This is a genomic window from Bauldia litoralis (genome assembly GCF_900104485.1).
Classification (GTDB): Bacteria; Pseudomonadota; Alphaproteobacteria; order Rhizobiales; family Kaistiaceae; genus Bauldia; species Bauldia litoralis.
Genome location: NZ_FMXQ01000004.1, coordinates 56502 through 168134, shown reverse-complemented (window position 1 = coordinate 168134; position 111633 = coordinate 56502). Strand labels below are relative to the sequence as shown.

General features: G+C 67.1%; 114 protein-coding genes, 2 tRNA genes, 1 pseudogene and 1 riboswitch (1 of these 118 cut by a window edge). Of the genes and pseudogenes, 60 read left to right on the top strand and 57 right to left on the bottom strand.

Features of this window, described 5'->3' with window-relative positions:
- The 6 genes in view from BLT60_RS11045 to BLT60_RS11020 are tightly spaced (at most 12 nt apart) and all read left to right on the top strand, a layout consistent with a single transcriptional unit that may run on beyond the window.
- Positions 1-2538 carry the 3' portion of a nitrate reductase subunit alpha gene (locus BLT60_RS11045; RefSeq protein WP_090876505.1) on the top strand. The gene continues 1200 nt to the left of window position 1, outside the view, so only the last 2538 of its 3738 coding nucleotides appear in the window; the start codon falls outside the window, past its left edge; the stop codon is at positions 2536-2538.
- A gap of 3 nt (positions 2539-2541) precedes the next feature.
- On the top strand, positions 2542-4062 hold the full coding sequence (gene narH / locus BLT60_RS11040) for a nitrate reductase subunit beta (RefSeq protein ID WP_090876504.1): 1521 nt from the start codon (positions 2542-2544) through the stop codon (positions 4060-4062).
- Positions 4062-4754: a nitrate reductase molybdenum cofactor assembly chaperone gene (gene narJ, locus BLT60_RS11035; protein ID WP_342028584.1), complete on the top strand. Its 693-nt coding sequence runs from the start codon at positions 4062-4064 to the stop codon at positions 4752-4754. Before narH ends, narJ begins: the two co-directional genes overlap by 1 nt.
- Before the next feature lie 10 nt (positions 4755-4764).
- Positions 4765-5544 (top strand): respiratory nitrate reductase subunit gamma, encoded by a 780-nt coding sequence (gene narI / locus BLT60_RS11030; RefSeq protein ID WP_090876503.1) that lies wholly within the window; start codon positions 4765-4767, stop codon positions 5542-5544.
- Entirely contained in the window at positions 5541-6374 is an 834-nt protein-coding gene (locus tag BLT60_RS11025; RefSeq protein WP_090876502.1) for a peptidylprolyl isomerase, read from the top strand. The genes narI and BLT60_RS11025 overlap by 4 nt, the downstream gene beginning before the upstream one ends.
- A gap of 12 nt (positions 6375-6386) precedes the next feature.
- Positions 6387-6689 (top strand): hypothetical protein, encoded by a 303-nt coding sequence (locus tag BLT60_RS11020; protein ID WP_090876501.1) that lies wholly within the window; start codon positions 6387-6389, stop codon positions 6687-6689.
- A 38-nt stretch (positions 6690-6727) separates the two neighbouring features.
- On the opposite strand, the gene BLT60_RS11015 is transcribed toward BLT60_RS11020, so the two are convergent.
- Positions 6728-6802 (bottom strand) — tRNA-Gln (locus tag BLT60_RS11015).
- A gap of 149 nt (positions 6803-6951) precedes the next feature.
- On the opposite strand from BLT60_RS11015, the gene BLT60_RS11010 reads away from it, so the two are divergent.
- Positions 6952-7028, top strand: a tRNA-Pro gene (locus BLT60_RS11010).
- A gap of 81 nt (positions 7029-7109) precedes the next feature.
- On the opposite strand, the gene cnbZ is transcribed toward BLT60_RS11010, so the two are convergent.
- The 3 genes from cnbZ to BLT60_RS10995 all read right to left on the bottom strand — a co-directional run bounded on the left by cnbZ (position 7110) and on the right by BLT60_RS10995 (position 10123).
- Positions 7110-7853, bottom strand: coding sequence for a 2-amino-5-chloromuconate deaminase CnbZ (cnbZ, locus tag BLT60_RS11005; protein WP_090876500.1), 744 nt, complete (start codon positions 7851-7853; stop codon positions 7110-7112).
- Between the two features lie 34 nt (positions 7854-7887).
- Positions 7888-9084 carry a mandelate racemase/muconate lactonizing enzyme family protein gene (locus BLT60_RS11000; RefSeq protein ID WP_090876499.1) on the bottom strand — a complete coding sequence of 399 codons (1197 nt, stop codon included), beginning with the start codon at positions 9082-9084 and terminating at the stop codon, positions 7888-7890.
- A 259-nt stretch (positions 9085-9343) separates the two neighbouring features.
- Positions 9344-10123 (bottom strand): DUF1499 domain-containing protein, encoded by a 780-nt coding sequence (locus tag BLT60_RS10995; RefSeq protein WP_090876498.1) that lies wholly within the window; start codon positions 10121-10123, stop codon positions 9344-9346.
- 222 nt (positions 10124-10345) lie between these two features.
- Here BLT60_RS10995 and BLT60_RS24345 point away from each other — a divergent pair, with 222 nt between their 5' ends.
- The gene (locus tag BLT60_RS24345; protein ID WP_175478386.1) at positions 10346-10510 is read left to right on the top strand and encodes a hypothetical protein; all 165 of its coding nucleotides are present in this window, start codon (positions 10346-10348) and stop codon (positions 10508-10510) included.
- 30 nt (positions 10511-10540) lie between these two features.
- On the opposite strand, the gene BLT60_RS10990 is transcribed toward BLT60_RS24345, so the two are convergent.
- The gene (locus BLT60_RS10990) at positions 10541-11221 is read right to left on the bottom strand and encodes an SOS response-associated peptidase (RefSeq protein ID WP_090876497.1); all 681 of its coding nucleotides are present in this window, start codon (positions 11219-11221) and stop codon (positions 10541-10543) included.
- Between the two features lie 97 nt (positions 11222-11318).
- On the opposite strand from BLT60_RS10990, the gene BLT60_RS10985 reads away from it, so the two are divergent.
- From BLT60_RS10985 to BLT60_RS10970, 4 genes are all read left to right on the top strand, one after another.
- Positions 11319-11738 (top strand): NUDIX hydrolase, encoded by a 420-nt coding sequence (locus tag BLT60_RS10985; protein ID WP_175478385.1) that lies wholly within the window; start codon positions 11319-11321, stop codon positions 11736-11738.
- Between the two features lie 42 nt (positions 11739-11780).
- Positions 11781-12209: a TIGR02301 family protein gene (locus tag BLT60_RS10980; RefSeq protein ID WP_244521221.1), complete on the top strand. Its 429-nt coding sequence runs from the start codon at positions 11781-11783 to the stop codon at positions 12207-12209.
- A gap of 137 nt (positions 12210-12346) precedes the next feature.
- A complete protein-coding gene (locus tag BLT60_RS10975; RefSeq protein WP_090876495.1) occupies positions 12347-12619 on the top strand; it encodes a hypothetical protein in 273 nt (90 codons plus the stop codon).
- Positions 12620-12713: 94 nt separating this feature from the next.
- A complete protein-coding gene (locus BLT60_RS10970; protein ID WP_090876494.1) occupies positions 12714-13397 on the top strand; it encodes a hypothetical protein in 684 nt (227 codons plus the stop codon).
- 16 nt (positions 13398-13413) lie between these two features.
- Here BLT60_RS10970 and BLT60_RS10965 read toward each other — a convergent pair whose 3' ends face one another.
- From BLT60_RS10965 to BLT60_RS10955, 3 genes are all read right to left on the bottom strand, one after another.
- Entirely contained in the window at positions 13414-13761 is a 348-nt protein-coding gene (locus BLT60_RS10965) for a DUF1428 domain-containing protein (protein ID WP_090876493.1), read from the bottom strand.
- A gap of 122 nt (positions 13762-13883) precedes the next feature.
- Entirely contained in the window at positions 13884-14822 is a 939-nt protein-coding gene (locus BLT60_RS10960; protein WP_244521220.1) for a DMT family transporter, read from the bottom strand.
- A 157-nt stretch (positions 14823-14979) separates the two neighbouring features.
- Positions 14980-16320, bottom strand: coding sequence for a dihydroorotase (locus BLT60_RS10955; protein WP_090876492.1), 1341 nt, complete (start codon positions 16318-16320; stop codon positions 14980-14982).
- 72 nt (positions 16321-16392) lie between these two features.
- On the opposite strand from BLT60_RS10955, the gene ygfZ reads away from it, so the two are divergent.
- The 7 genes from ygfZ (at position 16393) to BLT60_RS10920 (ending at position 23822) form a co-directional block, all read left to right on the top strand.
- Entirely contained in the window at positions 16393-17265 is an 873-nt protein-coding gene (gene ygfZ / locus BLT60_RS10950) for a CAF17-like 4Fe-4S cluster assembly/insertion protein YgfZ (RefSeq protein WP_090876491.1), read from the top strand.
- Between the two features lie 60 nt (positions 17266-17325).
- Positions 17326-17955 carry an HD domain-containing protein gene (locus BLT60_RS10945; RefSeq protein ID WP_090876490.1) on the top strand — a complete coding sequence of 210 codons (630 nt, stop codon included), beginning with the start codon at positions 17326-17328 and terminating at the stop codon, positions 17953-17955.
- Positions 17956-17989: 34 nt separating this feature from the next.
- Positions 17990-18505 (top strand): tyrosine phosphatase family protein, encoded by a 516-nt coding sequence (locus BLT60_RS10940; RefSeq protein WP_090876489.1) that lies wholly within the window; start codon positions 17990-17992, stop codon positions 18503-18505.
- Positions 18506-18522: 17 nt separating this feature from the next.
- Positions 18523-19518, top strand: coding sequence for an NUDIX hydrolase (locus BLT60_RS10935; RefSeq protein WP_090876488.1), 996 nt, complete (start codon positions 18523-18525; stop codon positions 19516-19518).
- A gap of 107 nt (positions 19519-19625) precedes the next feature.
- A complete protein-coding gene (gene ppdK / locus BLT60_RS10930) occupies positions 19626-22313 on the top strand; it encodes a pyruvate, phosphate dikinase (protein WP_090876487.1) in 2688 nt (895 codons plus the stop codon).
- Between the two features lie 294 nt (positions 22314-22607).
- On the top strand, positions 22608-23540 hold the full coding sequence (locus BLT60_RS10925; protein ID WP_244521219.1) for a cell wall hydrolase: 933 nt from the start codon (positions 22608-22610) through the stop codon (positions 23538-23540).
- A gap of 84 nt (positions 23541-23624) precedes the next feature.
- Complete coding sequence (locus tag BLT60_RS10920) at positions 23625-23822, top strand: hypothetical protein (protein ID WP_090876485.1); 198 nt, start codon at positions 23625-23627, stop codon at positions 23820-23822.
- Between the two features lie 18 nt (positions 23823-23840).
- Here the strand turns inward: BLT60_RS10920 and nadC are convergent, their stop codons facing one another.
- The 4 genes from nadC to nadA all read right to left on the bottom strand — a co-directional run bounded on the left by nadC (position 23841) and on the right by nadA (position 27935).
- Entirely contained in the window at positions 23841-24698 is an 858-nt protein-coding gene (gene nadC, locus BLT60_RS10915; RefSeq protein WP_090876484.1) for a carboxylating nicotinate-nucleotide diphosphorylase, read from the bottom strand.
- Positions 24695-25150 (bottom strand): VOC family protein, encoded by a 456-nt coding sequence (locus tag BLT60_RS10910; RefSeq protein ID WP_090876483.1) that lies wholly within the window; start codon positions 25148-25150, stop codon positions 24695-24697. The genes nadC and BLT60_RS10910 overlap by 4 nt, the downstream gene beginning before the upstream one ends.
- Complete coding sequence (locus BLT60_RS10905; RefSeq protein ID WP_090876482.1) at positions 25143-26738, bottom strand: L-aspartate oxidase; 1596 nt, start codon at positions 26736-26738, stop codon at positions 25143-25145. The genes BLT60_RS10910 and BLT60_RS10905 overlap by 8 nt, the downstream gene beginning before the upstream one ends.
- Before the next feature lie 120 nt (positions 26739-26858).
- Positions 26859-27935 (bottom strand): quinolinate synthase NadA, encoded by a 1077-nt coding sequence (gene nadA / locus BLT60_RS10900; protein WP_090876481.1) that lies wholly within the window; start codon positions 27933-27935, stop codon positions 26859-26861.
- A 272-nt stretch (positions 27936-28207) separates the two neighbouring features.
- Here nadA and BLT60_RS10895 point away from each other — a divergent pair, with 272 nt between their 5' ends.
- From BLT60_RS10895 to acuI, 3 genes are all read left to right on the top strand, one after another.
- A complete protein-coding gene (locus BLT60_RS10895) occupies positions 28208-29443 on the top strand; it encodes an MFS transporter (RefSeq protein WP_090876480.1) in 1236 nt (411 codons plus the stop codon).
- A gap of 80 nt (positions 29444-29523) precedes the next feature.
- A complete protein-coding gene (locus BLT60_RS10890; RefSeq protein ID WP_090876479.1) occupies positions 29524-29991 on the top strand; it encodes a YtoQ family protein in 468 nt (155 codons plus the stop codon).
- Positions 29992-30030: 39 nt separating this feature from the next.
- Entirely contained in the window at positions 30031-31023 is a 993-nt protein-coding gene (gene acuI, locus BLT60_RS10885) for an acrylyl-CoA reductase (NADPH) (RefSeq protein ID WP_090876478.1), read from the top strand.
- A 79-nt stretch (positions 31024-31102) separates the two neighbouring features.
- On the opposite strand, the gene BLT60_RS10880 is transcribed toward acuI, so the two are convergent.
- The gene (locus BLT60_RS10880; RefSeq protein ID WP_090876477.1) at positions 31103-31258 is read right to left on the bottom strand and encodes a DUF3096 domain-containing protein; all 156 of its coding nucleotides are present in this window, start codon (positions 31256-31258) and stop codon (positions 31103-31105) included.
- Positions 31259-31418: 160 nt separating this feature from the next.
- Between BLT60_RS10880 and BLT60_RS10875 the strand changes: the two genes are divergently transcribed.
- Complete coding sequence (locus BLT60_RS10875) at positions 31419-31820, top strand: PRC-barrel domain-containing protein (RefSeq protein ID WP_090876476.1); 402 nt, start codon at positions 31419-31421, stop codon at positions 31818-31820.
- Between the two features lie 192 nt (positions 31821-32012).
- On the opposite strand, the gene BLT60_RS10870 is transcribed toward BLT60_RS10875, so the two are convergent.
- From BLT60_RS10870 to BLT60_RS10830, 9 genes are all read right to left on the bottom strand, one after another.
- On the bottom strand, positions 32013-32402 hold the full coding sequence (locus tag BLT60_RS10870) for a DUF8058 family membrane protein (RefSeq protein ID WP_090876475.1): 390 nt from the start codon (positions 32400-32402) through the stop codon (positions 32013-32015).
- 4 nt (positions 32403-32406) lie between these two features.
- Positions 32407-34782 (bottom strand): glycine--tRNA ligase subunit beta, encoded by a 2376-nt coding sequence (glyS, locus tag BLT60_RS10865; RefSeq protein ID WP_090876474.1) that lies wholly within the window; start codon positions 34780-34782, stop codon positions 32407-32409.
- An 11-nt stretch (positions 34783-34793) separates the two neighbouring features.
- A complete protein-coding gene (locus tag BLT60_RS10860) occupies positions 34794-35186 on the bottom strand; it encodes a VOC family protein (RefSeq protein ID WP_090876473.1) in 393 nt (130 codons plus the stop codon).
- Complete coding sequence (locus tag BLT60_RS10855; RefSeq protein ID WP_090876472.1) at positions 35183-35548, bottom strand: VOC family protein; 366 nt, start codon at positions 35546-35548, stop codon at positions 35183-35185. Before BLT60_RS10855 ends, BLT60_RS10860 begins: the two co-directional genes overlap by 4 nt.
- A complete protein-coding gene (locus BLT60_RS10850) occupies positions 35538-36458 on the bottom strand; it encodes a glycine--tRNA ligase subunit alpha (protein ID WP_090876767.1) in 921 nt (306 codons plus the stop codon). Before BLT60_RS10850 ends, BLT60_RS10855 begins: the two co-directional genes overlap by 11 nt.
- Positions 36459-36552: 94 nt before the next feature.
- Complete coding sequence (locus tag BLT60_RS10845) at positions 36553-37149, bottom strand: DUF6969 family protein (RefSeq protein WP_090876471.1); 597 nt, start codon at positions 37147-37149, stop codon at positions 36553-36555.
- On the bottom strand, positions 37146-37523 hold the full coding sequence (locus BLT60_RS10840) for a hypothetical protein (RefSeq protein ID WP_090876470.1): 378 nt from the start codon (positions 37521-37523) through the stop codon (positions 37146-37148). The genes BLT60_RS10845 and BLT60_RS10840 overlap by 4 nt, the downstream gene beginning before the upstream one ends.
- Positions 37520-38749, bottom strand: coding sequence for a YeeE/YedE family protein (locus tag BLT60_RS10835; RefSeq protein WP_090876469.1), 1230 nt, complete (start codon positions 38747-38749; stop codon positions 37520-37522). The genes BLT60_RS10840 and BLT60_RS10835 overlap by 4 nt, the downstream gene beginning before the upstream one ends.
- 90 nt (positions 38750-38839) lie before the next feature.
- The gene (locus BLT60_RS10830; protein WP_244521218.1) at positions 38840-39754 is read right to left on the bottom strand and encodes a sulfurtransferase; all 915 of its coding nucleotides are present in this window, start codon (positions 39752-39754) and stop codon (positions 38840-38842) included.
- 420 nt (positions 39755-40174) lie between these two features.
- Between BLT60_RS10830 and BLT60_RS10825 the strand changes: the two genes are divergently transcribed.
- Both BLT60_RS10825 and BLT60_RS10820 read left to right on the top strand, forming a co-directional pair.
- A complete protein-coding gene (locus BLT60_RS10825) occupies positions 40175-40972 on the top strand; it encodes a DUF2092 domain-containing protein (RefSeq protein ID WP_090876766.1) in 798 nt (265 codons plus the stop codon).
- Positions 40972-41184, top strand: a complete 213-nt coding sequence (locus BLT60_RS10820; protein WP_090876467.1) for a hypothetical protein — start codon at positions 40972-40974, stop codon at positions 41182-41184. Before BLT60_RS10825 ends, BLT60_RS10820 begins: the two co-directional genes overlap by 1 nt.
- Before the next feature lie 105 nt (positions 41185-41289).
- On the opposite strand, the gene BLT60_RS10815 is transcribed toward BLT60_RS10820, so the two are convergent.
- The gene (locus BLT60_RS10815) at positions 41290-42462 is read right to left on the bottom strand and encodes a serine hydrolase domain-containing protein (protein WP_244521217.1); all 1173 of its coding nucleotides are present in this window, start codon (positions 42460-42462) and stop codon (positions 41290-41292) included.
- Between the two features lie 195 nt (positions 42463-42657).
- Here BLT60_RS10815 and BLT60_RS10810 point away from each other — a divergent pair.
- Both BLT60_RS10810 and BLT60_RS10805 read left to right on the top strand, forming a co-directional pair.
- Positions 42658-43467: pseudogene (locus BLT60_RS10810) on the top strand (D-alanyl-D-alanine carboxypeptidase family protein); the annotation flags it as partial.
- A 294-nt stretch (positions 43468-43761) separates the two neighbouring features.
- Positions 43762-44748 carry a TRAP transporter substrate-binding protein gene (locus BLT60_RS10805; RefSeq protein WP_210185594.1) on the top strand — a complete coding sequence of 329 codons (987 nt, stop codon included), beginning with the start codon at positions 43762-43764 and terminating at the stop codon, positions 44746-44748.
- Here BLT60_RS10805 and BLT60_RS10800 read toward each other — a convergent pair.
- A complete protein-coding gene (locus BLT60_RS10800) occupies positions 44707-45984 on the bottom strand; it encodes a winged helix-turn-helix domain-containing protein (RefSeq protein ID WP_210185593.1) in 1278 nt (425 codons plus the stop codon). The two genes, BLT60_RS10805 and BLT60_RS10800, sit on opposite strands and share 42 nt — an antisense overlap.
- Positions 45985-46038: 54 nt before the next feature.
- On the opposite strand from BLT60_RS10800, the gene BLT60_RS10795 reads away from it, so the two are divergent.
- Positions 46039-46569, top strand: a complete 531-nt coding sequence (locus tag BLT60_RS10795) for a DUF6647 family protein (RefSeq protein ID WP_244521216.1) — start codon at positions 46039-46041, stop codon at positions 46567-46569.
- Positions 46570-46648: 79 nt separating this feature from the next.
- Here the strand turns inward: BLT60_RS10795 and BLT60_RS10790 are convergent, their stop codons facing one another.
- Complete coding sequence (locus BLT60_RS10790) at positions 46649-47674, bottom strand: AraC family transcriptional regulator (protein ID WP_090876462.1); 1026 nt, start codon at positions 47672-47674, stop codon at positions 46649-46651.
- Positions 47675-47829: 155 nt separating this feature from the next.
- Between BLT60_RS10790 and BLT60_RS10785 the strand changes: the two genes are divergently transcribed.
- Positions 47830-50328 carry an arylsulfatase gene (locus tag BLT60_RS10785; protein ID WP_425284990.1) on the top strand — a complete coding sequence of 833 codons (2499 nt, stop codon included), beginning with the start codon at positions 47830-47832 and terminating at the stop codon, positions 50326-50328.
- Between the two features lie 114 nt (positions 50329-50442).
- On the opposite strand, the gene BLT60_RS10780 is transcribed toward BLT60_RS10785, so the two are convergent.
- The 4 genes from BLT60_RS10780 to BLT60_RS10765 are packed head-to-tail and all read right to left on the bottom strand — an operon-like array spanning position 50443 to position 52621.
- Positions 50443-50634 (bottom strand): hypothetical protein, encoded by a 192-nt coding sequence (locus BLT60_RS10780; RefSeq protein ID WP_090876460.1) that lies wholly within the window; start codon positions 50632-50634, stop codon positions 50443-50445.
- Positions 50635-50688: 54 nt separating this feature from the next.
- Entirely contained in the window at positions 50689-51522 is an 834-nt protein-coding gene (locus BLT60_RS10775) for a S49 family peptidase (RefSeq protein WP_090876459.1), read from the bottom strand.
- Between the two features lie 8 nt (positions 51523-51530).
- Positions 51531-52388, bottom strand: coding sequence for a tRNA1(Val) (adenine(37)-N6)-methyltransferase (locus tag BLT60_RS10770; RefSeq protein WP_090876458.1), 858 nt, complete (start codon positions 52386-52388; stop codon positions 51531-51533).
- The gene (locus BLT60_RS10765; protein WP_090876457.1) at positions 52385-52621 is read right to left on the bottom strand and encodes a putative signal transducing protein; all 237 of its coding nucleotides are present in this window, start codon (positions 52619-52621) and stop codon (positions 52385-52387) included. The genes BLT60_RS10770 and BLT60_RS10765 overlap by 4 nt, the downstream gene beginning before the upstream one ends.
- 164 nt (positions 52622-52785) lie before the next feature.
- Here BLT60_RS10765 and BLT60_RS10760 point away from each other — a divergent pair, with 164 nt between their 5' ends.
- The 4 genes from BLT60_RS10760 (at position 52786) to moaB (ending at position 57117) form a co-directional block, all read left to right on the top strand.
- Positions 52786-53805 (top strand): polyprenyl synthetase family protein, encoded by a 1020-nt coding sequence (locus BLT60_RS10760; protein ID WP_090876456.1) that lies wholly within the window; start codon positions 52786-52788, stop codon positions 53803-53805.
- Between the two features lie 94 nt (positions 53806-53899).
- Positions 53900-55609, top strand: a complete 1710-nt coding sequence (locus BLT60_RS10755) for a tetratricopeptide repeat protein (RefSeq protein WP_090876455.1) — start codon at positions 53900-53902, stop codon at positions 55607-55609.
- The gene (locus tag BLT60_RS10750; RefSeq protein ID WP_090876454.1) at positions 55590-56522 is read left to right on the top strand and encodes a 4-(cytidine 5'-diphospho)-2-C-methyl-D-erythritol kinase; all 933 of its coding nucleotides are present in this window, start codon (positions 55590-55592) and stop codon (positions 56520-56522) included. The genes BLT60_RS10755 and BLT60_RS10750 overlap by 20 nt, the downstream gene beginning before the upstream one ends.
- Positions 56523-56556: 34 nt before the next feature.
- Positions 56557-57117, top strand: coding sequence for a molybdenum cofactor biosynthesis protein B (gene moaB / locus BLT60_RS10745; protein WP_090876453.1), 561 nt, complete (start codon positions 56557-56559; stop codon positions 57115-57117).
- Between the two features lie 9 nt (positions 57118-57126).
- Here moaB and BLT60_RS10740 read toward each other — a convergent pair whose 3' ends face one another.
- A complete protein-coding gene (locus tag BLT60_RS10740) occupies positions 57127-57804 on the bottom strand; it encodes a glycosyltransferase (RefSeq protein ID WP_090876452.1) in 678 nt (225 codons plus the stop codon).
- Positions 57805-57912: 108 nt separating this feature from the next.
- Here BLT60_RS10740 and BLT60_RS10735 point away from each other — a divergent pair, with 108 nt between their 5' ends.
- Both BLT60_RS10735 and BLT60_RS10730 read left to right on the top strand, forming a co-directional pair.
- On the top strand, positions 57913-59052 hold the full coding sequence (locus tag BLT60_RS10735; RefSeq protein ID WP_090876451.1) for a PA0069 family radical SAM protein: 1140 nt from the start codon (positions 57913-57915) through the stop codon (positions 59050-59052).
- A 91-nt stretch (positions 59053-59143) separates the two neighbouring features.
- Positions 59144-59845 carry a ribonuclease HII gene (locus BLT60_RS10730; RefSeq protein WP_090876764.1) on the top strand — a complete coding sequence of 234 codons (702 nt, stop codon included), beginning with the start codon at positions 59144-59146 and terminating at the stop codon, positions 59843-59845.
- 71 nt (positions 59846-59916) lie between these two features.
- Here BLT60_RS10730 and BLT60_RS10725 read toward each other — a convergent pair whose 3' ends face one another.
- From BLT60_RS10725 to BLT60_RS10705, 5 genes are read right to left on the bottom strand one after another with little or no spacing between them, the layout of a single operon-like run.
- Entirely contained in the window at positions 59917-60402 is a 486-nt protein-coding gene (locus BLT60_RS10725) for a F0F1 ATP synthase subunit B (protein WP_090876450.1), read from the bottom strand.
- Positions 60395-60979, bottom strand: coding sequence for a F0F1 ATP synthase subunit B (locus BLT60_RS10720; protein WP_090876449.1), 585 nt, complete (start codon positions 60977-60979; stop codon positions 60395-60397). Before BLT60_RS10720 ends, BLT60_RS10725 begins: the two co-directional genes overlap by 8 nt.
- A 38-nt stretch (positions 60980-61017) precedes the next feature.
- Positions 61018-61242, bottom strand: coding sequence for a F0F1 ATP synthase subunit C (locus BLT60_RS10715; RefSeq protein WP_090876448.1), 225 nt, complete (start codon positions 61240-61242; stop codon positions 61018-61020).
- Between the two features lie 58 nt (positions 61243-61300).
- The gene (locus tag BLT60_RS10710; protein ID WP_090876447.1) at positions 61301-62050 is read right to left on the bottom strand and encodes a F0F1 ATP synthase subunit A; all 750 of its coding nucleotides are present in this window, start codon (positions 62048-62050) and stop codon (positions 61301-61303) included.
- An 18-nt stretch (positions 62051-62068) separates the two neighbouring features.
- Positions 62069-62449, bottom strand: a complete 381-nt coding sequence (locus BLT60_RS10705) for an AtpZ/AtpI family protein (protein WP_090876446.1) — start codon at positions 62447-62449, stop codon at positions 62069-62071.
- A gap of 253 nt (positions 62450-62702) precedes the next feature.
- Here BLT60_RS10705 and BLT60_RS10700 point away from each other — a divergent pair, with 253 nt between their 5' ends.
- The 3 genes from BLT60_RS10700 to smc all read left to right on the top strand — a co-directional run bounded on the left by BLT60_RS10700 (position 62703) and on the right by smc (position 67517).
- The gene (locus tag BLT60_RS10700) at positions 62703-63215 is read left to right on the top strand and encodes a DUF721 domain-containing protein (protein WP_090876445.1); all 513 of its coding nucleotides are present in this window, start codon (positions 62703-62705) and stop codon (positions 63213-63215) included.
- A 120-nt stretch (positions 63216-63335) separates the two neighbouring features.
- Positions 63336-63986: a DsbA family protein gene (locus BLT60_RS10695; RefSeq protein WP_090876444.1), complete on the top strand. Its 651-nt coding sequence runs from the start codon at positions 63336-63338 to the stop codon at positions 63984-63986.
- Positions 63987-64058: 72 nt separating this feature from the next.
- Entirely contained in the window at positions 64059-67517 is a 3459-nt protein-coding gene (gene smc, locus BLT60_RS10690; protein WP_090876443.1) for a chromosome segregation protein SMC, read from the top strand.
- 38 nt (positions 67518-67555) lie between these two features.
- Here the strand turns inward: smc and BLT60_RS10685 are convergent, their stop codons facing one another.
- Positions 67556-67834, bottom strand: coding sequence for a hypothetical protein (locus tag BLT60_RS10685; RefSeq protein WP_139167802.1), 279 nt, complete (start codon positions 67832-67834; stop codon positions 67556-67558).
- 279 nt (positions 67835-68113) lie between these two features.
- On the opposite strand from BLT60_RS10685, the gene BLT60_RS10680 reads away from it, so the two are divergent.
- From BLT60_RS10680 to BLT60_RS10665, 4 genes are read left to right on the top strand one after another with little or no spacing between them, the layout of a single operon-like run.
- Positions 68114-69769 carry an ATP-binding cassette domain-containing protein gene (locus tag BLT60_RS10680; RefSeq protein WP_090876441.1) on the top strand — a complete coding sequence of 552 codons (1656 nt, stop codon included), beginning with the start codon at positions 68114-68116 and terminating at the stop codon, positions 69767-69769.
- A gap of 9 nt (positions 69770-69778) precedes the next feature.
- Entirely contained in the window at positions 69779-70885 is a 1107-nt protein-coding gene (mutY, locus tag BLT60_RS10675) for an A/G-specific adenine glycosylase (RefSeq protein WP_090876440.1), read from the top strand.
- A complete protein-coding gene (locus BLT60_RS10670) occupies positions 70882-71496 on the top strand; it encodes an HAD family hydrolase (RefSeq protein ID WP_090876439.1) in 615 nt (204 codons plus the stop codon). The genes mutY and BLT60_RS10670 overlap by 4 nt, the downstream gene beginning before the upstream one ends.
- Before the next feature lie 32 nt (positions 71497-71528).
- The gene (locus BLT60_RS10665) at positions 71529-72002 is read left to right on the top strand and encodes an AraC family transcriptional regulator (RefSeq protein WP_090876438.1); all 474 of its coding nucleotides are present in this window, start codon (positions 71529-71531) and stop codon (positions 72000-72002) included.
- A 93-nt stretch (positions 72003-72095) separates the two neighbouring features.
- On the opposite strand, the gene BLT60_RS10660 is transcribed toward BLT60_RS10665, so the two are convergent.
- Positions 72096-73211: a site-specific DNA-methyltransferase gene (locus BLT60_RS10660; RefSeq protein WP_090876437.1), complete on the bottom strand. Its 1116-nt coding sequence runs from the start codon at positions 73209-73211 to the stop codon at positions 72096-72098.
- 266 nt (positions 73212-73477) lie between these two features.
- Between BLT60_RS10660 and BLT60_RS10655 the strand changes: the two genes are divergently transcribed.
- The gene (locus BLT60_RS10655) at positions 73478-74158 is read left to right on the top strand and encodes an HAD family hydrolase (RefSeq protein WP_090876436.1); all 681 of its coding nucleotides are present in this window, start codon (positions 73478-73480) and stop codon (positions 74156-74158) included.
- Positions 74137-75162 carry a M23 family metallopeptidase gene (locus tag BLT60_RS10650; protein WP_090876435.1) on the top strand — a complete coding sequence of 342 codons (1026 nt, stop codon included), beginning with the start codon at positions 74137-74139 and terminating at the stop codon, positions 75160-75162. The genes BLT60_RS10655 and BLT60_RS10650 overlap by 22 nt, the downstream gene beginning before the upstream one ends.
- A 27-nt stretch (positions 75163-75189) precedes the next feature.
- Here the strand turns inward: BLT60_RS10650 and BLT60_RS10645 are convergent, their stop codons facing one another.
- From BLT60_RS10645 to BLT60_RS10610, 8 genes are all read right to left on the bottom strand, one after another.
- Positions 75190-77742, bottom strand: a complete 2553-nt coding sequence (locus BLT60_RS10645) for a calcium-binding protein (protein ID WP_090876434.1) — start codon at positions 77740-77742, stop codon at positions 75190-75192.
- 165 nt (positions 77743-77907) lie between these two features.
- Positions 77908-78321: a DUF3830 family protein gene (locus BLT60_RS10640; RefSeq protein ID WP_090876433.1), complete on the bottom strand. Its 414-nt coding sequence runs from the start codon at positions 78319-78321 to the stop codon at positions 77908-77910.
- Positions 78322-78381: 60 nt separating this feature from the next.
- A complete protein-coding gene (gcvPB, locus tag BLT60_RS10635; protein WP_244521215.1) occupies positions 78382-80010 on the bottom strand; it encodes an aminomethyl-transferring glycine dehydrogenase subunit GcvPB in 1629 nt (542 codons plus the stop codon).
- Positions 80007-81353: an aminomethyl-transferring glycine dehydrogenase subunit GcvPA gene (gene gcvPA, locus BLT60_RS10630; protein ID WP_090876432.1), complete on the bottom strand. Its 1347-nt coding sequence runs from the start codon at positions 81351-81353 to the stop codon at positions 80007-80009. The genes gcvPB and gcvPA overlap by 4 nt, the downstream gene beginning before the upstream one ends.
- A 19-nt stretch (positions 81354-81372) precedes the next feature.
- Positions 81373-81852, bottom strand: coding sequence for an OsmC family protein (locus tag BLT60_RS10625; protein WP_090876431.1), 480 nt, complete (start codon positions 81850-81852; stop codon positions 81373-81375).
- A 10-nt stretch (positions 81853-81862) separates the two neighbouring features.
- The gene (gcvH, locus tag BLT60_RS10620; RefSeq protein ID WP_090876430.1) at positions 81863-82234 is read right to left on the bottom strand and encodes a glycine cleavage system protein GcvH; all 372 of its coding nucleotides are present in this window, start codon (positions 82232-82234) and stop codon (positions 81863-81865) included.
- Between the two features lie 14 nt (positions 82235-82248).
- Positions 82249-83397 carry a glycine cleavage system aminomethyltransferase GcvT gene (gene gcvT, locus BLT60_RS10615; RefSeq protein ID WP_090876429.1) on the bottom strand — a complete coding sequence of 383 codons (1149 nt, stop codon included), beginning with the start codon at positions 83395-83397 and terminating at the stop codon, positions 82249-82251.
- Positions 83398-83693: 296 nt separating this feature from the next.
- A riboswitch (glycine riboswitch) is annotated at positions 83694-83789 on the bottom strand.
- 105 nt (positions 83790-83894) lie between these two features.
- Positions 83895-84479, bottom strand: coding sequence for a hypothetical protein (locus BLT60_RS10610; RefSeq protein ID WP_090876428.1), 585 nt, complete (start codon positions 84477-84479; stop codon positions 83895-83897).
- Between the two features lie 178 nt (positions 84480-84657).
- Here BLT60_RS10610 and thrC point away from each other — a divergent pair, with 178 nt between their 5' ends.
- From thrC to rnhA, 7 genes are all read left to right on the top strand, one after another.
- Positions 84658-86064, top strand: coding sequence for a threonine synthase (gene thrC, locus BLT60_RS10605; protein WP_090876427.1), 1407 nt, complete (start codon positions 84658-84660; stop codon positions 86062-86064).
- A gap of 4 nt (positions 86065-86068) precedes the next feature.
- Positions 86069-87343 carry a M16 family metallopeptidase gene (locus BLT60_RS10600; protein WP_090876426.1) on the top strand — a complete coding sequence of 425 codons (1275 nt, stop codon included), beginning with the start codon at positions 86069-86071 and terminating at the stop codon, positions 87341-87343.
- Positions 87344-87354: 11 nt separating this feature from the next.
- On the top strand, positions 87355-87942 hold the full coding sequence (locus tag BLT60_RS10595) for a GNAT family N-acetyltransferase (protein ID WP_090876425.1): 588 nt from the start codon (positions 87355-87357) through the stop codon (positions 87940-87942).
- A gap of 76 nt (positions 87943-88018) precedes the next feature.
- The gene (locus BLT60_RS10590; protein ID WP_090876424.1) at positions 88019-90910 is read left to right on the top strand and encodes an EAL domain-containing protein; all 2892 of its coding nucleotides are present in this window, start codon (positions 88019-88021) and stop codon (positions 90908-90910) included.
- 111 nt (positions 90911-91021) lie between these two features.
- Complete coding sequence (ispH, locus tag BLT60_RS10585; RefSeq protein WP_090876423.1) at positions 91022-92008, top strand: 4-hydroxy-3-methylbut-2-enyl diphosphate reductase; 987 nt, start codon at positions 91022-91024, stop codon at positions 92006-92008.
- A gap of 7 nt (positions 92009-92015) precedes the next feature.
- Positions 92016-92981: a homoserine kinase gene (thrB, locus tag BLT60_RS10580; protein ID WP_090876422.1), complete on the top strand. Its 966-nt coding sequence runs from the start codon at positions 92016-92018 to the stop codon at positions 92979-92981.
- On the top strand, positions 92978-93433 hold the full coding sequence (rnhA, locus tag BLT60_RS10575; RefSeq protein WP_090876421.1) for a ribonuclease HI: 456 nt from the start codon (positions 92978-92980) through the stop codon (positions 93431-93433). The genes thrB and rnhA overlap by 4 nt, the downstream gene beginning before the upstream one ends.
- 8 nt (positions 93434-93441) lie before the next feature.
- Here rnhA and BLT60_RS10570 read toward each other — a convergent pair whose 3' ends face one another.
- From BLT60_RS10570 to BLT60_RS10560, 3 genes are all read right to left on the bottom strand, one after another.
- Positions 93442-93840, bottom strand: a complete 399-nt coding sequence (locus BLT60_RS10570; RefSeq protein WP_090876420.1) for a GNAT family N-acetyltransferase — start codon at positions 93838-93840, stop codon at positions 93442-93444.
- A 2-nt stretch (positions 93841-93842) separates the two neighbouring features.
- Positions 93843-94334 carry a peroxiredoxin gene (locus BLT60_RS10565; protein WP_090876419.1) on the bottom strand — a complete coding sequence of 164 codons (492 nt, stop codon included), beginning with the start codon at positions 94332-94334 and terminating at the stop codon, positions 93843-93845.
- Positions 94335-94412: 78 nt separating this feature from the next.
- Entirely contained in the window at positions 94413-95237 is an 825-nt protein-coding gene (locus tag BLT60_RS10560; RefSeq protein WP_090876418.1) for a protein-disulfide reductase DsbD domain-containing protein, read from the bottom strand.
- A 142-nt stretch (positions 95238-95379) separates the two neighbouring features.
- Between BLT60_RS10560 and BLT60_RS10555 the strand changes: the two genes are divergently transcribed.
- A complete protein-coding gene (locus BLT60_RS10555) occupies positions 95380-95994 on the top strand; it encodes a YqgE/AlgH family protein (RefSeq protein WP_090876762.1) in 615 nt (204 codons plus the stop codon).
- Between the two features lie 21 nt (positions 95995-96015).
- Here BLT60_RS10555 and BLT60_RS10550 read toward each other — a convergent pair whose 3' ends face one another.
- The 5 genes from BLT60_RS10550 to BLT60_RS24340 are packed head-to-tail and all read right to left on the bottom strand — an operon-like array spanning position 96016 to position 98782.
- Positions 96016-96762: an SURF1 family protein gene (locus BLT60_RS10550; RefSeq protein WP_244521214.1), complete on the bottom strand. Its 747-nt coding sequence runs from the start codon at positions 96760-96762 to the stop codon at positions 96016-96018.
- Positions 96759-97148 carry a DUF983 domain-containing protein gene (locus tag BLT60_RS10545; RefSeq protein ID WP_090876417.1) on the bottom strand — a complete coding sequence of 130 codons (390 nt, stop codon included), beginning with the start codon at positions 97146-97148 and terminating at the stop codon, positions 96759-96761. Before BLT60_RS10545 ends, BLT60_RS10550 begins: the two co-directional genes overlap by 4 nt.
- A 4-nt stretch (positions 97149-97152) precedes the next feature.
- Positions 97153-97995 (bottom strand): cytochrome c oxidase subunit 3, encoded by an 843-nt coding sequence (locus BLT60_RS10540; protein ID WP_090876416.1) that lies wholly within the window; start codon positions 97993-97995, stop codon positions 97153-97155.
- 17 nt (positions 97996-98012) lie between these two features.
- Entirely contained in the window at positions 98013-98621 is a 609-nt protein-coding gene (locus tag BLT60_RS10535) for a cytochrome c oxidase assembly protein (RefSeq protein ID WP_090876415.1), read from the bottom strand.
- Positions 98618-98782, bottom strand: a complete 165-nt coding sequence (locus BLT60_RS24340) for a hypothetical protein (protein ID WP_175478384.1) — start codon at positions 98780-98782, stop codon at positions 98618-98620. The genes BLT60_RS10535 and BLT60_RS24340 overlap by 4 nt, the downstream gene beginning before the upstream one ends.
- A gap of 63 nt (positions 98783-98845) precedes the next feature.
- Between BLT60_RS24340 and BLT60_RS10530 the strand changes: the two genes are divergently transcribed.
- Entirely contained in the window at positions 98846-99862 is a 1017-nt protein-coding gene (locus BLT60_RS10530) for a CapA family protein (protein WP_090876414.1), read from the top strand.
- A gap of 14 nt (positions 99863-99876) precedes the next feature.
- On the opposite strand, the gene BLT60_RS10525 is transcribed toward BLT60_RS10530, so the two are convergent.
- From BLT60_RS10525 to coxB, 3 genes are all read right to left on the bottom strand, one after another.
- On the bottom strand, positions 99877-100815 hold the full coding sequence (locus BLT60_RS10525) for a heme o synthase (protein WP_090876413.1): 939 nt from the start codon (positions 100813-100815) through the stop codon (positions 99877-99879).
- Positions 100816-100869: 54 nt separating this feature from the next.
- Positions 100870-102471: a cytochrome c oxidase subunit I gene (ctaD, locus tag BLT60_RS10520; RefSeq protein ID WP_090876412.1), complete on the bottom strand. Its 1602-nt coding sequence runs from the start codon at positions 102469-102471 to the stop codon at positions 100870-100872.
- Positions 102472-102542: 71 nt separating this feature from the next.
- Positions 102543-103310 carry a cytochrome c oxidase subunit II gene (gene coxB, locus BLT60_RS10515; protein ID WP_244521213.1) on the bottom strand — a complete coding sequence of 256 codons (768 nt, stop codon included), beginning with the start codon at positions 103308-103310 and terminating at the stop codon, positions 102543-102545.
- On the opposite strand from coxB, the gene BLT60_RS24335 reads away from it, so the two are divergent.
- The 5 genes from BLT60_RS24335 (at position 103309) to BLT60_RS10495 (ending at position 109564) form a co-directional block, all read left to right on the top strand.
- Positions 103309-103722, top strand: a complete 414-nt coding sequence (locus BLT60_RS24335) for a hypothetical protein (protein ID WP_175478376.1) — start codon at positions 103309-103311, stop codon at positions 103720-103722. The genes coxB and BLT60_RS24335 overlap by 2 nt on opposite strands.
- A gap of 450 nt (positions 103723-104172) precedes the next feature.
- On the top strand, positions 104173-104667 hold the full coding sequence (locus BLT60_RS10510; protein ID WP_244521238.1) for an invasion associated locus B family protein: 495 nt from the start codon (positions 104173-104175) through the stop codon (positions 104665-104667).
- Between the two features lie 150 nt (positions 104668-104817).
- Entirely contained in the window at positions 104818-106239 is a 1422-nt protein-coding gene (gene tldD, locus BLT60_RS10505) for a metalloprotease TldD (protein ID WP_090876411.1), read from the top strand.
- A 321-nt stretch (positions 106240-106560) separates the two neighbouring features.
- On the top strand, positions 106561-107661 hold the full coding sequence (locus BLT60_RS10500) for a DUF3179 domain-containing protein (protein ID WP_090876410.1): 1101 nt from the start codon (positions 106561-106563) through the stop codon (positions 107659-107661).
- Between the two features lie 73 nt (positions 107662-107734).
- Positions 107735-109564, top strand: a complete 1830-nt coding sequence (locus BLT60_RS10495; protein ID WP_090876409.1) for a monovalent cation:proton antiporter-2 (CPA2) family protein — start codon at positions 107735-107737, stop codon at positions 109562-109564.
- A 14-nt stretch (positions 109565-109578) separates the two neighbouring features.
- Here BLT60_RS10495 and pdxH read toward each other — a convergent pair whose 3' ends face one another.
- On the bottom strand, positions 109579-110175 hold the full coding sequence (gene pdxH / locus BLT60_RS10490) for a pyridoxamine 5'-phosphate oxidase (protein WP_090876408.1): 597 nt from the start codon (positions 110173-110175) through the stop codon (positions 109579-109581).
- Between the two features lie 51 nt (positions 110176-110226).
- On the opposite strand from pdxH, the gene BLT60_RS10485 reads away from it, so the two are divergent.
- Both BLT60_RS10485 and BLT60_RS10480 read left to right on the top strand, forming a co-directional pair.
- Positions 110227-110715, top strand: coding sequence for an RT0821/Lpp0805 family surface protein (locus BLT60_RS10485; protein WP_090876407.1), 489 nt, complete (start codon positions 110227-110229; stop codon positions 110713-110715).
- A 75-nt stretch (positions 110716-110790) separates the two neighbouring features.
- Entirely contained in the window at positions 110791-111588 is a 798-nt protein-coding gene (locus BLT60_RS10480) for a calcium-binding protein (protein ID WP_090876406.1), read from the top strand.
- The last annotated feature ends 45 nt before the right edge of the window (positions 111589-111633 follow it).

Here is a 111633-nt window from a genome sequence, read left to right as displayed (position 1 = left end):
AACCTCGAGGAGAAGGCCGGCGACGGCAGCGACACGAAATTGCGACTGTCGCTGGCGGATGTGCAGGACGATGCCCTGCCGGCCGGCTTCCCCTATTTCGGCAATCGCGAACACGACCACTTCCTCGGCACCGACCATCCCGACGTGCTGCTCCGCAATGTCCCGGTGAAGCGACTGCAGCTTGCCGAGGGCGAAGCCGTCGTGGCGTCGGTGTTCGATCTCTTTCTCGCCAATTACGGCGTCGACCGCAGCCTTGGCGGCGAGCACCTGGCGGCGGATTACGACGAGGTCGCGCCCTATACGCCGGCCTGGGCGGAGACGATCAGCGGCGTGCCCCGCGACCAGATCATCACCACGGCGCGGGAATTCGCGCGCAACGCCGAGAAGACCAACGGGCGCTCGATGGTGATCCTCGGGGCCGGCCTGAACCACTGGTACCACATGGACATGAACTACCGCGGCATCATCAACATGCTGGTGATGTGCGGCTGCGTCGGCCAGTCCGGGGGTGGCTGGTCACATTACGTTGGGCAGGAGAAATTGCGGCCGCAGACCGGCTGGCTGCCGCTCGCCTTCGGTCTCGACTGGGGCCGCCCGCCACGCCAGATGAACTCGACCTCCGCCTTCTACGCGCACAGCGACCAGTGGCGCTACGAGACGCTCGACGTGTCTGAGATTCTCTCCCCGACGGCACCGTCCGGCCCGTGGGAAGGCGCGCTGATCGACTACAATGTGCGGGCCGAGCGCATGGGCTGGCTGCCGTCGGCGCCACAGCTCGAGACCAACCCGCTGGAGGTCTCCAAACAAGCCGCAGCGGCGGGCATGGAGGCGAAGGATTTCGTCGCCAAGGGCCTGAAATCCGGCGACCTCAAGCTCTCTTGCGACGATCCGGACAATCCGAAGAACTGGCCGCGCAACATGTTCATCTGGCGCTCCAACCTGCTCGGCGCCTCCGGTAAGGGCCACGAGTATTTCCTCAAGCACCTGCTCGGCACCAGTCACGGTGTCATGGGCAAGAACCTCGGCGAGGACGGCAAGACCAAGCCGTCCGAGGTCGTCTGGCACGAGGAAGCGCCCGAGGGAAAACTCGACCTGCTGGTGACGCTCGATTTCCGCATGTCGACGACCTGCATGTATTCCGACATCGTCCTGCCGACGGCGACCTGGTACGAGAAGAACGACCTCAACACCTCCGACATGCACCCCTTCATCCATCCGCTGACCAGCGCGGTGGAGCCGGCATGGGGGTCGCGCAGCGACTGGGATATCTACAAGGGCATCGCCGAGGCTTTCTCGCGCGTCTCGGCGGAGGTTCTCGGCGTCGAAAAGGACGTCGTCCTCACGCCGATCATGCACGACACCGCCGGCGAGATCGCCCAGCCCTTCGACGTCAAGGACTGGAAGACCGGTGAGATCGACCCGATCCCCGGCAAGACGATGCCGGCCGTCACCGTGGTCGAGCGCGACTATCCCAACCTCTACAAGCGCTTCACCTCGCTCGGGCCCCTGATGCAGAAGCTCGGCAACGGCGGCAAGGGGATGAGCTGGAACACCGAGCATGAGGTCGATTTCCTCAAGTCGCTCAACGGCGAGGTGCTCGACGAAGGCGTCAGCAAGGGCCTGGCCCGGATCGAGACCGACATCGATGCCTGCGAGGTCATCCTCTCGCTGGCGCCGGAAACCAATGGCGAGGTCGCGGTCAAGGCCTGGGCGTCGCTCGGCGGCTTCACCGGCCGCGAACACACCCATCTGGCGATCCACAAGGAGGACGAGAAGATCCGCTTCCGCGATATCGTCGCGCAGCCGCGCAAGATCATCTCCTCGCCGATCTGGTCCGGTCTGGAGTCGGAGAAGGTCTGCTACAACGCCGGCTACACCAATGTCCACGAACTGATCCCGTGGCGGACGCTCACCGGCCGCCAGCAGCTCTACCAGGATCACCTGTGGATGCGGGCCTTCGGCGAAGGCTTCTGCGTCTATCGCCCGCCGATCGATACCAAGAGCGTCAACCCGGTCATCGACCGCAAGCCGAACGGCAACGCGCCGATCGTCCTCAACTTCATCACGCCCCATCAGAAATGGGGCATCCACTCGACCTATACCGACAACCTGCTGATGCTGACCCTGTCGCGCGGCGGTCCGTGCGTCTGGATCAACGAGACGGACGCCAAGTCGGTCGGGATCGTCGACAACGACTGGATCGAGGCGTTCAACTCGAACGGAGCGCTGGTCGCCCGCGCCGTGGTCTCGCAGCGCGTCAAGGCGGGCATGTGCATGATGTATCACGCCCAGGAAAAGATCGTGAACGTGCCGGGCTCCGAGCAGACCGGCATGCGCGGCGGCATCCATAACTCGGTGACGCGCACGGTCCTCAAGCCGACCCACATGATCGGCGGCTACGCCCAGCAATCCTGGGGCTTCAACTACTACGGCACCGTCGGTTCGAACCGCGACGAGTTCGTCATCGTCCGCAAGATGGCGAAGGTCGACTGGCTCGACAAACCGTCCGCCGATCAACCCGCGCCCGTGGAGGCCTGAGACATGAAGATCCGTGCGCAGATCGCGATGGTGCTGAACCTAGACAAATGCATCGGCTGTCACACCTGTTCGGTCACCTGCAAGAACGTGTGGACCAGCCGCGAGGGCATGGAATACGCGTGGTTCAACAACGTCGAGACCAAGCCGGGCATCGGCTACCCGAAGGACTGGGAAAACCAGAAGCGCTGGAAAGGCGGCTGGCGGCGCAAGCGCAACGGCAAGATCGAGCCGCGCATCGGGTCGAAGTGGCGGGTGCTCGCCAACATCTTCGCCAATCCCGACCTGCCGGAGATCGACGACTACTACGAGCCCTTCACCTTCGATTACGGGCATCTGCAGAAGGCGCCGGAGATGAACACCGTGCCGACGGCACGGCCACGCTCACTGGTCAGCGGCGAGCGGATGGAGAAGGTCGAATGGGGCCCGAACTGGGAGGAAATCCTTGGCGGCGAATTCGCCAAGCGTTCGGCCGATGTCAACTTCGAGGGCGTCCAGAAGGAGATCTACGGCCAGTTCGAAAACACCTTCATGATGTACCTGCCGCGGCTTTGCGAGCATTGCCTCAACCCGGCCTGCGTCGCCGCCTGCCCCTCCGGCGCGATCTACAAGCGCGAGGAGGACGGCATCGTCCTGATCGATCAGGACAAGTGCCGTGGCTGGCGGATGTGCGTCTCCGGCTGTCCCTACAAGAAGATCTATTACAACTGGTCGAGCGGCAAATCCGAGAAGTGCATCTTCTGCTTCCCGCGCATCGAGGCCGGCCAGCCGACGGTCTGTTCGGAGACCTGTGTCGGGCGCATCCGCTATCTCGGCGTGATCCTCTATGACGCGGATCGCATCGAGGCGGCGGCGAGCGTTGCCGACGAACAGGACCTCTACCAGGCGCAGCTCGACGTCTTCCTCGATCCGAACGATCCCGAGGTGATCGCCGAAGCCCGCGCCCAGGGAATTCCGGGGAACTGGATCGAGGGCGCCATCCGCTCGCCGATCTGGAAGATGGCGATGGAGTGGAAGGTCGCCTTCCCGCTCCACCCCGAATACCGCACCCTGCCCATGGTCTGGTACGTGCCGCCGCTCTCGCCGATCCAGTCGGCGGCCGCCGCCGGCAGCATCGGCGTCGACGGCGAGATGCCGGACGTGCGCTCGCTGCGCATCCCGCTGAAATACCTCGCCAACCTCCTGACCGCCGGCAAGGAAGAACCGGTGGCGCTCGCCCTTGAACGCATGCTCGCGATGCGCGGCTACATGCGCGCCAGGACGGTCGACGGGGTCATCGACGAGGGCATCGCCCGTCGTGTCGGCCTGCGGCCGGACCAGATCGACGAGATGTACCAGATCATGGCGATCGCCAATTACGAGGATCGCTTCGTCATCCCGACGGCGCATCGCGAACTCGGCGAGGACGCCTTCGACCTGCGCGGCTCCTGCGGCTTCTCCTTCGGCAACGGCTGCTCCGGCGGCGAGACCGAGCCCAACCTGTTCGGATCGCCGAAGGCTGCGAAGAACCCGATGGAGGTCATGTGATGGTGCGGACGTTCAAGGTGCTGTCGGCGCTGCTCTCCTATCCGACCAGCGATCTCCAGAAGGCGGCCGGCGAGATGCGAAGCGCGCTTCGCGGCGAAGCGATTGTCTCCCCCGCCGTGCTGGCCGACCTCGAGCGTTTGATCGGCGAGATCGGCGAGGGCGACCTGTTCGATCTCGAGGAGCGCTACGTCGTCCTGTTCGACCGGACGCGGTCGCTCTCGCTTCACCTGTTCGAGCATGTTCATGGCGAGAGCCGCGACCGGGGTCAGGCGATGATCGACCTGAAGGACCTCTACGAACGGAACGGCCTGGCGATCGATGCGACGGAGTTGCCCGACTTCCTGCCGTTGTTCCTCGAATTCCTCTCGACTCGGCCGATCGCCGAAGCCCGCGACCTGCTCGACCAGACGGCCCACATCGCCATCGCGCTGCACGCGCGACTGGTGAAGCGCGAGTCGTCCTACGCCGCGATCTTCGCTGCCCTGACCGACCTCGCGGTCGCCGATCCGGCAAGGACGACGATTGACGATTTCCCTGACGAACCGGAATTCGATCCGGACGATCTCGCCGCGCTCGACGCCGCCTGGGAGGACACGCCCGTCACCTTCGGCCCGGAAGCGGCAAGCAACTGCAAGGACGATCTGGTCGCGCGGATCCGGGCGGCGAAGCGTCCCGCGGCACGGCCGGCATAAGGAGCGAGCCATGGTCGACTACCTGAACCACGCAGTCTTCGGCTGGTATCCCTATCTCTGCCTGACGGTGTTCCTCGTCGGCAGCCTCATCCGCTTCGACCGGGAGCAATACACCTGGCGCAGCGGCTCGAGCCAGTTGCTGCGCCGCCGCCAGTTGATGTGGGGCTCGAACCTCTTCCATGTCGGCATCCTGATCATCTTTGCCGGCCATCTGGTCGGCCTGCTGACGCCGATCTGGATCTTCGACATGCTGGGCATTTCGCATGGCTTCAAGCAGATGCTGGCGATCGTCGTCGGCGGTGTTGCCGGGCTGATCTGCCTGGTCGGTATCGCCCTCCTGACTCACCGCCGGCTGCTCGACCCGCGCATCCGCCGCAACTCGTCCTTCGGTGACAACGCGGTCCTGCTCATTCTCTTCGCTCAGCTGCTGCTCGGGCTTGCGACCATTCCCGTATCCCTCAATCATCTCGACGGCCACGAGATGGTGAAGTTCATGACCTGGGCGCAAGGGATCCTGACGCTACAGCCCGGCGTCTCTGCCGCGATCGCCGATGTCAGCCCGATCTTCAAGCTCCACATCTTCCTCGGCATGACGATCTTCCTCATCTTTCCCTTCACCCGCCTGGTTCACATCTGGAGCGCGCCGATCTGGTATCTCGGTCGCCGCGGTTATCAGATCGTGCGCAGCGCGCGCCCGGCTGAGGATTCGTCGCTGTCGCGGTCGTCTCTGCCCGGCGGCACCGCCCGGGTGGACGCCAAGGCCGTCTGGCCAAAGGAGCGACGGACATGACGCAGGTCATCGGCACGAGGCCAGCCGCAGCACCGCCCCCGCTTATCGCGGTGAACGGAACCATCATCCCCCGCGCCGCAATCACCGGCGAGATCCAGCACCATCCCGCGCCGTCACCTTCGGCTTCATGGCAGAAGGCCGCCGAAGCACTGGTCCTGCGCGAACTGCTGCTGCAGGAGGCCGGCCGGCTGGCGATCGTCGCCACGCCGCAGGTCGACGACAAGGAACGACGCGAGACCGACGACGAAGCCCGCATTCGCGCCCTGATCGAGCAAGAGGTGAAGGTCCCGGAGCCCAACGACACCGAACTTCGCCGCTACTACGACGCCAATCGCGCCAGGTTCCAGCCCTCCGAGATACTCGAGGCGCGGCACATTCTCGTCGCCGCGAGGGCAAGCGACGCCGACGCGTTTGCGGCGGCCCGCGAGAAGGCAGTGTCGCTCGCCGCCGAACTTGCCGCCAACCCGGACGCGTTCGACGACCTGGCACGTGCCCACTCGGATTGCGGGTCGTCCGGCGAAGGCGGCCGCCTCGGGCAGTTGACACCTGAAGAGACGACGCCGGAATTTGCCGCCGCCGTCGCTGATCTGGCCGAAGGCGAGACGACCGCCGCGCCGGTCGAGACACGATACGGTCTTCACATCATCCGGCTAGATCGAAGGATCGCCGGCGACGCGCTGCCGTTCGAGACCGTTGCGGCGCGGATCGGCGAATACCTGCGCGAGCGGACCCGGCGGACCGCGACGGCCCAGTATCTCGCCCGGCTCGTCTCGCGCGCCGAGATCACCGGCATCGAGATCGCCGGCGCCGAAGCGCATCGGGTCAACTGAGAGGATCGAGCCTTGCTGCTTGGCGATATCATTGCGCGTCTGACCGACGAGACCACCGCAACCCAGACGATTGTCGACCTCGGCGACCTCGGGCTTCTCGCCGACATGCGAAAACAGGCCGAAGATAACGGCGTGTCGCTCGGCGCCTATGCCGCCTGGACCGTTCGCACCTATGCCGACAACGCATCGTCGGATGAGTGGACGAACCTGATGGGCGCGCTCAACCGGTCCGACGACCCCGGCGCCACCTGCCTCCAGCGTGCCTTCGGCTATGTCCTGACCGGAATCGCGGAGTCCGCGGCAGTGGCTGACTGAAGGTCCGCCGCGCTGGGGCAGATTTCTGGCCGATTGACTGGCTGGGGCGGCAGGATTCGAACCTGCGAATGACGGGATCAAAACCCGTTGCCTTACCACTTGGCGACGCCCCACCGGAGCACCGGGATTCCAGCGCGCTGCGGCCCGCGCCCGTATATAGGCTTGCGCCGCCCTCCGCAACGGATACGCCCCTCTTCACGGCGTCGATAAAGCGCCCTTGTTTGCGTCCGGATGCGAGGCTATAAAGCGCCTCGCCAGCGGCCGGAGTGTAGCGCAGCCTGGTAGCGCACCTCGTTCGGGACGAGGGGGTCGCAAGTTCGAATCTTGCCACTCCGACCAATTTCCTGGCGCCGCGGTCCTCCCGAGACCGCCTTTCGATCAGTCCATGTTACGTCTTCAGTCGCCCGAAACCCGGCCGATTTACGCCATCTGCTCGACTGCCACGCCGCGGCAGTCCATCTCGAATTCGATGTCGACCACGGGCGGCCGGGCAAAGTGCCAGGTCATTCCACCATCGGCCACGCCACGGCCGACCATGTCGGCGACGACCGGATGGAAGTCGTGGACGGTGTAAACCTGGGCTGCGGTGGTATCGGACCAGCCGAATCCCAGCGCCGCCAGCCGCGCCTCCATGGCAGCGAGGACGAACTCTGCCTTCTCGCGAATCGCCCCCGCGCCGATGTCGCCGAGGCGCACGATGTGGTCGCGGTAGTTGGCTTGCCCCTCAACCGTTTCGCCGCTGCCGGCAATGATGAAGCTCGGCGCCGCCGCCTTTGCCGGGCGTGTGTAGCAAAAGGCGTGGAAGCCGGGCTCGGCCGGGGCGCCGATCTCCGGGCAGACGTTGCTGCGCGCCACGGGATTCCAGCCATCGTGAAGGATGCCCCAGCGGTCGAGCGTCTCGGTGTATCGCTGGTTGAAGGTGCGAAAGCCCTCTTCGCTGAATGGCTCCGGCGAGCGCAATTCGCAGGCGCAGAAAGCGGTCAGCGGACGCCCGGCGTCGCCGAGCCACGTTTCGACCCGACGAAAGCCCTCGGCCAGCGGAACCGGTCGGCGAAACCGGACGCGGACGATCTCGTGACCGTCGAGGGCCGCGACCCCTGCCGAATATTGCGAAACGCCCTCGATGAAGCGGTAGTTGCCTGGAGCGAAAGTCCTGATGTCCACGTTTCTTCCTTCGTTGATCGGCGACGAGCGGCGACTATTGCAGCCGCGATACCTGTCGGGCGACGGTGAACTTGCTGTCGAGATCGGGAGCGAGCTCCAGCCCAAGCCCGGGTCCGGGCGGTGCGGTGATATAGCCGTCCCGGACCTCCGGCAACGCGGTGACGAGGTCCTGGTACCAGGTCCGGTAATAGGCGCGGACACTCTCCTGGATCAGCCCGTTGGGCGCGTTGAGCGACAGGTGGGTCGAGGCGGTCAGCACCACCGGCCCGGTGCAGTCATGCGGCGCGATGCTGAGGTGCCAGGCTTCGACCATCGCGGCGATCTTGCGGGCTTCCGACAGACCGCCGCACCATGACAGGTCGAGCATGATGACGCCTGCGGCGTCGGTCTCCAGCAGGTCGCGGAAGGCCCAGCGGGTGCCGATCGTCTCCGAGGCGCAGATCGGCGCCGGCGACACCGCCGCGTAGCGCTTGAGGCTGGCGAGGCTGTCCATCTTGATCGGGTCCTCGTGCCAGAAGGTGTTGTAGGGCTCCAGCGCCTTGGCGATGGTCATCGCAGGGACGAGCTGCCACATCGAGTGGAACTCGACCATGATGTCCATCTTGTCGCCGACCGCCTTGCGGATCTTCTCGAAGGGTTCGAGCGCCGCCTTGAGGTCCTCGTTCGAGATGTATTGCCCGTCGGTCTTCTGCGCCGCCGGGTCGAAGGGCCAGATCTTCATCGCCGTGATGCCCTCGGACAGAAGGTCCTCGGCCAGTTCGCCGGCGCGGGTCATGAAGCCGTTGAGGTCGTCGTAGCGCTCGGTCTCGGCCATCCCCCAGTTGCCGGGGTTCACGCCCTTGGCGGTCCGCATGTAATTCGGACCGCCACAGGTGTTGTAGGTGCGGACCCGCTCACGCGACGGGCCGCCGAGGAGTTGCGTGATCGACTGGCCGGTGACCTTGCCGAAGATGTCCCAGAGCGCGATGTCGAGGGCGGAGTTGCCGCGCACCTCGGCGCCCGAGGAGCGAAAGCCGAGATAACCGTTGAGGTCTTTCGCGATCCGGTCGATGGCCAGCGGATCGCGGCCGAGCAGTTTTGGCGCGATGACCTCATGGACATAGGCTTCGACGGTCTTCGGCATCAGGTAGGTCTCGCCGAGGCCGATGATCCCCTCGTCGGTCTCGACCTGCAGCCAGAGCAGGTTCTCCAGTTCCTCAGCCCGTATCGTCTCCAGGCCCACGATCTTCATGTCGTTCCCCCCAACGTCTTCTTGAGGCCGTCGCTGCCGGCCCGGTCGCCGCATCTTCGTTCATCGCTGCGGTTTGCTCCAGCGTGATCCTTGTCGGTCGGCGAGGCCACCTGCGATCTGTCGCACCACCGATTTATTGTGATCGTTTTTCATCCGCGGCCCGACGAACTCGCCAAGGCGTTTTCAGCGCCGTGGCAGCCATGTCACCGGGCGTGTCACGGTCGCGGCTGAAGGAGCCTTTGCCTCGGCTCCCGCGTCCCTATTCCTCGCTGATCCCCTGCAGCGAGGCGTCGAGGTCGCGGAAGAAGGCGCGGATACGCTCGGCGTTGGCGCCGAGGTCATGGGCGCCGTTGCGGGCGGCGGAGCGCACGTCGACAAGCGCCCCCTCGCCGTCCGGCAGGATGCGGATCGCCACGTCCTGCCGGAAGCCGAAGACCGGCGTCGCCGCCACCGCCTCGATCCACCCCGCCTCCGCCGTTTCGGTCGGCGGCCGGGCGCCGAGGAGCCGCCAGCCCCGGCGATCGACAATCACCTTGGCGTCCTCGAAGACCCGCGCCGTGCCGACGGGATAGTGCCGCGGCACGATGTCGGGATAGGCCTCGCGCTGGACATCGGCGTCGTCCTCGCTCGGATCGGTCACCGGCCGGGCATCGGCCGGGCGGTCGGCGGCGGCAAGCAGGAAGGCCGGCGGGTCCTCGAGGTCGGTCGAGATGTCGATGAGCTGCGGATAGGACATCAGATGCCACGCACCGGCCAGCGGCAGGACCAGCACCGCAAGCCCGACCAGCAGCCCGGCGATGGCGGATCCGAGGCCCTTGCGGCCGTCACGCCAGATCCCTTCCAGCGCCCCGAGGGCCGCCAGCACCGCGAGCCCGGCCAGCCCGAAGCCGAGTGCCATGGAGGCATAGGCCTGGGTCGCGCTCATCAATCCGCTGCGGTGGCCGATCGCGACGATCACCAGGATCGGGATCGAGACGAGCGCCAGCCGTGAACTCCAGGTCGCCAGCGAAGAGCGGCGCTCACGCAGTCGGGATGACATTCGCGGCTCGAATCCCAGAGGAAGACAACGAATGTCAGCTACCGGCTTGGTGCGAGCGGCGCAAGCACAGGGTCATTTTTGGCACACTCGACCGCGCTTTCCCTTTTCCACGGACCCGAGACGCTTCATTGACCATGTCTTCACGATTCCGCCTCAAACTGGATTGATGAGGCTGGAGCTGCGGCGAAGCCTTCGCCGCCCAGACCAGACAAGAGTAGACCCGTGATTGCATCGAAGAGTCAGATCGACCGCCGACCGTTCCGGTCCCAGGCCGATCGCAAGAGCGAAGAAGCGCTCGAAAGCCAGTATCGCAGCGTTGCCATTCCCGAAGTGGTCGCCGCGCTCAGCCAGGCCCGCCGGGAATCGGCGGTGGCCAAGCCGGCCTGACGACGGACCCGACGGTCCTGCCGGCGCCGCTCAGAGCAGCGTCTGTTCGAGCGGCTCCAGCAGGCCCGGATCGTCGTTTTCGGCCTTGTTGACGCGCGTACTGACCGGGATGGCCTCCAGCAGGTCGTCCGCGGCCGGCCGTAACAGCGGCTCCACCGCGCCCGGCGGATTGTCGCGCGCGTCGAGCCAGGCGGCGTAGTCCTGCGGATCGAGAATCACCGGCATCCGGTCATGGATCGGCGCCAGCAGCCGGTTGGCGTCGGTGGTGATGATGCAGGCGCTGTCGATTTCGCTGCCATCCTTCCCCATCCAGCTTTCCCAGAGCCCGGCAAAGGCGAACGGCGCATGGTCCGGCCGGCGAATGAGATAGGGCTGCTTGGCGCTGCCGGCCGCCCGTCGCCATTCGTAGAAGCCCGATGCCGGGATCAGGCAGCGGCGATACTTGTAGGCGGACTTGAAGGACGGCTTGGTCGCGACGCCCTCGGCCCGGGCGTTGATCAGCAGCGAGAATTTGCGGGGATCCTCGACCCAGCCCGGCACCAGCCCCCAGCGAACCAGCGCGAAGCGCCGTGCGCCCTCGACCTGGCGGACGATGGCGATCGGCTGGGTCGGCGCGATGTTGTGGCGCGGCGGAAACCACTCGCCGTCGATATAGCCAAACAGCGCCGCAAGCTCCTCGGGCGTGGCTGTCAGGATATAGCGTCCGCACATGGTCTCCGGCTCCCTTCATCCGCCGCAATCGATTCGCCGCCACCCGCGGCGCGTCGGGGCTTTGCGGCGGTCCGGCGCGGAGGATAGCATCGCCGCCATGTCATCGCCCTCCCCCCGTCCACGCCTCGGCGTCAGCGTCGTTATCCGCCGGGACGAAATGGTCCTGCTCGTCCAGCGGGGCAAACCGCCTTATCTCGGACTATGGGCCTTTCCGGGCGGCGGCGTCGAATATGGCGAGGCCCTTGCCGTGGCGGCGGCGCGGGAAGTCCGCGAGGAAACCGGCCTGACGGTGGATATCGGCGCCGTCATCGACCACGCTGAAATCCTCCCCGGCCACGAATCGGCCGGTGTTGGCGGCCACTATGTCCTGGTCGTCTTCGCGGCACGGCCGACCGGCGGAGACCTCGCCGCCGGCGACGATGCGGCCGACGCCCGGTGGTTCTCCGCCGCCGATCTGCGATCGCTGGAGATGACACGGGACACGAACCGCATCCTCGCCGACCTCGGGATGCGGTAGACCATTCGCCGAGCGGGGCAGGACACAGCGGGACGCCTGACAGTGACAGTGAAGAATCGCACGAGAAAATCAGCCCTCGGACTGGTGGCGCTGGTCGCCGTCGGACTTGCCGGGTCGGCGCTTGCCCAGGAAGAAGAAGAGCCGGCGGCGCCGGAGCCGATCGTCACGCCTTACGACGAGAGCCTGCTTCGACTCTCGGAAATCCTCGGCGCCATTCACTACATGCGCCAGCTTTGCGGCGGCGACGAAGGCGGCCTGTGGCGCGACCAGATGCAGGCGCTGATCGATGCGGATCAGGCAGATCCCGCCCGCCGCCTGCGCTTCGTCGATCGCTTCAACCGCGGGTATGACGGCTTCAAGGCCGTTTACCGCACCTGTACCCCGGCGGCGACCGCGGCGATTGATCGGTATATGGACGAAGGGGCCCGCCTTGCCCGCGATGTGGTCGCCCGCTACGGTCGGCAAGAGTAAACAGACCGTTAACGGAACCCTTCGGAATCCTTAAGGTCGCGTTAACCCTTTCTTCATGATGCGGCTGATGCAGACAATTTGACGTGTTAGCTTTCACGCTCGTTAACTTTGCCTCTGACGGGGAACGGGTGGATTAGATGGCGACGACGACTGCGCAGGCCCCTGCATCGAATCCGGAAGACAATGGAATCGCTGAGAAAAAGCGGCTCGCACTGACGTACCTGTCGGAAGCCTGGGAAGAGGCTGCCTCGGCCGGGGTTGATTCGGAAATCCTTGCCCATGTCGCTATGTTCCGGGCCTTCTCGAACCTGATCGAGACCTATGGCGAGGAAGCCGTCGCCGGCCTCGTCCACACGTTGCCGGAGCGCATACGGGCGTTCGAATTCTCGCCACACCGGATCGTGCAGTAGCCGTCGAAGTCGCGTTGCGACGCTGGGCCGTTCGGCTAAAGTGACGGCACGAAAGCCACCGGTTGCATAAGCGGCGCCGGCGGGAGGGGCGGCCATGCTCGGAACATTGATCCGCTTCCTGATTGCCTGCGGGGCGATCGTGAGCGTGCTTGGTTTCGCCGCCGCGGCGCCCGGCAGCGGCCCGGACACGGTCGAGGCCGATGACGCGGCGGGCGAAGCCGGCGAGCGCGTGATGCCGGGCATTCCCGCCGATGGCCCCTTGTTCCCGGGAAACACCGAAACGAGGCGACCCTTCTCCGTCCCCGCCGTCGCGCCCACCGTCGTTTACGATCCCGCCTCCCTGCCGACGCCGGTCCGGCGGCTGCGGGAACAGATTCTCGAGGCGGCGGCCAGCGGCGATATCGAGCGGATACGGCCGATCATCGAGGCAAACGGCGAACCGCCGGCCTTCAGCTACAACGACATCGGCGACGATCCGATCGAATACCTGCGGTCGCTGTCGACCGATCCGGAAGGGCGCGAGATCCTCGCCGTCCTCAGCGAGATGCTCGAGACCGGCTACGTCCATTACGGCGAGGGCACGCCCGACGAGATGTATGTCTGGCCGTATTTCGCCCACTACCCTGTCGAGTTGCTTACCGGCCCGCAGATCGTCGAACTGCTGAAGATCGTCTATCCCGGCGACTACGAGGACATGAAGACCTTCGGCACCTACCTCTCCTACCGCGTCGGCCTGGCGCCGGACGGAACCTGGCGCTACTTCCTCGTCGGGGAGTGAGGCCGGTCGGGGCCGGTCATTCGTCGACCACCAGCTCGAATCCGCCCCAGAACATGCGCTTGCCGTCGAACGGCATCTCCATTTTCCCCATGTCGGGATTGTCCATCATCGCCTTGTTGGCCGCATCCCGCGTCGCCTTGTCGGGATAGACGACCCAGCTGAAGATCGGCGTCTCGTCATCCTTGGCCTGGGTCGCCTTGTAGAAATCGGTCACGGCGCCCTTGGGCACGTCGTCGCCCCAGCACTCGACCAGGCGCGTCGCGCCGAGCTTCTTGAACTGGACGGCCGCTTCCCTGGCAAGCTTGACGTATTGGTCCTTGTTCGCGGTCGGTACGGCGGCAATGTAGCCTTCAATATACGGCATGGCGGTTCTCCTCACGGTTCACATGACCCGGCGGCGGACCTCAAGTGTCGGCCGGCATCGATACGACGGTCGGCACATCGGCGAATCGACACTGGCGCGGAGGAATCGTCTTCCGGTCGGCGCTACCGCGCCGCGCCGTCGCCGCCCCGGGGCCGCGCCACCCAGATGCCGAAGATGATGACCAGCCCGCCGACCGCCTGGAGCGGCGACACCGGCTCGTCGAGCAGCAGCCAGGCGAAGCCGGCTGCGGCGATCGCCTCGATGAACAGCACCAGCGACGAGAAGGCGGCGGACAGGCGCCCGAGCGCCACCGACAGCAGCCCCTGCCCGCCGGCATGGCTGACGATGGCCAGCACCAGCAGGACGCCCCAGCCATAGGCCGAGCCCGGTAGCGGGCTCCCCTCGACGGCAATGGCGACGACGAACAGGATCACCGTGGTGATCAGGGTGAGTTCGAAGGTGACCCGCGCCGCACCGCTCTTTTCCCGGGCCGCGCCGACGCTGAGGAAATAGAGGCCGAAGAACACCCCGGTAATGACCCCGAAGGCGTCGCCGAGGAGGAGCGCTGGATCGATCGACAGGCTGCGCTCGACCAGCGCCGTGCCGCCGAGCAGGCAGATCGCCAGTCCCGCCAGCACTGCCGGTCGCGGCCGACGCTTGAGGATCAGCCAGCCGAAGACCACCACCCAGACCGGCGCCATGGTGGCGAAAAAGGTGGCGTTGGCGACGGTCGTCTTGACGATGGCGAGGTGCCAGAAGAGCAGGTCGCCGGCAAACGCCAGGCCGGCCAGCACCGTCGCCAGCGGAAAGCGCGCCACGCGGACCTTGCCCGCGCCACCCTCCTCGTTCCGCATCCACAGCCACAGGATCGGCAAAGCCAGACAGACCCGCCAGAAGGCGCTGGAAAACGGCCCGACATCGGCGAAGCGGACGAGGATCGGCGAGATGCTCATCGCCAGCGCCGCCCCCAGCATGGCAACGAAACCGAGCAACAGCCCGGAATTTCCCGACGCCGCGTCCCCGGTGCCCTGCTCGGCAACCACGGCGACCGCATCGGCCACGGGCTCGCCGGTCGCGTCGCTTTGATACGCGGGTCCGTCAGGTGGGGTGAAAGGCTGAGGCGGCATGGCGACCGTTTATCCGCGTGGCGTCGGGCGTCGGTACATCATCCACAGACGCGGAGCCAGCCTCGCGGTTTTACCGACCGCTTGCCAGCGGCTATGGGGTCGGCGCCAGCGTCTCGACGAAGCGCACCGCCTGACCCGTCGACGGCGTGACGAGGTCGCCGTCCCACATGACGCGGCGGCCGCGCACCACGGTGCCAGCCGGCCAGCCGGTCACCGTCTTGCCGGCATAGGGCGTCCAGCCGCTCTTCGAGGCGCTCCAGGCGTCGGTGATGGTCTCGCGGCGCTTGAGGTCGACGATGGTCAGGTCGGCGTCGTAACCAAGCGCGATCCGCCCTTTTCGGGCGATGCCGAAGATCCGCGCCGGACCGGCCGAGGAGAGGTCGACGAAGCGGGCCAGCGACAGGCGGCCGGCGGCGACATGGTCGAGCATCACCGGCACCAGCGTCTGGACGCCCGGCATGCCCGAGGGCGACGCCGGATAGGGCTTGGCCTTCTCTTCGAGCGTATGGGGTGCATGGTCCGACCCCAGCACGTCGGCGATGCCCTGCCGCAGGCCCCACCAGATGCGCTCCTGATGCCGCAGCCCGCGGATCGGCGGATTCATCTGCAGGCGCGTCCCGAGGTCGCCATAGTGCTCGGCATGGAAGGTCAGGTGCTGCGGTGTCACCTCGACGGTGATGTTGTCCTTGTAGGGGCCGATGAAGTCCATTTCCTCGGCGGTCGAGACGTGGAGCAGGTGGACCCGCGCCCCGGTCTCGCGGGCGATCCGCACCAGCCGCTCGGTGGCGCGCAGCGCCGCGGTCTCGTCGCGCCACACCGGATGGGACGCCGGATCGTTGTCGGCCCGGTGGCCGCTGCGGTCGATCAGCCGCGGCTCGTCCTCGGCATGGATCGACACCCGCCGCCGGGTCCGGCCGAGGATTTCGGCGAGTCCCTTGTCGTCGGCAACCAGCAGGTCGCCGGTCGAGGATCCCATGAAGATCTTGATTCCGGCAGCGCCCGGAAGTCTTTCCAGTTCCTGGATATTCTCGATGTTGCCATGGGTGCCGCCGACGAAGAAGGCGAAGTCGCAATGCATCCGGTCGGTGCCGCGACGCACCTTGTCGGCCAGTGAATCGGCGGTGGTCGTCAGCGGGTTGGTGTTGGGCATCTCGAAGACAGCCGTGACACCGCCCATCACGGCGGCCAGCGAACCCGACTGGAGGTCTTCCTTGTGCTCGGCCCCGGGCTCGCGGAAATGCACCTGGGTGTCGATGACGCCGGGCAGGATGTGGAGCCCGGCGCAGTCGATGGTCTCACCGGCAGACGCCCCGTCGATCTCGCCGACGGCGGCGATCAGGCCGTCCCGGATACCGATGTCGCGGATGCCGGCGCCGTCCTGGTTGACCACGGTGGCGCCCGCATAGATGACGTCGAAGGTTTCTGCGCTCATGTCGATCCTTGTCCCGGAGCCCTCCTCCGCTTACGTAACCCACCGATCTCTTGCAAGGGCGGGAACAGCGCGATGACCAACGGCCGGATTGCCGAACTGCCGCGACGGGGCGTCGTCGCCGTGTCGGGCGAGGACGCCCACGCCTTCCTCGACAACCTGATGACGTCCAATGTCGGGGAGGCCGGCGCCGGCCGGGCGGTATTCGCCGGCCTGCTGTCGCCGCAGGGCAAGCTGCTGTTCGACTTCATCGCCTTCCACGACGGCGAGCGCTATCTGCTCGACATGGCGCGGAGCGAGATCCCGGCCTTCCTCAAGCGGCTCGGCCTGTTCCGGCTGCGCTCGAAGGTCGACTTCGCCGACCTGTCGGAGGAGCGGATCGTCGCCGCCGCATGGGGTGGCGCCAGCGCCCCCCTGCTCGATGGCGTCGTCGCCCCCGATCCGCGCCTTGTGGCGCTCGGCTATCGCGGCATCGTCCCGCCCGGCGCCGACATGGCGGCCGATTTCACCGAATCGACCGAAGCCGCCTATGACGCCCATCGCATCGGGCTCGGCGTCCCCGAGGGCGGTATCGACTTCGCCTTCGGCGATGCCTTCCCCCATGACGCGGACATGGACCAGCTTGCCGGTGTCGACTTCGCCAAGGGCTGCTTCGTCGGCCAGGAGGTCGTCTCCCGCATGAAGCATCGCGGCACGGCGCGCCGTCGCGTCGTCATCGGCCGGGGCGGCGACCTGCCGCCGCCCGGCACGCCGGTCACCGCCGGCGGCAAGCCGATCGGCGCGCTCGGCTCGTCGGCGGAGGGCACCGGCCTTGCCCTGGTCCGCCTCGACCGCGCCAGGGCGGCGATGGATGCCGGCGAGGCGATTCTTGCCGGCGAGGCCCCCCTCGCCCTGGCCATCCCGGACTGGGCCACCTTCGACTGGCCGGCGACCGACGATCCGGAATAGCCGAAGCGCCTGCGAATCGGCGACACTGGCCGCCAGCCGACCAACCGCGACCCGTCCCCGATGCCCGATCATCCCAAAGCCCCACCCCGCGCCTGGCAGCGGATGCTGTCAGGGCGTCGGCTCGACCTGATCGATCCCTCGCCCCTCGATATCGAGATTTCCGACATCGCCCACGGCCTGGCGCGAGTGGCGCGCTGGAACGGCCAGACCGTCGGCGCCAACGCCTTTTCGGTCGCCCAGCACACCCTGCTCGTCGACGACATCCTTCGCCTCACGACGCCCGACCTCACGGCCGATGGCCATATGGCGGTGATGCTGCACGACGCGCCGGAATACGTCATCGGCGACATGATCTCGCCGTTCAAGGTCCTGCTTGGCAACGAATACCACGAGATCGAGGCTCGCCTGCTGGCGGCAATCCATCGCCGTTTCGGGGTCCGCTACCCGGTCACGGCCAGGCTCAAGGCCCGGATCAAGGCAGGCGACCGCGCCGCCGCCTATTACGAAGCGACGACGCTGGCCGGCTTCGGCGAGACAGAGGCGGCAAAGTTCTTCGGCCAGCCGCGCGATGTCGACCCGACCGGGCTCGACCTGACGCCGTGGCCGGCGGCGATCGCTGAAAAACGCTTCCTCAAGCGCTTCGCCGGCCTGGAGGCAGAAGCAGGTGACCGGCCGGCCGGATCGCACTAAGATGCCGGTTAAGAAACCGATAACAGGAATTTCAATGCCTCAGGTTCACGTGTGTCCCCTCTCCCAGGTGCCGGCGACTGTCGCCGCGTCCGGGGCCAGCCATCTCGTCAGCGTCATCAACGACGACACCCCGGTTGTCCGTCCGTCGACCATTGCCCGCGAGAACCACCTTTTCATCGGCATCAACGACATCATCGAAGACACGGACGGACTGATAACGCCGGGCGAGGACCACGTTCGTGAACTGATCGAATTCGTCCGGCGCTGGGATGGCGAGCGGCCGATGGTCGTCCATTGCTATGCCGGGATCAGCCGGTCGACGGCGGCGGCCTTCGTCGCGCTGTGCACGGCGCGGCCGGAGCGGGACGAGCGCGAACTGGCGCAGCGGCTTCGCGAAGCGTCGCCCTGGGCTTACCCGAACCCGCTGATCGTCGCCCATGGCGATGAACTCCTGGGGCGAAACGGGCGGATGATCGAGGCGGTCAACGCCATCGGCCGCGGCGAACTCGCCTTCGAGAATTCGCCCTTCGCCGTACCGCTTCAGGACTAGCGGCCGGGTAGCGGTCCATGGCGCGCGCCGCGAGACCGCCCCTCGAAATCGGCCTCAACGCGGCGATCGTTGCCGTCGAGGACCAGCAGCCCCTCATCCTCGTGGTTTCGCCACCGAACGGCCCCGGCGAGGCGGATGGCCTGCCCTTCGGGCCGTTCGATCCGATCGCCCACCGCACCCTCGAAATGGGCCTGAGGGCGTGGGTCGAGGAACAGACGGCGCTGCGTCTCGGCTATGTCGAGCAGCTCTACACCTTCGGCGATCGCGGCCGTCACGCCCATCCCGGCGATCGCGGCCCGCACCTGGTCTCGGTCGGCTATCTGGCGCTGACCGGCCCCGACGCCGCCCACTCCGAAGCGTTGGCGCTGACCGGCGCGCGATGGGATCGGTGGTACGGCTTCTTTCCCTGGGAAGACTGGCGCGAGGGTCGGCCGGCGATCCTCGACGAGGCGTTGCTGCCCGCCCTGCGGCGTTGGGAGCGCGCACCGGCCGGCGACGACCCGGCCCGTCGCGGCCTCAGCCGGCGGAGCCGCATCGGCCTCGCCTTCGGCGCCGGCGGCGAGCGCTGGGACGAGGAGCGGGTGCTCGATCGCTATGAGCTGTTCTACGAGGCCGGGCTCGTTCCCGAGGCGATCCGCGACGGCCGCGTACCGCTCGACGATACCCCCTTGCCGACGGCGATTACCGGAACGCCGATGCGGTTCGACCATCGCCGGGTGCTCGCCACCGCGATTTCGCGCCTCAGGGCGAAGCTCAAGTACCGGCCGGTGATCTTCGAACTGATGCCGCCGGACTTCACGCTGACCGATCTTCAACTTGCGGTCGAGGCGATCTCCGGCCGCCGCCTCCACAAGCAGAACTTCCGTCGCTTGGTCGAGGCCGCGACCCTTGTCGAGCCGACCGGCGAATCGACCCGCCCGAAGCGCGGCCGCCCCGCCGCTCTCTTCCGCTTCCGCCGCGAAGTCGTGCAGGAACGCCCGGCTCCCGGCCTGCGCGTCGGCTCGCGTTCCTGATGATGGACAACCGCCCCGACGCCGGCTCCCGCTGCGGCAAGCAACCCCATTGCACTGCCTCCCTCGCACCGCTAGGCAGGGCCATCGCGCAGGCGCTGGAGTGACCGATGACAAAGTGGGTTTACAGTTTCGGCGACGGCGGCGCCGAGGGCAGCGCGGAGATGCGCGAGCTCCTCGGTGGCAAGGGCGCGAACCTCGCCGAAATGGCCAGCCTCGGCCTGCCGGTGCCACCCGGTTTCACCCTGACCACCGAAGTCTGCACCCACTTCTACGGCAACGACCGCAGCTATCCCGATGACCTCGTCGGTCAGGTCAACGAGGCGCTGGCCGCGACCGAGGAAAAGACGGGCCGCACTTTCGGCGACGAGAAGATGCCGCTCCTGGTGTCGGTGCGCTCCGGCGCCCGCGCCTCGATGCCGGGCATGATGGACACCGTCCTCAACCTCGGTCTCAACGACCGCACCGTCGAGGCGCTCGCCGCCTCCGCCGACAAGCGCTTCGCCTACGATTCCTACCGCCGCTTCATCCAGATGTATTCCGACGTCGTGCTCGGCATCGACGTCCATAACTTCGAGGAGCGGATCGAGGACTTCAAGGACGAGCGCGGCTACACGCTCGACACCGAACTGACCGGCGACGACTGGGCGGAACTCGTCCATGACTACAAGGTCATCGTCGAACGCGACCACGGCGCGCCTTTCCCGCAGGATCCGCACGACCAGCTCTGGGGTGCGATCGGCGCCGTGTTCGAATCCTGGATGACGCCGCGGGCGATCACCTATCGCCGCCTGCACGCCATCCCCGAGGACTGGGGCACCGGCGTCACCGTTCAGGCCATGGTCTTCGGCAACATGGGCGATACCTCGGCCACCGGCGTCGCCTTCACCCGCAATCCCTCGACCGGCGAGAAGGAACTCTATGGCGAGTATCTGATCAACGCCCAGGGCGAGGACGTCGTCGCCGGTATCCGCACGCCGCGCGACCTCACCGAGGCGGCGCGCATCGCCTCCGGCTCCGACCAGCCGTCGCTGGAATCGGCGATGCCCGATGCTTTCTGGGGCTTCCGCTCGATCTGCGACACCCTCGAGCGTCACTATCGCGACATGCAGGATGTCGAGTTCACCGTCGAGCGCGGCAAGCTGTGGATCCTGCAGACCCGTTCCGGCAAGCGAACCGGGCGGGCGGCGCTCAAGATCGCGGTCGAACTTGCCGAGGAGAGCATGATCACCGCCGACGAGGCGGTGCTGATGGTCGATCCGATGTCGCTCGACCAGCTTCTCCACCCGACCATCGATCCCGAGGCCAAGCGCGACCTCGTCGCCACCGGCCTGCCGGCCTCGCCCGGCGCGGCGTCCGGCGAGATCGTCTTCTCGTCGGAAGACGCCGAGACCGCCAGCAACCAGGGCAAGAAGGTGATCCTCGTCCGGGTCGAGACCAGCCCGGAGGATATCCATGGCATGAACGCCGCCCAGGCCATCCTGACGACGCGCGGCGGCATGACCAGCCACGCGGCCGTCGTCGCCCGCGGCATGGGCAAGCCCTGCGTCTCCGGCGCTGGCGGCGTCCGCGTCGACTACCAGAACCAGACCCTGACGGCGAGCGACCGCGTCCTCAAGAAGGGCGACGTCATCACCGTCGACGGCGGCACCGGGCAGATCCTTGCCGGCTCGATCGCCATGCGCCAGCCGGAGATGTCCGGCGATTTCGGCAAGCTGATGGAATGGGCCGACCAGGCGCGGCGCATGCGGGTGCGCGCCAATGCCGAGACGTCGATCGATGCGGAAACCGCCCGCTCCTTCGGCGCCGAGGGCATCGGCCTCTGCCGCACAGAGCACATGTTCTTCCAGGAGGACCGCATCGTCGCGGTGCGCGAGATGATCCTCGCCGGCGACGAGGCCGGGCGGCGCGCGGCGCTGGCCAAGCTGCTGCCGATGCAGCGCGCCGATTTCGTCGGCCTGTTCGAGATCATGAAGGGGCTGCCGGTGACCATCCGGCTGCTCGACCCGCCGCTGCACGAATTCCTGCCGCATACCGACGAGGAACTCGCCGAGGTCGCCAAGGCGATGGAGGTCGAGCCGGAGAAGCTTCGCGAGCGCGCTCTTGCCCTGCACGAGTTCAACCCGATGCTCGGCCATCGTGGCTGCCGCCTCGCCATCTCCTATCCGGAGATCGCCGAGACCCAGGCGCGGGCGATCTTCGAGGCCGCCGCCGATGTCGAGGCGGCCTCCGGCGAAACGGTGGAGCCCGAGATCATGGTGCCGCTGGTGGCGATGGCGACCGAACTGGTCCGGGTCCGCGAGATGATCGAGCGGGCAGCCGACGCCGTCGCCGAGGAGCGCGGCAAGCGTCCGGTCTACACGGTCGGCACGATGATCGAGCTGCCGCGCGCAGCCCTCCAGGCCGATGCCATCGCCCATGCGGCGGAGTTCTTCTCCTTCGGCACCAACGACCTGACCCAGACCACCTTCGGCCTGTCGCGCGACGACACCTCGACGCTGCTCGGCACCTACACCACCACCGGCATCCTGCCGAACGACCCGTTCGTCACGCTCGACCGTGACGGCGTCGGCGAGTTGATCCAGATCGCCGCCGACCGCGGCCGCGAGACCCGCCCCGCCATCAAGCTCGGCATCTGCGGTGAGCATGGCGGCGACCCGGCGACGATCGCCTTCTGCGAGGAGGTCGGTCTCGACTATGTCTCGTGCTCGCCCTTCCGGGTCCCCATCGCCCGCCTCGCCGCCGCCCAGGCCGCGCTTCGCGAGGGCGCCCGAAGCGACGACGCGGCGAACGCATAGTATTCGCTGCGTGTCGCCCCGCCATTACCCGACGTATCAGGTTGCAATTGAATCAAATCATCCGCGTTAACCGCTCTTCAAGGTTAACCCCTCATAACTATCGCCGTGTTGGGGTGCGTCGTCGTGTTGGCCAGCGGGTCATCGCAGTAACGCGGCGCCGGTAGCGTGGGTGGAGTAGTTGCGGCAATGGTGCAATCGATGAGGCGGCCGAGACCGTCAAAGCCGACGATGACGATCCGGTGCTGCATTGCCGGTCTGGCATTGGCCTTCTCGACAACCGATGTCGCGAACCTCATGCCTGCCAACAATGCCGACGGATTCCTTTCCGCCTCCATGGTCGATCCGATGCGAACCGGCGCGATCCGCACCGCCGCATCGGTCCACGCCATCGACCGTCGCGGCAAGGGCAACCTTCGAATCCTGCGGCCGGAAGACATCAGCGCCGGCTACCTGAAGTCCGTCGATATCTTCGCGCCGATCGAGGCCGAGCCGAACCTGCCGCGCGTCGCCTTCGTCCGGCTCGACACGCCGGCGGTTGGCGCGGTCGCCGTCGCCTCCGCCGCCCCGGTCGATGCCTCCGGCATCGTGCCGAAAACGCGGCCGCCAGGCCACGAGACCGGGCCGGTCGGCAAGGTCGGCGACAAGACCAATGGCGGCGTCATCGTCGCCTATGCCGCTGCTTCCGAGCCGATCACCAAGGCGCCCTTCGACGCGGTCATCGCCACCGGTTCGCTCAACCAGAGCATCATGATCCCGAACGCGCCGGCGACCCATGCCTGGGTCAACAAGCCGCTGCCGGCCAGCGCCGACTCGGCCAGCGAGCTCAAGTGCCTGGCCACCGCCATCTATTTCGAGGCGCGCGGCGAGCCGGAAGACGGCCAGATCGCCGTCGCCCAGGTGGTGCTCAACCGCCTCAAGAACCCGACCTACCCGAATACGATCTGCGGCGTGGTCTTCCAGAACCAGACCAAGCGCAATCGCTGCCAGTTCTCCTTCGCCTGCGACGGCCGCCCGGAGCGGATCACCGACATGGGGTCTTGGAAGACGGCGCAGGAACTGGCGAAGCGGACCGTCGAACAGCAGGCCGACACCTTCCTCGAGGACGTCGGCTCTGCCACGCACTATCATGCGACCTATGTCCGCCCGCGCTGGGCCCGCCGCATGACACAGACCGACAAGATCGGCCGTCACATCTTCTACAACACCCGCTACGGCGGCTGGAGCTGACCGCCCTGCCCCTTGAGGGCGCAGGGAACCAATTCGACGCGGGGGTCGTTGCGATAGGGAACCAGACTGAACTGGAGACCTTTCGTGACGACAGACAACCCCGCCAGAGCCGCCAGAGCCCCGGAATACGAGCCCGTCGAGCACCACGGTAAGGAAGTCGACGAGCCGACCACCAATGCCCGTCAGGGCGTCGACCAGCAGAACGTCCGTTACGTCCTGTGGATCAGCACCGGCGCCGTCGTGGTGCTCTTCGGAATTCTCTACCTAATCTTTTTCGCCTGATCGGCGCCGTCGGCGGCGTCAGCCGACGACGATGTCGAGCCCGAGATCGAGCGACGGCGCGGAGTGGGTGATCCACCCCGACGAGATTCGGTCGACCCCCGCTTCGGCAATCGCGGCAACGGTCGCCGCAGTCACATTTCCCGACGCTTCCGCCACCGCCCGGCCTGCGATGATCCCGACCGCCTCGCGAAGCTGGTCCGGCGTCATGTTGTCGAGCAGCACGGCGTCCGGCCGCGCGTCCATCGCCTCACGCAACTGGTCGAGCGTGTCGACCTCGATCTCGATCCTGACCAAATGTCCGGCAAAGGACCGTGCCGCCTCGATCGCCGCCACCACGCCACCGGCAACGGCGATGTGGTTGTCCTTGATCAGGATCGCGTCGTCGAGGCCGAAGCGATGGTTGGCGCCGCCCCCACACCGCACCGCGTATTTCTCGAAGGCGCGCAACCCCGGCAGGGTCTTGCGCGTGTCGCAGATCCGCGCCTTCGTATGCGCCACCTTGTCGACCATCTCGCGGGTCGCTGTCGCGACGCCTGACAGGTGGCAGAGGAAGTTCAGCGCCACGCGCTCGCCGGCAAGAATCGACCGCGCCGGTCCCTCGATCTCCGCCACGATATCGCCCCGCTCCAGCTTGTCGCCATCCCGTCGCGACGCGGCGAAGCGCACAGAAGGATCGATCTCCCGAAAGGCCGCTTCGGCCAACGCCAGCCCGGCCAGCACGCCGGGCTTGCGGGTCGCGATCACCGCCCGGGCGGGCATATCCGCCGGTATCGTCGCATCCGACGTCATGTCCCCGGCCCGCCCGAGGTCCTCCTTCAGCGCGGCCTGGACCGCGTCGGCGACGAGAAGGCGGGGCAATTCTGGCAGGTTACTCATGGCGTCTCTCCGGCCGTTAACGGGCGTTCGCCGATCACCTCGGCGACCATGACCAGATACCCGTCCGGGTCCTGGACGAACAGTTCACGCTGGCCCCCCTCGCGATCGCCCCACCGCCGCCAGACCTCGCGCAATGCGCCATGCAGCGGCCAGCCGGCCCCGGCCAGCGCCGCTTCGGTCGCCGCGACATCCCCGACATAGACCTGGAACATCGCACCGCGTCCAAATGGTGGCTCCATCGCCCCGGTCTCGAAGCTGCCGTCGCGCTCGAAGAGCATGATCTGCGCCCCTTCGGAGCGTTCGAGATAGACAAAGCCGTCGCGCCAATAGGCAACGCGAAAGCCAAGCAGGTCACGCCAGAAGCCGAGGCTCGCCTTGAGATCGCTGACCAGCAGTTCCGGCTTGAGCGGCGCCCAGCCGGTTCGCGGCGGCGCGCCGCCCGCCTCAGCCAAAGACGCTTTCCACCGTCGGCGACAGCGCCTCGGCGGCGATCGCGTCGGCCTCCTCCAGCGTGATGAAGGTGCGGCGATGCCAGATCTCGGCGCTGCCGGGGAAGTCACTGCGCTCGTGTCCGCCACGGCTTTCGGTGCGGGCGAGCGCCGCGGCCGTGATCAGCCGCGCGGTGGTCAGCATGTTGCGGAACCGCGTCGACAGGCAATCGCGTTCGAGTTCGGCGATGATCTCCAGCGCGCGGATCAGCCCGGCGCGGTCGCGGACCACGCCGACGTCGCGGGTCATCGTCTCCCGCAGGCGCGTCACCGCCGCCGGATCGGGCTCGCCGCCGGCCGCCGCCTCGCCGGTCGGGACCGGCTGCATGACCGCGCCGTCGGGGATGTGTTCCTTGATGTCGTCGGCAGCCCGGGCCGAAAACACCACCGCCTCGAGCAACGAGTTGGAGGCGAGACGATTGGCGCCATGGGCGCCGGTCGAGGTGGTCTCGCCACAGGCCCAGAGGCCGTCGAGCGTCGAGCGCCCGGAGGCGTCGGTCAGCACGCCGCCCATGTGGAAGTGCTCGGCCGGCGCGATCGGGATCGGCTCGGTGACCGGATCGATCCCGGCGTCGCGGCAATATTGATAGACGGTCGGGAATTTCTCCGGAAATTCCGCGCCGATCGCCTCCCTGCAGTCGAGAAAGGCGCCGCGCCCGGCGGCCAGTTCGTTGTGGATGGCGCGGGCGACGATATCGCGGGGCGCCAGTTCGGCCAGCGGATCGATCGCCAGCATGAAGCGCTCGCCGGCCGCGTTGATCAGCGTCGCGCCCTCGCCGCGCAGCGCCTCGGTGGCCAGCGGCGCCGGGTCGCGGCCGACGGCGATCGCCGTCGGGTGGAACTGGACGAATTCGGGATCGGCGATCACCGCCCCGACGCGCGCCGCGATGCCGACTCCGGCGCCTTCCGATTCCGGCGGGTTGGTGGTCACGGCATAGAGGTGGCCGATGCCGCCAGTGGCCAGAACGATGGCGCGGGCCGGGAAGAGCACCGGCGCGCCGCCGCCGCGCGGTCGCGCGACGATGCCGGTGGCGTGGCCGTCCTCGGCGGTGATGCTCTCGCCGACATAGCCCTCGATCAGCCGGATCGACGGCGTTTCGTGAACGGCCGCGACCAGCGCAGCCATGATCGCGGCGCCGGCCATGTCGCCCTTGACGTGGACGACCCGGCGTTCGCTGTGGGCGGCCTCGCGGGACATCACCAACTCACCGGCGAGGTCGCGATCGAAGGGCACGCCATATTCGAGCAGGTCGTGGATACGATCGGCCGCGTCGGCGACCATCAGCCGGGCAATCTTCTCGTCGACCGTGCCGGCGCCGGCGGCGAGCGTGTCGGCAAGGTGGCTCTCGATCGAGTCGCCCGGCGAGATGGCGGCGGCAATGCCGCCCTGCGCCCAGGCCGAGGACGCCCCCTGGCCGATCGGCGCGGCAGCGAGAATCGTGACCGGGCGCGGCGCCAGCCGCAGGGCACAGAACAGGCCGGCCAGTCCGCCGCCGACGATGATGACGTCGTCGTTGATCTGCGCAGCATCGTCGCGGGACTGGAAGTTCATGATCGCCCTCCCCGGGCCTCAGGCCAGTTCGTTCTTGTATCGCGGCAGGGTTCGACCGGGCCTGCGAGGCCCGGTCGCCATTGACGTCCCCCGAACTGGCCGCGGGGCCGGCGAAGAGCGTCAGCTCTTCAGGTTGACCATCCGCTCGACCGCCTGGCGCGCGCGATCGGCGACCAGCGGATCGACCGTCACCTCGTCCTTCAGCTCGACCAGGCTTTCGAGGATCTTCGGCAGCGTGATCCGCTTCATGTGCGGGCAGAGGTTGCAGGGGCGGATGAACTCGACGCCCGGCAGGTCGGCGGCGATGTTGGAGGCCATCGAGCATTCGGTGACGAGCAGCGCCTTGCGCGGCTTGTTCTCCCGCACATAGCCGATCATGCCGGAGGTCGAGCCGGTGAAGTCGGCGACCTTGATCACCTCGGGCGGACATTCCGGATGGGCGATGATCTCGAGGCCGGGATTGGCTTCCCGATAGGCCAGGAGTTCCTCGGCGGTGAACCGCTCATGGACCTCGCAATGGCCCTTCCAGGCGAGGATCTTCACATCGGTCTTGGTCTGCACATACTTGGCCAGGTACTCGTCCGGGATGCACAGCACCGTATCCTTGCCGAAGCTCTCGACCACCTCGACGGCGTTCGACGACGTGCAGCAGATGTCGCTCTCCGCCTTCACGTCGGCCGAGGTGTTGACATAGGTGACGATCGGTACGCCGGGATAGCGCTCGCGCAGGAGTCGCACATCGGCGCCGGTGATCGAGGCGGCGAGCGAGCAGCCGGCCCGCATGTCGGGGATCAGCACCAGCTTGTCCGGATTGAGCAGCTTCGAGGTCTCGGCCATGAAGTGGACGCCGCACTGGACGATGATGTCGGCATCCGCCTTCACCGCTTCCTGGGCAAGCTGCAGCGAGTCGCCGACGATATCGGCGACGCAATGGAAGATCTCCGGCGTCTGGTAGTTGTGGGCCAGGATCACCGCGTTGCGCTGCTTCTTGAGGTCGTTGATCGCCTTCACATAGGGCGCCATCACCGGCCACTCGATCGCCGGGATCACGTCCTTGACCTTCTCGTAGAGGTGGGCGGTCTCGGCTGCGACTTCGTCGGTATATTCGAGCGAGGGCATGGGGACCGGCGCGAACTTGTCCGCAAGCCGAACGGCGTCGCGCCGCTCCTTGCTGCTGGTGGACTGAACCTGGGTCATCGCCGTTCTCCCTTCCGCTATTATATACTCATATTGAGCATAAATAGGGCCTTAAATTACCGGCCGAAGCCGGTCAAAGTCACTGTCACGAAAGCGATATAAGCACGATCCGAGCAAAAGTCCAATCGGAAGTTGCCGCCACTCATGCCGATTCCGCATGGCTCGCATCATGAACTTTGATGAACGGGGTGTCCGACATCAGGTAATGTGATCCCGAGAAGCGCCGCAGGCGCTGGCATTGGCCAGGCCGCGCATGAGCCCGGAAAGTCGCTATGAGCAACCCGTCTGTGCCCAGCCCATCGCACTCCGTCGCCCGCGCCATCCCGGTGATCCTCGTCGCCGGCTGCATCATCGCCGCGATCAATTTCGGCCCGCGCGCGACGATGGGCTTCTTCCTGACGCCGATGACAACCGAATACGGCTGGAGCCGCGAGGCCTTCGCGCTGGCCATCGCCATCCAGAACCTCGTCTGGGGCATCGGCCAGCCCTTCGTCGGCATGCTGGCCGATCGCTTTGGCACCGCGCGGGTGCTCTCCATCGGCGCGCTGTTCTATGCCCTCGGCCTCGCCCTGATGTCGCAGACCAGCGACGCGGGGACACTGCAATTGACCGCCGGCGTCCTGATCGGCCTCGGCATCGCCGGCTCGGCCTTCCTGCTGGTCCTGGCCGCCTTCGCCCGGCTGCTGCCCGAGCACCTGAGATCCATCGGCTACGGCTTCGGCACGGCGGCCGGCTCGGTCGGCCAGTTCGTCTTCGCCCCGCTCGGCCAGGGCTTCATCCAGGCCTATGGCTGGCAGACCGCCCTCCTCATCATGGCCGCGATCGTCCTGGCGATCCCGGTCCTGTCCTTCTTCATCCGGGGAAAGCCGGCGGCCGTGCCGGCGCGGATCGGCGAAAAGGACCAGTCGATCCCGGAAGCGCTGCGCGAGGCCTTCCGGCATCCCTCCTATCGCCTCCTCGTCACCGGCTTCTTCGTCTGCGGCTTCCAGATCGCCTTCATTACCGTCCACCTGCCGCCCTACCTCTCGGACATCGGCATTCCGGCGCTCTATGGCGGCTATGCCATCGCCCTGATCGGCTTCTTCAACATCATGGGATCGATCAGTTCCGGCGTGCTGACCGGGCGCATGCGCAAGCGGATCCTGCTCGCGGGCATCTACCTCGCCCGCTCGGTCGTCATCGTCGTCTTCCTGCTGGTGCCGCCGAGCATTCCCTCGGTGCTGATCTTCTCGGCGGCGATGGGCTTCCTGTGGCTGTCGACCGTGCCGCCGACCCAGCAGCTCGTCGTCGTGATGTTCGGCACCCGCTACGTCGCGACGCTGTTCGGCTTCGTCTTCTTCTCGCACCAGGTCGGGTCGTTCTTCGGCGTCTGGCTCGGAGGCGTCCTCTACGACGCGACCGGCAGCTACGACATCGTCTGGTGGCTCTCCGCCGGGCTTGGGGTGCTTGCCGCGCTGGTCCACCTGCCGATCGTCGAGCGCCACGTCGAACGGCCGCTCCCGGCCTGAGTCCCCGCCGGCGGTTGGCCCGTCCCTCCCGGCCATGCTAGGCGGTGGGCCTGAACACCCATCCTGAAGGAGCCCGACCCGTGACCTGGAGCGTCTACCTTTCCGGCGAGATCCATACCGACTGGCGCGAGACGATCGCCGCCGGGGCCAGGGCCGCCGACCTCGACGTGCGCTTCAGCGCGCCGGTCACCGACCACGCCGCCTCCGACGATTGCGGCGTCGCCATCCTCGGCGCCGAAGGGGACAAGTTCTGGCACGACGCCAAAGGCGCCCGGCTCAACGCCATCCGCACCCGCACGCTGATCGAGGAGGCCGATATCGTCGTCGTCCGCTTCGGCGACAAGTACAAGCAGTGGAACGCCGCCTTCGACGCCGGTTACGCCGCGGCCCTCGGTAAGGCGATCGTCGTCCTCCACCAGCCCGAACACCAGCACGCGCTGAAGGAAGTCGACGCCGCGGCCCTTGCCGTCGCCGAGACGCCGGACCAGGTCGTCGCCATCCTGCTCTACGTCATCGACGGCAAGCTCGCCGGCTACAAGGACACGTAGGCCGGTTCGGCTCGCCCGCAGTCACAAAGGACCCTTCGCATGGACAGCTTCAAGGCCCTGGTCGTCAGCCGCGACGAAGAGACCAAGGAACAGTCGGTCGCCGAGACGACCCTGACGCCCGCCGACCTGATGGAGGGCGATGTCGACATTCGCGTCGACTATTCGACCGTCAACTACAAGGACGGCCTCGCCATCACCGGCAAGCTGCCGGTGGTCCGCCGCTTCCCGATGATCCCGGGGATCGATTTCGCCGGCACCGTCGAGGCCTCGACCCATGCCGACTTCAAGGCCGGCGACAAGGTGGTGCTGAACGGCTGGGGCGTCGGCGAAACCCACCTTGGCGCCTATAGCCAGATGGCGCGGGTCAGCGGCGACTGGCTGATCCCGCTCCCCGACGGCTTCACCGGCGCGGAGGCCATGGCGATCGGCACCGCCGGCTATACCGCGATGCTCGCCGTCATGGCGCTGGAGCGCCAGGGCGTCGCCGCCGGCTCCGGTCCCATCGTGGTGACGGGCGCCGCCGGTGGCGTCGGCTCGGTCGCCGTGTCGCTGCTGTCGCGCCTTGGCCATGAGGTGATCGCCGTCACCGGCCGCGAGCATGAGCACGATTACCTGCGCGGTCTCGGGGCAAGCGACATTCTCGACCGCGCCGAACTCTCCGCGCCGCCGAAACTGCTCGGCAAGGAGCGCTGGGCCGGCGCCATCGATGCGGTTGGCGGCAACACGCTGGCCAACGTACTGGCGATGACCCGGCGCGGCGGCGCAGTCGCCGCCTGCGGCAATGCCGGCGGCATGGACCTGCCGACGTCCGTCGCGCCCTTCATCCTGCGCGGCGTGTCGCTGATCGGCATCGATTCCGTCTACCAGCCGAAGCCGCGCCGCATCGAGGCGTGGTCGCGGCTGGCGCGCGATCTCGACCGCGACAAGCTCGCGGCGATCACCACCACCCTGCCCTTCAGCGGGTTGGTCAACGCCGCCCATGACATCCTGGCCGGCAAGGTGCGCGGCCGGCTGGTCGTCGAGATCGACTGACGGCCGGCACGCCTGACGCCCGCGCGACGGCCCGCCGCCCCGCGAAGGGCGGCCGGCCCGTGGCGCTGGCGCGCCTGCCTCAGCCGCCGTTCAGGACGTTCGGCCAGAGGCCGATGACGCCGATGAAGATCAGGTAGAGCGCCACGACGAAGTTCAGGATCCGCGGCATTACCAGGATCAGGATGCCGGCGATCAGCGCCACGATCGGCTGGATCGTCACGAAGTTGAGTTCCATGATGTTGGCTCCTCGGTTCGATCCGCCCCCCGGCGAATCACGGCCGCGAGTCTGCCGCAACCGGCGTCAAAAAGCGCTGCCGACGAACGCCGTCGCCGGAACCAAGTCTCCCGCTCGCCCGTTCTCTCAACGACGGGAAACAACGCAGGAGACCAGAGCCATGAACACTCACGAGACCCCACGCGCCGCCAACGAATCCGGCGACATCCCGGCCCGCGACCTGATCGCCAGCGACAAGGTCGAAGGCACCGACGTCTACCGTTCGAGCGGCGACAAGATCGGCCATATCGAGCGCGTCATGCTCGACAAGCAATCCGGCAAGGCCGCCTATGCGGTGATGAATTTCGGCGGCTTCCTCGGCATCGGCGAGGACTCCTATCCGTTGCCGTGGTCGGTGCTGACCTACAACACCGAACTCGGCGGCTACGAGGTCAATGTCAGCGACGAACAACTCGCCGGCGCCCCCAAATACAGCCGCGAAGACGACTGGTGGAGCGACCGCGACCCCAACCGCGACCCGCTGATCTACTCCTACTGGGGCGTCCCGCCCTACTGGATCTGATCTCGGTCTTGTAGGGACGCGCCCCCTCCACCATGCTGACGCATGGTCCCCCTCCCCCGCCTTGCGGGGGAGGACTTGCCCTGTCGCTTCCGTTCGGAATTCAGGCCCGACATCGCCCCCGCGCTCCTCCCCGGTCCACGGGGGAGGGGGACCACCCGCAGGGTGGTGGAGGGGGCGCCCTGTGAGCCGAGTCTACTCCTCCGCGCGGAGCGCGAAGAAGACGCTGAGGACGGCGAGGATGCAGAAGGCGACGACCATCGGGAAGTCGCCGTGGCTGCCGTACCAGGCGACCGCGTGGATGACGACCAGGAGCAGCATGCCGGTCGCCACCAGGTAGAGCTTTCGCGCCCAGGCCGTCGCCGCCAGCATGCCGTAGCCGGCGACGATGAGGATCGCCGCCGTGGTGATTTCGCCGGCGATGTGGAACCACATGGCGACCGGCCGGGTGTAAAGGTCCGGCACGTCGTCGGTGACCAGCAGCCACGCCCACCACAGGACGATGATGAAGCCGACGATCATCGCGAAGCGGCCGGCGCCGCGGGCATAGGGTCCGACGGCCGAGGCCGGTTGGGTGGTCGACATGGGGCTAGCCTTCGATCCTGGAGAAGTCCGCCACGGCGCGCGTCGCCTCGCGGATCAGGTTGAGGAGACGGAGCCGGTTGGCCCGGATTTCTGGGTCGTCGTCATTGACGCGCACCGCCTCGAAAAACGCATCGACCGGCGCGCGCAGCCGCGCCAGCGCCCGCATCGCGTCGTCGAAATCCTCGACCGCGACGGCGGCCTCGACTTCGCCGGTCGCCGCGCCGATCGCCTCGTAGAGCGCCTTTTCCTCCGGCGCGACCAGCCGACCGGCATCGACGGCACCGTCGAAGGATTCGCCGGCTTTCTTTTCCTCCTCGCGGAGAATGTTGGCAGCCCGCTTGGTCCCGGCCAGCAGGTTTTTTCCGTCCTCGGTCTCGAGAAAACGCCCGAGCGCCTCGACGCGGCGGACGATGAGGAGGAGGTCGTCCTGCCCCTCGAGCGCGATCACCGCATCGACAAGATCGTGCCGCGCGCCCTGCTCGCGAAGCTGGACCTTGAGGCGATCGGCAAAGAAGGCGAGGAGATCAGGCGTCAAGATCTCGCGGCGTGCCGCTGTCGTTATGCCAGTGTTCCTCGCCGCGTGGGCACGCCAGGCGAAACCGATTATTTCTTCAAGGTGAAGCCGAGCCTCGTTCGAAAGGATCACACGGAGAGCCCCAAGAGCCGCCCTCCGCAGCGCATACGGATCCTTTGAGCCCGTCGGCTTCTCTTCTTCGAACCAGAAGCCGACCAGCATGTCGAGTTTCTCGGCCAGCGCCACGGCAATCGCCACCGGGTCGGTCGGCACGCTGTCGGACGGGCCCACCGGCTTGTAGTGATCCTCGATCGCCGCCGCGACCGACGGGTCCTCGCCCTGCGCCGCGGCGTAGTAGCGGCCCATCAGCCCCTGCAGTTCCGGAAACTCGCCGACCATCTCCGAGACAAGATCGGCCTTGGCGAGATTGGCCGCCCGCTCCGCCTTGCCGGCATCGGCGCCGACCAGCGGCGCGATCTCGCGGGCCAGCCGCGCGATGCGTTCGACCCGTTCGCCTTGCGTCCCCAGCTTCTCGTGGAAGACGATGTTCTGCGCTCTGAGCTTGGCCAGCCGCTGGTCGAGCGGCTTGTCGCTCGATTCGCGATAGCCGGCCAGCGGCGCGAGGTCGGTCCGCCAGAAATGCCGCGCGTCGGCGAGGCGCGCCCGGATGACCCGCTCGTTGCCGGCGACGATCGCCTTGCCGCCATCCGGCGCCTCGATGTTGGCAACCAGGACGAAGCGGTTGGCGAGGCGCGCCTGTGCGTCCTTCGAGGCTCGCTCCGCTCGCACCTCAGGATGGCGAAGCGGGGCGCCCTGCTCCTCTGCCGCTGCCGGCGCCTCAGGATGGCCAGGCGATTTGCCTGCCACATCCGCACCCTCAACACTTCCTCTCCCCTCGCCATCCTGAGGTGCTCCGCGCAGCGGAGCCTCGAAGGACGCGGCACCGGAAGGATTTTCTTTCCCTGTCGCGCGTTCCGCGCTCCCCGCCTCTTGGAGCACAAAGCACTTCTGGTTGGCGCGGATGGTGGCGCGGATGACCTCCGGCGGGATCTCCAGGAAGTCCGCGTCGAAGGAGCCGACCAGCACCACCGGCCATTCGACCAGCCCGGCGACTTCTTCCAGCAGCCCCTCGTCCTCGACAAGTTCGAGGCCGAGCGCCAGCGCCCGGTCGCGGGCATCGGCGAGGATCATCTCCTTCCGCCGGTCGGCGTCGAGCACCACCCTGGCCTTTTCCAGCTTCGGCCCGTAGTCGTCGAAGCGCTTCACCCGGATCGCGTCCGGCGCCATGAAGCGGTGGCCGTGGGTCGTGTCGCCGGAGACGATGCCGTCGATCTCGAAGGGCACCACCTCGGTGTCCTCGGTCTCCGGCCCGAAGACGCAAAGCACCGAATGCAGCGGCCGCACCCAGGTCAGGCTGCCCGGCCTGGCCGAGGCCGCGCCCCAGCGCATCGCCTTCGGCCACGGGAAGCCGCGCACCACGGCCGGCACGATCTCGGCGATCACCTCTTCCGCCGTCCGCCCGGCCTTCTCGATGACGGCGACATAGACGTCGCCCTTCTTGGTCTCCTGGATCGTCGCCTGCTCGATCGACGACAACCCGGCGCCGCGCAGGAACCCCTCGATCGCCTTGTCGGGCGCGCCGACGCGCGGCCCTTTTCGCTCCTCGCGGGTGTCCGGCGAGCGCGCCGGCAGCCCGTGGACGGTCAGCGCCAGCCGGCGCGGCGTGGCGAAAGCCCGGGCGCCCTCATAGACCAGCCCCGCCTCGACCAGCGCGTCGGTGACCAGCTTGCGCAGGTCGTCCGCCGCCTTGCGCTGCATGCGAGCGGGAATCTCTTCCGAAAACAGTTCGAACAAAAGATCAGGCATGGTCGGTTATTCTACTTTCCCAGGTCCTGGCCGAAGGCGATGTCCTGGTCGTCGAGGTCCTGGATGCCGAATTCGAGCACGCCGTACGGCTTCTCACCGAGTTCGTAATCGATGGTCGCGCCGCGGCTCTTCATCTCGTCATACATGGCGCGCGCATCGTCGACCCAGAAATAGGCGTTCCACATCTGGTCGCGCATCCGCCAGTGGGGAACGATGGTGTCCTCGGCGCGGACCTGGCTCAGCATCAGGTGGGCGCTGTCGCGCTTGAGGATGGCGAAGTCCGGCGGCTCGCCCCACATGCCGCCGACCGTGAAGCCGACCTTGTCGACCCAGTAGGCGACGCTCGCCGGGACGTTCCGCACCATCAGGATCGGCGCATGGGCGATGATCTTGGCCTGGCTCATGGCTTCACCCCGTCCGGGCATTGCAGTTCGAGCTTCACGCCCTCCGGCCCGATGACGAAGATCTGGCGAAGCGGCCGGTCCGGCACCTGCGTGGCGCGATAGGCGATGCCGGCCGCGTCGAGCTCGGCCCGCTTGGCGTCGAAGTCGAACGGCCCGAAGGCGAGGTGGTCGATCCAGCCGGCCTCCTTCGGGTCGCGGTCGGTGCCCTGCATGTGGACGATCGCGGTGTCGCCGAGATAGAGCCAGTAGCCGGGGAAGTCGAAGGGCGGCCGCTCGCCGACCCTCAGCCCCAGCACCGTCACCAGGAAGTCGCGCATCGCCTCCTGGTCGTTGGCGCGGATATTGACGTGGTCAAGCCGCATCGGACAGCCCTCCCCCCTCGGTCGCCAGCCACGCCGCGCCACAGGCCTTGGCCAGTTCGCGCACCCGCAGGATATAGCTCTGCCGCTCGGTCACCGCGATGACGCCGCGCGCATCGAGCAGGTTGAAGGCATGGCTCGCCTTGATGCACTGGTCATAGGCCGGCAGCGCCAGTTGATGCGCCGCGCCGGCCTCGCCGGGTGCCCCGGCATCGAGCAGCGCCCGGCACTCGCGCTCGGCATCCTCGAAATGGCGCTTCAGCATCTCGGTGTCGGCATGCTCGAAATTGTGCCGCGAGTATTCCCGCTCGGCCTGGAGGAAGACGTCGCCATAGGTCACCTTGTCGGCGCCCTCGCGGCCGTTGAAGTTGAGGTCGTAGACGTTGTCGACGCCCTGCACATACATCGCCAGCCGCTCCAGCCCGTAGGTCAGCTCGCCGGCCACCGGCTCGCAGGCGAAGCCCGCGACCTGCTGGAAATAGGTGAATTGCGACACCTCCATGCCGTCGCACCAGCATTCCCAGCCCAGCCCCCAGGCACCCAGCGTCGGGCTCTCCCAGTCGTCCTCGACGAAGCGCACGTCGTGGAGCCCCATGTCGAGGCCGATCGCGCCGAGCGACTTGAGGTAGAGGTCCTGGAGGTCCGGCGGCGACGGCTTGATGATCACCTGGAACTGGTAATAGTGCTGCAGCCGGTTGGGGTTGTCACCATAGCGCCCGTCGGTCGGTCGCCGCGACGGCTGCACATAGGCCGCCTTCCACGGCCGCGGTCCCAGCGCCCGCAAGGTGGTCGCCGGGTGAAAGGTCCCCGCCCCCATCTCGGAATCGTAGGGCTGGAGGACGGCGCAGCCATAGTCCGCCCAGTAGCGCTGCAGCGCGAGGATCAGCCCCTGAAACGAGCGGTCCGGGCGCATATGGGTCGGCAAGGCGTCGGTCATGGGTCGGATGGGTCCCGCGAAGATCGGCCGGCAAACGGCGCGGGAAGCTATAAAGGTGCAGGCCTAGGGGTCAAGCCGGGTCAGGGCCGTCGAGCCGGTGCTCGGCCGTCACCTCCAGTGCATGGCTGTCGCGCGCCGCGCCACCGTCTTGCGGCCGATGGCCGGCAATCGCGGTGTCGCGGGCGCGGATCAGGGCGGCAATCTCCGGCTCATGGGCGGTCAGCACGGCGGTCAGCCAGCGGTTCACCAGGTAATTCGGCTGCGGCATGTGAACGTCGAAGCGCGGCAGCAGCGCGATCGTCGCTTCCGCCTCCAGCCAGTCGTCGCCGACCACCCACTGGTTGACGGTGAACAGCCGCAGCAGGCGGCCGTGGGCGTCGACGCCAACGGCGCACAGGTGATGGATCGGCCCGTCCTTGCCCTCCGGCCGGATGAAGCAGTGAAAATGGCCGTGCTCGGCCGCCCCCGGCGACGGATCGTGGCAGTGGTAGAACCACTGCGCGCCGCTTTGCGGATCGAAGACCTCGCCGACCGGATAGGCGGTCCAGGTGTCGGGCTGCTCGACCCCGCGCAGCGTTTCGGTCAGCACCGTCGCGCCGCCCTTGGCCAGCACCTGCGCGCAGAAGGCGATCTCCTGGCGGGCAGTCGTGCGGGCCGCGTCGCTCACGGGTCGCGGTCCGGCACCAGATCGGGCGCTTCGGATGCGCCCTCCGGCAGCCTGGCCGGCGGCGGCGGCGGCGCGGCGCGGGGGGCTTCGGCCGTCGGCTTCGGCGCGGGGGGCGGCGGTGGCGGCAGCTTGCCCTCCTTTGCCTGCGGCATCGGCGCGGGCGGCGGCGGGGCCGCCTTGAGCGGCGCCCCGGCGGCGCAGGGCGATTGCACCGGCGTCCCGGCCGAACAGGGCGAGGCACCGCGCGCCACCGGCGCGGAGGACGCGGCCGGCGCCGGCTCGGGCACGCCCCAGGCGACGTGATCGTAGGTCACCGCAGCCGTCGTCAGGGCAAGGGCGGCGGCGAACAGCGCGGTGTTGCGACCCTCGCTCATGCCTGCCTCCGCTTGAAGCCATCCAGCCCGAACAGCGGCCGCGCGGCAACGCCGACCAGCGACCCGACAAAGGCCGATGCGAACCACAACCAGCCATGCAGGCTGCCGGAGGCAATACCGGAGAAAAGCGCACCGATGTTGCAGCCGAAGCTGAGCCGGGCGCCATAGCCCATCAGCAGGCCGCCCGCCGCCGCCGCGACCAGCGACGCCAGCGGCAGCGCCGCCTTCGGCGCGAACTTGCCGGCGAGCGAGGCTGCCAGCGCCGCACCGAGGATGAGCCCGAAATCCATCACCGACACCGTGTCGGCAAGCACCGAATTCGACAGGGCCTCGGCCTGGGCCGGCCAGGTCCAGAATGTCCAGGTTTCGACCGGTACGCCAACCGCCGCGGCGATCTTGGCGCCCCACAGGCCGAATCCATAGGTGATCGACCAGGGGTGACCGGCGACCAGCAGCGTCGCGATGTTGAGGAGCGCCAGCGCCAGCCCTGCCCCGACCAGCGGCCACGGGCCGACCAGCAGCCAGCGCCATCCCGGCCGGCGCGGCGCGGGTTCGCTCTCGAGGCCGCCATGGGGGCGCTTTTCGATGACGGCGGTGATCAGCGCGACCGCCGCCAGCCCGGCCACCGTCACGGCGATGGCGAGCGGCAGGCCGAGCTCCGTGCCGAGCCCGATCGGCGGCAGCGACGGCTGTTCGAGCCACCACGGCAGATGCGCCGTGCCGATCACCGCGCCGACGATGAAGAAGGCCAGCGTCACCAGCATGCGGGTCGAGCCGCCGCCGACGGTGAACAGCGTGCCGGAGCCGCAACCGCCGCCGAGTTGCATGCCGAGACCGAAGATCGCCGCGCCGACCAGCACCGAGACACCGACCGGCGCGATGGCGCCGACCAGCGGCTGGCTGCCGAGGCTGCCGGCGGCGATCAGCGGCATCATGGCGATCGCCGCGACGCCGACCATCAGCATCTGGGCGCGCATCCCGCGCCCGCGCCGTTCCACCACCATGCGCCGCCACGCCCCGGTGAAGCCGAAGGAGCCGTGATAGAGCGCGACGCCAAACCCGCCGCCGATCAGCAGCAGGGTCGCCTGGCGGAGATCGACCAGCCACCAGATCGCGGCGAATCCGGCGAGCAGGAAGGCGGCCGCCACCGTCGCCGGGCTGCGGTCGACGGCAAGCTCGGGCAGGAAACCGCCTGAAGCGGTCGGGGCCGAAGCGGAAAGGCTCATGGTCGGGGCAATCCGGTCTGGAACGACGATTGACGGCAGCGGGCGGCGCGCGACGTCGGCCACGCGCCGCCCGGTTGCCAGGGGGCCCTGCTACTGGCGGGCGGGATCCATCGGACGGGACGGATCCTGCGTCCATTCGGCCATCGAGCCATCATACATGGCGGTCTTGTCGTTGCCGAGCACCTCGCTCAGGCCGAACCACGCCACCGAGGCCCAGTGGCCGGTGTTGCAGAAGGTGATGTTGGCGTCGTCCGCGCCAACGCCGACGGCGCTCGCCAGGGCCGCCACCGTCTCCGGCTGGGCGAACTGGGCGTATTCGCCGCTGTAGAGCTCCGAATGCGGCAGGTTGACCGAACCGGGGATGGTGCCGGCGACGGCGACGACCGGGCTCTTGGATTCGCCACGGAACTGCTCGACCGGGCGGCCGTCGACCAGCGGCGTCTTGTTCTCCAGCGCCGCCAGCACGTCCTCGGTCGTGGCGAGCAGCGTGTCGTTGATCGTCACCTCGAAGGACGATGTCTCCGGCGTCACCGGCTCGGCGACGCGCTCGCCGCCGATGGCGTCATACTGGCGCCAGCCGCCGTCGAGGATCGAAACCGCGTCATGGCCGAGATAGCGGAACGTCCAGTAGATGCGGGTCGCCGAACCAAACTCGGTGGAATCGGTGCCCCAGGGCACGATCACCACGTGGTCGTCATTGTCGATGCCGAGGCTCTCGATCAGGCCGGTGATGTCGGCGACCGGCGGGATCTTGCCCGGCACGCCGTCGATCTCCGTCCGCCAGCCGGCGGTGCCGTAGGGGGCCGACACGGCATGGGCGATGTACGGCTTGTCGCCGAGATCGGTGTTCTCGACATCGCCGCGGACGTCGACGATGACGACATTCTCCTGGCCGGCATGCTCGACAACCCAGGCGGCGTCGACAAGCGGGCCGGCGCCGTCGAGCGCCAGGGCGGGGGAAGCGAACGCGGCAAGCGCCGCGATGGCGATGGGGAGACGGGTCACGGGTGCGGTCCTTTTCATGGTTGCCAGGCGATGACGCTGGATGCGTATCGTCAGGGCATGCGGAAAACTGGACTCATAGCTAGGTAACCCGCCCCCCGACGACGAGGAAACGGCCACTCCGGCAACCGGACAAACGGAAAATAGTTTTGCGCCCCCGCGCCGTCCGGCAGCATGGCGCGCGCAATTCACGGGCGCCGCCGCCAGGACCGCTGCCCTTCCCGGTCGGCACGACCAGGCGAACCGTCTTCTTAACGATGATCGCATTTGCTACAATCCGCCTGTCCCGCACGCGCCGATTGTTAAGGACCTTGGTCCAGAATCCGAGCCGCAGAATACCTGCCTCGACAGGCCTGCCGTCGCGGGCCATCAGGCGAAGCGTCGAAACGTCATAACCGCCCCCAGGGAAGGAAAGTCATGCCCATGAGATACGGTCGCAGCCTGAAGACTTCTGTCGCCTTGCCGTCGATGACAGCGCTTGCCGTCGTCGCCGGGCTCTTCGCCACGACGGCCTCGGCCGACGAACAGGATGCCCGCCGCATCTTTCAGGAAATGTCGGATTACATGGCGGCGCAGACCGCCTTCTCCTTCACCTATGACGCGACGCTCGACCTCGTCACCCCCGAGGAGCAGACCCTGACGCTGGCCAGTTCCGGCACCGTCTCGGTCGCCCGGCCCGACAAGATGGCGGCGACCCGCACCGGCGGCTTCGCCGATGTCGAGATGGTCTTCGACGGCAAGACGATGACCTTCGTCGCCAAGTCGGCCAACGCCTATGGCGAGATCGACGTCCCCGGCGACATCGACAACCTGATCGACACCCTGCGCGACACGTACAAGCGCCCTCTGCCCGCAGCGGACCTGCTGATGGCCGATGTCAACGCCCAGCTCATGCCGCTGGTCACCGACGTCAAGGACCTCGGCAGCGGCGTCGTCGGCGGCATCGAATGCAACCACTTCGCCTTCCGCACCGATGACGTCGACTGGCAGATCTGGATCGCCGTCGGCGACGCTCCCCACCCCTGCCGCTATACCATCAGCAGCAAGACGGTCGGCGGCTCGCCGCAATACACGATGGTGGTCAGCGACTGGAAGGCCGGCGCCGACGCCGTCGGCAGCGACTTCACCGCCGTCATCCCGGACGGCGCGACCAAGGTCGACGCCAACGCCATCGCCGACAAGCTGCCCGACAACTTCACCCTGACCGGAGACGCAAAATAATGAACCTGACCAAACGCATCGCCGTCGGCCTCTTCGCCGTCGCCGTCGCCATCACCGGCCTTGAACTCGGCCAGGGCCTGTCCGTCCCCGGCGTCCACGGCGTCGTCAACGAGGCCAGCGCCCGGGTCGGCCGCCCGCTGACCCCGGTCAGCGTCGCCGGCGTCGGCCGCCGCACCGTCCGCCGCTGCGCCGCGGGCGTCTACTACTGCTGACCGGCAGAAAAGAGCCAATGCGCTCCTCCCCCGTTCGCGGGGGAGGAGGACCGTCGCCCAGACGATGATGAGGGGCGCCCGGATGCCGCCCCGGCTTCGCTGCCCTTACTTGTAGCGCTGGTAGAGTTCGCCCATCGCCTTGCCGGCGCCGAGGTCGGAGTCGCGGCCACCGACATTGGTCACCACCACGATCGCCAGGTCGCGGTCCTGGTCGATGAGGATCTTCGCCAGGTTGAAGTTGTTGGAGCCGTTGTGGGTGAGGAGTTCTTCCTCCGCCCAGTCGAACTTCTCGATGCTCCAGCCGTAGGCGTAGCCGCCCTGCTTCGGAGTCCCCGGCGGCGGATTCGGCCGCTCCGGCGTGCGGAGCTTTTCGGCATGGATATGCGCCAGCGTCGGCGGCTGGACCAGCTGCGGTCCGCGCATCCCCTTGCCGGCATTCCAGGCGGCCCAGTGGGCAAAGTCGAGGATCGACATGTGGTTCGTCCCGACCGGCGCAAGGAGCGGCGGCACGTCCGCCCATGAGCCCCACAGGCGCGGTTCGATCGTGCCGTCTTCAAGCTTCAGGTGCCCGACCGCCGCATCGATCAGCCCCGTCGTCGCCGTCGGGCCGAGGCCGGCGCTTTTCAGTCCGAGCGGATTGTAGATCCGTCCGCGGATCAGCGCTTCCCACGGCTGCCCGGTCACCGCCTCGATCATCGCGCCGGCGGTCATGTAGCCGAAATTGGCATACTGGAAAGCCGACCCTTCTGGCACAACCGGCGCATTGTGCTTCCACGCGTCGAGCGCCATCAGGCGGAGCGCCGTCGGGCTGTTGTCGAAGGCGTTGGCATTGAAATAGATGTCGATCATCTCTTCCGTATCGGTCGGGATGCCGCTGCTATGGGACAGGAGCTGGTCGAGGGTCACCGCGGCAAGGCCGGGATTCATCCCGGGCACCGCGTCGCCAAGCACTTCGCCGATGGTCGAATCCCAGCGCAGGTCACCGCTCTCGACCAGCATTCCGGCGATCGTCGCGGTCATCGCCTTGCCGTCGGAGCCGATGTGGATGCGGTCGTCGATGGTCACCGCAACGCCGCTGCCCAGCGCCCGTTCGCCGACCGCGCCGGCGGCGACGATCTCGCCGTCCTTGGCGACCGCGGCGAACAGCGCTGGAAGCGCAAACTCCTGCTGGATCGGCTCGAGCATGTCGCCGAGATCGGCCATGCCCTCCTCGGCAATCGCGCCTGACGACAGCCCGGCCACCACCACGCCAACACATCCCATTCTGACAGCGCGCATCGTCATCTCCCCCGATCCTTGTCGGCCTGCGATCTCTCCCGCCCAGCAATAGGCCGGGTCCGCGTCACGGGCCACCGCAAATGTCAGGCGGTCCCTAACACTTCCTGACCGCCGCCTGGCCCGCGGGCATCCCGATCAAATTCGCGTCCCCCCAGCGGTGGTCGGGCGACGGTCGCCTGTGTTATCTGACCAGTCATGTTTCGAGGGCTGAGACATCGGGGACGGACGCTGGCGATTGTCGCGCTGGCGCTGGGGCTGGCGGGTCAGGCCGGCAGCGCGGCCGTCGCCGCGCCGAAGGCGGCGATCGTCGTCGATGCCGAAACTGGCAAGATCCTCTATTCGGACCAGGCGGATGCCAGCCGTCATCCGGCGTCGCTGACCAAGATGATGACGCTCTACATGCTGTTCACATCGATCAACAGCGGCCGGATGAGTTCCAGGACCCAGATCGCCATGTCGCCGCATTGCGCCGCGCAGCCGCCGACCAAGCTCGGCCTCAAGCCCGGCCAGACGATCCGGGCGCGCGACGCCATCCTCGCCCTCGTCACCAAGTCGGCCAACGACGTCGCTTGCGCCGTCGGCGAGCATATCAGCGGCACCGAAAGCGCCTTCGCCCAGGCGATGACCGCGAAGGCGCGACAGCTCGGCATGACCCGCACCGTCTTCCGCAACGCCTCCGGCCTGCCCGATCCCGCCCAGGTGACGACGGCGCGCGACATGGCCATCCTCGGCAAGGCCCTGCAGGACGATTTCCCGCGCAGCTTCAAATATTTCGACACCAAGTCCTTCCGCTATGACGGCAAGACCTACACCAACCACAACAAACTCCTCGGCCGGGTCGATGGCGTCGACGGCATCAAGACCGGCTACACCCGGGCCTCGGGCTTCAACCTGGTCTGCTCGGCCAACCGCGGCGGCCGCGAACTCATCGCCGTCGTCCTCGGCGGCAACACCGGCCGCGCCCGCGACCAGCGCATGACCGAACTCCTCGAGGAATACCTTCCGCCTGAACGCAAACGCTGGCGGCTGTTTCGACGCAGGTAGAAACCCTTCGGAAAATCGGCACGCACAGTCGTGCCATGTGCCGCGGCTTTCGCGTGCCTTGCATCTCCGATACGGTTCGCAAGCCGCTGACCAGCACGCAGGTCGAAACAGGGGCCTTTCGACTCACGGTCCGGGGATCTTGAGATGACGTCGATCAGGGTTTTCCGAATCCCGTTTGTTCTTGTCGGGCTTGCATTCGCAGTCTCGCTCGCAGCGAAGCCGGCCGTCAGTCAGGAGGACGCGCTCCACTGGCGCATGAACAGCCTCCTATATCCAAAACTGTTTGGCGAAGCCGGAGAACGTTTCGCCGAGACCGTGCGACGCCTGTCGGATGGCCGCTTCGTCATTGAGGTTCATGACCGGCTCGTGCTCGATCAGGAGACATTCGGTGCGCTCGAGTCCGGCCTGATCGACGCCGTTTGGGGATCGGCGGGCCACCACCACCGCGAGGATCCGGCGCTGACGATCTTCAGCGGCTTCCCCTTCGGTCCCGATCCGGCCGTCTTCACGGCCTGGATGCAGTCCGGCGGTGGCCGCGAGGCGCTGCAGGCGATCTATGCCCGCCACGGCATGAAGAGCCTCTACTGCGGCATCCTGCCGTCGGAGGGCGGCGGCTGGTTCCTGGAGCCCATCGATGGCATCGAGGACCTGGACGGCCTGGCGATGCGCAGTTTCGGCTATGGCGCAAGGGTGCTGCAAAGGCTCGGCGTCATCGCTTATGAGCTGCCCGGCCAGGAAATCCGACCGGCGTTGGAGACCGGGCTGATCGAGGCGGCGGAATTTTCCTTGCCGTCGATCGATGCCGAACTCGGAATCGCCGAGATCGCCGGGCACCTCTACTTCCCCGGCTGGCAGCAGCCCGTCACCTCGCTCGAGATCCTGATGCCCGAGCAGCGCTGGGCGGCGCTTTCAGACCACAACAAGGCGATACTCGAGGCGGCCTGCGGCGACACGCTTTCCTGGACCGCTTCCGAGGCGGTCGCACGCCAGGTCGAGGCTCTCGACCGGTTTCGCACGATGGGCGTCGAATTCCACCGCTGGCCCGACGAGGTGCTCCTGGCGTTGCGCAAGGCGTGGGACGAGGTGATCGCTGAGGACGTTGCCAACGACCCGGTCCTTGCGAAAGCCTGGGACGACTATCTCCGCTTCGCGGACGACTTTGCAGACTGGCAATCGCGGACCGACGTCGAATGGGCCGGCTCAACCCGGCAAGCCGGCGAGTCTCAGCCCATCGAGGAATAAGGCGCGGCCGGCCTCGTCGGCAAAGCCATCGAAGGACTGGGCCACGGCGGCGACGCTGTGCTCGGGTCGCTGTTTCCGGGCGGCCCTTATCACCAGTTCCGCCTCGTCGATCCGGCCGGCATGGGCAAGGCTCGCGGCGAAGAGCCATCCCGGCCACCATCGCGCATTGGCGAAGGTCCCGGCGCCGTAGAGCGGGCCGAATCTCTCCGCTGCGCGGGCCGACTCACCGGCGAGCAGATAGCTGAGGCCGGCAACCTGGCGATGCCAGTCCGGCGGACTCGGATTCTTGAGCAAGGCTTGCTCGATCACGCCGACGGCGTCCGTCGGGTGGCCCGTCAGAGCCAGCGCCTGTGCCAGCACGGCAAGATTGTCGGCATCGTCGGGCGCGATGGCAACCGCGGCACGCGCGCTTGCCAGCGCATCGACCGGTGAGCGCAGTTCCTGGAAAGGAGCAAGCAGCCGCATCTCCGCAAGCAGCCGATGAGAACGATCGCTTCCACCGCTTGCCACGGAGCGCTCGACCAGTTCGAGCGCCCTTTGCATTTCGCGTCTGCCGCCGCCCCAGGCCAGGTGCTGCACTTCGAGCCAGTAGGTCAGCCCCAGGCCGGCCAACGCTCCGGGATTGTCGGGATCTTCAGAGACGACTTGCTCAAGCAGCCGCCGCGCCTGCTCATTGTTCTCGCGGCGTCGCCAGTCGCGACCCTCCAACAGTGCCTCCGCCTGCCGGACGGCCGTGACCGCGGCGCCAGGCGCTTCGTCGGGCGCCGGGTGCGGCGTTCCCCACCAGACAACGGGTGCGACCAGCAACAGGCCTGCGACCAGACCGGCGGCCAGACCGAGACCGGATTTTGACACCGGCCGTGCATCGGAAGCGGTTTCCGACTCCGCCGCCAGCATGTAGCCGCGTCGCGGCATCGTGCGCAGCAATTTGGCCGCCTGCGGCCCGAGGGCACGCCGGATATCGCTGACGCAATGGGCGAGAGAATCGTCGGAGACGATGACGTCCGGCCAGACCTCAAGGATCAGGTCATCCTTGCTGACCAGTGTGCCGCGCCGCTCGCACAGGACCTCGAGCAGGCGATACGACTTCGGCCTGAGCGGCCGCTCGGCGCCCGTCGCATCCTCCAGGTAGCCGCCCGCGCGGTTCAGCACGAAATCGCCGAGGCGGATGGTCCGCAAATCCTGCATGCCGGGCACCGAAACGATGTTCCAGCGAGAATTGTAGCAAAATTTCAAGGCGCTTTCAGGGTTCTTTCAATACTTCACGCGCCGCACGGCCCAGCCTCGTCGATGATCAACCATACGGGGATCGCCGCCGTGCTCATGTCTTCAGCCCGATCGATTATCGTCGCATTGTGCATTGCCGCTGCAACGCCGGCCGCCGCCGTGGAGGGTCAGGACTCACCCTCCGTGATCGGCGCCATCGAGCTCTGGCTCGTGGCGAATTTTGACCTGGAGCCGGCGGCGCGGTCACCCGATCTTGCGAAGGTCGCGCCCGCGAGGCTGGTCGAGATCCGCTACGGGCCGGCAAGCTCCGTTTCACCCGGTGCCGTGATGGGAGCCTACGACAAGGCCAGCCACACCATCTATCTCAGCGAAACCTGGAACGGCCGCACGCCCGAGCAGCTCTCCGTCCTGGTGCACGAGATGGTCCATCACCTCCAGGCGTCGAACGAAACGCGCTTTGCATGTCCGGCAGAGCGCGAGCGTCTCGCCTATCGTGCGCAAGACGAATGGCTCCGCCTCTTCGGCCTGGACCTGGAAGCCGCTTTCGGAATCAACGCCGCAACCGTGCTCGTCGCGACCGTCTGCACGCACTGACCCGGACCGTCTTCGCATCCCCCGGCGACTGGCACGATCGGGTCAGTCGCGATCGCGGCGCTTGACAGATCAGCGCGTCCTACTCCCGTCCCGTCAATGACGCTGGAACGGCTTTCTTGTCTCGCCACGCTGCCGGCGTCTCTCCCGTCCAGCGTCGAAAGGCGCGAATGAACGCGCTTGGATGCGCGAAGTCGAGCGTGAGGGTAAGGTCGCCAATGGAAAGCCCGCTCATCGAAAGAAGGTCGCGCGCGATGGCGAGGCGGACCGCATCACGGACCTCCTCGAAGGACGTGCCCTCCCTCGCAAGCGCGCGGCGGAGAGAACGCGGCCCGACGCCGAGACGCAGGGCGACGTCGGGCATGCCCGAGCAACCTTCGAGGAGCAGCGCACGGAGCGCGCGGCGGGTCCGGTGAGTCCATTTTGCCGCGAGGAGTTCCGGCTGCGACAGCAGCTCCTCCAGCGCCCTGTCGTGCATTTGACGATCAGCAGTTGCCAGCGGGAACGCCATGTCCATCGAAGAGAGGAAGAAACCGGTTTCCGCCTCGCCAAACCGAACCACCGCCCCCAGACCGGACCACCGTGCAGGATTGCGCGGCGCAGGTCTCATGGAGAGGAACTCGCGGGGGCGCACGGCCCCCCTCGTGAGTTCGGCTATGATCCTGTTGAGAATGGCCAGGACGATGTCCTGGGTGACGGCGGAGACGGCTAGGCGGGGGTCGTGGACCCCGTAGCCGAAGAAGACGTCCTCGCCCTGCCTGCGAAGGTAAGTGGTTGCGGCCGACGTATTCCGTCCCTGCATCGAAGACAGGTCCAGGAGCGCTTCGCCAAGGGTTGGCGAGGCACGAACCACCCGGGACAGCGGTCCTAGAACGGCGGTCGTGTGCCTTGCACCGAGCAGGAGTCCCAGATCCTCGCGACCGGTCCGCAGGACTGCGTTGTCGAGGATCGCCAGAATGGTGCTCAAGTCGAAAAATTGATCGGGAGTCAGATCCTCGGGAGCCAGTCCGGTTCCCGTAAGGACGTCCTCTACCGGGACCCCCAGTTCCGCCAGAAGGCCAGGGAGCGGCACGAGCGGGTCAGAGCGTTGCTTGGCCGTCGTAGACATCGGTCTGGTCTGTCCTCAAAAGGCAATCTGGATCCCAGGCAACGTGATACGATCATGGCGCGTGGCGCAAGGCCGCGGATCGGGATCAGACCTGCCAAACGCAGGTTGCATTGCCCGTCTAGCGGTGCTCTGGAGCCCGACGAATGGAGGAAGCCGTGCGGAAAAAACTCATCGCTGCATTCCTGGCCACGGTGGCCGGTACCATCTGGCTTGTCGGCCCGGCCCTGGCGCAAGGCGGCGTCGGATCGCCGAGCGGCACGATGGTGCTCGACGGAAACCAGCTCCCCCCCGCTCCGCTGCCGTTCGGCGGCAAGATCGAGGAGGACGCGCTTCAATCGACGCCCTGGTGGTCGCCGCGCGTGGTACCACCGGCCGAGGCTCCGAACGTCCTCCTCATCATCACCGACGACGCCGGCTTCGCGGTGCCAAGCACCTTCGGCGGCGTCATCCCCACGGACACGATGGACAAGCTCGCGGCGGAGGGGTTGAGCTACACAAGCATCCATTCGACGTCGCTTTGTTCGCCGACGCGCGCCGCGCTGATCACCGGGCGCAATCACCATTCCGCCGGCTTCGGTGTGATCTCCGAGCAGTCGACCGGGTATCCCGGCTACAACAGCATCATCGCGCCCGACAAGGCCACCGTCGGACGCATCCTGCTCGACAATGGCTACAACACGTCATGGTTCGGGAAGGACCATAATACGCCGGCCTTCGAGGCCGCGCAGTCCGGCCCCTTCGATCAGTGGCCGACGGGCATGGGCTTCCAGTACTTCTATGGCTTCGTCGGCGGCGACGCCAACCAGTGGCAGCCGAACCTCTTCCGCAACACGACGCAGATCTATCCCTTCGACGGCAAGGAAGGCGAATGGAACCTCGTGACCGCGATGGCGGACGATGCGATCGGCTGGATCACCGACATGCACCAGATCGACCCGTCGAAGCCTTTCTTCGTGAAATACGCGCCGGGCGCAACGCACGCCCCGCATCACCCGACAAAGGAATGGGTCGAGAAGATCGAGGCGATGCACCTCTTCGACGATGGCTATGAGGCGCTGCGCCAGACCATCTTCGAGAACCAGAAGAAGATGGGCCTCGTGCCGCAGGACGCGACGCTCGCGGCCTGGCCTTCGGAACACATCAAGCCGTGGGATCAACTGACCGATGTGGAGAAGAAGCTCTTCATCCGGCAGGTCGAGGTCTTCGCCGCATATGCCGCCTATTCCGACCATGAGATCGGCCGTGTGATCCAGGCCGTCGAGGACATCGGCGAGCGCGACAATACGCTGATCATCTACATCAACGGCGACAACGGGACGAGCGCCGAGGGTGGGCCGCTCGGCACGCCCAACGAGGTGGCGTTCTTCAACGGGCAGAACATGATCCCGGCCGAAACCCAGATGAAATGGTACGATGTGTGGGGGACCGAAGAGACCTACAACCACATGTCGGCCGGCTGGTCCTGGGCCTTCGACACGCCCTTCGACTGGTTCAAGCAGAATGCCTCGCGGCTCGGCGGCATCCGCCAGAACATGGTGGTGTCATGGCCCGCGAAGATCACCGACAAGGGCGGACGGCGCGACCAGTTCATGCACGTGATCGACGTCGTGCCGACGATCCTCGAGGTCACCGGAATCCCGGCGCCGAAGTCGGTCGACGGGATCGATCAGGCCCCGATCGAGGGAACGAGCTTCGCCTATACCTTCGACAAGGCGAATGCTGACGTGCCAAGTCGCCACACCACCCAGTATTTCGAGATGATGGGCCAATGGGCGCTTTACCACGAGGGCTGGCTTCTCAGCACCAAGGTGAACCGGACGCCGTGGGACGCCTTCGGCCCCGCGAACACCGATCCGCTCAACAACCAGGTGCTCGAACTCTACGACCTGACCAAGGACATGAACCAGACCACCGACATCGCCAAGGCCAACCCGGAGAAGGTCAAGGAGATGAAGGCGCGGTTTGTCGAGGAAGCCAGGAAGTACCAGGTCTTTCCGCTTGACGCTTCGTTCGCCGCCCGCGTGGCTGCGCCGCGCCCGAACATCACGGCAGGGCGGAACGAGTTCGTCTATACGCGGCCGATGGTCGGCCTGCCCCAGGGCGACTCGCCGGGCATCCTCAACGCCTCCTACACGATCACGGCCGAGATCGACGTCCCCGAGGCCGGGGCCGAGGGAATGATCCTGACCTCGGGCGGGCGCTTCGGCGGCTATGGCTTCTATCTCAAGGACAGCAAGCCCGTCTTTCTGTGGAACATGGTGGATCTCCAGCGGATCAGATGGGAGGGAAATGAGGCGCTCGCCGCCGGCAAGCATGTGGTGGAGTTCGACTTCAAATATGACGGGATGGGCGCGGGAACGCTTGCCTTCAACAGCTTCAGCGGCGTCGGCAAGGGTGGCACCGCGACCCTGCGAGTCGACGGGAAGGACGTTGACACACAGGCAATGAAGGAGACCCTGCCGATGATCCTGCAGTGGGACGAAAGCTTCGACATCGGGTCCGACACGCTGACCGGCGTCAACGACGCGGACTATTCACCGCCGTTCGCTCTGACCGCAACGCTCGAAAAGCTCACGATCAAGGTTGACCGACCCGAATTGTTGGACGCCGACAAGGCGAAGCTTGGTGCGGCGATGAAAGCTGCGAGCGACTGACCGGCGGGCGCAACTCCGCAAACCCGGCACTCTTAATTACCCGGTGCCCCTCCCTCGTGACCGGGGGAGGGTCGTCGCGTCCTACAAACAGACCAATCGTTCGTCGTTGGGGCATCACCCCTCCCGCCGAGGCGCCCGATAGACCCCCGTCTTGGGGTCCTTTTCCAGCGTCTGCGGGGCGCGCTTCTGCAGTGAGGTCTCGGCGCGTTTCAGCGCGCTCATCACGGTCGTATGGGTGCGGTTGAACCGCCGCCACCAGAGAAAGATGGCGACGACAACGCCGACGAAGGTCAGGAAAGCGCCCATGGACACCCACTCGCGGAAAACGGACGCACCGGCGGTGCCATCCTTCGCTCGATTCTAGAGCCCGTAGCGCTCCCAAAGCAACCGTTCTTCCAGCGCGCCGACGACACCCTCGACCTGGGCGGCGACGGCCATGCCCGGCGCGGCCATGCCGAGGCGACGGCGCAGGAAGCCCTGCGAGGCGGCGATCGGCTTCATCTCGACCTTGTCGCCGTATTTTTCCTTCAGCGCGGTCGGCAGGTCGGCGATGCGGTCGGCGAGGCCCAGGTCGACCGCCCGGCCGCCGGACCAGAAGGCGCCGGTGAAGAGGTCGGGATCATCGGCGAGGCGCTTCCGCCGGTCGCGGACCAGCGCAATGAAGGCGGCATGGACGTCCTGCTGCATCGCCTTGAGGCGGTTCACGTCGTCGGCCTTTTCCGGCGAGAAGGGATCGAGGACTGCCTTGTTGCTGCCGGCCGTGTGGATGCGGCGTTCGACGCCGATCTTGTCGATCAGCTTCTCGAAGCCGAAGCCGGCGAAGATGACGCCGATCGAGCCGACGATCGACGAGGCGTCGACCAGGATCTCGTCGCCGGCGGCGGCGATCATGTAGCCGCCCGAGGCGGCGACATCCTCGACCGCGACGATGACATGCTTGTCCTTCTCGTCGGCGAGTTGGCGGATGCGCTTGTGGATCAGGTGCGACTGGACCGCGGCGCCGCCCGGCGAGTTGACGACGATCGCCACCGCCGGCGCCGCCTTGATGCCGAAGGCGCGGGCGAGCAGCGGCTCGACGCCGGCCAGCGACAGGCTTGGCCGCAGGCCCGGCCCGGTGCCGATCGAACCGGAAAGCCGCACCACCGGAATCACCGGCCCGCCGCGCGAGAACAAACCCTTCACCGAAAATGCCATGCGCGGCCCTATGCTCCTGAATCCTCGTGACTATCCACCCTAGATGGGGCGCCGCGGCCGCCGTGCCAAGCGCGAACCACCAAGGAAAGCGCCCTGCCCTGGCGCAGCATCGCCTCGACCTCCGGCGTGAAGCCGTTGCCGGTGTCGCCGTGCAGCACCAGCGCCGGCAGGATGCGCAACGGACCGCCAGCGCCCTTCAGCCCGCGGACCAGCACCCGGTGCGCCGGCTCGCCGGCACGCGGCTGGATCGGCAGGATGTCGAGCGCGCCGAAGCGGCGGCCGATCGCCGCCAGCAACTGCGCCAGTCCGTCGGCGCGAAAGATCACCGTCACGTCGCCGCGCACCTTCAGCACCGACGCCGCCGCCCGCAGCCACGAGTCGAGCCCGCCGACGTCCAGCACATGGGCGTCGGCCCGTGCCGGGTTCGGCGAACGGCTGCCGGCGGCCTCGGGGTAAAATGGCGGGTTGAGCAGGACGTGGTCGGCAAGGTCGCGGCCCATGCCGGCGGCGGTGCGTTCGGCCTCCGGCGCGGTGATATCCGTCGCCGCTATCCGCACCCGGTCGGCGAAGGCCGCGTTGGCCGGTCGGGTCAGCGCCTGGCGGGCACATGCAACCGCTTCCGCATTCCGCTCGACCAGCACCACCCTGGCGTGTGGGCAGCGGGCGGCTGCACAGAAACCTGCCACCCCGACCCCGGCGCCGAGGTCGGCGACCGTGCCGGTGAGACGAGAATCGAGAGACACCGCGAGCAGCACTGCCTCAAGGCCCGCCCGGTGGTGTCCCCTGGCGTGTTGCAAGGCTTCCACACGGCCGTCCAGGAATGAATCAACGGTGATTCCGGGCGCGATCTCCGTGGCGGCGGTCATCCCTTTTTCCCGGGATCCTCCAGTTCCTTGCCGATATCGGCGTCGGTCAGGATCCGCCGGGCCTGGTCGAGATTATCAGCGGCAACCAGGATCCTCCTCGGCAGAACCCCTAGAGAACCCTCGATTACGCTCATGTTCTGGTCGAGCACCAGCACCTCGATTCCGGCGTCGCGCAGCAGGGCCTCGACAAAAGAGATAAGAACGATGTCGTTGGTTCTGATGAGTTCTTCCATTCACCCCAGCTTTATGTGATTGGACCTTGATCGTTTCCAAGCTTAGGTGGCGGAACGAGGTCCGACAATCCGTCGCACTGGCTCAATGCGGCGGTACCGCTAGATTTGAAGCGATCGTCGGTTCCGCCTAGGGTCGTCGGACGACAGCAGGAAAAGGATTTTCGGTGGGCGTGATCGTTCCCCTTCAGGACGGAAAGACTGAACCGCGGGCGAGCATCGAACCGTTGGTGCGGCTGGCTTCCGGCGACATGGCCCGGGTCAACGAGCTGATCCTCGACCGGGCCGGCTCCGATGTCGGCATGATCCCCGAGGTCGCCCGCCACCTGATCGATTCCGGCGGCAAGCGGCTGCGGCCGATGCTGACCATCGCGGCAGCCGGCATGTGCGGCTACACCGGCAGCGGCCATATCAAGCTGGCGGCCAGCGTCGAGTTCATGCACACCGCCACCCTCCTCCATGACGATGTCGTCGACGAGAGCGACATGCGCCGCGGCAAGGCCGCCGCACGCCTCGTCTGGGGCAACCAGGCAAGCGTGCTGGTCGGCGATTTCCTGCTCGGCCAGGCGTTCAAGATGATGGTCGAGGTCGGCTCGCTCGGCGCCCTCGACATTTTGTCCAACGCCGCCGCGGTCATCGCCGAGGGCGAGGTGATGCAGCTGGCGGCGGCCAAGAATACGGCAACCACCGAGGACGAATATCTGGCGGTGATCAGCGCCAAGACCGCCGCCTTGTTCTCCGCCGCGGCGGAAGTCGGGCCGACGATCGCCGAGCGTGATCGCGCCGAACGCGCCGCCTTCCGATCCTACGGCACCAATCTCGGCCTCGCCTTCCAGCTGGTCGACGACGCGCTCGACTATGGCGGCAGCGCCGCCGAGCTCGGCAAGCAGGTCGGCGACGATTTCCGCGAAGGCAAGATCACCCTGCCGGTGGTGCTCAGCTACCGCCGCGGTTCCGACGAGGACCGGGCCTTCTGGAAGAAGGTAATCGTCGACAGCGCGATCGAGGACGGCGATCTCGAAAAGGCGGTGGTGCTGATGCGCCGCCACAACGCGATCGACGACACGATCGAGCGCGCCCGCCACTATGGTGGCGTCGCCCGCGACGCGCTGGCGCCGTTCCCCGATTCGGATTACCGGGCGGCGCTGCTGGAGGCCGTCGATTTCTGCATCAACCGGGCGCACTAGGCCGAATTCGGCCCCGGCTTGCGGCGCGGCTGCAAAACCGCCATTTTAGCCGCCCACAAAGCGGTCGACTCCTGTCCACTGAAAACGGGCCGATATGAGCGTCTCAAAAGCACTTCGCATTACCATCGCAGCAGCCGGCATGGCGGCGTTCGCTGCCTCGGCAGGAGCCGAGACCGGCTTCGAGAACGATTTCGCCGTTACGCCGATATCGCTTGCCGGCAGCTACCTCGCCGGACGGAGCGCCGACGCGGCGCGCGATCTCGAGGCGGCGGCCAACTATTTCACCGCGGCGCTGGGCAACGACCCGGAAAACCCGATCCTGATGGAGCGGGTACTGGTCCTGCGAATCGCCAATGGCGACATCGAGCCGGCTGCGGGCTATGCCGAACGGCTGATCGACATCGACACGCGAAACCCGCTGGCGCGCCTGTTACGCGGCGTCCGGGCGATCAAGGCAGGCGATCTGGCGGATGCCGAGGCCGAGATGGCAGAGACCGCGCGCGCGCCGCTGGCAGTACTGACCAGCGGCCTGCTCACGGCCTGGGCCAAGCAGGGCGAAGGCGATACCGATGCCGCCTTCGCGCTCGTCGACGGCCTGAGCGGGCCGAGCTGGTACGAGATCTTCAAGAACTACCACACCGCCCTGATCGCCGACGTCGCCGGCCAGAAAGACGTGGCGGTCCGCGCCATCACCGATGCCTTCGAGACCGACGGCTCGGCGCTGCGCGTCGTCGAGGCCTATGGCCGGATCCTTTCGTCTGCCGGCAAGCGCGACCAGGCGATCGAGGCGCTGGAGCGCTTCATGCAGACCCAGCCGGGCAACCCGGTCATCGGCTTCCTGCTCGACGAACTCGTCGCCGGCAAGGACCCGGGCCCGCTGGTCTCTTCGACCGTCGAAGGCGCGGCGGAGGTCCTCTACGGTCTGGGCGCGGCGATCGGCACCGATGAAGGCACCGAACTGCCGGCCGCCTATCTTCACCTCTCGCTCTACCTGAAGCCGGACTCGCACCTGGCGCTGACGGCGCTGGCCGACCTTCTGGTCTCGGCCGACCGCTGCGAGGAGGCGATCCGCATTTATGGACGAATCCCACAGGAGTCCAACCTGCGCCGCAACGCGGACATCCAGACCGGCTTCTGCCTCGACAACCTGATCCGGACCGACGAGGCGGTCGCCATGCTCAGCAAGCTGATCGAGAAGAACCCGGAAGGCCTCGATGCAATCGTCGCCCTCGGCAACATCTTCCGCGGTCGCGAGCGTTTCGCCGAGGCGGCGGAGACCTATTCCAAGGGCATCGCCACCATCGACGAGCCGACCGCCGGCGACTGGCGGCTGTTCTACTTCCGCGGCGTCGCCTACGAACGCAGCGACGAATGGGCGAAATCCGAGGCCGACCTCAAGAAGGCGCTCGACCTCAATCCCGGCCAGCCGCAGGTGCTCAACTATCTCGGCTATTCCTGGGTCGACATGGGCGTCAACCTCGAGGAGGGGCTCGACATGATCCGCTCGGCCGTCGACCAGCGGCCGAATGACGGCTACATCGTCGACAGCCTCGGCTGGGCCTATTTCCGCCTTGGCCGCTACGAGGATGCCGTCGCCCAGCTCGAACGCGCGGTCGAATTGAAGCCCGAGGATCCGGTCATCAACGACCACCTCGGCGATGCCTACTGGAAAGTCGGCCGCAAGCGCGAGGCGACCTTCCAGTGGAACCATGCCCGCGATCTCGATCCCGAGCCGACCGACCTCGAGGTTATCGTCAGGAAACTTGAGAAGGGTCTGGTCACCGATGGTGCAAGCGACGGCTGACACCGTCTCGGCGGCGATCCCGAAGGCCGCGTCGCATACGGAATTCGCCCGGGCCAAGATAAACCTCGCGCTGCATGTGCTGGAGCGGCGCGACGACGGGTATCACCTGCTCGACAGCCTCGTCGTCTTCGCCGAGGCGGGCGATACCCTCACCGCCTTCCCCGACAACGAGGGGTTCGTCGATCTCGACCTCGGCGGACTGTTCGCTGGCGGGCTCGACCCGACGACGACGCCCGACACCAACCTTGTGCTGGCCGCCGCCAAGGCGCTCTGCGAGGCCTATCCCGGTCGGCCGACCGCCGGCCTGAAGCTGTATCTCGACAAGCAACTGCCCGTGGCCGCCGGTCTCGGCGGTGGCTCCGCCGATGCCGCGGCTGCGCTCCGGCTCCTCGACCGGCTTTGGCATATGGGCCTCAGCGATGGCGAACTCGCCCGGCTCGGCCTGTCGCTCGGCTCCGACGTTCCGGTCTGTCTTTCGTCGCGCCCCTCCTTCATGCGCGGCGTCGGCGAGGACGTGACGCCGGCGCCCGGGATTCCGCCGCTGACCGTCCTCCTGGTCAATCCGGGGGCGTCCGTCTCCACCCCCGCGGTCTTCGGGCGTCTCGACCCGGTCAAGCGCACGCCGCTGCCGCCGCTGCCGGACTTCGGCGGGTCGCTGATGGAGTTCATCTTCTGGCTGAGAAAGACGCGGAACGACCTCTTCGAGCCGGCGATCGCCGAGGCCCCGGCGGTCGAAACGGCGGTTCGCACGCTCGCCGCCGACGCCGACTGCCTCTTCGCCCGCATGTCCGGTTCGGGCGCGACGGTCTTCGGTATCTTCATGTCGCCGGAGGCCGGCCGGCGCGCCGCCGAGCGAATCCGCGCCGCGCGGCCGCAATGGTGGGTCGCTGTCACCCGGACCGGCGGGTCATGATGACCCGCGTCGCAGGCAACGCGGAGACCGGGCGATGACCGATGCCCCGGCGCCGGCTTTCGTTCCAGTCCGCTTTGCCGTGCTGACGGTGTCGGACACCCGGTCGATCGAAGAGGACCGGTCCGGCACGACACTGGCCGAGCGCATCGAGAAAGCAGGCCACGATCTCGCCGCCCGCGATCTGGTCCGCGACGATGTCGCGGCAATTCAGGCGGTGATCAATCGATGGACGAGCGATCCCGGCATCGACGCCGTGATCACCACCGGCGGCACCGGGCTGACCGGCCGCGACGTGACGGTGGAGGCGGTCGAACCGCTCCTCGACAAGCGGATGGACGGTTTCGCGACGGTCTTCCACATCGTCAGCTACGGGACGATCGGTACCTCGACGATCCAGTCGCGGGCGATCGCCGGCATTGCCCGGGAGACCTTCGTCTTCTGCCTGCCCGGTTCGCCTGGTGCCTGTCGCGACGCCTGGGACGGGATCCTCGCCCAGCAGTTCGACTACCGCCACGCGCCGTGCAATTTCGTCGAGATCATGCCGCGGCTGGATGAGCATCTGAAACGATCGAAGCTGCGCGGCACCGACGTCTGAGGCTGCCGTTCAGGCGGCGAAACGTCCGATCACCCGCGGCGGCAGGCGCATCACGAACATCGCCAGGCAGGCGGCGTTGCGCGCCCCGCGAAAGAAGCCGCCGCCAGCCGGGCGACGCATGACGGCGCGGGCGCGAAACAGCGTCAGGCGGCGCCGGCCGATACGACGGGCGAGATCGACATCGGCCATGGCCGGCAGGGTCCGGTGCCCGCCGACGGCGCGATAGAGTGAGCGCGAGACCAGCAGACCCTGCTCCTGGTAGGGCGCGGCGAAACCGGCGGAGCGGAAGGTCGCGCTCCATTCGGCGAACCGCGCCGTAAATCCCGATTCGGCCCGGCCGTGGCGGAAAGCGGCGGCCGCGTCGCTGCCCTCGCCGGCCATCATCGCCCGGTCGATGAACGGCAGGACCTCGCCGAACCAGTTGGCATCAAGCACCGCCGAGGGCGAGAGGAAGAGCAGCCAGTCGGACTTGGCTTCCTCGACAGCGGCCATCAGCGCCTCCGGGCCACTGCCCCGCACCACGGTGCAGCCGGCTGCGTCCGCGACGACCAGCGTCCCGTCGCGCGACCCGGCATCGACGACGATGACTTCCCTGACAATGCCTTCCACCGCCGCCGGCACCAGCGGTGTCAGGGCCAGGGCCAGAGCGATCTCGTCGTCTCGAGTGGGCAGGATCACAGTGATCATCAGTCCTCATACCCCTTGCCCGCCTTGTTTTCGACCCTGCGGGAACCCAAATCGAGATTCGCCCATTTTGTTCTTGATTTGTTCCTCTCCAATGCTAGGAATGTATTCATGTCCTCGCCAAGCCACCGATTCGCCGCCAGTCGCATCGCCCCCGCGCAGCGGGTCGAGGATTATGTAGGCGTCCAGATCGACCCCGAGCGGCGACGGGGTCGAGGCGCCGGGATCAATCCGTCCGGCCGGTTTGAGCCGGCGCGGCAGCTTTTCGACGACGGTTGGGGCTCGGCCGACGACCTGCCGCCCTTCCGTACCGAGGTGCAGGAGGAACAGCCGCGGCGGATCATCACCACCAACCAGTCGCCGGACATCTCCTTCGACCGCTCGATCAATCCCTATCGCGGTTGCGAGCATGGTTGCGCCTACTGCTTCGCGCGGCCGACCCATGCCTATATGGGCCTTTCGCCAGGCGTCGATTTCGAGACACGGCTCTTCGCCAAGCCGAACGCGGCGCAACTGCTCGAGCGCGAACTCGCCAAGCCCGGCTACCAGCCGAGAACCATGGCGATCGGCACCAATACCGACCCGTACCAGCCGATCGAGAAGCGCTACCGGATCATGCGCGAGATCCTCGAGGTGCTGGAGGCGGCCGGCCATCCGGTCGGCATCGTCACCAAGTCGGCGCTGGTGCTGCGCGACATCGACATCCTCTCCCGCATGGCGGAACGCAACCTCTGCAAGGTGGCCCTGTCGGTGACGACGCTCGACCGCAAGCTGGCACGGGCGATGGAGCCGCGCGCGGCGACGCCGGAGCGCCGGCTGTCGACGCTTCGGCTGCTCTCTGAGGCGGGCATCCCGACGACGGTGATGGTGGCGCCGATCATTCCGGCGCTCAACGAATCCGAGATCGAGCGGATCCTCGATTCCGCCGCGGCGGCGGGCGTCCGCGAGGCGGGCTACGTCCTCCTTCGCCTGCCGCTCGAGGTGCGCGACGTGTTCAAGGACTTCCTCGAACGCGCCTATCCGGACCGGGCGAAGCATGTCCTGTCGGTGATCCGCTCGATGCGCGGCGGCAAGGATTACGATGCGACCTGGGGCAAGCGGATGCGCGGCGACGGGCCCTATGCCTGGCAGATCGGACGCCGGTTCGAGATCGCCGCCCGCCGCCTCGGCCTCAACCGCGAGCGCCGGCAGCTGGCGACCGACCTCTTCCGGCCGCCGGTCGCTGAAGGCGGACAACTCAGCCTGTTCTGAGGCGTGGCACCGTCGCGATAGAGATCAACGCCGGAGCCGAAGCGGCATCGTGCCCCTTGCGGGACGCGGCGCGGACGGCGACCATCGGACCATGCCCAAGCCGTCGCCCGATTCGCCCCGCTTGCTCGACCTTCCGGCCGCGCCAACCCGGCGCATCGAGGCGCAGGCGCGCCGGCGCGGCGCGACGCTGGTCGCCGGCGTCGACGAGGCCGGGCGCGGTCCGCTGGCCGGGCCGGTGGTGGTCGCCGCCGTGGTCTTCGACGGGCGGGCTCCAAAGGGCCTCGACGATTCCAAGCGACTGACCGCGGCGGAGCGCGAGCGTCTGCATGACGTCATCCTCGATCGCGCCTGTGTATCGGTGGTGGTCGCCAGCCGCGCCCGAATCGACCGGATGAACATCCTGCGGGCTTCGCTCTGGGGCATGACCCAGGCGGTGCGCGGCCTGTCACGACAACCGGATTATGTGCTGGTCGACGGCAACATGCTGCCGCCCGGCCTCCCCTGCCCCGGTGAAGCCGTGATCGGCGGTGACGGGCTGTCGGTGTCGATCGCCGCCGCATCGATCGTCGCCAAGGTCACCCGCGACCGGCTGATGCAGGCGGTCGGCCGCGCCTATCCCGATTATGGCTTCGACCGCCACAAGGGGTATTCGACGCGTACCCATTTCGCCGCCATCGACCGCCACGGCCCCTGCATCCATCACCGGCGCAGCTTCGCGCCGGTCCGGATCGCGCTGGGGCTTGAGCCGACCCAGACCGAACTCTTCGCCCCGCAGCCCGAGCCGGCCGAATAACCGGCCACGCCAAACGACAACGGGCGCAGCCCTGCCGGGCCGCGCCGCGTTTGTCATGCACCGAATCCTGGTTAGTGGAGCTTGCCCTTCACGTCGCCAATGGCGGCGTCGACCAGCGCGTCGGCCGTCGCGCCCTTGGCCTTGGCAGTGAGGATGCGCTCGGCGGCGGCAATGGCGACGTCGGCCGACAGCGCCTTCACCTCCTGGATCGCCTGGGCCTCGGCCTGGGCGATCTTGTCCTCGGCCAGCTTGGTGCGGCTTGCGACATACTCTTCCATGCGGGCCCGCGCCTCGGCGCCCAGCGCCTCGGCCTCGCGGGTCGCCTGGTCGATGATTTCCTCGGCCTCGGACTCCGCTTCGCGCGCCTTGCGCTGATACTCGGCCAGCAGCGCCTGCGCCTCTTCACGCAGCTTGCGGGCCTGGTCGAGCTCGGTGGTGATCCGCTCGGCCCGCTTGTCGAGGCCGCCGGTCACCGTCTTCGGGACCTTCAGGTAGATCATGATCGCGAAGAAGATGATCAGGCCGACGAGGGCCCAGAATGTCGGATCCTCAAGCATTGGCGTTCCTCGCGGCGATAACGTCGGCCACCGCTTCCTTGACTTCCTCGGCCGACACGTTGGCCTCGATCAGGGAATTGACCACGGCATCGGCGGCCTCGCCGGCGATGGTGCCGACCTCCGCCAGAGCCTGGTTCTTGATCTCGGCAATCCGCGATTCGGCGTCGGCGAGCTTGCCGGCCAGCGAAGCCTCGACCTCGACCCGCTGGGCCTCGGCCTTGCTCTTCGCTCCCTCGCGGGCGGTGTCGGCGATGCTCGACGCGCGCCCCCGCGCCTCGGCCAACGCCTTCTCATAGGCCGCTTCCGCATCTTCCGACTCGCCCTTCAGCCTTTCGGCCTGGTCGAGATCGGCGGCGATGCGATCGCGCCGCCCTTCGAGGATGCCGCCAATGCGCGGAATCGCCACCTTCGCCATCAGGTAGTAGAGGAGGACGAAGGTGATCGCGAACCACAGCAACTGCGACGCGTAGGTGGTCGCGTCGAAGGGTGGGAACACCTTATGTTCGGCCGGCGTCTCGTGGATCGTGCCATCAGTGGTCACGAATGGCTCCCCTTCGACCGGCTGGTCAACCGCCATGTGGCTCTCCGCAGTGCTGGATCAGGACGACGCTTGCGTCAGCCGAACAGCAGGATGAGGGCGACCAGGAGCGAGAAGATGCCCATCGCCTCGGTGACGGCGAAGCCGAAGATCAGGCGGCCGAACTGGCCATCGGCGGCAGCCGGGTTGCGCAGCGCGCCGGCGAGGTAGTTGCCGAAGATGTGACCGAGGCCGATGCCGACGGCACCCATGCCGATGCAGGCGATGCCGGCGCCGAGGAACTTTGCTGCTTCCGCTTCCATGATTAATGCTCCTTGAGAAATTCGCGTTGTGAAGGGTGAAGGGCAATCCGCCCCCCGATCAGTGACCGGGGTGCAGGGCGTCGTTGAGATAGAGGCAGGTCAGGACCGCGAAGACATAGGCCTGCAGCGCCGCGACCAGGAATTCCAGCGCCGTCAGCGCGACGATCGCGAACAGCGGCAGGATCGCGCCGAGGATGCCGACGAAACCGGCCGAACCGAGCCCGACGACGAAGCCGGCAAACACCTTGAGGGTGATGTGGCCCGCCAGCATGTTGGCGAAGAGACGAATGGACAGCGAGATCGGCCGCGAGAGGAAGGACAGCACCTCGAGCACGACGATGAAGGGCAGGAGCACGCTGGGCACACCGCTCGGCACGAACAGCTTGAAGAACCCGAACTTGTGCTTCTTCAGCCCGTAGAAGAGGACGAGAAGGATCACCGCAACCGCCATCGCCGCGGTGACGATGATGTGCGAGGTCACCGTGAAGAAGTAGGGGAACATGCCCCACAGGTTGGCGACCAGGATGAACATGAACAGGCTGAAGACGAACGGGAAGAAGCGCATCCCGTCGCTGCCGGCCGATTCTCGCAATGTCTGGGCGACGAATTCGTAGGTCATCTCAGCCGCCGACTGCCAGCGGCCGGGCACGAGCCCGCGGCCACGAGTCGACAGGATGAGGAAAGCGGAGGCGCCGACGACGGTCAGCACCATGAACAGGGCGGAGTTGGTGAAGGAAAAATCGACGCCACCGACCTCAATGGGAATCAGCTTCTGGATTTGAAACTGGTGAATTGGATCGGTTGCCACCGCAGTCCCCTTGTAATCCTACCGGCGTCCGGCCGGATCGTCGTCGATCCCCGGGCGCTTGGCAACGACACCGGCAGATCGCATTACACTCAACAGGCCCGCTCCGAAACCCAGCAGCAAAAAAACCGCCAGTCCCCAGGGCGAGGTTCCGATCAATTGGTCGATGCCCCACCCGAGTGCACCACCGACCAGAACCCCGGCAACAAAATCCGCTCCAAGCCTGAGCGCCATTCCATATCCGGGGCCGGCGGGCTTTTCCGGCCCGTCCTTTTCCTTGCGCGCGTCCCGGCTGGCGCCTATCCGCCGTTCGAGATCACGCAGTTTTCCGGAAAGCGCAGCGTCCGCCTCGCTCGTCGAAGGGGCCGGCCTGTCGTCGTCCGGGCCTTTCGCCTTGCTCATCGAACTGTCCCAACGGGGCGAAGATACGCCGTAGAACTGCTACCCCGCCCCTGAAAACCGGCCGCACCATAGGTTTCGGGCGATACGGTGTCAAGAAGCCGGCTGCCTCGACCAACCATCTGATATCGCTGGATATTTTTCCGCTAAGTGCCAGTGGCGATGGTGCGCCGCAACCAAATGACCCGATTCTTCCGCTGCTCAAATCCGGCGCCCCGGCCTTCCGAAGCGGCCGGGGCCGTGCCAAAACACCGCCATGTCCTCCGATGCCGGCAACAAACGATCCAAGGGCGCGCTCTCGCTGGGCGAACTGGTCGGCCGCGCCATCGCGCCGATCACGGCACGGCGCGGATTCGCCACCGCCGACCTGGTTGCGGCCTGGCCGGAGTTGGCGGGGCCCCTCCACGCCGACTGTACGGCGCCGGACAAGATTTCATGGCCGCGCCGCAACGATGAAGGCGACGAGCCGGCGGCCGGCGTCCTCTTCCTCAAGGTCGACGGCCCGCGCGCCATCTATGTCCAGCACGACCTGCCGCAGATTCTCGAGCGGGTGAATGCCTTTTTCGGCTACCGGGCGATCGGACGGATTCGCATCGTCCAGGGGCCGGTCGCCGATTCCGCCTCCCCGGCCGGGTTGCGGGACCGGACGCCGGTGGATCCGGCGGCTGGCCAGGCGATCTCCGAGACCGTGGCCTCGGTCGAGGATGACCGGCTGCGCGCCGCGCTGGAGCGCCTCGGCCGCGGCGTTCATGGCATTCGTCGCGAATAGTTGAGTTGCCACGATCCGGAAATGGCCACAATTGACCAATCGAAGTCAGCCCGTCCCTTTTACCCCATGCGCTGCATCAGCAGGCTTGTTCAGCCCTCCAAGACACGAAAGCGACAAGATATGAGATCACGGCACACACTTGCGATCGCAGCGGCAGCCGTCGCCGGCCTCGGCATTCTGTTCGGCGGGCAGACGCAGACCGGCGGCGCAGCCTTCGTCGCCCCCGCCTATGCGGAAACCAGCGAAGCCATGCTGGAAGCCGGCCCGCTCGGCGAAAAGACGCTCGGCGATCCGGATGCGCCGAACATCGTCATCGAATATGCCTCGATGACCTGCCCGCACTGCCAGAGCTTCCACGAGAACACATTCGACGACTTCAAGGAAAAGTACGTCGACACCGGCGATGTCTATTTCATCTTCCGCCATTTCCCGCTCAATCCGCTCGATATCGCAGCGGTGATGCTGTCCAATTGCGCGCCGGAGGAGCGGTTCTTCCCGATCGTCGACCTGCTCTACGAGAAGCAGGCTGAATGGGCGTTCGTCGAGCAGCCCGCCGCCGCCCTTCTCAATCTGGTCAAGCAGGCCGGTTTCACCCAGGAATCCTTCACCGCCTGCCTGAAGAATCAGGAAGTGCTCGACGGCATCGACTGGGTCCGCAAGCGCGCATCGGAGGATTTCGAGGTCAACTCGACGCCGACTTTCTTCGTCAATGGCGAGAAGAAGTCCGGCGCATTAACCCTTGAACAACTTGACGAGCTTCTTGCCGAGTAGGACCGAATCGCCCTACGCGAAACCGTTGGCCAGCGCTATGTGGCGCTGGCCGGAGCTTTGGTGAGGGCCTAGGTGAAGTTCACGCGGCTGCGGGTTCTCGGCTTCAAGTCGTTCGTCGAGCCCATCGACCTGCATATCGAGCCAGGGCTGACCGGCGTCGTCGGACCGAACGGCTGCGGCAAGTCGAACCTTGTCGAAGCCCTGCGCTGGGTGATGGGCGAGGCTTCCTACAAGAACATGCGCGCGTCCGGCATGGACGACGTCATCTTCTCGGGCAGCGGCAATCGCCCGCCCCGAAATACCGCCGAAGTCACCCTTGTCATCGACAATGCCGACCGCACCGCGCCGGCGACGCTCAACGACGCCGACGTGCTGGAGGTCAGCCGCCGGATCGAGCGCGAGGCCGGGTCGGTCTACAAGATCAACGGCCGCGACGTCCGGGCCCGCGACGTCCAGTTGCTGTTCGCCGATGCCTCGTCCGGCGCCCATTCGCCGGCGATGGTCGGCCAGGGCAAGATCGGCGAGCTGATCGCCGCCAAGCCGAAGGACCGCCGCGCGCTTCTCGAGGAAGCGGCCGGCATTTCCGGCCTGCATAACCGCCGCCACGAGGCCGAGTTGCGCCTGTCCGGAGCGGAACAGAATCTGGCGCGAATCGACGACGTCGTCGCCGAACTGGATTCCCAGCTCGACGGGCTGAAGCGCCAGGCCCGCCAGGCGGTGCGCTATCGCAACCTCTCCGGCGAGATCCGCAAGGCCGAGGCGACGGTCCTGCATCTGCGCTGGACGGCGGCGACCGCCGCGCTCAAGGAAGCCGACGAAGCGCTTCGGGAAGCGACCGCGCTGGTCAACGGGCGATCCGACGCGCAAGGCCAGGCGGCCGTTGCCCAGGCAACCGCCGGCGCCAGCCTGCCCGAGCTGCGCGATGCGGCGGCCCGCGCCGGCGCGGCGCTGCAGCGGATCATCGTCGCCCGCGAGCAGCTCGACAGCGAGGAAGCCCGCATCAACGAACGCCTCGCCGATCTCGGCCGCCGGCTGGCACAGCTCGGCGACGACATCGCCCGCGAGGAAACGCTGGTCGCCGACAACAAGGCGATCCTCGCCCGCCTCGACGACGAGGAAAAGGAACTCGAAGCGGCCAATGCCGCGATGACCGAGCGCCAGGCAACCGCCGCGGATCGCCGCCGGACCTGCGAGGAGTCGCTGACCGCCAGCGAAGCAGCACTCGCCGAACTGACCGGCAAGGTCGCCGATATCACCGCCCGGCGGACCCAGTATGAGCGCAGCCTGATCGAGGCCGAGCGCCGGCTCGAGAACCAGCGCAAGGAACTCGCCAGCGTCACCGCCGAGCTCGACCGGCTTGGCGACAGCCAGTCCGTCGAGGCCGGCCTGCGCGAGCGGAGCGAGGCGGTGGAAGCGGCGGAAGCCACGGTCAAGTCGGCCGAGGAACAGGCCGTCGCTGCCGAAGGCACCTCTGCCGCGGCACGCGACCGGACGGCGCGGCTGCGCGAACCGCTTGCCGAGGCGGAGCGGACGCTGAGCCGGATCGAGACCGAGGCGGCGACCCTGGTCGCCCTGCTCAAGTCGTCGCGAACCGAGGCGGGAACCCCGCTGATCGATATCGTCAAGGTCGACAACGGCTTCGAGGCGGCGCTCGGAGCGGCCTTTGGCGACGACCTCGATTCGCCGGCCGATACGGAGGCCGCCGCCTATTGGCGCCTTGTCGACCGCAGCGACGCCGATCCGTCGCTGCCCGATGGGGTCGAGGCTCTCGCCACCCATGTCGAGGCGCCCGCGGTACTCGCCCGCCGGCTTGCCCAAATCGGGCTCGTGGCGCGGGAGGACGGCACCCGGCTCCAGTCGATGCTCAAGCCCGGCCAGCGGCTGGTCAGCCGCGAGGGCGACCTGTGGCGCTGGGACGGCTATATCGCTACCGCCGATTCCCCGACCGCCGCCGCCCAGCGGCTCGCCACCCGCAACCGGCTTGCCGAGCTCGAATCCGACGCGGTCGACGCCGGCAAGCTGCAGCGCGAGCGGCGCGAGGAAATGGAAGAGGCCAACGCCGCGATGCGCGCGGCCGAAGAGGCCGAGCGGGCTGCCCGCGACGGCTGGCGGCAGGCCCAGCGGGCGATCGACCAGGCGCGCGACCAGCTTGCCCGGGCCGAGCGCGAGGCCGGCCAGCAGGCGGCGCGGCGCAGCGCGCTGGAGGAAGCCCGGAACCGGCTGACGGCCGCGGTCTCCGACCTCGAAGCGTCACGCGACGTGGCGAAGACGGCGCTGGCCGAGACGCCAACCGCCGACAGCTTTGCCGACCAGCTCGCGGTGGCGCGCAACAAGGTCGCCGAGGACCGCGCGGCGCTGGCCGAGATGCGGGCCGCGGTCGAGAGCCTGTCGCGGGAAGCCGACATGCGGGCCGGCCGCCTCGCCGCGATTGCCGTCGAGAGGCAGAGCTGGCACGAGCGGGCCGCCAATGCCGAAACCCATATCGCGACGCTGACCACGCGGCGTGCCGAGGCCGAGCAGGAAAAGACGAAGCTCGCCGAGGAGCCGGAGAAGATCGAGGAACGGCGGCGGGCGCTGTTGTCCGAGATCGCCTCGGCGGAGGAGGCACGCGCCGCCGCCGCCGACACGCTTGCCGAGGGCGAGGCGAAACTTGCCGAAGCCGACAAGGCCGCCCGCGTCGCACTCGAGCAACTGGCCGAGGCGCGTGAGCAGCGCGGCCGCGCCGAGGAGCGCGGTGTTGCGGCCCGGCAGCGGCTTGACGAAACGGCGGAGCGAATCGACGAAGCGCTCGACTGCATGCCGGAAGAGGTGCTTGCCATCGCCGAACTGAAGCCCGGGGCGGCCCTGCCCGACCTCGGCCAGATCGAGGCGCGCCTCGACCGGTACCGGCAGGAGCGCGAGCGCCTCGGTGGCGTCAACCTGCGCGCCGAAGCCGAATCGCAGGAAGTCGGCGAGCGGCGCGATGTGCTGGTCGGCGAGCGCGACGACCTGGTCGCCGCGATCCACCGCCTGCGCCAGGGCATCGGCAGCCTCAACCGTGAGGGCCGCGAACGCCTGCTGGCCGCCTTCGGCACGGTCAACGATCACTTCCAGCGGTTGTTCACCCACCTGTTCGGCGGCGGCGAAGCGGAATTGCAGCTTACCGAGTCCGACGACCCGCTCGAAGCCGGCCTCGAAATCATTGCCCGGCCGCCCGGCAAGAAGCCGCAGATCATGACGCTCTTGTCCGGCGGCGAGCAGGCGCTGACGGCGCTGTCGCTTATCTTCGCGGTCTTCCAGACCAACCCGGCGCCGATCTGCGTGCTCGACGAGGTCGATGCGCCGCTCGACGACGCCAATGTCGAGCGCTTCTGCAATCTCCTCGAGGAGATGACGCGCCAGACCGACACCCGCTTCCTGGTCATCACCCACAACCCGATCACCATGGCGCGGATGAGCCGGCTGTTCGGCGTGACGATGGCCGAGCGCGGTGTCTCGCAACTGGTGTCGGTGGATCTCGAAACCGCCGCGCGCTTCCAGGAAGCCGTCTAGCAGCCGACTATCACGGGCATCGATCGCGCGGCGTCGCCTCAGTCGAGCGATTCAATCTGCGCCGCCATGTCCGGCACCAGGCGAACCCGATAGGCGTTGTCCTTGCAGGTGAGTTTCCAGACCGAGTCGCCGTCGGCTTCCTGGTCGGGACTGGCTTTCGTCGGCTCCTCGCAGTCATAGCCCTGCTCGCGAACCTGATCGGCGACCACGTCGGCCGCAGCCTTGTCGGTCGCGTCGTCGTTCGATTGCGCCATCGCCAGCGCCGACACAAGGGACACGGCAAACAAGACGATCAATCCGGGTGCATGCTTTCTCATTTCGATCCTCTCTCCTTGTCGCGCGAGCCGCGTGCGCGTCGCCATCCCGACGAATAGCGACGACACCGACCGGGTGTCCGGCTCTCTCTTTAGACCGACTGTGGCCGGCCCGGAAAGTGCCAGTTTGTTTCGGGAAAGTGCGGCGAGCCCCCTTGCCTTCCCGCCACGGATGACGCATCTGGAGCGCCGAAACAGGCAACCAGCGACAGGAGACCCCGATGGAGCAGAACGCGACGAACACTTTCGCCCGCGTCCGTCCCTTCGTTCAGGTCTCTTCTCATGTCTTCCCGCAAGTCCGCGCCGATCGTCGCGCTTCACGCCGTCTCGTTTGCAACGCCTGACGGCCGCGATCTTCTCACCGACATCGATATCGCCTTCGGGCATGACCGCGCCGGCCTCGTCGGCGGCAACGGCATCGGCAAGTCGACTCTTCTCCGGCTGATCGCCGGTGAGCTCACGCCACGCTCCGGCACCGTCGAGCGCTCGGGCCGGATCGGCCTGCTCCGCCAGTCGGTGCAGGTCGACGATCGCGCGCCCGTCGCCGACCTGCTTGGCGTAGCGCAGGCCCTCGGCGGGCTGGAGCGACTTGCCGAAGGACGCGGCTCGCTCGACGACGCGGCCGAAGCCGACTGGACGCTCGAATCCCGCCTCGCCATCGCGCTGACCGATGTCGGCCTCGCCGGTCTCGATCCCGCGCGGCGGCTGGCGTCGCTGAGCGGCGGCGAGCGGACGCGCGTGGCGCTGGCGGCGCTCCTCCTCGACGATCCCGATCTCCTCGTCCTCGACGAGCCGACCAACAATCTCGACGCCGATGGCCGCGCGGCCATCGCCCGCGTGCTTACCGGCTGGAAAAAGGGCGCCATCGTCGTCAGCCACGACCGGGCGCTGCTGCGCGGCATGGATCGCATCGTCGAACTGTCCAGCCTCGGCGCCCGCGCCTATGGCGGCGGCTACGACCTCTATGCCGAGCGGAAGGCGGCCGAACGCGCCGCCGCGGCGCGTGATCTCGACATCGCCCGGCATGATGCCGAGGTGACCGCCCGTCGGCTCCAGGCGACGCAGGAGCGCCAGGCCCGTCGCACCGCGCAAGGCGCCCGCACGCGTGCGAGAGGCGACCAGCCGAAACTCCTGCTCGACGCGCGGCGCGAGCGCAGCGAACGCACCGGCGCCGCCATCGGCCGTCTCGCCGGAAAGCAGCGCGCCGCCGCGACCGACGCGGTGGCCGAGGCCGAGGCCGCGGTGGAGCGCACCGCGACGCTGGCGCTTGCTCTGCCGTCCGCCGGCCTGCCGGCGGGAAAGATCGTGCTGGCGATGGAGGGGGCAGGCTTCGCCCATCCCGGCCAGCCGCCGGTCTTCAGCGATATCGACTTCGCGATGACCGGACTCGAGCGGGTGGCGCTGACCGGCGGCAACGGCACCGGCAAGACCACCTTCCTGGCGCTTGCCGGCGGCGCGACCGCGCCGACCGCCGGCACGGTGCACCGGCCGACGCGGTCGGTGATGCTCGACCAGGGCGTTGCCATCCTCGACCCGGCAACGACGATCCTCGACAACTTCCGCCGCCTCAATCCCGAAGCGGGGATCAACCACGCCCACGCCATGCTGGCGCGCTTCCTGTTTCGCAACACCGATGCCCTGAAGCCGGTCGCCGTCCTGTCCGGCGGCGAAATGCTGCGCGCCGGGCTGGCCTGCGTGCTTGGCGGCGGCCAGCCGCCGGCGCTGCTCATCCTCGATGAACCGACCAACCACCTCGACCTCGCCTCGATCGCCGCGGTCGAGACGGCGCTTGGCGACTTCGACGGCGCGCTGCTGGTGGCGAGCCACGACGAGGACTTTCTGGAGGCGATCGGCGTCGAACGGCGACTGGTCTTCCCGCTCGCCACGTCGCATGAATCACGAAGGTCGAGCATTCCGCCGACGGGCGGCTTCGCCTAGGCTTTGGCGATGACGAATCCCGGTAGCCCGCCCTCCATCCCGACCGACCTGCTCGCTTGGTACGATCGCCACGCGCGGTCGCTGCCGTGGCGGGTCGGCCCGAAGGAGCGCGCCCGCGGCATCCGCCCCGATCCCTACCGGGTCTGGCTGTCGGAGATCATGCTGCAGCAAACCACCGTCGCGGCGGTGAAGCCCTATTTCGACAGGTTCACGGCACTTTGGCCGGACGTCACGGCTCTGGCCGCCAGCCCGCGCGACGACGTCATGAAGGCCTGGGCCGGGCTCGGCTATTACAGCCGGGCGCGCAATCTCCACGCCTGCGCCGGCATCGTGGCGCGCGACCACGGCGGCCGCTTCCCGACGACGGTGGACGGGCTCAAGGCGCTACCGGGGATCGGCGACTACACGGCGGCCGCGATCGCCGCCATCGCCCATGACGAACCGGCGCCGGTCGTCGACGGCAATATCGAACGGGTGATCGCCCGACTCTTCGCCATCGAGACGCCGATGCCGCAGGGCAAGAAGGACATTCGCGCCCGCCAGGCCGACCTGACGCCGCGGCAGCGGGCGGGCGACTACGCCCAGGCGATGATGGACCTCGGTGCCGCGATCTGCACGCCAAAGCGGCCGGCCTGCGTGCTCTGTCCCCTCACCAGCGAATGTGTCGCCCGGGCCCGGGGCGAGCAGGAGCGCTTCCCGGTCAAGCCCCCAAAGGCCAACCGGCCGACCCGCTTCGGCGCGGCTTTCGTCGCGGTGCGCGGCGACGGCGCGGTCCTGCTCCGCCAGCGGCCCGACAGGGGATTGCTGGGCGGGATGAGCGAGCCCCCCGGCACGGACTGGACCGGCGAACAGCCCGACGCGCCCGTCGACAGCGCTCCCTTCGCCGCCGACTGGCAGGCGATGCCCGCCCCGGTCGTCCACGTCTTCACCCATTTCCGGCTGGAGCTCGCCGTCTATCGCGCGGCCGTCGTCGCCGATACCGCGCCGGCCAATCACTGGTGGTCGCCGCCTGACGCGCTTCCCGGCGAGGCGCTGCCGAGCGTCATGAAAAAGGCGATTGAATCGGCGATACCCGGCGCGACGAAAACCAAACGCAGCCGCAAGGATGCCGCATGACCGAAATCCGCCACGTCGTCTTCGATATCGGCAAGGTCCTGATCCATTGGGACCCGGAGATTCCCTATCGCCGGCTGATCCCGGATGACAATGAGCGCGCGCGCTTTCTCACCGAAATCTGCACCCCGGCGTGGAACGCGGAGCAGGATCGGGGTCGCGCCTGGGCCGAGGCGGAGGACCTGCTGATCGCCGATCACCCCGACCACGCCGAGATGATCCGCGCCTTCCGGGTCAACTGGCCGGAGATGGTCCCGGGACACCTGGAGGACAGCGTCGCGACGCTCGAAGCGCTGCTCGATGCCGGATGGGACGTGACCGCCCTGACCAATTTCGCCGGAGACACTTTCGATGTCGCCCGCCAGCGCTTCGCCTTCCTCGACCGCTTCCGCGGCACCACCGTCTCGGGGCGGATCGGACTGATCAAGCCGGACCGCGCGATCTACGACCATCACGCGACGGCCTTCGACCTCGATCCCGGCGCGACGCTCTTCTTCGACGACACGATGGCCAATGTCGAGGGCGCGCGGGCCGCCGGGTGGCATGCCGAACTGTTTCGCGATGCCGACGGGTTGCGAGCCGACCTCCGGCGCTACGGCGTACTCCCGGCCTGACCGACTTTCCCTGGGCCAACAGGAGACTCGACATGGAACTGAGAAAACTCCCCGGCATGGTCTATGCCGGTGTCCGCAGCGTCGGGCCTTACAACACCGTCGGCCCGGCTTTCGAGCGGATATTCAGTTGGGCCGCCGGAGCAGGATTGCTGACGCCGGAAACCAGGGTGATCGGGCTTTCATGGGACGATCCCGGCCAGGTGCCGGCCGATCGCCTGCGCTATGACGCGGCGATCACCCTGCTGCGCCCGGTCGAGACGCCCGACGACATCCATGTCGCGGCGCTGCCGGCAATGACCTGGGCGATGACCACCCACGAAGGCAACTACGCGACAATGCCGGTGTCTTTCAAGCGCATCGGCACGGCGATCGACGAGCGGAACGACCTGGTCTACGTCCCGATGTGCGGGCTCGAGATCTACCTGAACGACCCGTCCGACACGCCGGAGGCCGACCTCAGGACGGACATCGCCCTGCCCGTCGTGCAGGTGCCCATCGTCGGCTGAGAGAAATCGCCGCCCTTCCCGTCGAAGGCGTGGCGCTGATAGTAGTTCCCCCTGCCCGGTTGCTGCTGGGCAGGGGGAATTGGCCGATCCGCGTCAGACGCCGGCCGCTTCCATGTCCCGCCGCACGACCTGGCGCAGCGTGTCGATCGGCGCCAGCGCGCCCTGCTGCTCGACATGCCAGAAGGTCCAGCCGTTGCAGGCATCCAGCCCTTGGACCAGCGCGCCGACCCGGTGAATCGAGCCGGTGTGGCTGCCTGCCCTCAGCGAGCCGTCGGCCCGCACTTCGGCTTCGTGGCGGGCGCGGGCATCCATCAGCTTGGCGCCCGGCGCGATTAAACCGGCATCGAGCAAGGTGTTGAAGGGGACGCGTGGCAGCGCCCGCTTGCTCGATGTCATCTCGAGCGCGCTGTCGGGCGTCCGTTCCACCGCGGCAATCCGCGCCTCGGCCGCCTCGATGTAAGCCGTCTCGCGCTCGACACCGACGAAGTGCCGGCCGAGCCGCTTGGCGACCGCGCCGGTCGTGCCGGTGCCGAAGAAGGGATCGAGCACCACGTCGCCGGGCTTCGACGAGGCGGTCAGCACTCGCTGGAGCAACGCCTCCGGCTTCTGGGTCGGATGGACCTTGCGGCCATCCATTCCCTTCAGCCGCTCGCCGCCGGTGCAGATCGGAAACAGCCAGTCGGAGCGCATCTGAAGATCGTCGTTGCCGGCCTTCAGGGCGTCGTAGTTGAAGGTGTAGCGCTTGGCGTCGGCGTCGCGGCTCGCCCAGATCATCGTCTCATGGGCGTTCTGGAAGCGGCGACCGCGAAAATTCGGCATCGGGTTTGTCTTGCGCCAGACGATGTCGTTCAACACCCAGAAGCCGAGGTCCTGGAGGATCGCGCCGACCCGGAAGATGTTGTGGTAGGAGCCGATCACCCACAGCGTCCCGTCCCGCTTCAGCACCCGGCGGCAGGCGAGCAGCCAGGCGCGGGTGAAATCGTCATAGGCGGCGAAGCTCTGGAACTTGTCCCAGTCGTCGGTGACGGCGTCGACCTCGGACTGGTCCGGGCGGGTCAGCCGCCCTTCGAGCTGCAGGTTATAGGGCGGATCGGCGAACACCACGTCGACCGAGGCCGACGGCAGTTTCTCGAGTTCCGCGACGCAGTCGCCCTTGAGAATCGTATCGAGCCAGACCGAACCCTGCTCGGCTTTCTGCAAACGCGCCATGAACCCACCCAACCCTGTTACGCAACACAACAACGAAGCCGGATTCTGCTCCTGTTAACGTAAAGCCGGGGTTACGGGACGTGGTTAAGAAAAGGTAGCGGGCCGACATCCGCGCGGCACCGGCCCTTCAGGGCTCATGCGACGCCCGTCGCCCGACGCGGAGCCGCCATGCGGTTTTTGCCCTTCCCTCGCCATCGATGGATGGTTAGACAGGGGCCTTCCCCCTCGAATGGCGGCATCTTGCCGACGGACAGACGGTTCCCACCATGCTGATTATGTTCGACTGCGACGGCGTTCTGGTTGATTCCGAAATCATTGCGGCCCAGGTCGACTCCGAGCATCTGGCCGAAATCGGCTTCAAGATCACGCCGGAAGACGTCATCCGCCGTTTCGTCGGCCTGACCAGCGATGGCATCGCCGAGATCATCCAGGCGGAGATCGGCAAGCCGCTGCCGCCGGAATTCCTGGCCGAGCAGGATGCCGAGCTGAACCGGCGCCTTGCCGCTGAAGTCGAGGCGGTCCCCGGTGTCCTGGAGATGCTCGACATTCTCGAAGGCCCGCGTTGCGTCTGCTCCAACTCGTCGACCGAGCGGTTGCGGCTGACCATGGAGCGGACCGGCATCTGGGACAAGTTCGCGCCGAATATCTGGTCGGCCGGCGAGGTCGGCGATCGCAGGACGAAGCCCGATCCGAACGTCTATATCTATGGCATGGAGCAGTTCCGCTGCGCACCGCGCGACGCGATCGTCGTCGAGGATTCGGTCTTCGGCGTCACTGCCGCCCATGCCGCCGGCGCCCGGGTCATCGGGTTCACCGGCGGGCAGCATGCATGGGTCGGCCTCGCCGACCTGCTTACCGCGGCCGGCGCCGAAACGGTGACCAACAAGCTTTCCGACATTCCCAAGATCGTCGAGGCTTTCGCGGTATGGGACGGCATCGACAGCTAACCGCCCTTGTGGTTCTCGCCGCGCCGCTGACCTTGTCGCCGGCGGTGGCGGCGGCGATCGAGCTCGCCTTTCCCGTCGCCTGCGACATCGGCGCGACCTGCGCCATCCAGCACTATGTCGACCGCGACGCAGGGCCCGAGGCCCTCGATTATCGCTGCGGCCACCAGACCTATGACGGCCATGACGGCGTCGACATCCGGGTGCCGACGCTGCGCGACATGACGGCGGGCGTTGTCGTTCTCGCCGCCGCCGACGGCACGGTGCAGCGGACGCGCGACGGCGTCCGCGACGCGATGTTCGACGAGGAAAATCCCGGGGCCGTGGCCGATCGCGAATGCGGCAACGGCGTCTTCATCAGCCATGGCGACGGCTGGTCCACGCAATATTGCCACATGAAGCGGGGCAGCATCCGGGTCGCGCCCGGCGACACGGTTAAGGCCGGCACGCCGCTCGGCGAGATTGGCCTCTCCGGCATGACCGAGTTCCCCCATCTGCATTTCACGGTCCGCGACAACGACGGGACGGTCGATCCCTTCGCCACGCAGCCGGCCGCAGGCGGAGCCGGCTGCGCGGTCGCCGGCGATGCCGCGACCGGCCTCTGGTCCAGCGACGCCGCGGCGGCGCTCGGATACCGGCCGGCCTTCGTGCTCAACGCCGGCTTCGCCGACACGGCGATCACGATGGAAGACGTCGAAAGCGGTGACCTGGACAGCGTCGCGCTGCGGCCCGACGCGCCCGCCCTGGTCTTCTTCGGCCGGGCAATCGGCCTCGAGCAGGGCGACGTCCAGGCAATCCGGGTCATTGGCCCGGACGGTAATGTCTTCGGTGAAAACACGATCGATCCGCTCGACCGCTCGAAGGCGCAGTTCTTCGCCTTCGCCGGCAAGCGGCTCACCGCCGCCGCCTGGCCGGCCGGCACCTATCGCGGCCGCTATTCAGTGATCCGCGACGGCGCCGAGATCGCCTTCGGCGAGGCGACCCTGGAGATGCCGGACGCCCCCTAGCGGGCGCCCGGATGTCTTCGGTCCGGGTCAGACGACCAGGAAGTCTCCCGCGTCCAGGCTGGTGCCCTTCGACACCCTGGCGAACATCACGGCATCCTCGCCGCCCTTGCCGTCAGCGTCGTACCAGACCCCGCCGGACTTCTGGTGGTAGAGGATGTGGTCGTCGCCATCCTTCGCCTTCTTGCCTCTTGCAAATTCCGACTCCGACAGCGGGCCGAGCGACAGGCCGGTGAAGATCGCCTGGTCGAGCAGCACCAGGTCCTCGTCGGTGTCGAAGTCGGTGATCCGGGTGAAGGTGAAGTTGGTGCCCTTGTCGGCATGCTTGCCGTCGCCGAGCCTGGTGTCGAACACGAAGGCGTCGGCGCCCTCGTTGCCGGTTACCTTGTTCTTGCCCAGGCCACCATTGACCAGGTCGTTGCCCTCGCCGCCCTTGATGCGGTCCTTGCCCCGGCCGCCCTGGATGTCGTCGTTGCCGGCGAGGCCCGACAGGCGATCGTGGCCGCCACGCCCCTTGATGAGATCGTCGGAAGCCGTCGGCAGCGGCTGGCCGAACACCGACTGGCTGGCGTCGACGGTGTTGCCCTTGCTGTTACCGACGATGGTGACGCCGACATCCTTGAGGACGATGCGGGTTCCCCCGGCGCCGTCGCTTTCGGCGGTGAATTCGGTCGCCTCGGGATCGACGACCGTCAACCGGTAGCTGGCGCCGTAGCTCGACACCGTCATCATGCCGGTCGCTGCGTCATAGTCGACGCTCGCCCCGGCGGCGAAGGCCAGGCCGGTCAGCTCGATCGCATCCCCGGTGCCGAAGTCGACGATCGCATTTGCGAAGGTCGCGGCCGCTTCGGATGCCACCGGTGCCGCCGTGCCGTTGTCGACGACCAGCGTCTGCCCGCCGTCGCCGAAGGCGATGTCGCCGGTGCCCGCCGCCCCGGCGGCGCCGATCGCCAGCGTCCCCGCGGCCAGCAGGGTGCCACCGCTGTAGCTGCTGGCGGCAGCGAGGGTCGTGGTGCCGCCACCGGCGAACTCGACCACGCCGGTTCCGGTGATCACCTGACCGAGCGTGGCAAGGCCCGGATTCTCGATCACCAGACGCCCGGCGACCGCGATATCGCCGCCAAGGCTGACGCCGTCGCCGACGATGAGGCTCGCACCGGCGGCAATGACGATGCCGTCGGCATAGGCTTGCGAAGCCATGACACGCCACACGCCGGCCTGGACGGCAAGCGCCTCGAAGTTGACCACGGCACCGACTTCGCCGGCGCCCTCGCCCAGCAGATTGAGCGTGTCGGTGTCGGCGCCGCCGTCAAGCAACCCTTTGATGCTACTGCCGACATAGGCATTGACGATGTCGTTGCCGGCGCCCATATCGACCGCCGACCCGGCCATGGCGCTCATCGCGCCCATGTTGGTCAGCGTGTCGGCGCCGCCGTCCATCATCACGCCGCCGATGATGACGCCGCTGTTGGACAATTCGTCGGCCCAGTCGCCGACCAGGTTGATCGCTTCGTTGCCGGTTGGCAGGAGGGGCGCGGCATCTTCCGGCGAAACCCCTTCCGGCCCGTTGCCGCCGCCTTCGATCAGGCCTTCGTTGTGGATCATCGTCGCCGAGAACGCGGCGCCGTTGCTGCTGTCGTCGACCTGAATGGCGCGGCCGTAGCCGTAGATTTCGCCGCCCGCGAAATTGTTGATGACGCCGCCGCCGGTGGCGATGCCCTCGGACAGGTTCGGCTCGCCGTCGTGGTAGCCTTCGTGGCCAAGACCCTTGATGCTTCCATAGTTGTCGAGGATCAGCAGCCCGTCGGTGTCGATGGCGTCGCCGTCGCTGTCGTCGGTCTCGGCCGAGCGGCCTTCCATCACGCCATGGTTGACGACATGGACGGTGTTCTCCTCGCCGCCTTCGTTGTCGATATTCACCGCCGAGCCGTTGTGGCCGATGATCGTGCCGCCCGCGGCATTGTGGACCGTCACCGCCTCGTCGCCGGTGATGCCGTGCTTCGAGCCCTCGATCAGGCCGCCGTCATGGTTGGTGACGACCCCGCCGTCATCGTCCTGGAAGTCGATGCCGTCACCGTCCTCCGAGACGATATGTCCGTGATTGTGGATTTCCGCGTCGGCGCCCGGGCGCATCGCGTCCGCGCCAGTCGCCCGGATCAGGCCACCGGCAAAATTGGTGATGACGATCGAGGCAGCCTCCTCGACGTCGTTGAAGTCGAAGACCTGGCCGTCGTCGGTGGATTCGAAGGTGCCGTAGTTGTTGATCACGACAATGCCGTCGGTCAGATCGTCGCCGATCTTGAAGGCGTCGCCGGTCGCGGTGATGGTGCCGTGGTTGGTGAGCGAGATTGCCTGCGCGCCGTTCAGGGACCCGTCGGTCTCGATGGCGCGGTCGTCGGTCGACGCGATGTAGCCGTTGTTGACAACGACCACGCCGGGCGGCGCGACGGACGGGTCGTCAAGATTCCAGACGATCGCGACGTCGGAGGTGACGATCGATCCGGGCGCGGTGACGTCCAGCGTATCGTTGCCGGCAAGATCGATCGGCGTGGTGGAAAAGGTATCGACGAGATTTGCAGCCATGGTGCTCCCCAGCGGGTGTCAACGAATTGATTTCGATAAGAAACCATCCGTTAACCGGAGCACGTGACAGGGCGGTGACGAAGACCCGGGTTCAGGCCCGCGCAGGGAACCCCTTGCGGCTGATACCGGCTCGTCAGGTCCGGCGAGCCGTGGCGTATGTCCGGGTCAGGCGAGCTTGAAGAGGATCTCCTGGGCGCCTTCCCAGAGCGTCAGCTTGCCGAGGGCCTGGAGGTTTTCCTTGCCCTTGGTGATCGTCAGGAAATGGTTGCCGGAGAGTTGCCCCGCCTTGCTGGCAAAGCAGACCGGTCCGTAGGCGATCAGGAATTCGGTCTCGCTGAGGCCACCTGGAAAGAGGATGATCTCGCCGGGTGCCGGATAGCTGGTGTTGTTCTCGAAGTCGAGGCCGAGGTCGAGGTCGCCGAGCGGGATCCAGCACCCCTCGCCGCTCCAGCGGACATGGATGATCCGCTCGCGATAGGGCAGCAATTCCTTGAACCGGGCGCAGGTCTTCGGCGCCGCCACCTCTTCCAGCCGCGCCTCGAATTCATAGGGGCCGGCCGTGATGTGCACCATCGTCATTGCGTCGTCTCCAGGTCGCGTTCGGTTCTGTCCGCTCAGGCGGTAGCACATCCAGCCCGGCTATTCAGCCGCTTCGCTCCACGGCGCCGGCTTTTCCCATTTCAGCTTCGGCTGCCGGGCGGCGCGGGTTTCGTCGAGTCGGCGGCGCGGCGCAAGCTGCGGCGCCTGGCGGAAGCGCTCGGCCTCGCCCTTCTTCGCCCGCATGACGAGATCGCGCAGCGTCGCGATGAAGAGGTCGAGCGAAGCCTTCGATTCCGACTCGGTCGGCTCGATCAGCATGGCGCCATGGACGACCAGCGGGAAATACATGGTCATCGGATGGTAGCCCTCGTCGATCATCGCCTTGGCGAAATCCAGGGTGGTGACGCCGGTGTCGTCGAGGAAATGGTCGTCGAACAGCACCTCGTGCATGCAGACCCGGTCGCCGAAGGGCTGGCTCATCAGGTCGCGCAGCCCGGCGCGGACATAGTTTGCGTTGAGCACCGCGTCATCGGACGCCTGGCGCATGCCGTCGGCGCCGTGGGAGAACATGTAGGCCATCGCCCGGACGAACATGCCCATCTGGCCGTGGAAGGCGGTCATCCGGCCGAAGGGCGCCGCCCCCTCCCCGGCCTCGGCGCGGGTACCGACGAACTCGGCGCCCTCGCCGGCGATCCGGACGAAGGGCACCGGCGCATAGGGCGCCAGCATGTCGGAGAAGACCACCGGCCCGGCCCCCGGCCCACCGCCGCCATGCGGCGTCGAGAAGGTCTTGTGCAGGTTGATGTGCATGGCGTCGACGCCAAGGTCGCCGGGCTTCACCTTGCCGACGATGGCGTTGAAGTTGGCGCCGTCGGCGTAGAACAGCGCGCCGGCCTCGTGCACCGCGTCGGCGATCGCCACCACGTCGCGTTCGAACAGCCCGCAGGTGTTGGGGTTGGTCAGCATGATCGCCGCGACGTCCGGCGACAGCCGCTCCCTGACCGCGGCCGGATCGACGGTGCCGTCTTCCCGGGCCGGGACATCGACCACCGAGTAGCCGAGCAGCGCCGCGGTCGCCGGGTTGGTGCCATGCGCCGATTCCGGCACGAGCACCGTCGACCGTTTGTCGCCGCGCGCCGTCAGCGCCGCCTTGATCGCCATCATGCCGCAGAGCTCGCCATGGGCGCCGGCCTTGGGGCTCATCGCCACCGAGCGCATGCCGGTCATCTCCAGCAGCCAGCGGCCGAGCTCGGTGATCAGCTCGGTTGCCCCGGTCACGGTCGCGACCGGCTGCAACGGATGGATATCGGCAAAGCCCGGCAGCCGCGCCATCTTCTCGTTGAGGCGCGGGTTGTGCTTCATCGTGCAGGAGCCGAGCGGATAGAGCCCGCTATCGATCGCGTAATTCTTCTGGCTGAGCCGCACATAGTGCCGCATCGCCTCCGGCTCGGTCAGCCCCGGCAGGTCGATCGGCGCCGTGCGGGCATGTTTTCCGAGTCTCGTTTTCTTCCCTGTCGCGCCTTCGGCGCTCGCCGCCTCTTTTTTGCTCCCTGTTGCGCGTTCCGCTCTCCCCGCCTCTTGGGGAAGATCGACGCCGGTGACGTCATACCGCCCGGTCTCGAAGATCAGCGGCTCCTCCATCTGGAGCGCGCGGTTGCCGGTGAAGGTGTTGGCAGCGTCTTCGGTCACGGCGGTGACCGGCGCGGTGGGACGACCCTGTTCGTTCACGACAGCACCTCCTTCAGTCCCGCGACAAACGCGGCGCGGTCTGCATCGGTATTGGTCTCGGTCGTGGCGACGACGATCAGGTCGGCGAGGTCTGGCCGGTCGTGTTCAAGCCGCGACACCGGCACGCCGCCGAGGATGCCGTTTTGCGCCAGCGCGTCGATGACCTCGGCCGCATCGCCGGGAACGCGGATCGTGAATTCGTTGAAAAACGAATCATTCAGGACGCTTACGCCCGGAACCTCAGACAATGAATCCGCCAGCGCCACCGCGCTCGCATGGTTGCTCGCGGCCAGCCGACGGAGCCCGGTCTCGCCGAGCAGCGTCATGTGGATGGTGAAGGCGAGGCAGCAGAGGCCGGAGTTGGTGCAGATGTTCGAGGTCGCCTTGTCGCGGCGGATATGCTGCTCGCGGGTCGAGAGCGTCAGCACGAAACCGCGCCGTCCCTCGGCGTCGACCGTCTCGCCGCAGAGCCGTCCCGGCATCTGGCGGAGGAACTTCTGGCGGGTGGCGAAGAGGCCGACATAGGGGCCGCCGAAGGTCAGCGGATTGCCGATCGACTGGCCCTCGCCGACGACGATATCGGCGCCCTGCGCACCCGGCGGTTCGATGGCGCCGAGCGACACTACCTCGGTGAAGACGGCGACCAGCAGCGCCCCCACCGCATGCGCCTTCTCGGCGATCGGCGCCAGGTCGATCAATTCGCCGTAGAAGGACGGCGACTGGACGACGACGCAGGACGTCTCGTCGTCGATCGCGTCGAGGATCGCCTCGGTGCCGGTCGGATCCGGCGGCAGAGCGACCACCGCGTCCTCGGCCATTTCCGACACCGTCTCGACCACGGCGCGGTATTGCGGATGGAGGCCGCCGGAAAGTACCGCCTTGCGCCGCTTCGTCACCCGGTGCGCCATCAGCACCGCCTCGGCCGTGCCGGTCGAGCCGTCATACATCGAGGCGTTGGCGACCTCCATGCCGGTGAGGTTCGCCACCTGGGTCTGGAACTCGAACAGGTATTGCAGCGTCCCCTGGCTGACCTCCGGCTGGTAGGGCGTGTAGGAGGTGAGGAATTCGGACCGCTGGATCAGGTGGTCGACGCTCGCCGGGACATGATGGCGATAGGCTCCGGCGCCAACGAAGAAGGGCACCGAGCCGGCCGGCGTATTCTTGCCGGCCATCCGGCCGAGCGCCGCCTCGACCTCCATTTCGCTGCGGGTCGCCGGCAGGTCGAGCAGGCCGTCGAGGCGCTTGTCCGCCGGGATGTCGGCGAAGAGCGCGTCGATCGCCGGAACGCCGATCCGCGCCAGCATGGCCTCGCGATCGGCTTCGGTATGGGGAAGGTAACGCATTGCGGGTCCGTTCTCCGGATCAGGGGCCGGCCGGCTCGACCCGGACTTCCGTCAGGACCGAATTGGCGATGAAACAGGCTTCGTGGGCGGCGTGGTGCAGCCGTTCGCTCTCGGCGGCATCGGGCGCGCCGGCGTCGGAAAAGACGATCCGGGGGCGTAGGGTGACCTGCGAGATCCAGAAGCGGCCCTCGGCATTCTTCGCCATCTCGCCCTCGGCCTCGTCCTGGTAGCGCTCGACGACGAAGCCGCCGCGCCGGGCGATGTCGAGGAAGGTCAGCATGTGGCAGGAGGAGAGCGAGGCGATGAACGCCTCCTCCGGGTCGACCGCGTCCTCCGCCGACCACGGCTTCGGCACGACCAGCGGGGAGGCCGAGGCGGCAAGCGCGATGCCGCCGTCGAAATGCCAGAGGTGGCGGCGCGAATACCGTCCCCTGGCGAAATCGTCTTCGGCGTCGCGCTGCCAGGTCACGGTGGCGCGATAGAGATGGGGCTGGGCCAATGGTCTCTCCTCAGAGCGTGTCGACGAAGGCCTTGTAGGCGTCGGCGTCCATCAGGCCGTCGAGTTCGGACTTGTCGGAAAGCTTCAACTTGAGGAACCAGCCGGCGTCCTCCGGCGACTGGTTGACCGTCGCCGGCTCGTCGCCGAGCGCCGCGTTGACCTCGACGACCTCGCCGCCAACCGGTGCGAAGACCTCGCTGGCCGCCTTGACCGACTCGACGACCGCCGCCTCGGCGCCCTTGGCCAGCGTCTTGCCGACCTCGGGGAGTTCGACATAGACGACGTCGCCAAGCTGTTCCTGGGCGTAGGTGGTGATGCCGACCACGGCGGTGTCGCCTTCGAGGCGAATCCATTCGTGATCGCGGGAATAGCGGGTGCTCATGCGGGGAGTCCTCGTCAGGGCTTGCGTTTGCGGAAATAGCGGTGGGGCACGAAGGGCATGGCGGTGACCGTCGCCGGCAGGTCCTTGCCCCGCACCTCGATGGCAAGGCCGGTGCCGTCTTCGGCGAATTCGGCGTTGACGTAGCCCATGGCGATCGGCGCGCCGACCGTCGGGGCGAAGCCGCCGGAGGTCACGTCGCCGATATGGCGACCGTCGCGGGTCTTGATATGGGCGCCCTCGCGGGCCGGCGCGCGGCCGTCCAGCATCAGGCCGATCCGCTTCCGCGGCGGGCCGTCGGCCAGTTCGCGCAGGATCCGTTCGGCGCCGGGGAAACCGCCCTCCTCGCGCCTGCGTTTCGCGATGGCAAAGCCGAGATCGGCTTCGGCCGGCGTGGTGGTGGTGTCGATGTCGTGCCCGTAAAGGCAGAGCCCCGCCTCGAGCCGCAGCGAGTCGCGGGCGCCAAGGCCGATCGGCCCGACCTCCGGTTCGGCCAGCAGGGCGCGCGCGATCGCCTCGGCATCGTCTGCGGCCATGGACAGCTCAAAGCCGTCCTCGCCCGTGTAGCCGGAGCGATAGATGTCGCAGGAGACGTCGTCGAAAGAAGCCGACCGCACCGTCATGAAGCCCGGCTCGCCGAAATCCGCGACGTGGCGGGCCAGAACCTTCGCGGCCGCGGGGCCCTGGAGGGCGAGCAAGGCGCGGTCTTCCATCGGCTCGAGCGTCACCGAGGCAGGTAACCGGGCGCGGAAATCGGCATAGTCGACATCCTTGCGCGCGGCGTTGACGACGAGCATCAGCCGACCGTCATCGTCGACCGAAACCGGCCGTGTCACCATCATGTCGTCGATGATGCCACCATCCTCTGTGAGGAGCAGCGTGTAACGCTCCCGGCCGCGACCGAGGTTGACGAAATCGCCCGGTGTCAGCGCCTCGAGCGCGCGAGCGGTGGTTTCGTGATCCGGCCCGACGAGGCACGCCTGGCCCATGTGCGAGACGTCGAACAGGCCGGCGGAATCGCGCACCTGGTTGTGCTCTGCGATGATCCCGGTCGGATACTGGACCGGCATCGAATAGCCGGCGAAGGGCACCATCCGCGCGCCAAGCTCGCGATGGAGCCCGGCCAGCGGGGTTTCCATGAGATCGTTCGAGACGGCTTCGGCCATGCGTTCCCCGGATCCAGAGCGACGGTTACGAGACGGCCCAAGCGTGGCCCGTTCGTACCCCCTCTGTCCGAGGACCTGAGAGATTCCCGCGTCTTTGCCGGTCGCTCTTCCGGACGGAAAAGTGCAAGCCACTTTTCCTGGAAACGCTTCCGTGGTCGCTCTTCCGGACTGAGAGGTGCAAGCCACCTCTCCCTGAAAATGCTTCCGTGGCCGCCCTTCCGGAACACCCGGAAATCACGGCCTCGCGGTTACTCCTTCGGTGAGCCCGCCTCGCGGCGTGCTGCTTTCCAGAGCGTCGTCGACCGTCCGGTCCTTTAGCCTGAGAGTTTCCGGGGCGGTTGCTCCTTCGGCGCCGGACCGTCTCGTGGTCCGATCTCTCCCGGCGGTCGTTTACGGCCGATCCCCTCGCGGCGATCGCCCGGCCGGGACGCGACGACACCCCGACTCCGTCAGCATAGGGTCCGGCTTGGTCGAGTCAATCGCGGGCGCGCCGCCGCTTACTTCTTCCCTTCGTCGAAGCCGACGAAAATGATCAGGTCGCGGTCCTGCGGCCCGACCGGCACCGACACGTTGAAGACCTCCTGATAGGTCTTCCCAAAGGTCGGGGCGCTCAGCGTGACCGGCACCTTGAACAGGTTCGTATACAGCGGCCCGGCCCCGCCGATCTGCTTGGCGACGGCGACCCGCACCGGCAGCGTCACCGATCCGGCGCCGCCTTTCGGCCCGGCCACCACGCGGCCGCTGACGCCGATCTTGATCGCCAGTTCGTTGCCGGCGACCCGGCATTCGCGGGCGGTCTTGGTGATCGAGGCCTGCTGGCGGACGAACGCCGATTCATTGTCATGGCCGCGCTCGTAGATGGTCATCGCCTCGGTGCCGGCGCGGATCTGGATCGGCGGGCAATAGGACGATTTCAGGAACTGCGTCGGCACGGCGGCGGCCGTGGTGGCGTCGGGCGTCGCCGTCGTAGCGCCGGAAACGAGGCTCGGCCCGTCCGTCGCCGAGCAGGCGCCGAGGGCGACCACCGCGATGGCCATCAGCCCGTTGCGGGCCGTCGCTATCCGATGGAACGGGAATCGCATTGACATTCCTCTTGTGCGAAAGGGATGTTTCTATAACAAATCTAACGGCTTTTTTGCGACGGGTTCTTCGTCGCACGCTTTGAAGCGCCATGAGGCGGCGCTTGCCGCCTGCTATCGCGGCCGCTAGATTTCCAGAGATCGAGCCGGGCGCCCTGTCCGGGACCGGAAGGCACTGCCTGTGAAATATGTGAGTACGCGCGGACGCGCACCCGCGCTTGGCTTTTCGGATGTCCTGCTTGCCGGGCTTGCGGGGGACGGGGGCCTTTATGTCCCGGAGTCCTGGCCGCAGCTTTCCTCCGCCGAGATCGCCGGATTTGCCGGCCGCCCCTATGCCGAGGTCGCCGCGCAGGTCATCCGGCCATTCACCACCGGCGACATCGACGACGCCGATCTCGACCGGATGTGCGCCGAGGCCTACGCGACCTTTCGTCACCCGGCGGTCGCGCCGCTCGTCCAGCTCGCCCCCGGCGAATGGGTGCTGGAGCTGTTCCACGGCCCCACCCTCGCCTTCAAGGACGTCGCGATGCAGTTGCTGTCGCGGATGATGGACCACACGCTGGCGCGGCGCGGCGAGAAGGTGACGATCATCGGCGCGACATCGGGCGATACCGGCGGGGCGGCGATCGAGGCGTTTCGCGATCGCGACAATGTCGATCTCTTCATGCTGTTCCCAGAGGGGCGCGTCTCGCCGTTCCAGCAGCGGCAGATGACCACCAGCGGCGCCGCGAACATCCATCCGATCGCCATCAAGGGCAATTTCGACGATTGCCAGGCGATGGTGAAGGCGGCTTTCGGCAACAAGCGGCTTCGCGAGCGGCTGGCGCTGACCGGCGTCAATTCGATCAACTGGGCCCGGATCGTTGCCCAGATCGTCTACTATTTCACCGCCGCCGTGGCGCTCGGCGCCCCCGGCCGTCGCGTCTCCTTCACCGTGCCGACCGGCAACTTCGGCGACATCTTCGCAGGCTACGCGGCGAAAAAGATGGGCCTGCCGATCGCCGACCTGGTCATCGCCACCAACGTCAACGACATCCTCGCCCGCACTCTTGCGACCGGCCGCTACGAAGTCGGCGGCGTCGAGGCGACCACGTCGCCATCCATGGACATCCAGGTCTCGTCGAATTTCGAACGCGCCCTGTTCGAGGCCTGCGATCGCGACGCCGAGGCCGTCGACCGGCTGATGGCGGCCCTCGCCCAGTCCCGCGCCTTCACCGTCGAACCACAGGCGCTGGCTGCGATCCGCGACGATTTCGTCGCCGGCACGACGGACGAAGCGGAATGCGCGGCGACCATCGTCGGCACGTGGCGCGATACCGGCTTCCTGCCCGATCCGCACACCGCGGTCGGCCTTGCCGTCGCCCGCCGCCACATGGCGCCGGAGACGCCGATGGTCACCCTTTCAACCGCCCATCCGGCAAAGTTCTCCGCGGCCGTGGAGGCCGCGACCGGCCAGCCACCCGCCCTGCCACCCGGCTTTGACGACCTGACCTCCCGAAAGGAGGAATTCGTCGTCCTTGCCAACGATCAGTCAGTCGTGGAGGATTTCCTCCTCTCAAACGCCAATTCGGTTAGGGACGAGGTTTGACGCAATGTCAGTGCGCGTAACGAGTCTGGAATCCGGCCTCAGAGTCGTAACGCATGAAATGGAGCACCTTGAGAGCGCCGCCCTTGGCGTGTGGGTCGGCGCGGGCTCCCGGTCGGAGCGTGACGAGGAGCACGGCCTGTCGCATCTCCTCGAGCACATGGCCTTCAAGGGAACCAGGACCCGCTCGGCCGCCGATATCGCCGAGCAGATCGAGGAAGTCGGCGGCGAGGTCAATGCCGCGACCAGCGTCGAGACCACGTCCTATTATGCCCGGGTGCTCAAGGACGACGTGCCGCTCGCCCTCGATATCCTCAGCGATATCCTGTCGAACTCGGTCTTCGACCCGGCCGAACTCGCCCGCGAGCAGCATGTCATCCTTCAGGAGATCGGCGCCGCGCTCGATACCCCGGAGGACCGGGTTTTCGACTCCTTCGCCGAAGCCGCCTTCCCCGGCCAGCCGATCGGCCGGACCATCCTTGGCACCGCCGAGACCGTGAAATCGGCCGGATCGCCGATGCTCGGCGCCTATCTCGATCGCCATTACCGCGGCCCCTCGATGGTCGTCGCCGCGGCAGGCGCCATCGATCACGACCAGCTCGTCGGGCTGGCCAACGATTCCTTCCGCGCCATTCCGGCCGATCTCGGGCCCAAGCCAACTACCGCCACCTATCGCGGCGGCGAGAGCCGCGAGCAGCGCGACCTGATGGAAGCCCAGATCATGCTCGGCTTCGAGGGCCTGCCTTACGCCTCGGACGAATTCTACACCGCCCAGATCCTCGCCTCGATCGTCGGCGGCGGGATGTCCTCCCGCCTTTTTCAGGAAGTGCGGGAGAAACGCGGCCTCTGCTACTCGATCTACGCCTTCCACTGGAGCTTCGCCGATACCGGCGTCTTCGGCGTACATGCCGCCACCGGGCCGGAAGACGTCGAGGAGTTGATGCCGGTGGTGATCGACGAGTTGAGCCGGGCGATCGACGATATCGGCGACAAGGAACTGAGGCGCGCCCGGGCGCAGTTGCGCGCCGGCCTGTTGATGACGCTGGAGAGCCCGGCGGCCCGCGCCGGCCAGCTCGCCCGGCAACTCCTGCTCTTCGGCCGCATCGTCTCGGCGGAAGAACTCCTCGAACGCATCGAGGGGATCAGCACCGACGACCTGCGCGCCCTCGCCGATCGCATCTTCCGCGGCGGCCCGCCGACCCTGGCCACCGTCGGGCCGGCAAACGGGGTGATGGACCGCGACCGTATCGCCGAACGTCTCGGCGTTCGCTCGACCGGCTGACGGAGGGCCGGATGGCTTTCCTGCGCTCGATCTCGACCGTCTCGACCAGCCCGACGATCCGGGCCGAGCGGGTCCTGCTGCGCGCGCCGATGCTGGCCGACTATCCGCAATGGGCGAAATTGCGCGAGGACAGCCGGTCATTCCTCGCCCCATGGGAACCGATCTGGCCGGCCGACGACCTCACCAAACTCTCCTTTCGGCGCCGAATCAGGCGTTACCAGCGAGAGATCCGCAATGGCTCCGGCTATCCGATGTTCGTCTTTTCGCCCGACGGCGAGACCCTGCTCGGCGGGCTGACGCTCTCCCAGGTCCAGCGCGGCGTCGCCCAGTCGGCGGTCCTCGGCTACTGGATGGGCATGCCCTTCGCCGGCAAGGGCTACATGAGCGCATCGGTGCGGGCGATGGCCGCATTCGCCTTCGATACCTTGCATCTCAACCGAATCGACGCTGCCTGTCTGCCCCACAACCAGGCCTCCATCCAGCTCCTCGAGACGGTCGGATTCCGGCGCGAGGGCTATGCGCGCAAGTTCCTGTGCATCGACGGCCGATGGCAGGATCACCTGCTCTACGGTCTCGTCCGTGACGACCCGCGGACCTGAAGCGCCTCTTGCCTTGTTTCGGCCCGTGTAAACAAATACTAAGTCGCGATTAACCCCGGCCGCGGAGCGTCGGTTCTTGCCTGTTCGCCTGATCCTGCTTTTTGTCCTCGCCCTCGTCTCGGTGGTGCTTCCGCACGCCGGTGCGCAGGCGCTCGATGGAATCGCCGTTCCGCTCGACAAGCGGACGCTCGACCTCACCCAGCAGGTGCAGATCTACCGGGAACCGGACGACCGCATCCAGGTCTCCACCGCGCCCGGTCCCGACGGCATCGTTCGCCGCATCGAGATCAAGTCGCAGGAGGGCGGCGGCAGTTCCGTCTGGGCGGTGTTCGCGCTTGCCAATAACGGCGACGAACAGATCGACCGGCTGCTCGTCTCGCCGCATTTCCGGCTCGCCGGATCCGGCGTCTTCTGGCCCGACCTCGGCGCGTCGCGGATCGCCAATATCACGCCGAGCCAGGGCTTTGCCCCGGACCGTCAGGACAGCCAGGAAGCCGACGTCTTCCGGATCACCCTCGATCCCGGCGCCGTCGTCACCTACATCGCCGAATTGCGCACGCCGGAATTGCCGCAGATCTACCTGTGGGACGGCGACGCCTACAAGGACGCGGTCAACTCCTACTCGCTCTATCGCGGCATCGTCCTCGGCATCTCCGGGCTGCTCGCGCTGTTCCTGACCATCGTCTTCGTCGTCAAGGGAACGGCGATGTTCCCGGCGACGGCGACGCTCGCCTGGGCGGTGCTGATTTACCTGTGCATCGATTTCGGATTCTGGAACCGGGTGATCGCCGTCCTGCCCGGCGAGGACCAGATGTGGCGCGCCGGGGCCGAGGTCCTGCTCGCCGCCTCGCTGGTCGTCTTCACCTATACCTATCTCCACCTCAATCGCTGGCACGTTCGCTACAGCCACCTGACCATCGGCTGGCTGCTCGGGCTCGTGCTGCTGCTCGGCATCTCGATTGTCGAACCGTCGATCGCGGCCGGCGTCGCGCGCCTGTCGATCGGCCTGACCGCCGTGCTCGGATTCGCGCTGATCGTCTATCTCGCCACCCATGGCTTCGACCGGGCGATCATGCTGATCCCGACCTGGGTCCTGCTCCTCGTCTGGACCTTCGCCGCCTGGCTGACGGTGACCGGCGACCTCGCCAATGACGTCGTCCAGCCGGCGCTGGCCGGCGGCCTGGTGCTGATCGTGCTGTTGATCGGCTTCACGGTGATGCAGCACGCCTTCGCCGGCGGCGTCGTCACCCAGGGACCGATCGGCGACACCGAGCGGCGGGCGTTGGCTTTGACCGGCGCCGGCGACATCGTCTGGGACTGGGACGTCCAGCGCGACCGCATCTATGCCGGCCCCGAGGCGGAAGACCTGCTCGGCCTCGGCCGCGGCACCCTGGAGGGCGCGGCGCGCGACTGGCTCGACGTGCTGCATCCTGGCGACCGCGACCGCTTCCGCTCGCTCCTCGACGCCGCGGTCGAGCAGCGGCGCGGCCGCATCTCGCAGGATTTCCGGCTGCGCTCCGAGGATGGCCATTACCGCTGGTTCCACCTGCGCGCCCGCCCGGTGCTCGGCCAGGACGGCGAGGTGCTGCGCGTCGTCGGCACGCTGCTCGACGTGACCGAGGAGCGGACGGCCGAGGAACGGCTCCTGCACGACTCGGTGCATGACAACCTGACCGGCCTTCCCAACCGCGAGCTCTTTCTCGACCGGCTCCGCGCCGCCATCGCCCGTACCGAGGCCGAAGGCGTCTCGCGGCCGTCGGTCTTCATGCTCGATGTCGACCGCTTCAAGCAGGTCAATGACGGGTTCGGACTGGCGATCGGCGACTCGATCCTCCTGACCATTGCCCGCCGCCTCACCCGGCTGCTCAAGCCGCAGGACACGCTGGCTCGCCTCAACGGCGACCAGTTCGCCTTCCTGCTGATCTCCGAGAACCAGCCGGAGCGGATCGCCGCCTTCGCCGAATCCGTGCGCCGCACGCTGCGCGCGCCGATCACGCTCGGCGAGAAGGAGGTCTTCCTCACCGCCTCCATCGGCATCTCGATGCACGACTCCAAGGACATGGAAGCCGAGGAGATGATCAAGGAAGCCGAGATCGGCATGTTCCACGCCAAGCGTCTCGGCGGCGATCGCATCGAGGCCTTCCGCCCGGCGCTGCGCCAGCATGGCACCGACCTCGCCACCCTCGAATCCGACCTCCGCCGGGCGCTCGGCCGCGAGGAGATCAAGGTCCTCTACCAGCCGATCGTCCGGCTGGAGGACAAGACGATCGCCGGCTTCGAGGCGCTGGTCCGCTGGGACCATCCCAAGCTCGGCCGGATTCCGCCGACCGACTTCATCCCGATGGCGGAGCGCACCGGGTTGATCATTCCGCTCGGCCTCTTCGTCCTCGACCGGGCGGCGCGCCAGCTCGCCGACTGGCAGGAAGCGCTCGGCCGGCACACCTCGCTCTTTACCAGCGTCAACGTCTCGAGCCGGCAGTTGTTGCGGCACGACCTGATCAACGACGTCAAGTCGGTGCTTGTCCGCTCGAGCATCAATCGCGGTTCGCTCAAGCTCGAGGTCACCGAAAGCCTGGTGATGGAGAATCCCGAATACGCGGCGCAGGTGCTGGTCCGCATCCGCGAGCTTGGCGCCGGCCTGTCGCTCGACGACTTCGGCACCGGCTATTCGTCACTGTCCTATCTCCAGCGCTTCCCGTTCGACACGATCAAGATCGACAAGACCTTCGTTCGCGGCACCGGTTCCGGCGACCGGCGGATCATCCTGCGCTCGATCATCTCGCTCGCCCATGACCTCGGCATGGACGTCGTGGCGGAAGGCGCGGAATCGGAATCGGACGCCCAGGACCTGCAGGAACTCGGCTGCGAATTTGTCCAGGGCTTCCTCTACGGCCAGCCGATGACCGCCGCCGAGGCCAACAAGCTGTTGTTCCGCACCGGCGTCGAGGAAGAATACGAAGAGGCGTAAGCCCCTGATTTCGCTCCGCTTCGACGGTTACGCCCTGAACGTTGAAGCGATTGATTTGATTGACCTTCCGCGCCGCTTGACACGGCGGCACTTCATTCCCTTATTCAGCCCATGTCCGACACCGCATCCTTGGCCGCCACGACCAAACCGCCGCTGGAAATCCGGCTCTGCGCGCCGCGTGGTTTTTGCGCCGGCGTCGACCGGGCGATCCAGATCGTCGAACTGGCGCTGGAGCGGTTCGGCGCGCCGGTCTATGTCCGGCACGAGATCGTCCACAATCGCTATGTCGTCGACAGCCTGCGGGCAAAGGGCGCGATCTTCGTCGAGGAACTCGACGAGATCCCCGAGACCGACCAGCCGGTGATCTTCTCGGCCCATGGCGTTGCCCGGGTCGTGCCGGAGGCGGCCGCGGCGCGCAACTTCTTCCAGCTCGACGCCACCTGCCCGCTGGTTACCAAGGTCCATCGCGAGGCGGAGATCCTGCACCGCAAGCGGGACCGCGAGATCGTCCTGATCGGCCATGCCGGCCACCCCGAGGTGATCGGCACCATGGGCCAGTTGCCGCCCGGCGCGGTGACGCTGATCGAGACCGAAGCCGACGCCCGCGCCTTCACCCCGCGCGATCCCGACCGGCTCGCCTGGATCACCCAGACGACGCTGTCGGTCGACGACACCGCGGCAATCGTCCGGATCCTGACCGAGCGCTTCCCGACGATCATGGCACCGCACAAGGACGACATCTGCTACGCCACCACCAACCGCCAGGAGGCGGTCAAGCGGGTCGGCGCCGAGGTCGACGCGATGATCGTCGTCGGCGCGCCCAACTCGTCCAACTCCCAGCGCCTGCGCGAGGTGGCCGAGCGTGTCGGCTGCCCGGTCTCGGTGCTCGTCCAGCGCGCCGCCGACATCGACTGGGCGCGCTTCGAGGGCATCGCCCGGCTTGGCATCACCGCCGGCGCCTCGGCCCCGGAAGTCCTCGTCGAGGAGGTTATCGACAGCTTCGCCGAGCGCTTTGACGTGCGGGTCGAAGTCGTCACCACCGCCGCCGAGGACATCACCTTCGCCCTCCCCCGTCAGCTCCGCGAAGCGGCTGAGTGAGGCTGGTTTGGCGGTCTATACCGATTTTTCCGACGAAGAGCTCGAACGCTTCCTGAGCGGTTATGACCTTGGCGCCGTCCAGTCGCTGAAGGGCATCGCCGAGGGCGTCGAGAATTCGAACTACCTGCTGGTGACGGAAGCCGGCCAGTTCATCCTGACCCTCTACGAGAAGCGCGTCGATCCGGCCGACCTGCCCTTCTTCCTCGGGCTGATGGACCACCTCGCGGCGCGCGGCCTGAACTGCCCGACGCCGGTCCATAACCGCCAGGGCGAAGCGCTTGGCCGGCTGGCCGACCGCCCGACCGCGATCATCACCTTCCTCAACGGCATTTCGGTGCGCCGGCCGCGGCCCGACCAGTGCGGCGCCGTCGGCCGCTCGCTTGCCGAACTCCACCGCGCCGCCGAAGGTTTCGCGCTTACCCGGCGCAATGCGCTGTCGGTCGAGAGCTGGCGGCCGCTCTACGAAGCCTGCGAGGGGCGCGCCGACGAAGTCAGCGCCGGCCTCGGCCGCGAGATCGAGAGCGAACTCGACTATCTTGAGGCCCATTGGCCGCGCGACCTGCCCTCAGGGGTCATCCACGCCGACCTGTTTCCCGACAATGTCTTCTTTCTCGACAAGCGGCTGTCCGGGCTGATCGACTTCTATTTCGCCTGCAACGACATGCTGGCCTATGACGCGGCGGTTTGCCTCAACGCCTGGTGCTTCGAGGCCGACACGTCGCTGAACATCACCAAGGCGCGGGCGCTGCTGACCGGCTATGCCTCGGTCCGGCCGTTCACGCCCGGCGAGATCGAGGCGCTGCCGCTGCTGGCCCGCGGTGCTGCGCTCCGCTTCCTGCTCACCCGCCTCTATGACTGGCTGACCGTACCGGAAGGAGCCCTCGTCGTGCCCAAGGACCCGTCCGAATATTATCGGCGGCTGCGCTTCCATCGCGGCGTCGCCGACGCCAGCGCCTATGGGCTCGACCTGTGAGCGAAAGAACCAGGGTCGAGGTGTGGACCGACGGGGCGTGTTCGGGGAATCCCGGCCCCGGCGGCTGGGGCGCCGTGATGAAATCCAACGGCCACGAGAAGGATCTGTCCGGCGGCGAGGCGCTGACGACCAACAACCGCATGGAGCTGATGGCGGCGATCGCGGCGCTGGAAGCGCTCAAGCGTCCCTCGACCGTCGACCTTCACACCGACTCGCAATATTTGCGCGGCGGCATCATGGGCTGGATCCACGGCTGGAAGAAGAATGGCTGGAAGACCAGCGCCAGGAAGCCGGTCAAGAATGTCGACCTGTGGCAGCGGCTCGACGCGCTGCGCGAAAAGCACGAGGTCCGCTGGCACTGGGTCAAGGGCCACGCCGGCAACGAAGCCAACGAACGCGCCGACCAGCTCGCCCGCGACGGCATGGAGCCGTTCAAGCCAAAGGGCGGGTGACGAAAGGGCTAGCGCCCGCGAAGCCGTATCAACCCGGCCCCGGTGGGGCGGAAGCCGCATCCTTTGTAGAATGCCGCCAGGTGCGGCTCGAAATCGACATGCAGCCATGCGGCGCCGCGATCCCGCGCAACGTCCGCGGCCTTCGTGACGAGTGCGGTGGCGATGCCGCGCCGCTGGTAATCCGGATGGACCGAGGTGTCGAAGATCGACGCGTGCTGGCCACCGTCCCAAGCGACATTGACGAAGCCGACCAGCGTGTCACCATCATAGGCGCCGAGGTGAGCCAGGCTGCGGGACAGTACCGCGGCGAAATCGACCGTCGGCTCCGCCTTCCACGCCGCGCGAAAGAGCGCCCTCAGGCTCTCCGGATCGGGATGCGGATCGATCCGGATCGCCGCCCGCGCCACGGTCAGTCGAGAGCCTCGATCATCGCTGCCGCGCCGGTCGCGGAGATTCCCTTGGCGCCATCCGGCTCGAAGTTCAGGACCTTGACCACGCCGTCGTCGATCACCGCCGCAAAACGCTTGCAGCGCTTGCCAAGACGGCCGGGAACCATGTCGACCTCCAGACCGATCGCGCGGGTGAAGTCGCCGAGACCGTCGGCGAGAAAGTCGACCTTGCCGTCCGCGTCGAGGGATTGGGACCAAGCCTTCATGACGTGATGGTCGTTGGTTGCCATCACCCCGATGCGGTCGACGCCCTTGGCCTGCAGCGCGCCGGCATTGGCGACGAATTGCGGGATATGCGCGTTGTGGCAGGTCGAGGTGAAGGCCCCCGGAACACCGACCAGCACCACCTTGCGCCCGCCGAAATACTCGGCCGTCGTCAGGTCCGTCGTCGTGCCGTCTGCGTTCTTGACGCGAAACTCACCATCCGGCAACCGGTCTCCGACCTTGATCATCCTGTGCTCCTGACAATAGGGAAATTCGGCCGGAAACGGCCTGACGCGAGTGGAAATAGAGCGCCGGGAGTGTCGCGTCTAGTCCAGGCGGACTTTCTGCTCGACGGCGCGATCCGGTGTGACGATCGTCACCCGGAGATCGGCCCCATCGATCGGTGTCCGCGCCCCCAGCCGGTCGAACATGACGCGATAGACCGGCGCATCTCCTTCCGACACAAGTTCGGGAACCGCCGCGTACCAGTCGGTCGGTCCCTCGACGAAGACCTCGATCGGCTCGCCCGGCGGCGTCACCAGGGCAACGTCGAATTCCGGCCGCTTGTCCGTGCCTCCGTGGCGCGTGACGTCCTCGACGGCCAGCACACCCGGCTCGGCCGGGCCCGGAATGGCTTTCCATGCCTCGGCGATGGCGCGGTTGGCGACCGCGTCGCTGGCGCCCATGCCGACGTCCAATGCGGCGTCGAAATGCTCGGGGATGCACACCTCCTCGCAGACGCCGATATCGAGCGAAAGCCGCAGCGACACCGGCCCGTCGCCGGGTGCGATGGTCAGCGGCAGAACCACACGCCCCTCGTAGACGTTGCTGATCGCATAGCCGTCGTCGTAACGGCTCGGCACCGGGTAGCTGATCGCTATGTCGCCTACGTTCGAAGATGTCGAGAAATCGGCCTGGGGCGGAATGCCGACTGCGCCGGGGGACCGCCAATAGGTATGCCAGCCCGGCGCCAGTTCGATCTCGATCGCGCCCTGTAGCGCACCGTCGGCATCGATGCCGCCGGCGAGAAGGCGGACCCGCGCCCGGTCGCCCTCGGACCACGCGCCGACCTCGGCCGCGGACGAGGTCGCCAGGCCGACGCCAAGGGCAAAGAGAACCAGCCCGGTGAAGTGCAGGGAATTCCGTCTCATGACCCACACATAGCGCAGACGATGCAGCGAAACGACTCACGTCATCGGCCCGCCGCTTCATATGTTCGTGACGCCGATGTCAGCCGCCCCGGCCTTCGCCGGCCGTCTTTTCTTTTGGCTTTGCCGTGCTACCCTTGTCGCAATGATCACGCCCGGCACCAAGAAGGACGACGCGTCCCTGAACTACCTCGACGGCCAGCTCCTGATCGCCATGCCCGGCATGCAGGACAGCCGCTTCGCGCGTACCGTGGTCTTTCTCTGCGCTCACTCGGCCGATGGCGCGATGGGCATCATGGTCAACCAGCCGGCGGCCGAGATTACCTTCCGCGACCTGCTGGTCCAGCTCGACATCCTGCCCAAGGGGTCGGAAATCCGCCTGCCGAAGAAGGCCGACGGCATGCGCGTCTATCGCGGCGGGCCGGTCGAGACCGGACGGGGATTCGTGCTGCACAGCGCCGACTATTTCATCGAGTCATCGACGCTGCCGATCGACGACCACGTCAACCTGACGGCAACGCTCGACATCCTCAAGGCGATCGCCGAAGGCAACGGCCCGCGCGACGCGATGCTGGCGCTCGGCTATGCCGGCTGGGCGCCCGGCCAGCTCGAGTCGGAGATCCAGGCCAATGGCTGGCTCAATTGCCCGGCAACGCCTGAACTGATCTTCGACACCGACATCGAGGCGAAATACGACCGCGCCCTTGCGCTGCTCGGCGTTGACTCCAGCCGGCTGTCCGGCGAAGCGGGCCACGCCTGATATCCCGACCGGCCAAGACGGTCAGCGGCGCCGTTCCCGAAGCACGAACGCAACGAAGACCGCGATGAGTGCCGCGGCAAGGCCGAACCACGTCACCGCATATTGCAGGTGGCTGTTGGGGAAGACGATCGGCGTCTCGCCGCCCTGCGGCAGCCCGCCGGGGTTTGCCGGCTCGGCCAGCGCGTCGACGATATAGGGCGCGACCTTATCGGCCGGCAGGCCGTAGGCGATCGCATAAGCATCGGGATCGCGCGAGAACCACGCATTGCCCGGGATGTCGTCGCCCGGCATGAACCATGACGACTGCTGTGGCTCGCGCATCAGCCCGGTGACCGTCGTCTCCCCATCCACCAGGCCCTCTGCGCGCGTCGACGCGTCTTTCCTGTCCTGCGGAACGAAGCCGCGGTTGACGTAGACGAGCCATCCCTCGTCCGTCTCGAACGGGGTCATCACCATGTAGCCGATACCGCCGACCGGCCCCTTCGGCTCGGTCAGCGAGAAGACGACATGGACCTCGTTCTGATTGAGAAAGCGGCCCGAGAGCCGCACCGGCGTGTACTCGGCCGCGGCGATGTCGAGCCCGTCCCACTCGTCCGGTCCGGGTGCGGGAACGGGGTCGTCGGCCAGCCGGCTCTCGACCCGGGCGATCAGCGCTTCCTTCCACTGAAGGCGGGAGACCTGCCAGAAGCCCAGCGACATCAGGACGGCGAAGGCGACCGCGGCCAGGATGCCGGGGACGAGCAGTCGGCGGGATACGGTCCGGGTCACGTCTCGTCGATGCGGCCTTCTTGCGCCCGGTGGCGATACTGCTGGGCGATCATCAGCCCCTTCAGGGGCCGCAATAGGCCGATCGACAAGCCGAGCACGAGGGGAACCCACAGCACGACATGCACCCAGTAGGGCGGATGCAGGGTGAACTCCATCACCAGCGCCAGCCCGACGACGATGAAGCCGACGATCATGATGATGAACACCGCCGGTCCGTCGCCGGAGTCGGCGAAGGCATAGTCGAGGCCGCAATTCTGGCAGCGTTCGGCGGGTTCCAGGAACCCCTTGAACAACCGCCCCTCGCCGCAGCGCGGACACCGCCCGCGCATGCCGGTCTCGAACGGCGAGAGATCCGGGTAGAGCGCCTTGTCGTCGCTCGCCGACATCCGCCTATTCGATCAGGTGCTGCGGGGCACCCCAGTTGCCCCACACGTAGATGGAGAAGAACAGGAACAGCCAGACGACGTCGACGAAATGCCAGTACCAGGCGGCCGCCTCGAAGCCGAAATGCTGCTTCGGGGTGAACTGGCCGGCCCCGGCGCGGATCAGACAGACAATCAGGAAGATGGTCCCGACGATGACGTGGAAGCCGTGGAAGCCGGTCGCCATGAAGAAGGTCGAGCCATAGATGCTGCCACCGAAGGAGAAGGCGGCGTTGGCGTATTCGTAGATCTGCACGCAGGTGAAGATCAGGCCGAGGACAATCGTCGACACCAGGCCCCAGATCAGGCCCTTGCGGTCGTTGTGCAGCAGCGCGTGATGGGCCCAGGTGACCGTCGTGCCCGAGGTGAGCAGGATCAGCGTGTTGAGCAGCGGGAAGTGCCAGGGGTCGAAGACCTCGACACCCTGCGGCGGCCAGTGACCGCCGGTGAACTCGGCCCGGGAGACCTGCTCGACCGCGTTGGGGAAGAGGCTGGCGTCGAAGAAGGCCCAGAACCAGGCAACGAAGAACATCACCTCGGAGGCGATGAACATGATCATGCCGTAGCGGAGGCCGAGCTGCACCACCGGGGTGTGGTCGCCGGCTTCCGCCTCATGGATCACGTCCCGCCACCAGACCAGCATGGTGTAGAAGACGCCGAGCAGGCCCGGTACGATCCACCAGATCGAGGCGCCGTGCATGAACGAGATGCTGCCCACCGCCAGGACAAAGGCGGCGATCGACCCCAGCAACGGCCACGGGCTCGGATCGACGAGATGGTAGGGATGGGACTTCGCGTGGGCCTCAGCCATTTCCGGATGCTCCGACGTCAGAATGCACTGTCCTGACCGGACACCGACGCCACGGCGTCGGGTTCGGCAGGATAGAAGGTGTAGGAAAGCGTGATGGTGTGGACGCTGTCGAGATCGCTGTCCCCGGCGATCGCCGGGTCAACGAAGAAAGTCACCGGCATCTCGATCGACTCGCCGGGTTGCAGCGTCTGCTCGGTGAAGCAGAAGCAGGCAATCTTGTTGAAATAGCCGCCGGCGGAAAGCGGGGAGACGTTGAAGACCGCCGTGCCGGTGGTGGTCGTGGTGCCGCGGTTCTCGGCCAGGAATATCGCCTCGCCCATCTCGCCGACCTTGAGGTCGACCGAGCGGGTGACCGGCCGGAAGCTCCAGCCGAGTCCGTTGACGATGTTGGCGTCGAAACGCACCGTGACTTCGCGGTCGATCGCCGCCTCCGGCGCCTTCTCGGCCTGCTGGGTCGTCCCGCCATAGCCGGTGACCTGGCAGAAGATCCGGTAGAGCGGCACCGAGGCGAAGGCCATGCCGACCATGCCGGCGACAAACACCGCGCAGAGCGCCGCGGTCAGCCCCATGCGGGACGTGGCGCGCTTGCCGGTTCCGGTCTTGTCAGGGGATCCGGCGCTGCTCATATCGGCCTTTGCAGGATGTTGGAGCCGAGCTTGGCGATGGTCACGAGGTAGAACAGAACCACGAACGCCGCCAGCGCCAAGGCGATCGCGATGGAGCGCATGCGGCGGCGACGGCTGCGCGCGTCGCCCGGCGTCACCGGCTCGTTGCTAGGTTCGCTCATATCGGCACTTTCAGTCACCGGAAGACTCATCGATTATCGCACACCAGCAGCGGAGGAGGAACAATGGGCGGCGGCAACGGGCAGACGATACACCTTGGCTTCGCCGGCGACCTGCTCGTCGGCCGCAAGGTCAGCAGGACGGTCGTCGCCGGCCAGCAACCGGAGGAGATGTGGGGCGACCTGCGCCCGCGGATGCTCGCCACCGATGCGATGATTGCCAATCTCGAGGCGCCGATCACCACCCATCTGGTCAAGTGGCACAAGCTGAAGTCGTTCTACCTGCGCGCCGATCCGGCGGTCATCCCTTCGCTGAGCGCCGGCAACATCCGCTGCGTCTCGCTGGCCAACAATCACATTCTCGACTTCGGCGACCAGGGCCTGCTCGACACGCGGCGCCACCTCGAGGCGGCGGGCATCGCCTTTGCCGGCGCCGGCGCCAATGCCGACGAGGCGAAGGCGCCTGTCATCTTCACCGCCGGCCAGGCGAGGATCGGCCTGATCTCGATCACCGACAACATTCCGGCCTTCCGAGCGACCGACGACCGGCCGGGCACCAACTACTGGAAGATCGGCACGGACTCCGAAACCATGGCCCGCCTCTCCGGCCTGATCGACGGCCTGCGCGCCGCGGGCGCCGACCTGATCGTCCTGTCGACCCACTGGGGCATCAACTACCGCTGGTGGCCGCCGCAGGGCTACCGCGCCTTCGCCCGGCAGGCGATCGAGCGCGGCGTCGACATCGTCCACGGCCACTCGGCCCACCTCTTCCAGGCGGTGGAGTTCCACCGGCGCGGGCTGATCCTCTACGACACCGGCGACTTCATCGAGGATCTGATCGTGCCGCCGGGTTTCCGCAGCGATCACTCGTTCCTGTTCCTGGTCGATATCGCCGACGGTCGCGTTGCGCGGCTGCGCATGGTCCCGGCCCGGCTCACCCTGGCGAAAGTCAACACGGCCCGCGGCCAGGAGGCGGAGGTGATCCGCCGCGCCATGATCAAGCGCTGCCGGGGCTTCGCGGTCGACATCCGCGAGGAGGATGGCGACCTTGTCGCCACGGCGCCCGGGACCGCCGACGGCTAGCGCCACCGCGCCGCTCATGCCAGCCCTCCGCCGAAGCCCAGCGCCTCGACGAGAAGCACGGCGAACAGCACGAAGAGATAGAGGATCGAAAAGGCGAAGAGGTCGCGCGCCGCGCGTTCGCCGGCGGGGTTCGCCTCGCTGCGATAGACCCGCAGGGCGAGACCGACAAAGGCGATGCCGCTGACGCCGGCGATGACCGCATAGGCGATGCCGGCGAAGCCGAGGACGAAGGGCGCCATCGCGGCCAGCGCCATCACGACCGAATAGGCCAGGATCTGGCGGCGGGTGGCGGCGGCGCCGGCGACCACCGGCAGCATGGGCACGCCGGCGCGGCGGTAATCCTCAGTCTTGTAGAGCGACAGCGCCCAGAAATGCGGCGGCGTCCACAGGAAGATGATGGCGAAGAGCACGAGGCTCTCGATGCTGACCGTGCCGGTCACCGCCGCCCAGCCGATCACCGGCGGCAGGGCCCCGGCGGCGCCGCCGATGACGATATTCTGCGGCGTCCAGCGCTTCAGCCACATCGTGTAGACGACGGCATAGAAGAAGATGGTGAAGGCAAGCAGCCCGGCGGCCAGCCAGTTGGTGGCAAGGCCGAGGAAGGTCACCGAGGCGACCGACAGCATCGCGCCGAAGGCCAGCGCATCGCCCGGCGCCATCCGCCCGGCCGCGACCGGCCGGCCACGGGTCCGGCGCATCACCTTGTCGATATCCGCGTCGTACCACATGTTCAGCGCGCCCGAGGCGCCGGCGCCGACGGCGATGGCGATCAGCGCCGCCACGGCGAGAATGGGATGGACGCCGGCCGGCGCCATCACCATACCGGTCAGGGCGGTGAAGATCACCAGCGACATGACCCGCGGCTTGAGCAGGGCAAAGAAATCCCCGACCGAGCCGAGCGGTTCCTCGGCGTCGATGGACGGATCAATCTCGCTGCGTTCGACGTATGCCATGACTGTCGCTTTCCCGGGATCGGGAGGCCGGCGCCGCGAAGGCGCCGATCGCCCTTACTTGATGCGCGGGAGAACCTCCCACTGGTGGAACGGCGGCGGCGACGAGAGCTGCCACTCGAGCGTCGTCGCGCCGACGCCCCACGGATTGTTGCCGGCTGCCCGCTTCTTCGCGAAGGCGTCGAACACGCCCCAGAGGAAGATGAAGACGCCGACGGCCGAGATATAGGAACCGATCGACGAGACCATGTTCCAGCCGGCAAACGCGTCCGGATAGTCGGCGTAGCGGCGCGGCATGCCCGACAGGCCAAGGAAATGCTGCGGGAAGAAGACCAGGTTGACGCCGATGAAGGTCACCCAGAAATGCAGCTTGCCGATCCGCTCATTGTACATGTAGCCGCTCATCTTCGGGAACCAGTAGTACCAGCCTCCGAAGATCGCGAAGACGGCGCCGAGCGACAGCACGTAGTGGAAATGGGCGACGACGAAATAGGTGTCGTGCAGGGCGTAGTCGAGGCCCGCATTCGACAGCTGGACGCCGGTGACGCCACCCAGGGTGAACAGGAAGATGAAGCCGATCGCCCAGAGCATCGGCGTCTTGAACTCGATCGATCCGCCCCACATCGTCGCGATCCATGAGAAGATCTTGATGCCGGTCGGCACCGCGATGACCATGGTGGCGGCGAGGAAGTAGGCCTGGGTCGAGAGCGACAGGCCCACCGTATACATGTGGTGCGCCCAGACGACGAAGCCGATGAAGCCGATGGCGATCATCGCATAGGCCATGCCGATATAGCCGAAGACCGGCTTCTTCGAGAAGGTCGAGATGATCTGGCTGATCATGCCGAAGCCCGGCAGGATCAGGATGTAGACCTCGGGGTGACCGAAGAACCAGAACAGATGCTGGAACAGGATCGGGTCGCCGCCGCCTTCCGGGTTGAAGAAGGTGGTGCCGAAGTTGCGATCGGTCAGCAGCATGGTGATGGCGCCGGCGAGAACCGGCAGCGCCAGCAGCAGCAGGAAGGTCGTCACCAGGATCGACCACACGAACAGCGGCATCTTGTGGAGCGTCATGCCGGGCGCCCGCATGTTGAAGATCGTGGTGATGAAGTTGATCGCGCCGAGGATCGACGAGGCGCCCGCGAGATGGAGCGCGAGGATGGCGAAGTCCATCGCCGGTCCGGGCTGGCCGGAGGTCGAGAGCGGCGGATAGATCGTCCAGCCGCCGCCAACACCGTGGGCGCCGGGCGCACTTGGCATGAACAGCGAGATGAGGAGGAGCAACAGCGCCGGCGGCAGCAGCCAGAAGGAGATGTTGTTCATCCGCGGGAAGGCCATGTCCGGCGCGCCGATCATGATCGGCACGAACCAGTTGCCGAAGCCGCCGATCATCGCCGGCATGACCATGAAGAAGATCATGATCAGGCCATGGGCCGTGGTGAAGACGTTGAACACCTCCGGGTCGCCGAAGATCTGCATGCCCGGCTGCATCAGTTCCAGCCGGATGCCGATCGACAGGGCGCCACCGACGATCCCGCTGAAGATCGCGAAGATCAGGTACAGCGTACCGATGTCCTTGTGATTGGTCGAATAGAGCCAGCGCCGCCATCCCGTGGGGTGGTGGTGTTCATGTCCGGCTGCGGCTGCGCCATAAGCCATCGTTCGTCTCCTTCAAATTCCCTTGGCGGGCCGCGCGCCGCGCGTGCTCCGCCGGTCGTATCCCAAGGCCCCTAGACGCCGCCTGCCGCTTCGTCCTCGGTCGCCGGTCCAGCCGGATCGTCGAGCAACTCGTATGCCGCTTCGAGATCCGTCGCCGCCAGTTCGGCCCAGGCCGCGTATTTCTCCGGCGATACCGCCTGCAGCGCGATCGGCATGAAGGCGTGGTTGCGGCCGCAGAGCTCCGAGCACTGGCCGTAATACATGCCCTCGCGCTCGACCAGGAACCAGGTCTCGTTCAGCCGGCCCGGGATGGCGTCGATCTTGAAGCCGAGCGACGGCACCGTGAACGAATGGATGACGCCGAGCGGCTCGGCGGTGACCAGCATCCTGACTACCGTCCCTGTCGGAACGACAAGGTTATTGTCGACGGCCAGCAGGCGGGGCTGGGTTGCCGGATCGGTGATCTGGTCCTCCGTCAGCATGAAGGACTCGAATTGGATGTCGCCATTGTCCGGATAGTCGTACGTCCAGTACCAGGCGGCCATGCCGGTCGCCTTGATGGTCAGCGTGTCTTCCGGATTGTAGTTCGGGATCGCGCGGGCCGGATCGTGCTGGGCGATCAGCAGCGAGAAGGACGGGATCGCGATGCCGACCAGGATCAGGATCGGCGCCACGGTCCATACAACCTCGATCAGCGTGTTGTGGCTGGTCTTGGATGGCACCGGATTGCGGCGCGCATTGAAGCGCACCATGACAATCACCAGGAGCGCCAGGACGAGGATCGTGATCGCGGTCACGACCAGCAGCAGCCCGTTGTTGAAGGCGTGGATCATCGTCATGATCGGCGAGCCCGAGGGCTGCAGATTGATCTCCCACGGCTGCGGCTGGTTTGCCAGCGCAGGCCCCGCGAAACCGCACAAAGCCGCACCGGCCAGCACGCTGCTGCCTCGTAGCCAAGAAAATGCCTGCTTCACACTTCTCTCCTTTGCCCCGCCGACCCGTTACCCCATCGGCGGCCGGGGCGAAATCCATCGCCGGCGCCAATCTCCTCGGGTCTCCTTCGAGTCGCTCCAGACAGAAACCATAAGCCGATTTTCGCTGCAACGGACGATGTTGCGCGACGATGCGGCAAATCGCGCCCTCATCGGCCATTTTTCCGGCACAAAACCGTGGATTTTCACGAAAGGTTGGTTTGGTGCAGGATGCGCGACAAGCGATTCGGCATCTGGTCGCGCCGTTTGGTCGCCATGAGACTTGGCGGCGCTCAAGAGATTTGGCGATATGCAGGACGATATAGACGACCGTCGGGGACGCTATCTGGAACCCCGCCCCAGCGATGCGCGATACGAGGAGCCCGTCGAGGAAGAGATTCCCTACGAGGATGAGGCCCCGTACCAGCACGATCCGGCCTATGACGATTTCGACGATCCGGCAGGCTATGACGAGCCGCCGCCGCGACGCAGCCGGCTCGTCCCGGTCCTGACGATTGTCGCAGGCGTCCTGGTCGTCGCGATCGCCGTGGTCGGCGTTCTCTATGCGCTCGGCGTCTTCGACAGCAACAACGGACCGACCACCGCGACGAGCGGGCAGACGCCGATCGACCTGACGCCCGACAACGTGCCGGAAGCCCCGGAGGTCCGCGCGGTCGGCGTCAACCAGACGCCGGGCGACCTCGCCGCAGATTCGATGGTGCCGGACTCGATGACGCCTGGCGCAGCCCCGGATGTGCGCGACGCCGCGGTCTCCATCGCCCCGCCGGCCCAGGGCGAGCCGCCCGTCCGCTCCACCCATGGCGACTGGCAGGTCCGCTGCGACACCCCCGCCGGCGCGCAGGGCGAGCAATGCGTGTTGATGCAATTCGTCACCGCCGAAGACCGCGACAATGTTGGCCTGACGGTCATCGTCCTCAAGACGGCGGACGGCGCGGCCCGGATCATGCGGATCCTGGCGCCGCTCGGCGTCCTCCTGCCCTCCGGCCTCGGCCTGAAGATCGACGAGGCCGATATCGGCCGCGCCGGCTTCGTCCGCTGCCTGCCCAACGGCTGCGTCGCCGAGGTGATCCTCGAGGAAGAACTGCTCGGCCAGTTGAACAAGGGCGGGACGGCGACCTTCATCATCTTCCAGACGCCTGAGGAAGGGATCGGCATTCCGATCTCGCTCGCCGGCTTCAACGCGGGCTTCGCCTCCCTGCCCTGACGATCCGCGGCGGCGATCGCCGCCCGTTCGACCACGTCGGCTGGAAGGCGGGCCGCCCGGCCCGCTTCCCCGCCACGGGATGACATTGGTTTCGCCATGCCCCATATGGGGGGCAAGCCGTTGGCGCCCCCCATTTGACGGAATCCCGACATGAGCGACAGTTCCCCCTCGATCCTCGACCGCAGTGGCCTCGATCTCGGCAAGGCCACCAGCCTGGTCAGCGACGCCCTGCAGGGCGCCGACGACGGCGAGCTCTATCTGGAATATGCGCAGTCCGAGGGTCTGGTCTTCGACAACGGCCGGCTGAAGGCCGCGAGCTTCGACACCAACCAGGGTTTCGGCCTGCGCGCGGTGTCGGGCGAAGCGGCAGGCTACGCCCATTCCGGTGAAATCTCGGAGTCGGCGATCAGGCGGGCGGCCGACGCCGTCCAGGCGGTCAAGTCAGGCCACACCGGCACCTATGCCGAGGGGCCGCAGGGCACCAACCGGTCGCTCTACAGCGACGTCAGCCCGCTCGGCGCGCCGTCCTTCGCCGACAAGGTCAAGCTGCTCGAGAAGATCGACGCCTATGCCCGGCAGAAGGACGACAAGGTCCGCCAGGTCAGCGCCTCGCTTGCCGGCTCCTACAAGATCGTCGAGATCCTGCGCGCCGACGGCCGGCTCGTCCGGGACATCCGGCCGCTGGTCCGGGTCAGCGTCAGCGTCGTGGTCGGCGACGGCGACCGCCAGGAATCCGGATCGCATGGCATGGGCGGCCGCGAGGGCTTCGAAACCTTTGTCACCGAAGACTCGTGGCAGGGCGCGGTCGACGAGGCGCTGCGCCAGGCGCTGGTCAACCTGACCGCGGTTCCCGCCCCGGCCGGCACATTCGACGTCGTGCTCGGCCCCGGCTGGCCCGGTATCCTCCTCCATGAAGCGGTCGGCCACGGCCTCGAGGGCGACTTCAACCGCAAGGGCGAGAGCGCCTTCGCCGGCCTGATGGGCCAGCGCGTCGCCTCCCCCGGCGTCACCGTCATCGACGACGGCACGCTGCCGGGCCGCCGCGGTTCGCTGACCGTCGACGACGAAGGCACGCCGACCTCGTCGACGACCCTGATCGAGGACGGCATCCTCGTCGGCTACATGCAGGACCGCCAGAACGCCCGGCTGATGGGCATGACGCCGACCGGCAACGGCCGCCGCGAATCCTACGCCCATATCCCGATGCCGCGCATGACCAACACCATCATGCTCAACGGCGAGGCCGACCCGGCCGAAGTCCTCGCCTCGGTCAAGGACGGCATCTACGCCGTCTCCTTCGGCGGCGGCCAGGTCGACATCACGAGCGGAAAGTTCGTCTTCTCTTGCACCGAGGCCTACAAGATCGAGAACGGCGTCATCGGCCCGGCGATCAAGGGCGCGATGCTGATCGGCAACGGCCCCGACGCGCTGACCCGGGTCAAGATGATCGGCAACGACATGCAGCTCGACCCCGGCATCGGCACCTGCGGCAAGCAGGGCCAGGGCGTCCCCGTCGGCGTCGGCCAGCCCTCGCTCAGGATCGACGCGCTGACGGTTGGCGGGACGGCGTAGGTTCGTACTGCCCGGTGCTCGGTGCGTGGCCGGTGTGTGCTTCGAGGCCTCGCTCGCGGAGCATCTCAGCATGGCGACGGGGGAAGCTTCACTGCCAGTCGCTGTCCCGGCCAGTGTGAGCCCTGATCCCGCACGGAAACACGCGACGCGCGCCACCCGCCAGTCGATCCATCGACCCCGCCATCCTGAGGTGCCCGGCATAGCCGGGCCTCGAAGGACGCACCCAGTTCCCCGAACCGCTCCCGCTCACACCCAAGTGATCCGGTGTGATTGGCCGTTTCCCCCCGCAGCACGACATTCTCACCAAGGAGGATGTCAGCCATGTCCAGATCCCTGCTTACCCTCGGTGCGCTCGCGCTCGCAGCCGTCGCCGTCGCCCTGATCGGCTCCCGTGCCGTCGACCAGGGCCCGGTCAGCAACGCCGCCGCCAAGTCGGACTTCGGCTTCCTCCTGGTCAACCCCGCCGGCGCGGCGGAGCTTGACGGGACCGCCACCCCCGATCCCCGTGTCGAGCGCTGGCAGCGCGAAGGCTGGGCGACCGACTTTTCGAAAACCGCCATCGACTTCGGCGACATCCTGTCCGGCGGACCGCCGCGCGACGGCATACCGTCGATCGACGCGCCAAAGTTCGTGCCCGTCGCCGAGGAGACCGGCCTCGCCGACCGCGAGCCGGTGATCAGCCTCGTCGCCGACGGCGAGGCGAAAGCCTATCCGCTCCGGGTGATAATGTGGCACGAGATCGCCAACGACACGATCGCCGGCAAGCCGGTGGCTGTCACCTATTGCCCGCTCTGCAACGCCGCCATCGTCTTCGACGCGACGCTCGACGGTCAGACCTTCGACTTCGGCACCACCGGCAAGCTGCGCAATTCCGACCTCGTCATGTATGACCGCCAGACCGAGACCTGGTGGCAGCAGTTTTTGGGCGAGGCCATCACCGGCGAGAAGACCGGCGCGACGCTGAAGATGCTGCCCTCGCGCCTCGACAGTTGGGGCCGGTTCAAGGCCGACCACCCGGACGGCATGGTACTGGTGCCGAACAACCAGCAGATGCGGGCCTATTGGCGCAATCCCTATGCCGGCTATGACAGCGCCACCGCGCCCTTCCTCTATGACGGCGCGCTGCCGGAGGGCATTCCCGCTCTCGAGCGCGTCCTCCTCGTCCGCGACTCCGAGCCCTTCGCCATCGCCTGGCCGGTGATCGAGGCCGAAAAGACCATCCGCCGGGGCGACATCGTCATCACCTGGGAACCGGGCCAGGCGTCCGCCCTCGACACGAGCCGCATCGACGAGGGCCGCGACGTCGGCAGCGTCACGGTCGTCCGCGACAGCGCCAGTGGTGCCGAGCCGGTGGTCCATGACGTCACCTTCGCCTTCGTCGTTGCCGCCTTCGAGCCGACGCTGACGATCCGCACCGAATAGCGGGATCACGCCGGCCCTCGACAGCCATCGCGCGCACCCCTATCTGTTGCACTGCAACAGGGGGCGCGAAGCAATGTCGGTCGAGTCGCACGGTGTCGATCTCCTGCCTGCCGTCGCGCTGCTCGCCGCCGGCGTCGTCGCGGTGCCGATTTTCAAGCGCATCGGCCTCGGCTCGGTTATCGGCTACCTCGTCGCCGGCATCGCCATCGGCCCCTTCGGCCTTCGCCTGTTCACCGATCCGGAATCGATCATCAGCGTCGCCGAACTCGGCGTCGTCATGCTGCTTTTCATCATCGGCCTGGAGCTGAAGCCCTCGAGGCTCTGGTCGCTGAAGCAGGACATCTTCGGCCTCGGCCTCACCCAGGTGCTGGTCTGCACAGCCGTCCTGGCCGGAGTGGCCATGGTTGTCGGGCTCAGCGGGCCGGTGGCGATCGTCGCCGCCATGGGCCTGGCGCTATCTTCGACCGCGATCGTCATGCAGATCCTCGAAGAACGCGGCGAGACCACCGACACTCACGGCCAGAAAATCTTCTCGATCCTGCTCCTGCAGGACCTCGCCATCGTCCCGGCGCTCGCCGTCGTCGCTTTCCTGGCGCCGACCGGCGACGAGCACACTGCCGCGTCGCGCTGGCTGGAAGCGGGGATCGCCGTCGGCGCGGTTCTCGGCGTCATCGTCTTCGGGCGCTATCTGCTCAATCCGATCTTCCGCTTCCTCGCCAATACGCGGGCCCGCGAGGTGATGACCGCAGCGGCGCTGCTCGTCGTCCTCGGTTCGGCTTTCGTCATGCAGGTGGGCGGCCTGTCGATGGCGATGGGCGCCTTCCTTGCCGGCGTGCTCCTGTCCGAGTCGAGTTTCCGCCACGAACTCGAAGCCGATATCGAGCCATTCCGCGGCCTGCTCCTCGGCCTCTTCTTCCTCGGCGTCGGCATGTCGCTGGACATCGCCTTTATCGGCCAGTCCTGGGCGACAATCATCGCGGTGGTGGTCGGCTTCATGGCCCTCAAGGCGGCGGGCATCTACGCGGCGGCCCGGCTGTTCCGCAACGCGCATGACGACGCGCTGCGCATCGCGCTGATGCTGGCGCAAGGCGGCGAGTTCGGCTTCGTCCTCTACGCCACGGCCATCAGCAGCAACCTCTTCACGCCGGACACCGCGGCCCTGCTGAACGCGGCGGTCATCCTGTCCATGGCATTGACGCCGCTGGCGCCGATCGTCCTGCGTCGATTGCTGCCGATCCGGCAATCCTTCGAGGGGGTCGAAGCCGCCGACGGACTGGAAGGCACGGCCCTGGTCATCGGCTTCGGCCGTTTCGGGCAGGTCGCCAGCCAGGCGCTGCTTGCCCGCGGGACCGACGTCTCGATTATCGATTCCAACACCGAGATGATCCGCAGCGCCGCGCGCTTCGGCTTCAAGATCTACTACGGCGATGGCTCGCGACTGGACGTCCTGCGGGTCGCCGGTGCCGGACGCGCCAAGATCATCGCGATCTGCATCGACGACCGGAAGGCGGCGGACAAGGCGGTTGAGATCATCAAGTCGGAATTCCCGCTCGCCAAGCTTCTCGTCCGCTCCTACGACCGCGGCCATTCACTGAGCCTGATCTCGGCGGGCGTTGACTACGAGATCCGCGAGACGCTGGAATCGGCGATGCGCTTCGGCGAGGCCGCCTTGATCGCGCTCGGCGTTCCGCAGGAAGAGGCGGCGGAAATCGCCGGGGACGTCCGCAAGCGCGACGCGGAACGGTTCAAGGCCCAGATGGCGGAAGGCATTTATGGCGGCCGCGACCTGATCAGGACCGGCCCGACGCCGACGCCGTTGTCCCAGCCCAAGCGCCACGCCCAGCCGCTCAGCCCGGAAACCGCGGCGGTCGCCGATGACGGGAAGGCCGGCGCCGAAAACTGAAACCTGCCTCTCCCTCAGGGATAGAGCCGCGCCTTCGTCCAGCCGTCGCCGTCGCGGGTGAACTTGATGCGGTCGTGCAGGCGAAACGGTCCGTCCGCCCAGAACTCGATATGCTGGGGCGCGATGCGGAATCCCGACCAGTAGTCCGGACGCGGAATCGATCCGACGCCGAACTTCGCCGTATAGGAAGCCACCGCCTTCTCCAGCGCGAAGCGCGATTCCAGCGGCCGCGACTGTTTGCTCGCCCAGGCGCCGATGCGGCTGCCCCGCGAGCGGGAGGCGAAATAGGCATCCGCCTCCTCCGCCGTCACCTGGCTCACCGCACCGCGAACGCGCACCGAACGGCGCAGGCTCTTCCAGTGAAAACAAAGCGCCGCCTTGGGATGGGCGAGCAGCTCGGTGCCCTTGGCGCTCTCGAAGTTGGTGAAGAAAACGAAGCCGGTGGCGTCGTAGCCCTTGAGCAGCACCATGCGCACATCCGGCAGGCCGTCTTCGTCGACCGTCGCCAGCGCCATCGCATTGGGATCGTTGGGTTCCGAGGCTTCGGCATCGCCAAGCCACTCGGAAAACAGCGCAAATGGATCCGTGGTTTGTTCGAAGTCACGAGTCATTAACGAATAATCACGATGTTCGAGGGTCACTGCGTCAGGAGTTGACCCGCCTTGCTCGGGCCCCGCCCACCCTATACCGGCCACCGCGCCCCGCGCCAGTCGTCGACCGCTGGAGATGGCACGCGCCAGGCCCCGCCCTTCTTCCGGGCAACGGTCGTCGCCGCCTTGCTGGCGGCCGCCGCAGGCTGCTCGCCGTTCGGAACGACTGGTGTATCCGATGCGATCCAGACCGGCTCGATCAATGCCTCGGTACCCGAAAAGGTCGACCCGTCAGATTGGGAAACCATGCGCCAGACCGTCTCGGTGGCGCCCCCGGAAGAGGCCGGCCGCGCCAGGGCATGGACGAATCCCGATACCGGTTCCTTCGGCACCTTGGTCCCGGCGGCGGCCGTGCCGGGCACCGGCGGCATGTGTCGGACCTTCTCGGCAACCGTGAACGACCTGCGCGGCGTCCGCCGCTATCGTGGCGAAGCGTGCCAGCGCCAGGCCGGCGACTGGCAACTCACCGGCGTCACCCCGGACGACACCAAGCTGCTCTAAACCATTTTGCACCTGTGAACGCCATGCTACGATTGACTATTGGATTGCCACATCAATCGGCAGCGGGGCGAAAGCATGGCCAAATACACGACGACGATTGCGGTCGACACGACCGGCAAAGGTCCTGCGCTGACGACGTCTGAATTTGAGCCGGGCGCGACGACATCGTTGATCCGGATTCTGGCAAACCAGGGATTGGCCGATGCTTTCTACGGTGAGTTGAAGGGGAGCTTTACCTACGACGGCTCTTCTCTCAACGGCGGAACCGTCGACACCTACATCACCTACAAGGGCAGCCCACCGGGTCCCGACGCGGTGCTTGAAAGCTACGCGGCGCTTAACACCCCGATCGATGTGATCACGCTGCTCGGTCTCTCCGGAGAGGCCGCGGCCGCCTACCTGTTCCGGATGACTGACTTGATCACGGGATCGCCCTTCGGCGACAAGCTCAACGCCTTTGACGGCAATGATCAAGTCGACGGAGACGCCGGAAACGACATGGTCTGGGGTGGCAAGGGCAAGGATCTCCTGTTTGGCGGTCCCGGCAATGACAAGATCTGGGGAGGACCGGGCAAGGATCAGATTTTTGGCGAAGAAGGTAATGACAAGATGTGGGGCGAAGGGGGCAAAGACACCTTCTTCATATTCGAAGATAGCGGCAAGGAGCGGATAAAGGACTACAACCGGAAAAAGGACGCTCTGGTTATCGACACCGACCTCGTCAAAAATCAGAACAAGCTGGAAAATCTCGCCAAGGAAAAGGGTGACAAGGTCGTGATCAAATTCGGCGGCGGTGACAAATTGATTATTGACGATTTTTCGCTCAAGGACCTGCACAAATCAACGATCAGCTTTTTCGATATTGATCTTTGAGGTCTCGCGGCAAGGCGAGCGGATCGCGCCGCGCGCCCTTTACCG

Coding starts and splice junctions, on each gene's coding strand:
- narH (WP_090876504.1), top strand. CDS start 2,542: ATGAAGATCCGTGCGCAGATCGCGATGGTGCTGAACCTAGACAAATGC.
- narJ (WP_342028584.1), top strand. CDS start 4,062: ATGGTGCGGACGTTCAAGGTGCTGTCGGCGCTGCTCTCCTATCCGACC.
- narI (WP_090876503.1), top strand. CDS start 4,765: ATGGTCGACTACCTGAACCACGCAGTCTTCGGCTGGTATCCCTATCTC.
- BLT60_RS11025 (WP_090876502.1), top strand. CDS start 5,541: ATGACGCAGGTCATCGGCACGAGGCCAGCCGCAGCACCGCCCCCGCTT.
- BLT60_RS11000 (WP_090876499.1), bottom strand. CDS start 9,084: ATGAAGATCGTGGGCCTGGAGACGATACGGGCTGAGGAACTGGAGAAC.
- BLT60_RS10995 (WP_090876498.1), bottom strand. CDS start 10,123: ATGTCATCCCGACTGCGTGAGCGCCGCTCTTCGCTGGCGACCTGGAGT.
- BLT60_RS10990 (WP_090876497.1), bottom strand. CDS start 11,221: ATGTGCGGACGCTATATCCTGACAGCCACGCCCGAGGAGCTTGCGGCG.
- BLT60_RS10985 (WP_175478385.1), top strand. CDS start 11,319: ATGTCATCGCCCTCCCCCCGTCCACGCCTCGGCGTCAGCGTCGTTATC.
- BLT60_RS10975 (WP_090876495.1), top strand. CDS start 12,347: ATGGCGACGACGACTGCGCAGGCCCCTGCATCGAATCCGGAAGACAAT.
- BLT60_RS10970 (WP_090876494.1), top strand. CDS start 12,714: ATGCTCGGAACATTGATCCGCTTCCTGATTGCCTGCGGGGCGATCGTG.
- BLT60_RS10965 (WP_090876493.1), bottom strand. CDS start 13,761: ATGCCGTATATTGAAGGCTACATTGCCGCCGTACCGACCGCGAACAAG.
- BLT60_RS10955 (WP_090876492.1), bottom strand. CDS start 16,320: ATGAGCGCAGAAACCTTCGACGTCATCTATGCGGGCGCCACCGTGGTC.
- ygfZ (WP_090876491.1), top strand. CDS start 16,393: ATGACCAACGGCCGGATTGCCGAACTGCCGCGACGGGGCGTCGTCGCC.
- BLT60_RS10945 (WP_090876490.1), top strand. CDS start 17,326: ATGCCCGATCATCCCAAAGCCCCACCCCGCGCCTGGCAGCGGATGCTG.
- BLT60_RS10940 (WP_090876489.1), top strand. CDS start 17,990: ATGCCTCAGGTTCACGTGTGTCCCCTCTCCCAGGTGCCGGCGACTGTC.
- BLT60_RS10935 (WP_090876488.1), top strand. CDS start 18,523: ATGGCGCGCGCCGCGAGACCGCCCCTCGAAATCGGCCTCAACGCGGCG.
- ppdK (WP_090876487.1), top strand. CDS start 19,626: ATGACAAAGTGGGTTTACAGTTTCGGCGACGGCGGCGCCGAGGGCAGC.
- BLT60_RS10925 (WP_244521219.1), top strand. CDS start 22,608: ATGCCTGCCAACAATGCCGACGGATTCCTTTCCGCCTCCATGGTCGAT.
- nadC (WP_090876484.1), bottom strand. CDS start 24,698: ATGAGTAACCTGCCAGAATTGCCCCGCCTTCTCGTCGCCGACGCGGTC.
- BLT60_RS10905 (WP_090876482.1), bottom strand. CDS start 26,738: ATGAACTTCCAGTCCCGCGACGATGCTGCGCAGATCAACGACGACGTC.
- nadA (WP_090876481.1), bottom strand. CDS start 27,935: ATGACCCAGGTTCAGTCCACCAGCAGCAAGGAGCGGCGCGACGCCGTT.
- BLT60_RS10895 (WP_090876480.1), top strand. CDS start 28,208: ATGAGCAACCCGTCTGTGCCCAGCCCATCGCACTCCGTCGCCCGCGCC.
- acuI (WP_090876478.1), top strand. CDS start 30,031: ATGGACAGCTTCAAGGCCCTGGTCGTCAGCCGCGACGAAGAGACCAAG.
- BLT60_RS10880 (WP_090876477.1), bottom strand. CDS start 31,258: ATGGAACTCAACTTCGTGACGATCCAGCCGATCGTGGCGCTGATCGCC.
- BLT60_RS10875 (WP_090876476.1), top strand. CDS start 31,419: ATGAACACTCACGAGACCCCACGCGCCGCCAACGAATCCGGCGACATC.
- BLT60_RS10870 (WP_090876475.1), bottom strand. CDS start 32,402: ATGTCGACCACCCAACCGGCCTCGGCCGTCGGACCCTATGCCCGCGGC.
- glyS (WP_090876474.1), bottom strand. CDS start 34,782: ATGCCTGATCTTTTGTTCGAACTGTTTTCGGAAGAGATTCCCGCTCGC.
- BLT60_RS10860 (WP_090876473.1), bottom strand. CDS start 35,186: ATGAGCCAGGCCAAGATCATCGCCCATGCGCCGATCCTGATGGTGCGG.
- BLT60_RS10855 (WP_090876472.1), bottom strand. CDS start 35,548: ATGCGGCTTGACCACGTCAATATCCGCGCCAACGACCAGGAGGCGATG.
- BLT60_RS10850 (WP_090876767.1), bottom strand. CDS start 36,458: ATGCGCCCGGACCGCTCGTTTCAGGGGCTGATCCTCGCGCTGCAGCGC.
- BLT60_RS10840 (WP_090876470.1), bottom strand. CDS start 37,523: ATGAGCGAGGGTCGCAACACCGCGCTGTTCGCCGCCGCCCTTGCCCTG.
- BLT60_RS10835 (WP_090876469.1), bottom strand. CDS start 38,749: ATGAGCCTTTCCGCTTCGGCCCCGACCGCTTCAGGCGGTTTCCTGCCC.
- BLT60_RS10825 (WP_090876766.1), top strand. CDS start 40,175: ATGAGATACGGTCGCAGCCTGAAGACTTCTGTCGCCTTGCCGTCGATG.
- BLT60_RS10820 (WP_090876467.1), top strand. CDS start 40,972: ATGAACCTGACCAAACGCATCGCCGTCGGCCTCTTCGCCGTCGCCGTC.
- BLT60_RS10815 (WP_244521217.1), bottom strand. CDS start 42,462: ATGCGCGCTGTCAGAATGGGATGTGTTGGCGTGGTGGTGGCCGGGCTG.
- BLT60_RS10805 (WP_210185594.1), top strand. CDS start 43,762: ATGAACAGCCTCCTATATCCAAAACTGTTTGGCGAAGCCGGAGAACGT.
- BLT60_RS10795 (WP_244521216.1), top strand. CDS start 46,039: ATGATCAACCATACGGGGATCGCCGCCGTGCTCATGTCTTCAGCCCGA.
- BLT60_RS10790 (WP_090876462.1), bottom strand. CDS start 47,674: ATGTCTACGACGGCCAAGCAACGCTCTGACCCGCTCGTGCCGCTCCCT.
- BLT60_RS10780 (WP_090876460.1), bottom strand. CDS start 50,634: ATGGGCGCTTTCCTGACCTTCGTCGGCGTTGTCGTCGCCATCTTTCTC.
- BLT60_RS10775 (WP_090876459.1), bottom strand. CDS start 51,522: ATGGCATTTTCGGTGAAGGGTTTGTTCTCGCGCGGCGGGCCGGTGATT.
- BLT60_RS10770 (WP_090876458.1), bottom strand. CDS start 52,388: ATGACCGCCGCCACGGAGATCGCGCCCGGAATCACCGTTGATTCATTC.
- BLT60_RS10765 (WP_090876457.1), bottom strand. CDS start 52,621: ATGGAAGAACTCATCAGAACCAACGACATCGTTCTTATCTCTTTTGTC.
- BLT60_RS10755 (WP_090876455.1), top strand. CDS start 53,900: ATGAGCGTCTCAAAAGCACTTCGCATTACCATCGCAGCAGCCGGCATG.
- BLT60_RS10750 (WP_090876454.1), top strand. CDS start 55,590: ATGGTGCAAGCGACGGCTGACACCGTCTCGGCGGCGATCCCGAAGGCC.
- moaB (WP_090876453.1), top strand. CDS start 56,557: ATGACCGATGCCCCGGCGCCGGCTTTCGTTCCAGTCCGCTTTGCCGTG.
- BLT60_RS10740 (WP_090876452.1), bottom strand. CDS start 57,804: ATGATCACTGTGATCCTGCCCACTCGAGACGACGAGATCGCTCTGGCC.
- BLT60_RS10735 (WP_090876451.1), top strand. CDS start 57,913: ATGTCCTCGCCAAGCCACCGATTCGCCGCCAGTCGCATCGCCCCCGCG.
- BLT60_RS10730 (WP_090876764.1), top strand. CDS start 59,144: ATGCCCAAGCCGTCGCCCGATTCGCCCCGCTTGCTCGACCTTCCGGCC.
- BLT60_RS10725 (WP_090876450.1), bottom strand. CDS start 60,402: ATGCTTGAGGATCCGACATTCTGGGCCCTCGTCGGCCTGATCATCTTC.
- BLT60_RS10720 (WP_090876449.1), bottom strand. CDS start 60,979: ATGGCGGTTGACCAGCCGGTCGAAGGGGAGCCATTCGTGACCACTGAT.
- BLT60_RS10715 (WP_090876448.1), bottom strand. CDS start 61,242: ATGGAAGCGGAAGCAGCAAAGTTCCTCGGCGCCGGCATCGCCTGCATC.
- BLT60_RS10705 (WP_090876446.1), bottom strand. CDS start 62,449: ATGAGCAAGGCGAAAGGCCCGGACGACGACAGGCCGGCCCCTTCGACG.
- BLT60_RS10700 (WP_090876445.1), top strand. CDS start 62,703: ATGTCCTCCGATGCCGGCAACAAACGATCCAAGGGCGCGCTCTCGCTG.
- BLT60_RS10695 (WP_090876444.1), top strand. CDS start 63,336: ATGAGATCACGGCACACACTTGCGATCGCAGCGGCAGCCGTCGCCGGC.
- BLT60_RS10685 (WP_139167802.1), bottom strand. CDS start 67,834: ATGAGAAAGCATGCACCCGGATTGATCGTCTTGTTTGCCGTGTCCCTT.
- BLT60_RS10680 (WP_090876441.1), top strand. CDS start 68,114: ATGTCTTCCCGCAAGTCCGCGCCGATCGTCGCGCTTCACGCCGTCTCG.
- mutY (WP_090876440.1), top strand. CDS start 69,779: ATGACGAATCCCGGTAGCCCGCCCTCCATCCCGACCGACCTGCTCGCT.
- BLT60_RS10670 (WP_090876439.1), top strand. CDS start 70,882: ATGACCGAAATCCGCCACGTCGTCTTCGATATCGGCAAGGTCCTGATC.
- BLT60_RS10665 (WP_090876438.1), top strand. CDS start 71,529: ATGGAACTGAGAAAACTCCCCGGCATGGTCTATGCCGGTGTCCGCAGC.
- BLT60_RS10660 (WP_090876437.1), bottom strand. CDS start 73,211: ATGGCGCGTTTGCAGAAAGCCGAGCAGGGTTCGGTCTGGCTCGATACG.
- BLT60_RS10655 (WP_090876436.1), top strand. CDS start 73,478: ATGCTGATTATGTTCGACTGCGACGGCGTTCTGGTTGATTCCGAAATC.
- BLT60_RS10650 (WP_090876435.1), top strand. CDS start 74,137: ATGGGACGGCATCGACAGCTAACCGCCCTTGTGGTTCTCGCCGCGCCG.
- BLT60_RS10645 (WP_090876434.1), bottom strand. CDS start 77,742: ATGGCTGCAAATCTCGTCGATACCTTTTCCACCACGCCGATCGATCTT.
- BLT60_RS10640 (WP_090876433.1), bottom strand. CDS start 78,321: ATGACGATGGTGCACATCACGGCCGGCCCCTATGAATTCGAGGCGCGG.
- gcvPA (WP_090876432.1), bottom strand. CDS start 81,353: ATGCGTTACCTTCCCCATACCGAAGCCGATCGCGAGGCCATGCTGGCG.
- gcvH (WP_090876430.1), bottom strand. CDS start 82,234: ATGAGCACCCGCTATTCCCGCGATCACGAATGGATTCGCCTCGAAGGC.
- gcvT (WP_090876429.1), bottom strand. CDS start 83,397: ATGGCCGAAGCCGTCTCGAACGATCTCATGGAAACCCCGCTGGCCGGG.
- BLT60_RS10610 (WP_090876428.1), bottom strand. CDS start 84,479: ATGCGATTCCCGTTCCATCGGATAGCGACGGCCCGCAACGGGCTGATG.
- BLT60_RS10600 (WP_090876426.1), top strand. CDS start 86,069: ATGTCAGTGCGCGTAACGAGTCTGGAATCCGGCCTCAGAGTCGTAACG.
- BLT60_RS10595 (WP_090876425.1), top strand. CDS start 87,355: ATGGCTTTCCTGCGCTCGATCTCGACCGTCTCGACCAGCCCGACGATC.
- ispH (WP_090876423.1), top strand. CDS start 91,022: ATGTCCGACACCGCATCCTTGGCCGCCACGACCAAACCGCCGCTGGAA.
- BLT60_RS10565 (WP_090876419.1), bottom strand. CDS start 94,334: ATGATCAAGGTCGGAGACCGGTTGCCGGATGGTGAGTTTCGCGTCAAG.
- BLT60_RS10560 (WP_090876418.1), bottom strand. CDS start 95,237: ATGAGACGGAATTCCCTGCACTTCACCGGGCTGGTTCTCTTTGCCCTT.
- BLT60_RS10555 (WP_090876762.1), top strand. CDS start 95,380: ATGATCACGCCCGGCACCAAGAAGGACGACGCGTCCCTGAACTACCTC.
- BLT60_RS10545 (WP_090876417.1), bottom strand. CDS start 97,148: ATGTCGGCGAGCGACGACAAGGCGCTCTACCCGGATCTCTCGCCGTTC.
- BLT60_RS10540 (WP_090876416.1), bottom strand. CDS start 97,995: ATGGCTGAGGCCCACGCGAAGTCCCATCCCTACCATCTCGTCGATCCG.
- BLT60_RS10535 (WP_090876415.1), bottom strand. CDS start 98,621: ATGAGCAGCGCCGGATCCCCTGACAAGACCGGAACCGGCAAGCGCGCC.
- BLT60_RS24340 (WP_175478384.1), bottom strand. CDS start 98,782: ATGAGCGAACCTAGCAACGAGCCGGTGACGCCGGGCGACGCGCGCAGC.
- BLT60_RS10530 (WP_090876414.1), top strand. CDS start 98,846: ATGGGCGGCGGCAACGGGCAGACGATACACCTTGGCTTCGCCGGCGAC.
- BLT60_RS10525 (WP_090876413.1), bottom strand. CDS start 100,815: ATGGCATACGTCGAACGCAGCGAGATTGATCCGTCCATCGACGCCGAG.
- ctaD (WP_090876412.1), bottom strand. CDS start 102,471: ATGGCTTATGGCGCAGCCGCAGCCGGACATGAACACCACCACCCCACG.
- BLT60_RS24335 (WP_175478376.1), top strand. CDS start 103,309: ATGATCGGCGAGCCCGAGGGCTGCAGATTGATCTCCCACGGCTGCGGC.
- coxB (WP_244521213.1), bottom strand. CDS start 103,310: ATGACGATGATCCACGCCTTCAACAACGGGCTGCTGCTGGTCGTGACC.
- BLT60_RS10510 (WP_244521238.1), top strand. CDS start 104,173: ATGACGCCTGGCGCAGCCCCGGATGTGCGCGACGCCGCGGTCTCCATC.
- tldD (WP_090876411.1), top strand. CDS start 104,818: ATGAGCGACAGTTCCCCCTCGATCCTCGACCGCAGTGGCCTCGATCTC.
- BLT60_RS10500 (WP_090876410.1), top strand. CDS start 106,561: ATGTCCAGATCCCTGCTTACCCTCGGTGCGCTCGCGCTCGCAGCCGTC.
- BLT60_RS10495 (WP_090876409.1), top strand. CDS start 107,735: ATGTCGGTCGAGTCGCACGGTGTCGATCTCCTGCCTGCCGTCGCGCTG.
- pdxH (WP_090876408.1), bottom strand. CDS start 110,175: ATGACTCGTGACTTCGAACAAACCACGGATCCATTTGCGCTGTTTTCC.
- BLT60_RS10480 (WP_090876406.1), top strand. CDS start 110,791: ATGGCCAAATACACGACGACGATTGCGGTCGACACGACCGGCAAAGGT.